Raw genomic sequence first — 111,811 nt, forward strand, 5'->3', positions numbered from 1 at the left:
CCACAAAACCTGGCCGTCATCCGCAGGCTCGCGCAAAACATCTTGACGGCTCATCCACTCGACAAACCTATCGCCAGCAAAATGCGACGGGCAAACTGGAGCAAAGATTTCTTCTATGAGCTCTTTATTCATATGCGATAGCCCTGCCCACAAGGGGGAGGTAGAGGCGCGCCAGCTTGAAGCGACCTTCTTTGGCGGCAACAAAAAACCCGCCACAAGGGCGGGTTTTTGATCTGTGAGGAGCCGATAAGGCTTAGAGGCCGAAGCCTTCGAAACGCTTCTTGAACTTCGACAGGCGACCGCCGCGGTCGAGCAGGGTCTGCTGGCCGCCGGTCCAGGCCGGGTGCGTGGTCGGGTCGATATCGAGGTTCATCGTATCGCCTTCCTTGCCCCAGGTCGAACGGGTCGAGTATTCGGTGCCATCGGTCATGACGACCTTGATGGTGTGGTAGTCGGGATGGATGTCGGCCTTCATTGTCGTGCTTCCTGGCTTGTGGCGCTGCCGACGGGCCCGTGGCCTGCGTCGATGCGCCCCTTTTTAAAACTCGAAGCCGCAGCTATTGAAAAGCCACGGCTTCTAAAACGGTCGGCGAGCCTATACATCAGCCGGAATTGAATCACAAGGCCGTGGCAGGCGCATATTGAAAGCGCTTACCTGGAAGCGGCCAGAGGAAACGGTCATGGCGGATATCAGCGGCGAGCAAGACGGGCGCAGACGCTCGCTCGGGCCGCTCAGGCGCCTCTATCCCTACATCGCCCGCTACCGCAAACTGGTCATCGGCGCCGTCATTTCGCTGGCCATCGCGGCGGCGACGACGCTGACGCTGCCGCTCGCCGTGCGACGCATGATCGACCACGGTTTCAGCGCGTCCAGCACCACTTTCATCGCCGAGTATTTCGCCGCTTTGGTGGCGATGGCAGCCCTTTTGGCGGCGGCATCGGCCGGCCGCTACTATTTCGTCATCACGCTCGGCGAACGGGTCGTCGCCGACATCCGCAGCGATGTGTTTTCGCATGTCACGACGCTGTCGCCTTCCTTTTTCGACACCGCGCAGTCGGGCGAGATCGTGTCGCGGCTTGCCGCCGACACGACGCAGGTGAAGTCCGCTGTTGGCGCCACTGCCTCGGTGGCGCTGCGCAATGTCATCCTCGGTCTCGGCGCGGTGGCGATGATGGTCGTCACCAGCCCGAAACTGTCCAGCCTGGTCATCGCAGCCATTCCGGTGATCGTGCTGCCGCTGGTCGCCTTCGGCCGTTCGGTCCGGCGCCGGTCGCGGCAGGCGCAGGATACGCTGGCGCAAGCAACCGCCTATGCCAGCGAGCAGATTGGCGCGGTGCGCACGCTGCAGGCTTTCACCAACGAGACGCTGGTCACCGGGCGGTTCTCGGCCGCGGTGGAAGCCGCCTTCCAGGCGGCGCGCTCGTCGATCTTTGCGCGCTCGCTGCTCACCTTCTTCGCCATTTTCATGATCTTTTCCTCGGTCGTGGCGGTGTTGTGGTTCGGCTCGCGCGACGTGCTGGCCGGCACAATGTCGCCCGGCACGCTCGGCCAGTTTCTGCTCTATTCGGTGTTTGCCGCCGGCGCGCTCGGCGCGCTGTCGGAAGTCTGGGGCGAGCTTGCCCAAGCGGCGGGTGCGGCCGAAAGGCTGACCGAGATCCTGGACGAGACGCCGGCGATTCAGTCGCCCGCCAATCCGCTGCCGCTGCCGGCCAAGGCGAAAGGCGCGATCAGTTTCGACGACGTCTCCTTCTCCTATCCGGCGCGGCCCGACCGCGCCGCCGTTCACGGCCTGAGCTTCCAGGTGAAGCATGGCGAGACGGTGGCGATCGTCGGTCCCTCCGGCGCGGGAAAAAGCACGGTGTTTTCGCTGATCCTGCGCTTTTACGATCCCGAGACCGGCCGCATCGCCATTGACGGCGTCGACGTGCGCGAGGCCGATCCGGCCGATGTCCGCGAGCGCATCGCCATCGTGCCGCAGGACGTGACCATCTTTGCCGCGAGCGCGCGCGACAATATCGGCTTCGGCCGGCCGGGTGCGTCAAATGCCGAGATCGAGGCCGCCGCCAGGGACGCGCTGGCCGATGAGTTCATCCTGCGGCTCGACAAGGGCTATGACAGCCAGGTCGGCGAGCGCGGCGTGACCTTGTCCGGCGGCCAGCGCCAGCGCGTGGCGATCGCCCGCGCCATCCTGCGCGATGCGCCGATCCTGTTGCTCGACGAGGCGACCTCGGCGCTCGACGCCGAAAGCGAAACGCTGGTGCAAAAGGCGCTGGAACGGCTGATGCAGGGCCGCACCACCATCGTCATCGCGCACCGGCTGGCGACCGTGCTGAAGGCCGACCGCATCCTGGTCATGGATGGCGGCCGCATCGTCGAGGAAGGCACGCATCAGAGCCTGGTCGCCAAGGGCGGCATCTATGCGCGGCTGGCCAAGCTGCAGTTCGAAACCGGCGCCAGCGCCTTCAGGGGTGCGGCGGAGTAATCGTTGCTACGCAGATAGAGTTCAGCTGCGGGCAGGCTGGCGCCGCCCGCGCCGGAGAGCGATGAATACCGGCACACCGACGAACAAGGTCAAAAGGAACATGCTGGCGATGATCTGCCGCTGTTCCGTGTCCGGATCGCTGACCTTCACTTCGGCGGTCGGCGGATCGATGTAGGTAAAGTCATACTCCCACTGAACATCCTTTGAGATGTCCTCGACGGATTTCAGATAATCCGCAATGGCCGTGGCAGGAACTTCCCTCGCCAGCGTCTGCAAATTCCATTCCACCCGGAATTCGGTTGGTGTGTTGCTCCACGACGTCTTCAGCGACACATAGGGTGTCACGATGTTTTTTATTTCGTCGCCGGAGAACCTGGCCTTGAGGTTGCGCACGGTCACGCTGTGGCGACGGTAATACGGAGAGCCGAGGGATATGGGGCCGCGGCGGCCGACGATGGTAGGGGCCGGGAGATAGCTGCCGAGATCCGCCGCCTGGATGGGGAAATTCTTGGCAAGATCGCTGGCCGCCAGCGCCTGCGCTGGCAATGAGTAGCTTTCTTTCACGCTGACGACGTTGCCGTCGCGTCGATCCAGGATTTCCAGCTTTGCGGTGCTTTGAATGCCCGGGTACTGCTTGCTGTAATATTTCAGGTAGTTGTCCGACAGTTCAGTCAGCGACTGGCCAGCCAGCCTGTTGCGCATCGAATCGGCGTCGGCGCCTTCGTACATGGAAAAGACCGTCAGCGACAACGGATCGCCCGGCTTCTCGGGAAAGTCGAACTCTTCGGCGACCTGGATCGATGGGCTGGTCAGTTCCGGGGTTGGCATCTTCTCCAATCCGCCGGTGCTGGAAAGCGGCAGCGCGAACCCATAATCGGCCTGCGCAAGATTGTATGCCTTGCCGCCCTGAAGATCGTTGGTGGCATCCAGCCAGTACGTCTGGGTTCCGATCTTCGCCTTGACGATGGCATGGTCGAAATCGCGCAGCGCCGGCAGGTGCTGGTCCAAGGCCCGCCCATAGTCGAGATCAGCCAGGGCGACCTCGGCAGAAATGCCAAGTCGTACAAGCGACGAGGCAAGCAGCAATGCCTTGTCCTTGCAATCGCCAAAGCCGCTTTGCAGGACAGTCGCTGGATCGCGCGGAACATAGGATCCCGCACCGATCGACAGGCTGACATAACGGATCTGGTCCTGCACCAGCCGCGTCGCCTGGATCAACCGGTCTTCGGCCACGGGATGCTTGACGGCGATGTCGTCTAGCTTGGCTGCGAAGTCGGCGGGAAAATCGGTCACCGGCCTGTAGTGGGACGCAATGGCGTCGACGACGCTTTGCCAGTTTGCGGTCGAGGCCACGTCGACGGAGCCCCAGGCCGGATACTGCGCCGGCAGGTTGTCCTCGACCTTCACCGGCTTCGGATTGCGGATCTCCCACAAATAGACGGTGTCCGATTCCGACGACGAGATCGCCGGCTTGAGTTCCGTTCCCCTTGCCTTGATTTGAAGCGGCTGACTGGCGGGCCAGGTGATGTTTGCGCGGATCAGCGCCACTGGCTCTTCCCACTCGGTCGCAAAGCTGAAGAAGAAAAGATCCTTGCCGACAAGCGGCGCGATTTCATAGGTCGTCGCATAGTCGACAATGTCGCCGACACGCACGTCTTCGATGTTGACATGGGCCGTCAGCCAGCCGTCGTACAGGCCTTTCTCGGCGTCCTTTTCCTGCCTGAAAATATCGAATTTCGTGCTTGCCAGCCGGTCGATCACGGCGCCATCGCGGATGATGCGCAGATGGTTCAAGGTGACTTTGTGCCGCGACGGATCGAACTGCAGGTTGATTCCGGCGCCCTGCTCGAGGCCTGGCCGGTCGACGATCTTATAGACCGTGCGCGAGTATTGGTCGTAGCCGCCGGTGCGGTGGACGATCTGGTCGTCCGAGAGCAGCCACGAGATGCCGTTCCTGATCTGGTCGGATCGGCTGGCGTCAGCCGAGGGAACATCGATCAGCCTGGTCCAGGACGGCGCTGGTCCGATAAGAACCACCTCGTCGGACAGGGCAGGAGAACTCAAGCTGATCAGAAAGAGGGCGAAGCTGATGAGCCGCCAGCAAGACTTGATCACACGAAAACCAATACAGGCCGACATCCAGCTTCGCCAACTCTAGACCGGGTCATCGTTTCACGGAAAACGCTGAACCGCTCCGCCCCTTTGTTTTGACGCAATTCCAAAAACAACTCTTTTTCAGAGGCTTTCCAGCAGAAGTAAAGCCCATCGGCCGATGTTTTTGGAGCCTGCGGCGGCCGGAACTAGTCGGCCCCGTAGCGCTGCTTCAGGTGACGGGTGAAATGCGCGGCGTTGAGCTTCTCGCCGGTGGCGCGTTCGAGCAGGTCCGGTGTCGACCAGCGCGAGCCCTGTGACCAGATCTTGTCGCGGCGCCAGTCGTTGATGGCGGCGAAGTTTCCTTTTGCCAGATCGTCGTCGGCGGAAGGATGCTTGCTGGTCAGCGCCGCCCACTGCTGCGCCGCCATCATGGCGCCCAGCGTATAGGACGGGAAATAGCCGAAGGCAGCACCTGGCCAATGCACGTCCTGCATCGGCCCGTCGGCCGGGTTGTCGATGGTCGACAGGCCAAGATACTCCCGCATCTTGGCGTCCCATGCCTCGGGCAGGTCGGCTGCCTGCAGCCGTCCCGAGACAAGCTCCTGCTCCAGCTCGTAGCGCAGGATGACATGCAGCGGATAGGTGACCTCATCGGCGTCGACGCGGATCAGGCCGCGCTCGACACGGTGCACATGCGGCAGGATGTCGTCGAGCGACCAGGCCTCGCCCAGATGCTTTTCAACCACCGGCAGCGCCCAGCGCCAGAATTCGGGGTTGCGGCCGACCTGCTTTTCGACGAACAGGCTCTGGCTTTCGTGCACCGCCATGCCGCGCGCCTTGCCGAGCGGCCAGTGCGCCCAGGCCTTCGGCAGGTTCTGTTCGTAGAGCGCATGGCCGGTCTCGTGCAGCACGCCCATCAGCGCCGACAGGAAATCGGAGGTCTTGTAGCGGGTGGTGATGCGCACGTCGGTCGGCACGCCGCCGCAGAAAGGATGATGCGACACCGACAGCGAGCCATGGGTGAGGTCGAAGCCGACCGCCGCCATCATGGCGAGACCGAGCTCGCGCTGCCGGTCGATCGCATAGCTGCCCGAAAGCGGCTTCAGCGGGCGACTGGCCAGCCGCGCTTCCTGCGCGGCCAGCGCTTCCGGCACGAAGCCTTTCAGAAACGTCTTCAGCTCAGTGAAGACCGGCGTGATGTCGGCGGCGCGGTTGCCGGGATCGTATTGCTCCATCAGCGCGTCGTAGGGATCAAGCCCGAGCGCGTCGGCGCGCATGGCTGCCTCTTCGCGCACCAGCGCAATGACACCCTCGAGCGCCGGCAGGAAGCCTGCCCAGTCGTTCTTGGCGCGCAGGTCACGCCAGAGCTGCTCGGAGCGCATGCGCGCCACCGTCTGGCGCTCGACGAACTCGACCGGCAGGCAGGTCAGGTTGGTGTATTGCCGGCGCGATTCCCGGACCGCCGCCTGCTGCTCCTCGTTCAACGCCTCTTGTTCGGCGGCGGCGAGCCAGTCAGCAATTTCCGGCGCCGTTGCCCGGGCATGCAGCATGCCGGCCAGGGAAGACATGGCTTCGGCGCGCTTCTCGCCGCCACCGACGGCCATATGGGTCGCCTCGTCGGCGCCGAGGATGGCGAGCGCATGTTCCAGCGCTTCGAGCTTGTGGCCGAGATCATCGAGTTTTTGGAAGGACATGGCAGGTTCCGCGTTTTGGACGGCGGGAAAAGATACCAATGCGCCAGGCTTGGCAACCCTCGAAGGTTGCTCTCGCCGATGCAGCTTGCACAGGTGAGGGCGTGCATGGAATGCTGGCCAGCGGCGCAACACCGCCACGAGGGGAGAGCAAGATGATCGGCAATATTCTGGTCGGGCTGGTGGCGCTGATCCACTGCTACATCGTCTATCTGGAGATGGTGGCGTGGGATACGCCGCGTGGCCACAAGGCATTCAACCTCAAGCCGGATTTTGCCAGTGCCTCGAAGGTGCTCGCCGCCAATCAGGGGCTTTACAACGGCTTCCTTGCCGCCGGGCTRATCTGGGGGCTCTATCTCGGCGCAGCCGGATACCAGATCAAGGTGTTCTTCCTGCTTTGCGTCGCGATCGCCGGGCTCTATGGCGCGGCGACCGCCAGCAGGAAGATTCTGTATATCCAGACCGTACCGGCGGTGGTTGCGCTTGTCGCGCTCTGGCTGGGCTGGTAACAAAAAGACGCCCTTGTAGCCAAGGGCGTCAGACAGTCCCTTCCTCACGCTTGGGATATCAGAGCGGACCTCAGCCGTTCGGATAGTGGCCGCCGTCGGCGCCATCGCCCATCAGGAAGCCGCTGCCGGTATCGACCATCAGCTTCTGGTCGACATTGTCGAGGCGGCGCAGCAGCTCGTGGTACTGCGCGGCCGGGATCCTGCCATGATCCGAACCGGCGACCCGTTCGGCGGCCTGGCTGATATGCGCCGCTCGCAGACGCAGTCGCTGCGCTTCCGAAGTCGAGATGGTCTTTGCCTCGCGCGCATCGGTGATGCCCTGTTCGACGCCCTGCACCTGCTCAATGAGGCCGGTCACGCGCGGACCGGTCATGTCGGTCGGGTCACTGGCGTCGAGGGCGCCTTTGTGATGTCCGGCGGCATAGGCGCCGGTGAGCGGAACGGCGATCAGAAGTGTGGTGAGGGTTGCAGTCCCGAGAGTCTTCAAAGAACGCATGATGTGCGTCTCCTCCTGCTGTGGAAGGGGCAAGCGCTTTCGCTCCGCCTTCCGGGGCGGGCCGTCGGGTTCCGTCGCGTCGCGATGGGAGGCATCGCCGGCGGGTCTCGGCCCTGCGCGGCAAACTAGGAGCCTGGGAATGCGAAGTGTAATTAAAAAAAGATAATGTTTTCAGGCCTTGTCGAGGCTGCCTTGCGCCCTAGAGTTGAGCCGACGAACAAATTCGCGTGACTAAAAATCACCGTTCGGTGAGCTTTAGTTCAATGCGGCGGTTCTTGTTGCGGGCGTCTTCGGTGTCGGCGGGGTCGAGCGGCTGGAATTCACCGAAGCCGGCGGCGACCAGCCGGTTGGCGGGCACGCCATTCTCGATCAGGAACTTGACCACCGAAGTCGAACGCGCCGTCGACAGTTCCCAATTGTCGCGGTAGCGGCCCGTGCCCGACAGCGGCTTGTTGTCGGTGTGGCCGTCGACGCGCAGCACCCAGTTGATCTCCGGTGGAATTTCCTTCTGCAACTCGATGATGGCGTCGGCGAGCTTCTTCATCTCGACCTTGCCGGCATCGTTGATCACTTCGGAGCCGGTCGGGAACAGCACTTCCGACTGGAAGACGAAGCGGTCGCCGACGATACGGATGTTCTCGCGGTCGGCGAGGATTTCGCGCAGGCGGCCGAAGAAGTCGGAGCGGTAGCGGTTCAGCTCCTGCACGCGCTGCGCCAGCGCGACATTCAGCCGACGGCCGAGATCGGCGATCTTGGTGTTGGAATCGCGGTCGCGGGTTTCAGACACATTGAGGGCGTCCTCGAGCGCACCGATCTGCTTGCGAAGTGCTGCGATCTGCTGGTTGAGGATCTCGACCTGGCTGAGCGCCTGCTGGCTGATCTGGCGCTGGCTGTCGAGTTCGCCGCCCAGCTCTACGGCCCGCTGGTTGGCGGCGTCGCCGGCGCCGGCACCTTGCGCCAGCAATTGCTCGAGCCGGCTCTTTTCCGCCTCTGACGCCGACAGCGATGCCTGCAGATTGGCGAGCGAATCATCCTTGTCCTGCGTCGTCGAGCGCTCCAGCGCCAGCAGTTGCGTCAGTTCGTTGATCTGCGAGTTGAGGCGTGTGAGCGCCGTATCCTTGCCGGAGAGTTCGCGGCCGAGCAGGAATTGCGCCAGCACGAAAACGGTGAGCAGGAACATGATCGCCAGAAGCAGCGTCGACAGCGCATCGACAAAGCCCGGCCAGTAGTCGATGCGGCGATCGGTGCGCCGCTTGGCGAGCGCCATGTTAATGGACCCCGGGCTTCTTCAGGGCGTCAGCGATCTTTTCCAGCGTGTTGCGCATCGCCTTCTGTTCATCCGACTGGGCTTCGACCCAGTCGCGCATGATCTGCTGCTCGGAGCGCATGTTCTTGACCAGGCCGGAAATGCCGTCGGCGAGATTGGCCATGGCGGTGGCGACGCGCGGGTTGGAGCCGCCGCCGTTTTCCTGCATGCTGCGCAGCCGTTCCGACAACAGGCGGATCTCGTCGGAAGGTTCGCTCTTGGCCGGATCGGCAACGACGATGTCGGAGGAGAGATCGGTGACCGAGGACAGCCAGTTTTCGAGTTCGGTGTAGAAACGGGTCTGGGCGCGGCCGGCCTGCAGGTCGAGGAAGCCGAGCACCAGCGAACCGGACAGGCCGAACAGCGAGGACGAGAAGGCCGTGCCCATGCCGGCCAGCGGCGCCGACAGCCCCTGCTTTAGCGAATCGAGCACGGCGGCGGCGTCACCGGTGCCGGGATCGAGCGATTCGATGGTCTCGCGGATCGAACCGATGGTGTTCAACAGGCCCCAGAAGGTGCCGAGCAGGCCGAGGAACACCAGCAGGCCGACAAGGTAGCGCGAGGTGTCGCGGGTTTCGTCGAGGCGGGTGGCGATCGAATCCAGCATGGTGCGCATCGAGGAGGTCGAGAAGGCCACTGTCGAGGAACGGCCGATCATCGCCTTCATCGGCGCCAGCAGCACCGGTTCGGTGGTTTCGGAACCGGCGCGGAAGGAATTGACCCAGCGCACCTCGCGAAACAGCCGTCCGACCTGGGTGAAGGCAAGCAAGATGCCGACCACCAGCACGCCGACGATCAGGCCGTTAAGACCAGGATTGCTGCCGAAAGCGGTGGAAATCTGGCGGGTGAGGATGGCGGCGATGAAGGCGACGATGACCAGGAAGATGACCATGGTCAGGAGGAAAACCTGGGGGCTCGACAGTTTGTGCGGATCGTACATCAGGACATCAGAGCGTCTGCCCACGCCGAAGGATCTGAGAAAAGCCATCCGTGCCCCGTTTCCGATGCTCTTTATTTGCCTCGACGCAATTCCGAACGGGAAACCGCTCACACTTTCCCTGGAACTGCTCCAGTGCCGCCGATCACGTAATTCGCGACTCTAAACGGAATTGTGACCAAATTGAATGGCGCTTGGCAATATTGCCCGGCAGATCGGGCTGCGGTCCGCCGTTCAGAGGCGGTTGATGACAAGGCAGTCGACCATGGCGGCAAGATGCAGCCCGGCGCCGGTGATGACAAAGCCGTGCCAGACGGCATTGTGGAAGCGCAGCCCCTTCCAGGCAAAGAAGATGACGCCGCAGGAATAGACGATGCCGCCGGCGACGATCAGCGCGATCGACGTGGTCGGCAATGTCGCGACCAGCGGCTTGACCAGGACGACTCCACTCCAGCCGATGGCGAGATAGAAGACGATGGCCAGACGATCGAAGCGGCCGGGCAGAAATACTTTGATGGCGATGCCGGTCAAAGCCGCGGTCCAGACAAGGACAATCATCGGTAGCGCCAGCGGCGAGCCGTCGAGCTGGGCCAGAAAGGGCGTGTAGGTCGCCGCAATCAGGAGATAGATCGCGGCATGGTCGAAGCGCCGCAAGATCCATTTCGCCGGCGATGTCACCGGCCACAGATTGTAGGTGAGAGAAACCGACAGCACGGTCAGCAGCGACACCACAAAGAAGACAGCGGCGACGTATTCGCCGGGACCGGCATGGAAAGCGGCCAGTGCCAGCAAGGCCGAGCCCGCCGCTATCGCCAGCACGATGCCGACCGCGTGCACAATGCCGTCGGCGATCATCTCCGCGCGCGAATAGTGCCAGCGCCCGACGAAGGGAATCTCAACCTGCAATTCTGGCGGCGGTAGTGGCGGCATGCTCGTCATCGAAAATCCTGCGTCAACCCTTATCTGGGCGGTTGCCACGCAGTATTTCAAGCTTCGGTTGCGGTTTTACGATTGCGGCGCTTCAGCGCGATGCCCCAGCATGCCCAGTGATCAGCGTGCAGAAAGCGGCTTCTTCACGGCCTTCAGCAGCGCGCGCTGAATGACTTCATTGCCGGCAACGACCGAGCCTGCCTCCAGCATGTCCTGGCCGCCATCCATGTCGGAGACGAAGCCGCCGGCTTCGCGGACCAGGAGCAGGCCGGCGGCGATATCCCAGGCCGACAGGCCGGTTTCCCAGAAGCCATCCATACGGCCGGCGGCGACATAGGCGAGATCGAGTGCGGCCGAACCCAGGCGGCGCACGCCCGAGACTTCGGCCATCACATTGCGCAATTCGACCAGGAAATTGCCGTGCTGGCCGCGTCCGAGATGCGGCACGCCGCAGCCGATGACGCAGTCGGTGAGCTTGATACGGCCGGCAACGCGCAGCCGGCGGTCGTTCATGAAGGCGCCGCCGCCGCGCTCGGCGGTGTAGAGCTCATCCATTGCCGGATTGTAGATCACGGCGGCGACGAGCTGGCCCTGACGCTCGAGCGCGATCGAGATGGAAAAGATCGGGATGCCGTGCAGGAAATTGGTGGTGCCGTCGAGCGGATCGACGATCCAGCGGTGCTGGTCGTCGTCGCCTTCGACCACGCCGCGCTCCTCCATCAGGAAAGCATAGCCCGGCCGCGCCTTCGACAGTTCGGCAAACAGAATGTCCTCGGCCTTGCGGTCGGCCTGGCTGACATAGTCGCTCGGCCCCTTCATCGACACCTGCAGGTTCTGCACCTCGCCGAAGTCGCGCGACAGCGAGCGGCCGGCCTTCATGGCGGCCTGGACCATGACATTGAGAAGTGCTGAGCGTGCCATCGTATCTGTTCCTGCCTACGCGTCAGTCTGCGCGGCGCATGTAGGTGAGTTCGTTGGTGTCGACGACGATGCGTTCGCCGGCGCCGATGAATGGCGGCACCAGGACGCGGATGCCGTTTTCGAGCACCGCCGGCTTATAGGAAGACGCGGCCGTCTGGCCCTTCACCACCGGGTCGGCCTCGGTGATGGTCAGCGTCACCTGGTCGGGCAGCGAAATGCCGATCGGCCTGTCCTCATAGAGCTGGACCGTCACCATCATGCCGTCCTGCAGGAAGGCGGCGCGGTCGCCGACAAAATCCTTCGCCAGTTCGAGCTGCTCGTAGCTCTGAGTGTCCATGAACACCAGCGCGTCGTCCTGTGCGTAGAGGAAGGAAAAATCCTTTAGGTCGAGCCTGATCTGCTCGACGGTCTCGGCCGAACGGAAGCGCTCGTTGAGCTTGGTGCCGTTGATCAGGTTCTTCAGTTCGACCTGGTTGTAGGCGCCGCCCTTGCCGGGCTTGACGGTGTTGGTCTTGACCGCCACCCAGAGGCCGCCATCGTGCTCGATGACATAGCCGGGACGGATTTCGTTGCCATTGATCTTGGCCATGATGATGTTGATCCGGGAATGAGATGGTCGCTGGACAAGCGATTTCGGGCTCCCAAGACCACAAATCACCCGAAGAGGCAAGGGAGCGGGCAGGGTCAGGGCAAGCGGTTGGCCTTCTGCAGGGCCTGCTTGGTCTGATCGTCGGTCAGCCCTTGCAGGAAATCGTCCATCTGCGGATCGATAAGGCCGGCGCGGCGGGCGACCACATACCAGGCTCCCGCCAGGATCAGATCTGGATCGGTGCCGATGCCGCCCATGTAGAGCTTTGCCAGCCGGTTCTGGGCGGCGACGTTGCCGCCTTCGGCGGCCTGCTTCATCCAGTTGAAGCCGGATTTCAGGTCGCGAACACCGCCGCGGCCCTCGATCATCCAGGCCGCAAGATCGATCTGCGCGGTGTCGTAGTTCTGCCTGGCGGCCTGCGCCAGCAGGCCACGTGCCTTTGCATCGTCGCGCGTCTTGCCACCGACGCCATTGGCATAGACCTGCGCCATCGCATACTGAGCGTCGGCAAGCCCGGTCGCCGCGGCGCGTTCGTAATAGGGCACGGCCCTTGCGATGCCGGCATCGCCCGGATCCTGCTGCACCAGCAGCTGCGCGAAGTTGAACTGCGCCAGGCGGTTGCCGGCTTCGGCGGCGGCCTGCATCAGGGCGTAGGCGCCCTTCTCGTCCTTCTTGACGTAGCGGCCATCGAGCAGCATCAGCGCATACTGGAACTGCGATTCAGGTATCCCCTGTTCAGCGGCCTGCGCATACCATTTGGCGGCCTCCGCCGGGTTGAGCGGCACGCCCAGCCCGCGCGACAGGATCTCGGCCACCAGCGTTTGCGCCGCCGGGTCGCCATTCTGGGCCCGCACCAGCGCGAGATTGTAGGCGGTCTTGTAAAGGCCTCGCTGGAAAGCGCCATAGGCGGGGTCCGCCGGCTTGGCGCCGAAGCGCTCTGGATTGATGGCGTCGGCCGAGGGTAGCGGTGCGGTCGTCGCGGGCTGCGGCAGCGGGGTGTCGATCGGTTTGTCGACATGAACGCCGGAATCGGTGGCATCGGCCTTAGGGGCACCGGCCTTTGAGGCACCCGCATCGGGGGTGCCCGCATCCGGTGCACTGATCGCCGGTGCGCCGGTATCGGGCCTCGGCTGCGGCAACGGAATGGGCTCCGCCGCGATCGCCGCCCCGCTCATCAAGGCCGCAACGAGAACAGCGCTAGGAAGTCCGGGTCGGCGCACGTCAGTCCTCGAAGCGCGGCGCGGTTTGATCGAGCAGCGCATTGGCGGCAGCGACTGCCGCCGCGGGATCGGCGCCATCGGCGAAGACGGCGCTGGACAGCGCCACGAATTCGGCGCCGGTGTCTGCCACCGCCTCGATAGAGGCGAGGTCCGATCCGGCCATGACGATGCAAGGGATCTGGATCATGTCGGCCCACCAGCGGCCGAGCGACAGATTGCGCGGATGCGGTTCCGGCTTGTTGTCGTAGCCGAAGCGGCCGAAGAAGATGTAGTCGGGCCTGGTTTCGCCGAGCTCCAGCGCATCGTCGCGGGTCTTGGCGCCGCCGGCGCCGACCATCATCTTTCCCTGAAAATGTTCGATGGTCTCGGCGAGTGCATCCTTGGAAACCTCGACATGAATACCGTCGGCCTGGACGCGGCCGGCAATGCGGGTGTCGCCGGCGATGATGACGGCAATGCCGGCCGCTTGCGCCACCGGCACGATCTGTTCGGCAAAGGCCTGGAAGGCAGCCTCGTCCATACCGTTTTCAGGCAGGATCAATGAAGCGACGTCGCCGCCCTCGAAGGCCGCGGCAATGCGCTCGGCCGGCGCGTCCTTGGGCGCGATCAGCACTATGCGGCAGCGGTTGGGAGGTGTTGCGTCGTTCATTGGCTTTCGATCCCGGATTTCGCCTATGCCGGGCGAAGATGGTTGCATTGCGGCATAGAACAAAGCGCCGGGATTGAACAGGCGCTAGCTGTCAGGCGACAATCGCTGTTCGGAACGAAGAGCGTTGCTGGCTTTCATGATGAGGTCAAACACCTTCGAAGGCTCTTCGATGCCAAGAAATTGCGGGACTGGGTCAAAAGCTGGAGACCAGCTGCCCGTCCTTGAATTTCCGAAGAAAGATGCTGCGGGTCCGAAACGCAAATTGCCACGCTTTGCTTCCGCGCCCGCCATTTGGATATCGGGAAGACGCTCAAGATCGATCGATATGAAGTTGGAGGAAGGGGCGGTTCGCATGATGAGAATACGCTTATCGGTGACTGCGTAAGCGATACGTCGTCTCACCCATGCGTCGACGGCAAACCTGCCAAAGACGAAGAAGAGCCCGATGCAGACGAACATCCCTCCCCACGCATAGAAGAAAACCGGCGCGCCCTGGCTTGCCGCCGTGTAGGTCCAGAAAATTGCAAACCCGCACCACAGCAGGCTGAACGGGATGAGAAACATATCGCTGCTGGCGAACAATATGCCTTGCGCGGGAAAACCGCTCCACAAGATGCGTTCGCGAGGCAGCAGCCGTTTCTGAAAGATACCGACGTCCACGTTACCACCCCATCGCATGCACCCATGCTTTCATCGCACGAGTTCTGCCTGTGGTGCAAATCCGTGGCGCATTATCTGCTGACGTGAGCGTTCTGCGCCGGCGTTTTCGACTTCCACAGGGTCCAGCCGAGATTCATGCCGGCGGCGGCAATTAGGATGGCGGCGGCGCCGACGAGCTGGGCCGGATGCAGCCGGTGGCCGAAGGCCATGACATCGACCAGGATCGCCACGACAGGGTAGATGAAGGAAAGCGACCCCTGCAGATGCGTCGGCAGTTTCTGGATGGCGCCATACATCAATATGTAGACCAGGCCGGTGTGGACGACGCCAAGCGTGACCAGCATGGCCCAGCTCCAGGTGTCGGTGGGCAAATGGGCGAGGTTGGCAAAGGGCGCCAGCATGACGACGCCGACGCAGACCTGGATCAGCGCGATCAGATGCGGCGGGGTGCCCTTCAGCTTCTTGGCGACGATTGCCGCGACGGCCCAGAAGAAGGCCGCGCCAAGCGCCATGCCGATGCCGATGACATAATCGGTGCCGACGATGCCGGAACCAGCATCGGGCCCTGTCTGCACGATCAGCAGCATGCCGGCAAAGGCGATGCCGAGCCAGGTCAGCTTGGCCAGGGTCAGCCGCTCGCCGAAGAACAGCGCACCGAAGCCGACCAGCATGAAGGGCTGGGTGTTGTAGACCGCTGTGGCGATCGAGATCGAAGCGCGGGAAAAGGCGCTGAACAGCAACAGCCAGTTGATGACGATCGCCGCACCGCCGAGCGCGGCGATCGCAACAATGCGCAGCGTCAGCCTGCCGCGCAGCAGCCCGAGTGCCGCGCAGGTGACCAGCAGCGCCACCGCGCCGAAGGCACAGCGCCAGAACACCACGTCCATGACGGGCTGACCCGACATGACGACGAACCAGCCTATCGTGCCGATGATCGTCATCGCCGCCGTCATCTCGATCGTGCCGCGCACCGTGCTGTCCATGACAATACCTCTGATATCCGTTGAGGTATGATAATCTCATGCGGTCCTAAGGGTTTATATGTTTTATGAAAGGTGATATACGGTGACCACCTAATTTAATAAGGCGAACTCCGCCTTTTGCGAGGGAATGAAAATGCTGGACGAGCTGGACAGAAAGCTTCTCGACATCCTGATCCGGGATTCCCGAACTTCGCTGAAGGACTTGGCGCAACAGGTCGGGCTGTCGTCGCCGAGCGTCTCGGAGCGGCTGCGGCGGCTGGAAGAGCGGGGCGTCATCCGCGCCTTCACCATCGAGATCGATCCGGAGGCGCTGGGCTATCCGCTGCAGGCGATCGTGCGGGTGCGGCCGCTGCCGGGCAAGCTGCATATCGTGCAGAAGCTGATCGGGGAGATTCCTGAGTTCGGCGAGTGCGACAAGGTTACCGGCGACGACTGTTTCGTGGCGCGGCTCTACGTGCGCTCGATCGGCGAACTCGACAAGCTTCTCGACCGCATCGCCGACAAGGCGGAAACCAGCACCGCCATCATCAAGGCACAGCCGATCCGGCGCCGCCCGCCTCCACTTGGGCAAGCGTCGTTTTAGCTAAAGCTCCAGCTTGTAACCGATGTGGCTGGCCTTGAAGCCGAGCCGGTCATAGAAGCGGTGCGCGTCGTTGCGGCTCTTGTTGGTGGTCAGCTGGACAATTTTGCAGCCGCGTTCGCGGCACTGTTCGACCGCCCATTCCAGCAGGCGTTGCCCCAGCCTTTCGCCGCGCCGGTCGGCGGCGACGCGGACAGCCTCGATCTGGCCGCGCAAGGCGCCCTGCAGCGACAGGCCGGCAAGGTAAGTGATCTGCAGCGTGCCGATCACCTTGCCGCCATCCGTCATCACGGCGAGAACCTGGTTGGGGTCGGCGTCGATGGCGGCAAAGGCGTCGCGATAGGCCTTGGCGAGCGGCTCGGAGGCATCCTCGCGGCTGCTGCCGAGCGGATCGTCGGCGAGCATGGCGACGATGGCAGGCAAGTCGGCTGCTTCGGCGCGGCGGATGTGGAGTACGCTCATTTGTAAAAACCTGATGCATCGGGGATGGCGCCCTTATGCATCGGCGGCAGTCTTGCCGCAAACCTCGAACGGTTAAGTTACAGACAGTTGATGACCAGCATCGCCGGCCGGAATTTCGCTGTCGCGGCGCACGGGTTTCTGGGTTATTGCAGGTCACTATCTTCCCTCCAGCCTCATTCTCCTCATGTCAGGTCTGCTCGCCGATCCGTGGTTCTATGCCGCCGCCATTCCGGCGGTGATCCTCGTCGGCTTGTCGAAAGGCGGCTTCGGCGGCGCCGTCGGCTTTGTCGGCGTGCCCTTGATGGCGCTGGCCATGCCGCCGGTGCAGGCGGCCGCCATCCTGCTGCCGATCCTGTGCCTGATGGACATCGTTTCAGTGTGGACGTGGTGGGGCGTCTATGACCGCAAGATGCTGGTCGACATGATGCCGGGCGCAGTGATCGGCATTGGGCTCGGCTGGCTGACGGCGGCGCTCGTCACTGAAGAGATGGTGCGGCTGATCGTCGGCGCCGTCGCGCTGATCTTTGTGCTGCGCTGGCTCTATCTGCAGTTCCGCCACGGTTCCGACCATGCGGCGGCGCCGAACCGCATCGCCGCCGCCTTCTGGGGCACCGTTGCCGGCTTCACCAGCTTCGTCGCCCATGTCGGCGGCCCGCCCTTCCAGGTCTATGCGCTGCCGATCAGGCTCGATCCGAAGGTGCTTTCGGGAACATCGGCGATCTTCTTTGCGGCCACCAATGCGCTGAAACTGATCCCTTATTTCGCGCTCGGCCAGTTCGACACTGCCAATCTGACGGCGTCCGCCGTGCTGATGCCGCTGGCGCCGCTGGCCACCATTGCCGGCGCCTGGCTGGTGCGGCGCATGCGGCCGGAGATCTTTTATCCCTTCACCTATGCGACCGTGGCCGTCGTCGCGGTCAAGCTGCTGTGGGACGGCATCGCCGGCCTCATGTAGAGGCAAGGACGGCTGACAGCCGCCCTTGCCGGCGGCTGCATCACGCGGCGCTCGGGACCAGCCGGCGGCTACCGCCAAAGGCGAGCGTTGCGCCGGCGGCAATGACCAGTGCCATGCCGGCAAGGATGCCGACATCATGCATGGTTGGCTTGAGCACCATGTCGGCGACGATCACCAGCATGACCGAATAGTCGAAGCGAGCGGTGTTCATCATGCGCTGACCCTCGGCAAGAGCGGCCAGCGTCGCGCCGTCCTTGGCGAGCATGGCGCCCATCCGTTCCCCGATCGGCTTGAAGATGAGCATGCCGATCGAGAAGGTCGTGGCGTAGCCGGCAAGACCGATCAGGATCCAAAGATCGGAAAAACCAACCCAGAAAATGCACATGACGAGCCCGAAGAGCAGCGTCAGCATGGACATCGGCGCGAAGAAACGGCCGCCCAGTTGCCCGCTGGCGCGAATCGCCTGCAGCTTGTCCTCGATGTTGCCGGCGCGCTCGGCAAGCACGCCAAGCAGGAACAGCACGAAGCCTCCCCCGACCCAGAGGATTGCCGAGGTGACGTGCAGAAACTTGACGATCGAGTACCAGTCCATGGTTTGCTCCAAGGTGTTCCGATGATCTGCGGCCGAGCGATTTGCGCCGGCCGTTTCAGAGAAGCGGGCGTTTAGCGCAACGCATGTTTCGGAACGATGTCGCGTCGACGCTCCAGCCTGTTACCGCAGTTTGATCACTCATTTGGCCGCAAGCCTGTGACGACACGCCCGAATGCCAGGCGGCGGTCATTCAAACCGGATAGGCCCTGCGGCATGATCCTGAAACGTACGGGGACTAAGCCGCTCGCGACCGACGCTCCATTCTGGCCGCGCGCGATCGGACCAAGTCTGCGGCAACCAACGAGGGTATCCAATGCAAGGCGTAGCACGAAATTTCTTCACCCTGGCCGTCATCTACGCGCTGTGCGGCATGGCCTTGGGCCTGCACATGGCGATCACCAATGACCATGGGCAGATGCCGACCCACGCGCACACGATGGTGGCGGGCTGGCTGATGTCGGCGGTGTTCGCCTTCTTCTACCATTTGTTCCCTGCCATCGGGCAAAAGACGATTGCCGTCGTCCATTTCTGGCTGACGGCGGTCAGCGGCATCGCGCTGATGATCGGGCTTTATTTTGAACTTGCCGGCCATCCGGAGATCGAGCCGGTGCTGGGCTCTGCCTCGATAGGTTTTTATGCGGCAATGCTGCTGTTCGCCTTCATTTCCCTGCCGGCGGTCTGGAAGAAGGCTTGAGCAAGCTGACGATCGGGTTCCGCGGGCCGTTGTGCTGATACGGCACAGAAGGGCGGCGGTCGATCAAGAAATATCCGCTCCGTTAAGGGTTCATTAAGCTTTACAGGTGTTTACTATGTCCATCCAGTTATCTGGATTCTTACCGAGTGGTTGGAGCCACTTCGTTTGACGCCTCCCTGTTAAACTCCTGAGAGCCGCCTTATCCGCGGCTCTTTTTTTGTCCGCATTTTGGCGTGCCTAGCGCCATCCGCCGGCGTTAACCGTTTGTTAAACATGTGCTTGCCTTCAACCGCGGCGAAGCGCATTTTCAAGCCTCAGTCATCTAGGGTGCCGGCGTGACGGCGAAGAGCCGAATCAGCCGACGGGGCAGTGCAGGGGCGTACGATGAACGAGCCTTCGAAGGGCATCGCGAAAACCATCAAACTGGCGGAACGCCGGGTTTTCTCCCAATCCTTCAAACCGCTTTACCAGGAAGGCATGGGCCTGGTCGAGCAAGCAGCCGAATATCTCGACGGCAAGGGCCGGGCCGAGGCGAAAAAGCTGTCCAGGCTGGCAGCGACGCTCTATGCGGCCGAATCGATGCGGCTGACCACAAGGCTGATGCAGGTTGCCTCCTGGCTGCTTTTGCAGCGGGCGGCAAACTCCGGCGAGATGACCCGCGACCAGGTCGCTTCGGAAAAATCCAAGGTGCGCCTCGACACCGCGTCGGCGCATGACGAAGCGGTGGGCTGGAACGAATTGCCGAAGGATTTCCTCGACCTCGTCACCCGTTCGCTGCGCCTGCAGGCACTGGTGCGCCGCATGGACGAAGAAATCTATGGCGGCGCGTTCGCCGAGACGCCGTCCGCTGTCCGCCGCGTCAATCCGGTTTCCGACCAGATCACGCTGCTGAACACGGCTTTTGCCCGGGGTTAACAGACTGCTTGATAATTCTACTCCGACGGACATCTGAAGCGGTTTGCTGCGCTTCCGGTGCTCACTCAAGTACGCTCCGCTCCGGTTCTCGAAAACCACCCCAGCGGTCTCGTCAGAGCGAATTCTCAAACAGCGTATAGCTCCCGTTTCCGGTTTGTTCACATTTCGCTGGCATCGCTGTCCGCCGGAGGTAGACTTGGCGGATGGGGGAAGCGATTCGCATCATCGGTATCGATCCGGGGCTGAGACGCACCGGTTGGGGCATCGTCGAAAGCCTCGGCAACTCGCTGCGCTTCGTCGCATCGGGCACCGTGCGCTCCGACGACAAGGCGGCGCTGGCGACACGGCTCTGCCAATTGCATGACGGGCTGGCCGAGATCCTGCACGCTGCCATGCCGCAGGAAGCGGCCGTCGAGCAAACCTTCGTCAACAAGGATGCGGTGGCGACGCTGAAGCTCGGCCAGGCGCGCGGCATAGCCATGCTGGTGCCGGCGCGCGCCGGCCTTGTCGTCGCCGAGTATGCCCCCAATGCCGTCAAGAAGGCGGTGATCGGCGTTGGCCATGGCGACAAGAAGCAGATCCACATGATGGTCAAGGTGCTGTTGCCGAAAGCCACTTTCGACACCGAGCATGCCGCCGACGCACTGGCCATCGCCATCTGCCACGCCCATCACCGGCAAAGCGTCGCCTACCGGATGGCGGCGCTGGCATCATGAAAGGCTATTGAGCATGATCGGCAAGCTCAAGGGCACACTCGACGAGATCGACGAGGATTTCTGCCTCGTCGACGTGCATGGCGTCGGCTATGTCGCCTATTGCTCGGCGCGCACGCTGGCCTCGCTGCCGTCGCCGGGCGAAGCGGTGGTGCTGTTCATCGAAACCTATGTACGCGAGGACATGATCCGGCTTTACGGCTTCCAGTCGGTGCTGGAGCGCGAATGGTTCCGGCTGTTGATGACCAATGTGCAGGGCGTCGGCGCCAAGGTGGCGCTGGCCATCCTGTCGACGCTGGCGCCGGCCGACCTCGCCAACGCGATCGCACTGCGCGATATCGCCATGGTCAGCCGAGCGCCCGGTGTCGGCAAGAAGGTGGCCGAACGCATCGTCACCGAGTTGAAGAACAAGGCGCCGGCCTATGCGGGAACCGCCTCCGGCACCATCGGCTTGAAGCAGGAGCTCGGCGAAGGGGTCGCGCCGGCGCCGATCACCGACGCCGTCTCGGCGCTGGTCAATCTCGGCTATTCGCGCGACACCGCAGCCAATGCGGTGGCGGCGGCGCTGAAGACGGCGGGCGAGGACGCGGACGCCTCGAAGCTCATTCGTTTCGGGCTGAAGGAACTAGCGCGGTGAGCGGTTGCTGGAAAATGGAATTCCGACTACCATATAATCAGTAAGAATTTTCTCGGAAAGTAAGAAAATGGGCGCATATGCCAGTCTGACCTCTAAGGGGCAGCTTACAATTCCAAAGGACGTTCGGGACGCGCTCTCGCTCAAGACGGGCGATATGATCGCCTGGACGGTCGTGGACGGCTATCTGGTTGGGACGCCGCGCAATCTCGACTTCGCCGATCTTGCCGGATTTCTAGGTGACCCACCCGGCGGTCCCGCTTCCCTGGAAGAGATCGATGCCGCTGTGAGGGAGGCCGTAGGTCAGCATGTCGTCGGAGACAAGCTGTTGAGCGGAGAAGAGGACGGCGCGTGACGTCGATAGGTATCGATACCAACGTTCTGCTTCGAATGGTGCTGAATGATGATGCCGAGCAGCGGGCAAAAGCCCTCGCCTTTGGTAAACTCCTCAGCGAGGATAACCCTGGCTTTGTGAGTTTGATTGTTCTGGTCGAATTCAGCTGGTCACTGCTTTCGCGTTACCGGCTGCCAAAGGAGCAAGTGTTGGCCGCGATCCAGAGACTGCTCAAGATCAAGACGCTGGTGTTCGAGGATTTCGACGCCATCGTGATCGCGCTCGAACGATCGAATTCGGCCCACGTCGACTTCGCTGATGCGCTGATAGCCGAACACAATCGCAATCTCGGCTGCTCTCATACAGGTACATTCGATCAGAGGGCCGCCAAGTCCATTGCCGGGATGGAATTGCTCGCATGAGCCTTTCCCCCCGCCTCATTACCCCGGAAAAGCACGGCGAGGATGCCGAGCAGACCTTGCGGCCGCAGACGCTTGCCGATTTCGTCGGCCAGGCGGCAGTGCGGGCCAATCTCAAAGTGTTCATCGAGGCCGCCAAGGGCCGCAGCGAGGCGCTCGACCATGTGCTGTTCGTCGGGCCGCCGGGGCTTGGCAAGACGACGCTGGCGCAGATCATGGCGCGCGAGCTCGGCGTCAATTTCCGCTCGACCTCGGGCCCGGTGATCGCCAAGGCCGGGGATCTGGCGGCACTACTGACCAATCTCGAAGACCGCGACGTGCTGTTCATCGACGAGATCCACCGGCTCAATCCGGCGGTGGAGGAAATCCTCTATCCGGCGATGGAGGATTTCCAGCTCGACCTGATCATCGGCGAGGGGCCGGCGGCGCGCTCGGTCAAGATCGACCTCGCCCGCTTTACATTGGTCGCCGCCACGACGCGGCTTGGGCTTTTGACCAACCCGTTGCGTGATCGCTTCGGCATTCCGGTCAGGCTCAATTTCTATTCGGTCGAAGAGCTGGAGCAGATCGTGCGCCGTGGCGCACGCATCCTGCAAATGCCGCTCGGCGACGATGGCGCGCTGGAGATCGCGCGCCGCGCTCGCGGCACGCCGCGCATCGCCRGCCGSCTKCTGCGCCGGGTGCGCGATTTCGCGTCCGTTGCCGGTGACGGTCACGTCGACAAGCAGATTGCCGACGAAGCCTTGACGCGGCTGGAGGTCGACGCGCTGGGCCTCGACGCGCTCGACCGCCGCTATCTCTCGATGATCGCCCGCAATTTCGGCGGCGGGCCGGTCGGCATCGAGACCATCGCCGCCGGCCTGTCGGAGCCGCGCGACGCCATCGAGGACATCATCGAGCCCTATCTGATCCAGCAGGGTTTCATCCAGCGTACGCCGCGCGGCCGCGTGCTGACCGCCAATGCCTGGCGCCATCTCGGCCTCGACGCGCCGAAGGATCTGGCCCAGCAGCAGATCAACCTGTTTCAGGAAGAGTAACGGAGATTTGTTCTTCGGAACGGCTTGTCTGCGCAGAATCTCCTAAGCGCTGCCAGCGTGAAGGCGCATTCCTGGATTTTATCAAGCGTCGTAATGTCGGCGCGGACTGCTCCGATCAAGCATCGGAGCCAGGAAAGTGATCACCAGACGCGGGTTCCTGAAATTCGTCGGGGGTTCGTTCCTCTCGCTTGCTTCGCTCAGCGCTTATGCGGTTGGCATCGAGCCGATGCTACTGACGCGTGTGAAGCGCTATTCTCTGACGCCGCCGCATTGGCTGGTTGGGTTGAAGCTGCGCGTTGTCGCCCTTGCTGATATTCATGCCTGCCGTCCCTGGATGACACCTGAGCGGATTGCTTCGCTCGTCGAAGACGCAAATTCCCTGCAGCCGGACCTGATCGTCCTGCTCGGCGACTATATCTCGGGAATGACTCTGGTGACACACCAAGTGGCGACCCGCGAATGGTCCTTGGCCTTGTCAGGGCTGAAGGCGCCGCTCGGTGTCTTGTCTATCCTCGGCAATCACGACTGGTGGCACGATCCGTTCGCACAGCAGGCTGGAGCCGGACCGACGGTGGCGCGCAAGGCATTGGAGAGCGTTGGTATCGCGGTCCTGGAGAATGATGCCGTGCGGCTGGAAAAGGATGGGCAGGGCTTCTGGATAGCCGGGCTCGCCGACCAGCTGGCCCTGCGACCGAACAAAGCCAAAGGCCGCGACAAGTTCAAGGGCCTGGACGATCTCGACGGCACGCTGGCCAAGGTCAGTGACCAGGCACCTATTATCCTGCTTGCGCACGAGCCCGACATTTTTCCAAAAGTGCCGGGGCGGGTTTCGCTGACGCTGTCGGGCCACACCCATGGCGGACAGGTCCGGCTGTTCGGCTATTCGCCGGTGGTGCCGTCCCGCTTCGGCAATCGTTTCGCCTATGGCCATGTCGTCGAGAATGACCGCAATTTGATTGTCTCAGGCGGGCTCGGCTTCAGCATCGCACCGGTGCGGTTCGGTATGCGCCCGGAGATACTGCAGATCGATCTGGGCTCAGCCTAGGGCTTGCCCTCAGTGAAGCGACCGGATCGCGTCCATCACGGCGGGTTCGGCCTTTTCGCCGTTGAAAGCGTCGACGATGCCGAAGGCGCCGCCAAAACTCCACACGGACCATGAGAAGCCATGCGCCTCGGCGCGCGCGATCATGTCCTTGACATAGGCGGCGCGGTATTGCGGCGGCATCACATAGGGGTTGCCATATTCCTGGCGGATCATGCCGAATTCACCGAGCGTGATGTTTTCCGGCTTGATGCCGTTGGCCTTGGCCCACGCGTCGACCTTTTCGAACGGCGCATCCATGACGCCGAGCAGCTTCTCGTCCGTGTCCATGGTCGCTACCTGCTCATCGAGATAGGAGAGCAGGCCGTTCCGTCTGGTCCACGGCGCCTCGGCCTTCATCTTGGCGCGGATCGCATCCAGCTTCGCATCGAGTTCGGCACGCGGCACCGCGGTCAGCGGGTAGGGCAGGCCGGTGACATAGGGAATGAAATCGCCGGCCCAGGTCGCGCCCTGATGTGTGAGCAGGAACGGGTCGTAGGAGTGGAAGGTCCAGATGATGTTGTCGTCGGGGATCGACTTCGGGTCGATCCTGACCAGCGAGGCCGCATTGGAATAGCAGGCGCCGGTCAGGATCAGCGTCAGCCTGGTGGCCGAGGCACGGGCGGCCGCGAACAGCTTCTGCTGACGCTCCGACCAGAGGCTGGTGCCATCGCTGTCGCAGTCGACGATCGGCTCGTTCATAGGCTCGAAAGCGACCTGCGTCGGGTCTTCGGAGGCCAGCGTGCGCGCCATTTTGCGGATGACCTCGACATAGGCGTCGAAGGTGGTGGGGTCGTTCATCACCTGACCCATGCCGATCTCGCGGCCGCCACCAGCGGGGATCAGGTGCATGTCGACGATCACTTTCAAGCCGGCGCGGTTGATCATGCGGGCCGAGTCCCGCACACTGGCATAAAGGTCGTCGCGCAGCGCCAGCGTCTGGTCGGACATAAACGGCGAGGGATCGACCGGCATGCGCAGGAAGTCGAAGCCGGCGGCCTTCAGTGCCTTGAGATCATCCTCGTTGAGGAACTTGCGCCATTCCGGATAGGGCAGGATGGCCTTGGCATCGTTCCATTTGTCTTCCCCGACCCAGGTCGTCCACTGGTCGAGGTTGAGGCCGCGATTCATCGAAAAGCTCGCGGCATGCCCGGGCAGCGCAGACGCCGCCAGCACCAGCAGCGCCGCCATCAAGGTCTTGATCATCGCCTTCAACAGTGCCATCCGATTTGCTGCGCTGGTGATTTTGGCAGGACAGGTGCCCCGCCGGAGGCAAAAAGGAAAGCGCGATGGACGATCATCGTGAATCGACGGCACTCACTGCCGGGCTTTCCGGCGCGCTGACCGAATTCGGCCATCGGCTGATGGCGCGGGTCTATTATGCCGACACCGACTTCTCCGGCGTCGTCTACCACGCGCGCTATCTCGAATTCTTCGAGCGCGGCCGCTCGGACTATCTCAGGCTCGCCGGCGTCCACCACACCGAACTTCACGAAGGCAAGCATGGCGAACGCATCGTCTGGGTGGTGCGGCGCATGGAGATCGACTTTCGTTCGCCCGCCCGCATGGACGATATCCTGACCATCGACACTCGCACCGAAGACATTTCCGGCGCCCGCATCGTCATGGCGCAGCAATTGAAGCGTGGGGCAGAGGTGCTGGTCGAGGCAAAGGTCGAGGCGGCGATCATCGGCGAGAATGGCAGGCCGAAACGTTTTCCGAAAGAATGGATCGCTGCTTTCATACCAAGGGCAAGCTGATATCCGGGCCCGCGGCCTGCAACGAGCTGCTGATCGGCAGCGTGTTCGATTGCAATGGACAGCCTGCCGGCGTGCCCGAGGCGCGGCAATGCGCCGCGCCTTATTTCCTAACCCATCCTTAACCATAACGGTTCATGAAGAGATTGGTGAAGATTGGAAGAATCCGCGCGCCTTCCTTTCACCAATATTTGCCCTGAAAAGGCCGCTAACGGTGCATTTTGGGGTAATCTGCAAGCCTAGCGCGAACGGACCACAAGGGATGCCCATGGGCCAGCCGCCAGCGATGCCCGGAAAATCTTAAGGACTTGAAGCATGGAAAATATCGCACTCGCCGACCCGGCAGCGCATTTGTCGATTTGGGCGCTGTTCATGCAGGCCGGCTGGGTGGTCAAGCTGGTCATGATCGGGCTGCTCTGCGCTTCGATCTGGACCTGGGCAATCATCGTCGACAAGCTGGTCAGCTATGCCCGCATGCGGCTGTCGCTCAATCGCTTCGAACAGGTGTTCTGGTCGGGACAGTCGCTGGAGGAGCTCTACCGGACGCTTGCCGACCGCAAGACCACGGGCATGGGCGCGATCTTCGTCGCCGCCATGCGCGAATGGAAGAAGAGCTTCGAGAAGGGGGCCAAATCGCCGCTCGGCCTGCAGACCCGTATCGACAAGGCCATGGACCTGGCGCTGACGCGCGAGATGGAGCGGCTGGAGGGACGGCTCGGCTTCCTCGCCACCACCGGTTCGGCGGCACCCTTTATCGGCCTGTTCGGCACCGTCATCGGCATCATGACCTCCTTCCAGGCCATTGCCGCCTCCAAGAACACCAGCCTTTCGGTGGTTGCCCCCGGCATCGCCGAGGCGCTGCTGGCAACGGCCATCGGCCTGCTCGCCGCCATTCCGGCCGTTATCGCCTACAACAAACTGTCATCGGACGCGAACAAGATCGCGGTGCGGATGGAAGGGTTCTCGGACGAGTTCTCCGCCATACTCTCGCGCCAAATCGATGAAAAAGTAGCGCCGAAGGCCTGAGGAGCAGCAAGATGGGTATGTCCGTAGGCATCTCGGGACGTGGCGGGCGCGGCCACAGGCGGCGCGGCCGCCATCACGCGCTGATATCGGAAATCAACGTCACGCCGATGGTCGATGTGATGCTGGTGCTGTTGATCATCTTCATGGTCGCCGCACCCTTGCTGACGGTCGGCGTGCCGATCGACCTGCCGGATACGCAGGCCAAGGCGATGAATGCCGACACGCAGCCGATCACCGTCTCGATCAATGCCGCCGGCCAGATCTACCTGCAGGAAACCGAAATCCCGATCGAGGAACTGGTGGCCAAGCTGCAGGCGATTTCCAAGACCGGCTATGAGGAACGCATCTTCATCCGCGGCGACAAGTCGACCGACTATGGCACCGCCATGAAGGTGATGGCCCGCATTTCGGCCGCTGGTTACAAGAATATCGGCCTGGTTTCACTGCAGGAACAGGAACAGTAGCACCAAGATGCGGACCGGCCTCACCACATCGGTGATCTTGCACACGGTAGCGTTAGCCTTCGGGCTGTTCACGCTGTCGTCGCCGCCTGCCATGCCCGCGTCCGATGCTGAATCGGTCTCGGTCGCAATCGTGCCGATGGAGGCCGTCGCGCAGACGCTGCAGGGCGACAAGAAAGCAGTGATGCGCGAAAAGCCGGCGCCCACCCCGACCAAGCGTCCCGATATCGTGCCCGATGCGCAGAAGATCGGCGAGAACAGTGTCGATACCGACAAGCCGGTGACGGACGAGGCCAAACCGAAGCCGGTGGACCTGACATCGGCCCCACCGCCGGCGCCGACACCGACCGAGAAGCCGAAGACCGAGGACGCGCCGAAGCCGAAGGAAGAGCCGAAGCCGACCCCGGCAACGGAAGTGGCGCCGGTGCCTCAGCCGAAGGAAGAGGTCAAGCCCGAGCCGGTCAAGCAGACCGAACCCAAGCCGACCCCGGCGAAAGAGCCGGCGCCAGCGCCACAGCCGGACACGACCGCCGCCATCGAGCCGAAGCCCGAGGTCAAGCCCGACGCGGTCGCCGAGGCCATATCGGAACAACAGCCTGCGGAAGAGGCGCAGCTTCCGAATTCAGCTCCCGCGCCCGAAGCGCGGCCGAAGCCGCAGCCGGCGCAGGCCGAAAGCGCCAAGGCACCGGACCGCAAGGACGCCGACAAGCCGGTCAAGGAGGCGTCCTCCAAGCCAAAATCGGATGACAAGCAGTTCAACGCCGATGAGATTTCAGCTCTCCTCGACAAGCAGAAGCCGTCCGGTGGTGGCGCCAAGCGCTCGTCGCAGCAGTCGTCGCTCGGCGGGACCAAGGACCAGGGCCAGAAACTTTCGCAATCGGAGCAGGGCGCCCTGGAAGATCAGCTCAAGGGTTGCTGGTCCATTCCGGCGGGTCTCGAAGGTGCGGAGAATTTTGTGGCAGTCGTCCAGTTCAATCTGGATGCCTCCGGCAAGCTGGACGGCCGTCCGTCCGTGGAGAAGTCGAGTGGCAATCGCCAGTTCGACGAAAGTGCCGTACGCGCCGTGCAGAAATGCGACATGGCTGGCCTGCAGGTTCCCGCCGGCAAGCAGGACATCTGGAACGACATCCACGTCACTTTCGACCCACGACAGATGCTTGGCCTCTAGGCCGAGCGACCGAACAATTGAAGAAGAGAAGCGAGAAGATATGCGATCTTTCCTCAAGCCGCTCCTGACGATTGCAGCCATGGCGCTGGGCATGACTGCGGGAGCCGCCTTGCCGGCCTGGGCCCGCGTTGAGCTCAACGTCAACCAAGGCAATATTGAGCCGCTACCGATCGCCATTACGGATTTCCAGGGCGGCGACGCGCTCGGGGCCCAGATTTCCCAGATCGTCACTGCCGACCTGAAGCGTTCCGGCCTGTTTGCACCGATAGACAAGAACGCCTTCATCGAGAAGATCGCCAATCCGGATGCGCAGCCGCGCTTTGACGACTGGAAGGTGATCAACGCGCAGGCGCTGGTCACCGGCAGCGTCAGCAAGGAAGCAGACGGGCGCATCCGCGCGCAGTACCGGCTGTGGGACACTTTTGCCGGCGAGCAGATGGCTGGCGAACAGTTCTTCGCCAATGATGCCAATCAGCGCCGCGTCGCCCACATTATCGCCGATGCCATCTATGAGCGGATCACCGGCGAGAAAGGCTATTTCGACACCCGCGTCGTCTTCATCGACGAATCCGGGGCCAAGAATGCGCGCAAGAAGCGGCTCGCCATCATGGACCAGGACGGCGCCAATGTCCGCTATCTCTCGGACGGCAAATCGATCGTGCTGACACCGCGTTTCTCGCCGAACCGGCAGGAAATCACTTACATGTCGTACGAAAGCGGCCAGCCGCGGGTCTATTTGCTGCAGATCGAGACCGGGCAGCGCGAGCTTGTCGGCAATTTCCCCGGCATGACCTTTGCGCCGCGCTTCTCGCCGGACGGCCAGAAGGTGATCATGAGCCTGCTGCGCGACGACGGCAATTCCAACATCTTCGCCATGGATCTGCGCAGCCGCTCCACGACGCGGCTGACCAACTCGACCGCCATCGACACCTCGCCGTCTTATTCGCCCGACGGCAGCAAGGTGGTGTTCACCTCCGACCGCGGCGGCCGCGCGCAGATTTATGTGATGGGCGCCGACGGTTCGGGCCAGACCCGCATCTCCTTCGGCGACGGCGTCTATTCGACGCCGGTGTGGTCGCCGCGCGGCGACCTCGTCGCCTTCACCAAGCAGACAGGCGGCGAATTCCAGATCGGCGTCATGAAGACCGACGGTTCGGGGGAACGCATCCTGTCCTCCGGCTTCCAGCAGGAAGGGCCGACCTGGGCGCCCAACGGCCGTGTGCTGATGTTCTTCCGCGACTCCGCCGGTGGCCCAAAACTGGTTTCCGTCGACCTCACCGGCCGCAACGAGCAGCCGATCCCGACCGCAAACTTTGCCTCCGACCCGGCGTGGTCGCCGTTGCTGGAATAAACCAAGTTTGCTTTCGACGTGGCCTGCCTCGTTGCAACTTGGCAACAGTGCCCTAAAAGCCCCGTTTTGGGGCTTTTTTCACGCCAAAGTCGCCTTTTGGCCGCATTTCCGCCTACGGTCCGCGACCATTGTGGCATCAGGTTACTTCGGCTGCGGACGGGCACCGAAACCAAATTTTAACCGTGTTTCTTGAATGCCGGTTAACCCAAACGTGGTTACTGGGTGATCAACGAAATCACTCGAAATACGAAGGAGAGGCGGCATGGGCCGTATCGCAGCACTTACCAGAAATCCGGCGATGATCGCCCTGATCGCGATGCTCGCCATCACCGGTTGCGCTTCGAAGAAAACCCCGAACAACGCTGCCGATCTCGGCCTCAATGGCGCGGGTGCCGCAACGCCCGGCTCGGCGCAGGACTTCACCGTCAACATCGGCGACCGCATCTTCTTCGATACCGACTCGACCTCGATCCGCGCCGATGCGCAGACGACGCTGTCGCGCCAGGCGCAGTGGCTCAACCAGTACAAGCAGTATGCGATCGTCGTCGAAGGCCATGCCGACGAGCGCGGCACGCGTGAATACAATCTGGCGCTCGGCGCCCGCCGCGCCGCCGCCACGCGTGATTTCCTCGTCGCCAAGGGCGTTTCGGCAAGCCGCCTGAAGACGATTTCCTACGGCAAGGAACGTCCGGTTGCCGTCTGTGACGACATCTCCTGCTGGTCGCAGAATCGTCGCGCCGTCACCACGCTCTCCGGCGCCGGCTCCTGATAGGCAAGACGGCGGCGCGCCGATCCTGACGCAATTCCGGACGGAAAACCGTTTCACACTTTTCCTGGAATTGCTCGTGTCGCATATTTGCAACACCTCCATGCGAAAGGCGGCCAATGGCCGCCTTTTTCAGTTCCAGTCTCGGAAACAAAATTGAGAAACAAAATTTGGCCGAAGTCTCGCCTCCTGCTAAGAGCCGAGGGCGCCTGGCTGGTACCACTGTGATTGGAAGGCGCGTACAGGCTCACGAATTACACGGCGAGAGGCACATGCATTTCAGATCGGTCTTGAGCGGCACGCTTGCGCTGCTGCTCGTATCAGGCTTCGCGGCTACTGCGAGCGACACCGGACAACCCGCGGATAGCGGCTTTTCCTTCCACCTTCCGACGCTCGGCATCTTCGGCAAGAAGGAGAAGCCGGAGCAGCAACAGATCGCGCAGCAGCAGGACGGCACCACCGCCGCCAGCCTCGAAGAACAGCTGCGGCAGATGAACGGCAAAATCGAGGAACTCAATTTCCAGGTCCTGCAGATGCAGGAGCAGATGCGCAAGCAGCAGGAAGACAACGAGTTCCGCTTCCAGCAGTTGGAAGGCGGCTCCAGCGGGCAGCCGCCGGCGCAGAAGAAATCCGAGGCCGCGCCGCAGGATGGCGATACCGACAACAGCGTCGCCGAGGCCCCGGCAACGCAGGCGCCGGCCGATTCGGGTACACAATCGGATAGCGGCCAGAGCGTCGGCGAAGTCATCGTCGAATCGCAAACCGGCGATCCCGGCAAGGTGATCACCGGCACCCCGCCGAAGACCTTCGGCACCATCACCGTCGACAAGAACGGCAATGTGATCGATGCCGGCGGCAACACGCAGGCGACCGCGCCGGCGGAAGCTGCGGCTCCTGCCGCCGAGGCGCCGGCGACCGGTCCCAAGACCGGCAAGTCCGACGGCACGGTGGTGGCGGCGTTGCCTGCCACCAACAATCCGGAAGAGATCTACCGCAACTCCTACCAGTTCATCTTGTCGGGCGATTACAGCACCGCCGAGCAGGGTTTTCGCGACCACATTGCCCGCTTCCCCAAGGACGCCAAGGCGGCGGATGCGCATTACTGGCTGGGTGAGTCGCTGCTTGGCCAGCAGAAGTACCACGACGCGGCCGAGGTTTTCCTCTCCGCCAGCAAGGACTATCCGAAGGCCAAGAAGGCGCCCGACATGCTCTTGAAGCTCGGCGTTTCGCTGGTCGGTCTCAAGCAGAAGGATGTCGCCTGCGCCACCTTCGGCGAGATCGGCAAGCGCTATCCCGATATTTCGGCGGCGCTCAAGGAGCGCGTCAAGCAGGAAAGGGCGCTGGCGGCGTGCTAGTCTTCCCCTTGCATGTCGGTGTCCGGGGACCACTTTTGGGCGACATGCATTGATGCTCGATACCGAGCCTGACCTTTCGGACTTTTCAACGATCGACTTTACCAACGGCGCTGTTGCGGCCGTGTCCGGCGGCAGCGACTCGACCGCCCTCCTTCTTCTCCTCAAAGCTCACCTCGACCGCAGCGCCCCGACAGCCCGGCTGCTGGCGGTGACGATCGACCACGGCCTGCGTCCGGAAGCGGCGGCGGAAGCGCGCGCCGTGGCAAAGCTCTGCGCCGAGCGCGGCATCGCGCACCGCATAATTAGCTGGTCCGGCGCCAAGCCGTTGACCGGCCTGCCCGCCGCAGCGCGCGAGGCGCGCTACCGGCTGCTGGCCGAGGCCGCGCAGGCGCACGGCATCGGTTTGATCGTGACCGGCCACACTGCCGACGACCAGGCCGAGACCGTGCTGATGCGGCAGGCGCGGGGCGATGGGCGAGAGCTTGCAGGCCGAGGCCTCGCCGGCATGGCGCCGGCCACGCTCTATGACTGGCGGATCTGGATCGCGCGGCCGTTGCTCGGCGTACGGCGCGCGGCATTGCGCGCCTTCCTGCGGCGCGAAAACGTCGGCTGGGCGGAGGACCCGACCAACACGGATGCGTATTTCGAACGGCCGCGGATTCGTGCTGTGCTCGGCGAAGACCGGGGCGAGCAGCGTTTTGCCGAGGCGATCGGCCTGGCCAGGCGGGCCGCCGCCGAGCGCGAGCAACTTGGCCGCCGCGCCGCCGCGCTGATCGGTGAATTTGCCAGCCGACCGGCACCGGGTCTCATCCGTCTCGATCCCGGGTTTGTCAAAGCTGACGACACGCGGGCCCCAGTCTATGCGTTGCGTGTTCTGCTGGCGGCGACGGGCGGCGTCGCCTTGTTGCCGGACCAGACGCGTAGTGAAGCGCTGTTCGAGCAAATGCGGGCCGGACCGCTTTGCGCCACATTGTCGCGGACGGTCGTCGATATCAGGCGCACGGGCATCTTCCTGCACCGTGAGTCACGCGACCTGCCGCCTGCCGCACCGTTGGCTGCCGGGCTCTGGGACGGCCGCAGGCGGGTTACCGAAGCAGAGGCGATCACATTGGGCGACAGTTCTGGTGCATTGTTGATCGCGCCGCTTGGCGCCGCTGCCGCCGCCAAACGGATGGCCGGGATTGGCGCGCCAGCAAGCCTTGTGCGCGCCGCCCTGGCTGCGGAACCGGCGCTGTGGCGCGGTAGCGAATGCCTTGGTTTTGCAGGGGATACAACGACGGCAGCGGCAATCGCTGTCAGCCCCGCCGTCGCACCTTTTGCACGCTTCCTGCCCAGCTTCGATCTGGTGCTGGCCGGTGCCGTCGCTGAACTGACCGGCGCACCGCCCGTTCCGGCCTTGCCTTCCAGCCGCCACAGTGCCGGTTGATGGTGGCGCGAAAGCTTAACCCAGACGTGCTGTTATGCTTGGCAAGGGGAGGCGCTCTCCCTATGTTAGGCGCAAGTTTCCTCTCATGACGCGTGCCCCACGGGGTACCAACGGGACAATTGATGAATCCGAATTATCGCAACCTCGCGCTCTGGGCGATCATAGCGGTCCTCCTCATCGCTCTCTTCAATCTGTTCCAGACGCCGCAGACGCGCGGAGCCTCGACCGACGTTCCCTACTCGCAGTTCCTGCAAGAGGTCGCGGCCGGCCGGGTCAAGACGGTGACCATTGCCGGCGACCGCATCATGGGCACCTACACCGACAACGCCAATGGCTTTCAGACCTATTCGCCCGGCGATCCGCAGCTGGTCTCGCGGCTTCAGGACAAGAACGTCGTCATCAATGCGCGTCCTGAATCGGACGGTTCCACCTCGCTGTTCAGCTATCTCATCTCCTACCTGCCGATGATCCTGATCCTCGGCGTGTGGATATTCTTCATGCGCCAGATGCAGTCCGGCTCCGGGCGCGCCATGGGCTTCGGCAAGTCGAAGGCCAAGCTTCTGACCGAGGCGCATGGCCGTGTCACCTTCCAGGACGTCGCCGGCGTCGACGAGGCCAAGGAAGATCTGGAAGAGATCGTCGAGTTCCTGCGCGATCCGCAGAAGTTCCAGCGTCTCGGTGGCAAGATCCCGCGCGGCGTGCTGCTCGTCGGCCCTCCCGGCACCGGCAAGACGCTGCTCGCCCGCTCGGTCGCCGGCGAAGCCAATGTGCCCTTCTTCACCATTTCGGGTTCTGACTTCGTCGAAATGTTCGTCGGCGTCGGCGCAAGCCGTGTCCGCGACATGTTCGATCAGGCCAAGAAGAACGCGCCCTGCATCATCTTCATCGACGAAATCGATGCCGTCGGCCGCCATCGCGGCGCCGGTCTCGGTGGCGGCAATGACGAGCGCGAGCAGACGCTGAACCAGCTGCTGGTCGAGATGGACGGCTTCGAATCCAACGAGAGCATAATCCTGATCGCCGCCACCAACCGTCCCGACGTGCTCGATCCGGCACTGTTGCGTCCGGGCCGCTTCGACCGTCAGGTGGTGGTGCCGAACCCCGACATCGTCGGCCGCGAGAAGATCCTCAAGGTGCATGTGCGCAACGTGCCGCTGGCGCCCAATGTCGACCTCAAGGTGGTCGCGCGCGGCACGCCGGGCTTCTCCGGCGCCGACCTGATGAACCTGGTCAACGAATCCGCACTGATGGCGGCGCGCCGTAACAAGCGCCTCGTCACCATGGCCGAATTCGAGGATGCCAAGGACAAGATCATGATGGGTGCCGAGCGCCGCTCGTCGGCCATGACGCAGGCCGAGAAGGAGCTCACCGCTTACCACGAGGCCGGCCACGCCATACTGGCGCTCAACGTGCCGTCCGCCGATCCGCTGCACAAGGCAACCATCATCCCGCGTGGCCGTGCGCTCGGCATGGTCATGCAGCTGCCGGAAGGCGACCGCTATTCGATGAGCTACAAATACATGGTCTCGCGGCTTGCCATCATGATGGGTGGCCGCGTCGCCGAGGAGTTCAAGTTCGGCAAGGAGAACATCACTTCGGGCGCTTCCTCCGACATCGAGCAGGCGACCAAGCTGGCGCGCGCCATGGTCACGCGCTGGGGCTTCTCGGACAAGCTCGGCCATGTCGCCTATGGCGACAACCAGGAAGAGGTCTTCCTCGGCCATTCGGTGGCGCGCACGCAGAATATCTCGGAAGAGACCGCGCAGATCATCGACGCCGAAGTGCGCCGGCTGATCGACGAGGCCTATGTCTCGGCCAAGTCCATCCTGACCAAAAAGAAGAAGGAATGGATCACGCTGGCGCAGGGCCTGCTCGAATACGAGACGCTTTCAGGCGAGGAGATCAAGCAGCTGATCGCCGGGCAGAAGCCCGCGCGAGATCTGGGGGATGATACCCCCACGAGCCGTGGCTCAGCCGTGCCGAAGTCCGGTCGCCGCAAGAAGGGCCCGGAGCCCGAGGGCGGCATGGAGCCTCAGCCATCAAGCTAGGATCCGACCAGGACGGGTTCTAAAAAACGCCGCGGCTCAACCGCGGCGTTTTCTTTTTTGGGCAAGACATTTCGTTCGGGCAGACGTTGCAGCCATTGGCTTGACTCCCCTCGCAGTCGGTATTGAATCGATTAGCCGGCTGCCGTCGGATCAACCGGCGCGGCTGCGTGGGAGGTGTGATCATGGGCAAGAGGGACAAGCAGGCCAGAAATGCGTCGGTCGGAGGCGATATCCATCTCGACGCGGTCGAGGGCGAGGCAAAGGAAGCAGCCTGGAAAATGCCGAACGGCGATGCCGGCGGGCGGGGCAAGAAAAAGAAGAGGAAGAAGGCCAAGCAGGCCAAGGCCAAGAAACCCTACCGTTATGTCGACGAACTGGTCCGGCTGCAGTTCGAACTGATCAAGCTGCAGGATTGGGTGCAGAAGGAAGGGCTGAAGGTCGTCGTGATCTTCGAAGGCCGCGACGCGGCCGGCAAGGGCGGTGTCATCAAGCGCATCACTGAAAGCCTCAATCCGCGCGTCTGCCGGGTCGTGGCACTGGGCACGCCGACCGAACGCGAACGCAGTCAGTGGTATTTCCAGCGCTACGTGTCTCACCTGCCCGGCAGGGGCGAGATCGTGCTGTTCGACCGCTCCTGGTACAACCGTGCCGGTGTCGAGCGCGTCATGGGCTTCTGCACCGACGCGGAGTACAGCGAATTCCTGCGCTCTTGCCCGCTGTTCGAGGAGATGCTGATCAAGTCCGGTATCATCCTGGTCAAATACTGGTTCTCGGTTGGCGACGACGAACAGGAACGCCGGTTCAAGGAGCGTATCGACAATCCGATCAAGCGCTGGAAGCTGTCGCCCATGGACCTGAAGTCGCGCGAACACTGGGTCGAGTATTCGCGGGCCAAGGACATGATGCAGAAATTCACCGACACCGATCAGTCGCCCTGGAACATTGTCGATGCCGACAACAAGAAGAAGGCGCGGCTCAATTGCATCAGCCATCTGCTGACGCGGATTCCGTACAAGGAAATCCGTCCGGCGAAGATAAAGCTCAGCCCGCGTCAGAAGGACGACGGTTATGTCCGGCCGCCCAAGACCAGCCAGCACTGGGTGCCAACCGTCTACTGATTGTTCTAGAGCCTGTTCCATCCCGATGGGATCGGGATGGGGCTCTATCATCTTTGTTTGAGCATGATCTTTTCCGAAAACCGGTTCCCACTTTTCGGGATCATGCTCTAGCGCAAATAAAAACCCCGCGGACCTGAACAGGCCCGCGGGGTTCTTGATCAGCAGCGAAGCGTGCGAAATCAGCTCTTCAGCTTGGCGTTGCAGAGGCTGTAGAAGCCGCCGCCCTTCTGGATCCAGCGCAGGCCATTCAGCGTGTTGGCATCCTTGTTGGCGTAGTAGAGCTCGAGGCAGGTGTGCATGCGGCCCTTGGCCGGCGTCTCGCTGGCGTATTTCTTCGAGATCGCGGTCGGGAACTTCACACCTTTGGGAGCGGTGACCGAGGGCTTCTCGGGCTCGCTGGTATAGGTCGCCTCGCTCGGAGCCGGCACGGTGTCGTCGTCATCGGCGCCGACGCCGCATTCGGCCTTGCGGAAGTCGTTCCACTTCTTGCCGCCCAGCGTGTTGGCAGACTTGGCCGCCTGATACTTGGCGCTGCAATCGGCCATGCTCAGGCCCTTGCCGCTGCTGTCGGCAGCTGCCTTGGTCGTCGTTGCCTTGGCCGGTACTACCGCCGCGGATGCGCCGGCGGTGCATTCGGTCTTGCGGAAGTCGTTCCACTTCACGCCGTTGAGCGTGCCGGCGGCCTTTGCCGCCTGGTATTTGGCGCTGCATTCCTTGGCCGTCAGGCCCTTGGCGCCATCGTCGGTTGCGGCTGCTGCCTTGGTCGTGGCCTTGGCGGGTTCTGCCGCGGCCGAGGCGCCGGCGGCGCATTCGGTCTTGCGGAAGTCGTTCCACTTCACGCCGTTGAGCGTGCCGGCGGTCTTCGCAGCCTGATACTTGGCGCTGCATTCCTTGGCCGTCAGACCCTTGGCACCGTCATCAGCAGCGGCGGCGGCCTTGGTCGTGTCCGTCTTGGCCGCGTCGGCTTTCTTGGCCGGCTTGGCAGTCTCGGTGGTGGCGGCCGCGTCGGTGCCGCATTCGGCTTTACGGAACTGGTTCCAGGTCTGTCCGTTCAGCGTGCCGCCGTCCTTGGCGGCATTATACTTGGTACTGCACTCGGCCATGGTCAGCGCGTTGGCCGGCGCCGCCATGAACAAGGTTGCGACGGCAAGACCCGTCAAAGTTGCAAGTCGGTGGATGAGCATGGCGTTTCTCCCGTTGCTGCGCCCATAGGTTGTACCCGTGTGAATCAATAGCTCTCAACGCTAGGCTGCGCCAGATGCTAAATGGTGCCGGTATCGCCGGAAAGCACGTTCTCCCGATAAGGTGATGGAATCCCTGCGATCTGCCGCCTCCAACAGCAAAAGTTTACCGGCCCAACCTGCGTCGCGCGGCCAGTGTGAGCGGTATATTGCGGCAAGACCGTGTCATCGTGATACGTTGCCGAACACTGTTTGACAGCCTGCTACAATGATTTTCTAAGAATTCGTAATATACAATCACACAATGTGATCGTAAGGCTCGGCCCAATTGTGGCATTAGAAGCCGGCTGAAAAACCGACGGGGATTCTGGCTAACATGGCAGGACGTTATTTCGGCACCGACGGCATTCGCGGGCGCGCCAACAAATTTCCGATGACGGCTGAGATCGCAATGCGGGTCGGCATGGCTGCCGGCCTGTCTTTCCAGCGCGGCAACCACCGCCACCGCGTCGTGCTCGGCAAGGACACGCGGCTGTCCGGCTACATGATCGAGAATGCGATGGTGGCCGGCCTTTGTGCCGCCGGCATGGATGTGTTCCTGCTCGGTCCAATTCCGACGCCGGCGGTCGCCATGCTGGTGCGCTCGCTGCGCGCCGATATCGGCGTCATGATCTCGGCCTCGCACAATCCATACTTCGATAACGGCATCAAGCTGTTTGGGCCTGATGGCTACAAGCTCTCCGACGAGATCGAGGAGCGCATCGAGAGCATGCTTGACAAGGACATCGAACTGGCGCTCGCCGATTCCGATGGGCTTGGCCGCGCCAAGCGTGTCGACGGCGTGCATGACCGCTACATTGAATTCGCCAAGCGCACGCTGCCGCGCTCGATGTCGCTGTCGGGTCTCAGGATCGTCGTCGATTGCGCCAATGGCGCCGCCTACAAGGTGGCGCCGGCCGCCCTTTGGGAGCTGGGCGCCGAGGTTATTGCCATCAATGTCGAGCCGAACGGTTTCAACATCAACAAGGAATGCGGCTCGACCCATCCGGCCGGCCTGCAGAAGAAGGTGCATGAAGTGCGCGCCGACATCGGCATCGCGCTCGATGGCGATGCCGACCGTGTCGTCATCGTCGATGAAAACGGCACGATCGTCGACGGCGACCAGATCATGGCGCTGATTGCTGAGTCCTGGCATCAGAGCGGGCGGCTGGCCGGCGGCGGCGTCGTCTCGACGGTGATGTCCAATCTCGGCCTCGAACGCTTCCTCGGCGACATGAAGCTGCAGTTGCACCGCACCAAGGTCGGCGACCGCTATGTCGTCGAGCATATGCGTGCGCATGGGTTGAATGTCGGCGGCGAGCAATCGGGCCACATCGTTCTGTCCGATTTCTCGACCACTGGCGACGGGCTTGTCTCGGCGCTGCAGGTGCTGGCCTGCATCAAGCGGCAGAATCGCCCGGTCAGCGAATTGTCGAAGAAGTTCGAGCCGGTGCCGCAGCTGTTGAAGAATGTCCGCATCGCCGGCGGCAAGCCGCTCGAGGAAGCCCCGGTCAAGGCCGCGATCGAAGATGCGCGCAACCGTCTCGGCAAGGCCGGGCGACTGGTCATCCGGCCCTCCGGCACCGAGCCGCTGATCCGCGTCATGGCCGAGGGCGACGACCCGCACCTGGTCGAAGCCGTGGTCAACGACATCGTCGACATCATTTCGGAAACGCGCAGCGCTGCCTGATCGCGCTGCCTGCAACGGCAGGCGCGAACTGCCGGCTCAAAGACCTCAAGGCCCGCCCTCCAGGCGGGCTTTTTTGTTTCGGCCTGGGTGGTCCCAGCGTCATGCAGACAGATACTGTTTGCTAAAATGTCGATAATTCGTGGTTAACCAACAGGGTTAAACGCCTTTTAACTTTTGCAATTCATTATCCACAACTGAGGTCAATCATATTCGGGCGGGTTGGACTTTCCCGACGGTTCTCAGGGGTGACAAGCATGTTCAATACAGCAAAAATGGCTCTCCTTGCCGCGCTGTTCGCAGGCGTGGCCGGGCCGGTTTTCGCCGCCGATCTAGCGGAACCGCCGGTGGTCGAGGAAGCGCCTCCGCCGGTTGCCTATGAGCCGCCCGCCGATTTCGGTGGCTGGTACATCCGCGGCGACATCGACTATCATAAGTCGGATCTGCGCGGCATCGACTATATCACCTACGGGCCGCCTCCCGGCAGCAATGTTTTCGATTCCGGCGAGCTTAAGGGCGGCTTCTCACTCGGCGCCGGCATTGGCTACAAGATCAACGATCATTTCCGTACCGACCTGACAGCCGACTATTGGTTCGCTTCGGACTTCAACGGATCAACCAACGATGGCGTTACGACATCGGTCGAAGTGTCGAAAATGAGCGCATTGCTGCTCTTGGCCAACGCCTATTACGATATCGGCACCTGGCACGGCATCACGCCTTATGTTGGCGCTGGCATCGGCGGCGCGCACGTCAAATGGGATACCGTCCACGACCCGAACACAACCGAGACCAACCCCGGGTCGAAGAACTGGCGCTTTGCCTACGCGCTCATGGCCGGCGCGTCCTATTGCCTTACCGACAGGGTGATCCTGGATGCCGGCTATCGCTACTCTCACATTGAGGGAGGCCGCATGTTCGACTTCGACGTGAGCAGTTCCGGGCCCGGCTTCGACCATGGCATCAACACACATGAGGTACGCGGCGGTCTGCGCTATCAGTTCGGCGGCAATAATGGTTGCACATCGCCGGAACCCTACGTTCCCGAGCCGGAGCCGATCTACACCAAGTAGTCGCTTCTAAATCCAGGAATTCGCGAACCGCCCGGTCATGCCGGGCGGTTTTCGTTTGCCGGTTGCGGTGGATTTCACCGGCCGCGTGCGCTGAAGAAAGCCCATCGAAATCAATTCGGTAACGCAGCGTTATCCTTAACCCGCACTTAACCACTATGGTTAACAATGCCTCCTGAAACGGCGCTTGCAATCAAATGACGCGCACCAATTTCAGGAGCCGGGGACCCATGAATTTCAAATCGCTGACAGCGCCTGCGCTCGCCGCACTCGTGCTTGCTCCGCTGACGCCGGCACAGGCCGCAGACTACGATCCGCCGGTCTATGTCGATCAGGCGCCGGACTATCAACCGGTCGAGGTCGGCTCTGGCTGGTATCTGCGCGGCGACGTCTCTTATCTGGCGCAGAAGAGCTACCAGGATCAGGATTTCACCTTCGCGCCGGCGAGCTTCAGCGAAAAGCAGGATCCCGCCTTTGCCAGCATCGGCTTCGGTTATCATTTCAACGACTATCTGCGCGCCGATATCAATCTCGGCTATCTGCCGGGCAACAAGGTTGGCATCCACTACGACGACACCGCGAGCGTGATACCGCCGGCCACGGCAACGGTAGCGTCGGCATCCCTGGAGAATTATTCCCTGTCAGGAATGGTCAATGGCTATGTCGATCTTGGCACTTATGTCGGGATCACGCCCTATGTGGGCGCCGGCATTGGGCTGGTCCGGAGCAAATACAAGCTGTCGGCGAGTTACTTCACCGACAATGTCGACCCTACGGATGATTTCGTCCGCAGCGACAACAAGACCCAGTATTCCTTCGCCTACACGCTGGATGCGGGCCTTGCCTATCAGGTGACCAAGAATGTTTCCGTCGACCTCGGCTACCAGTACTTCTCAGCGCCGGATGCCGAATATGTCACCGCCGCGAGCCTGACGTCCTATCCTATCCGCAAGGGCATCAGCAATCATCAGGTCAAGCTCGGGCTGCGCTACGACCTCTGGTAGGCTGGTTACAGACACGAAGCCTGACGGCGGATCTCTTCGATCCGCCGTTTGCGTTTGAGCTCAGGGCATCCTGATCGCGGATTGCTTGTATCCCGCCCGCGACAAAAACTTTCCTCTTGACGCCTGAGGCCTGAGCGCATATCGCCGTCCGTGGGCCACCCCTCCCCAACGAGGGGCCACTATCTGGAAGGATAGACCACGATGACGACGCAGACGAAACCCGGACTCCGTCCGGCAAATCCCAATTTCTCCTCAGGTCCCTGCGCAAAACGCCCCGGCTGGTCGGTCGAGGCGCTGAAGAATGCTGCGCTCGGCCGTTCCCACCGCGCCAAGATCGGCAAGACCAAGCTCGAACAGGCGATCGAGCTGACGCGGGAAATTCTCCAGGTCCCTGCGGATTACCGCATCGGCATCGTGCCGGCGTCGGACACGGGTGCCGTCGAGATGGCGCTGTGGTCTCTGCTCGGCGAGCGCGGCGTCGACATGGTCGCCTGGGAAAGCTTTGGCTCCGGCTGGGTGACCGATGTGGTCAAGCAGCTGAAGCTCTCCGATACCAGAAAGATCGAAGCGGGTTATGGCGAGCTGCCTGATCTGGCGAAGATCGATTTCGACCGCGACGTGGTCTTCACCTGGAACGGCACGACCTCAGGCGTGCGGGTGCCGAATGGCGATTTCATTCCGGCCGATCGCAAGGGCCTCACCATCTGCGATGCGACGTCCGCCGCCTTCGCGCAGAGGCTCGATTTCCAGAAGCTGGATGTCGTCACCTTCTCCTGGCAGAAAGTGCTGGGCGGCGAGGGCGCGCACGGCATGCTGATCCTCAGCCCGCGCGCCGTCGAGCGGCTTGAAACTTACAAGCCGGCCTGGCCGCTGCCGAAGATCTTCCGCCTGACCTCGGGCGGCAAGCTGATCGAAGGCATCTTCAAGGGCGAGACCATCAACACGCCGTCGATGCTGTGCGTCGAGGACTATCTCGACGCGCTTCAGTGGGCGAAGTCGATCGGCGGGCTCGATGCACTGATCGCCAGAGCGGATGCCAATGCCGCCGTGCTCGACGGTTTTGTCGACAGATCCTCCTGGCTCGGCCATCTCGCGGTCGATGCGGCGACACGGTCCAACACATCCGTGTGTCTGTCCTTCACCGACCAGCAAGTTGCGGCGCTCGATGCCGACGGACAGGCGGCTTTTGCGAAAGCGATCGTCTCCGTGCTCGACAAGGAAGGCGTCGCCTACGACATCGGCTCCTATCGCGACGCACCGTCCGGCCTGCGCATCTGGTGCGGCGCTACCGTCGAGACCTCCGATCTCGCAGCGCTGCTGCCCTGGCTCGACTGGGCCTTCGCCACGCAGAAGGCGTCGTTGAAGGCAGCGGCCTGAGATTGCATGGCGGCCTGCGGGCCGCCATTTCCCCGACAATCCATTTGAAGGAGGCCGCCATGGCGCCCCGCGTACTCGTCTCGGATAAACTCTCCACCACCGCCGTGCAGATATTCAAGGACCGCGGCATCGAGGTCGACTATCTGCCCGATCTCGGCAAGGACAAGGAAAAGCTGCTCGAAGTCATCGACCAGTATGATGGCCTTGCCATCCGCTCGGCCACCAAGGTCACGGAAAAGCTGATCAACGCCGCCACCAGGCTGAAGGTCGTGGGCCGTGCCGGCATCGGCGTCGACAATGTCGACATCCCGGCGGCGAGCCGCAAGGGCATCATCGTGATGAACACGCCCTTCGGCAATTCGATCACCACCGCCGAGCATGCGGTGGCGATGATCTTCGCGCTGGCCCGCCAGATTCCGGAGGCCAATGCCTCGACCCATGCCGGCAAATGGGAAAAGAACCGCTTCATGGGCATCGAGATCACCGGCAAGACGCTGGGCGTCATCGGCTGCGGTAACATCGGCTCGATCGTCGCCACGCGCGGCGTCGGGCTGAAGATGCATGTCATTGCCTTCGACCCGTTCCTGTCGGACAGCCGCGCCGAGGAGCTCGGCGTCGAAAAAGTAGAGCTCGACGAGCTGTTTGCCCGCGCCGACTTCATCACCTTGCATACGCCGCTGACCGACAAGACGCGCAACATTATCGACGCCGCCGCGATCGCCAAGATGAAGACTGGCGTGCGCATCATCAACTGCGCGCGCGGCGGGCTGATCGTCGAGGCCGATCTGGTCGCGGCGCTGAAGAGCGGCAAGGTGGCAGGCGCCGGCATCGACGTGTTCGAGGTCGAACCGGCGGAGAACCACGAATTGTTCGGTATGGAGAATGTCGTGGCAACGCCTCATCTCGGCGCTTCGACCACCGAAGCGCAGGAGAATGTCGCGCTGCATGTCGCAGAGCAGATGTCGGACTACCTGATCAAGGGTGCCATTTCCAACGCCATCAACATGCCGTCGATCACCGCCGAGGAAGCGCCGCGGCTGAAGCCTTTCGTCAAGCTGGCCGAAGTGCTCGGCGCCTTCGTCGGCCAGGTCACCGAGGATCCGATCAAGGAGGTCGAGATCCTGTTCGACGGCTCGACCGCGACGATGAACACACGGGCGCTGATCAGTGCGACGCTCGCCGGACTGATCCGGCCGCAGGTCTCCGACGTCAACATGGTCTCGGCGCCGATCATGGTGAAGGAGCGCGGCATCATCGTCGCCGAGGTCAAGCGCGACAAGTCGGGCGTGTTCGACGGCTACATCAAGCTTACGGTGAAGACCGAGCACATGACGCGCTCGATCGCCGGCACCTGCTTCTCCGACGGCAAGCCGCGCTTCATCCAGATCAAGGGCATCAATCTCGACGCCGAGGTCGGCCAGCACATGCTCTACACAACCAATGCCGATGCGCCCGGCATTATCGGCCTGCTCGGCACGGTGTGCGGCGAGAACGGCGTCAACATCGCCAACTTCCAGCTGGGACGTAACCGACCAGGCGGCGATGCGATTGCGCTGCTCTATCTCGATGCGCCGTTTCCGGAAAATGTGCTGGAACAGGTCAAGGCGCACAAGTCGATCGACTCGGCCAAACGGCTGCAGTTCGACGTCAACGCGATGTGATCCTGACCTTGGGATTGAGGGGCGCGGCTTTGTCCGCGCCTTTTCGTTCAGGCCGGCTGCAAGTCCGCTATTTTGCGCCCGCTATATTCGGCGAGCGAAATGCCGCCCAATACCAGGACGAGTGCCAGTGCCTGGTAGAGCTGGAATGTCTCGCCGACAATCAGCACTGAAAGCAGGGTGCCGAAGATCGGCACCAGGTTGATGAACAGGCCGGCGCGGTTGGCGCCGATCATTTCGTTGCCCTTGATGTAGAGGATCTGCGAGATGACCGAGGCGCCGATTGCGGTGTAGACGATGACCAGCCAGCCGCTGATATCGGGGGCGATAACCTTTCCGGCCGCGACCTCCCACAGGAAGAAGGGCAGCGAGGTGATGAGGGCCGCGACCGCCAGAGCCAACATCAGGCTCTGCCAGCGCATCACCGGCTTCAGCCGCAGCCCGACCGAATAACCGCTGTAGAGGATGACGGCGACGAGCATGATGGCGTCGCCGAAATTAAGCTCCAGCGTCAGCAGCCGGCGCGGGTCGCCATGGCAGGCGGTCAAGATCACACCCGCTATGGTCAGCACCACGCCGGCAATCTGCGTCCAACTCACGCGCAGGCGGAAGAAGATGAAATTGGCAACGATGATCAGGACCGGCATCGCCGCCTGTTCGATCGAGACATTGATCGCCGTCGTATAGTTGAGCGCCGTGTAGAAAATGGTGTTGAACAGGGTGAAGCCGCTGGCCCCCAGTGCAGCCAGGACGAGCCAGTGTTTGCGCACCACCGGCCAGTCCTCCTTGATCGTGCGCCAGCCGATCGGCAGCAGGATCGCAACCGCCAGCACCCAGCGCAGGAAGACCAGCGTCATCGGCGAGACATGGTCGACCGCCAGCTTGCCGGCGACAGAATTGCCGCCCCACAGCAAGGTGGTAAGCAGCAGGAACAGATAGGCGCGTCGATGCATTGGAAGATTCCGGCCGCCGGAGGTGCGGTGTTTGCCGGCCTATTGGCCCCGCCGGCCCAAGTAAATGATGTCAAAGCCGAAAATTGTTGTGCCTCAGGGCATTTTCGGCGGCAAAGAAAGGTCGCGCTTGCGAGGTCTTGACGCTATAGAGGCCTGTCGTTTCGAACCATATCCAGGCCGCCATGGCGGCATCTCAAGGGAAATGAAACATGGCCAATGTGGTGGTCGTCGGCTCGCAATGGGGCGACGAAGGCAAGGGCAAGATCGTCGACTGGTTGTCGGAGCGCGCCGACGTGGTCGTGCGCTTTCAGGGCGGCCACAATGCAGGCCATACGCTGGTCGTCGACGGCAAGGTCTACAAACTGTCGCTGCTGCCGTCGGGCGTGGTGCGGCAAGGCAAGCTGTCGATCATCGGCAATGGCGTCGTCTTCGACCCGCACGCCTTTGTCGCCGAAGTGGCAAAACTCAAGGCGCAAGGCGTCGAGGTGACGCCGGACCGCCTGAAAATAGCCGAAAACACCGCGCTTATCCTGTCGCTGCACCGGGAGCTGGACGGATTCCGCGAGGATGCCGCCTCCAATTCCGGGACGAAAATTGGCACGACCCGTCGTGGCATCGGCCCTGCCTATGAGGACAAGGTGGGCCGGCGCGCGGTCAGGGTGATGGATCTGGCGGATTTGGAAACGCTTCCCCTCAAGGTCGACAGGCTGCTGACGCATCACAATGCGCTGCGTCGCGGGCTTGGCCATGGCGAAGTCACGCATGAGGCGATCATGACCGAGCTGACCTCGGTTGCCGATGAGATCCTGCCCTATATGGACCGCGTCTGGAAAATCCTCGATGACAAGCGCCGCGCCGGCGAGCGCATCCTGTTCGAGGGCGCGCAAGGCACGCTGCTCGACATCGACCACGGCACCTATCCGTTCGTTACTTCGTCCAACACCGTCGCCGGCCAGGCCGCCGCCGGCTCGGGCGTGGGCCCGGGCGCCATCGGCTATGTCCTGGGCATCACCAAGGCCTATACGACGCGTGTCGGTGAAGGCCCGTTCCCGACCGAGCAGAAGAACGAGATCGGCGAGTTTCTTGGCACGCGCGGCCACGAATTCGGCGTCGTCACCGGGCGCAAGCGGCGCTGCGGCTGGTTCGACGCCGTGCTGGTGCGCCAGGCCGTTGCTGTCAACGGCATCAAGGGCATCGCGCTGACCAAGCTCGACGTGCTCGACGGGCTGGATGAGATCAAGGTCTGCACGGGTTATCGACTCGACGGCGAAATGATCGACTATCTGCCGGCCAGCCAGGGCGCGCAGGCGCGCGTCGAACCGGTCTACGAGACGCTCGAAGGTTGGAAAGGCACCACCGCCGGCGCGCGCAGCTGGAACGACCTTCCGGCGCAGGCCGTCAAATATGTTCGTTACATCGAGGAGCTCATCGGCGCACCCGTCGCGCTCCTTTCCACCAGCCCGGAGCGGGACGACACAATACTTGTGACCGATCCGTTTCAAGACTAGTTTCTGAAGCCTTTCCGGGGCATCGCGGCCGATTTGCGGGGGCCGGCCCGGGGGAACAAAATACAGGTCGACTGAAGCATGGCAGATTTCGTTGCTATTCTGAAAAAGGCGCTCGACAAGCACGGCGACGAGACGCCCGAAAAGCGTACGCGCATCTATGACAGCGTTCGTACCATGCTGGCGAAGAAGCTTGCGGAGTATTCGCCGCCGCTGGCCACCGAAGCCATAACCACGCAGAAGCGATCCCTGGAAGACGCTATCGCAAGTGTCGAGCGGGACTATGCCAAAGCGATGCCCGCCTCCGATCCGCTGGCGGAATTGGAACACATTTTTTCCTCCATCGACCGTAACAAGAACCAGCCCAGTCATGTAAAGCCGTCCACCACGCCTGCATCGGCACCCGCGCCGGCATGGCAGCCGGCGAAACCCGTGCAGCCGGCGCCGGTTGCCCGGACGGAGCCGAGCTGGCAGCGGCCCGCGCCGACACCGCCGCCGCCTGCGGCGCGCGCAGAAACCACGCAAGCCGCGGAGATGGACGTCGACGACGATAGCGCCGACGTGTTTGCCAATGACGAGCAGCAGGCCGCTGACACATTCCAGCGCCTGCGCCCGGCCGAGCGCAAGCGCAGCTATGGCGGGCTGATCGCAGCTGTCGTCGCGCTGCTGGTGGTCGCCGGCGGCGGCTACGGCATCTGGCTGAATAAGGATGCGTTTGGCTCGATGTTTGGTCCTGGCGACACCAAGACAGTCTCGACCGAGCCGCTGGTCAAGCCGGCGCCGGCCAAGCCCGCGGCCGATACACCCGCACCTGGTGCCGGCGAGGGAACGAAATTCACGCAGCGGCTGACGCCCGAAGGCAGTGAGACCGACCCAGGTCCGGCAGCCGGCCAAAGCGGCATTGGCGAGGGCGAATCCGTCGCCGCGCTGACTACGCCACCGCCACCGGCTCCAGCCCCTGCTGCGGCTCCGCCCCCTGCTGCGGCACCAGCGCCTGCGACCCCGCCGCCCGGCGATACCGCAGCCACGGCACCGCCCGCTACGCCGGCGCCGGACGCTTCCGCCACGCCGCCGGCAACGCCGCCCGCCGATGGCGCCGCTCCGCCGGCCAATGGGGCGGCACCGGCTGATGCCGCGGCCACTCCGCCGGCGCCCGCAACCGGCACGCCGCCCGCGGCACCGACGGCCGCAGCTCCCGAGCCGACCGTGGCAGTCGGCCAGAAGGCGATCTTCTATGAGGAACGCACCTCGACCGCGCAAGGTTCGGCCGAACCCGGCAGCATCGTCTGGTCGCTGGTGCAGGAATCGCCCGGCGGCGACCTGCCGCCGGAACCGGCGATCCGCGCCGAGGCGACCATTCCCGGCAAGGACATCCAGCTGCGCATGACCATCCGCCGCAACACCGACCAGACGCTGCCGGCCAGTCACATTATCGAGATGATCTTCCTGACTCCCGAGGGCTTTGACGGCGGTGGGGTCGACAACATCCTGCGTGTCGCCATGAAGAGCTCGGAACAGGATGCCGGCAGCCCGCTGATCGGCATCCCGGCCAAGATCGCCGACGGCTTCTTCCTGGTCGCGCTCAACGACACCAAGGCCGATGAGGACGCCAATCTGACCTTGCTGAGGGGACAGGACTGGATAGATGTGCCGGTTGTCTACAAGACCGGTCGTCGGGCGCTGCTGACCATGGAAAAGGGCATTCCTGGCGAGAAGGTATTCGACGAGGCGCTGAAGGCCTGGCAGGCGAAGACTGCGGGCTGAGGCGGGCCGCTACAGCGGCTACCATCGCTCAGAAGCCTTGAAACAGCATGTCGAGCGCGGCGACGATGTCGTCGTGATGCTTCGTCAGGTTCAGCCGGCTTTCACCCAATTCGCTTGCGGGAACAGTAGCAATCAGGTGTGTGGCCATAACCAGCTTGCGGCCGTTGATCTCGAAGATCGGATGAAGCTTTCGCATCGGCGGCGGCACCGTTGCGACCGGGAGTAGCGGGACGACTACCCGCGTCTTGAAATTGTCGAGCAGGTCGGATTGAACGTCGAGCAAATAGTTGCCTTCGCTGCGGGCAGCAAAGACATCGTAGCGGGCCATCAGAACTGCCGGTACTCTTCCAGCGGGATGCCGGCCTTGTCGATATAGTCGTTCCACGCATCCATAGTGGCGCGGTTCTCAAGCTTCCATAGTCGCGTTTTTTCAGCCGCCACCGCCTCCGCTATACCGGCCTCAGCGGCGCGCGAGACATTCACATCGAGCCCCTTGGCCTCTCTCATGAGGTTCGAATCGATCGACAGGTTTGCTGGCTGACGGATCGCATTCAAGGCAATCTTACGCATAATAGCCTCCGAGACATGCGCATAATGTATGCGCATTCCGGTACGGAGGCAATAATCGTGCGATGCCGATTGGAGGGGCCTACCCTTCCATCTCTTCCCGCAGCATTTCCAGTTCCAGCCACTCTTCCTCGAGCGCTGCCAGCGTGGCGCGTTCCTTGTCGAGGGCGGCGATGGTCTTCTGGAACGAGGCCGGGTCGCGCTCGTAATAAGCAGGATCGGCGATGTTGTTCTCCAGCCGTGAAATCGAGGCCGTCACGGCTTCGATCTTCTTGGGCAACGATTCCAGTGCGAATTTCTGCTTGAACGACAGTTTCTTCGCCGGTCCCTTTGGCGCTGCCGGTTCGCTCTTGCCGGCTGTCGGCGTCTCACCATTCTCGGCCTTCGGCCGCGCCCTGCGGTCGTCGAGCCGGGTGCCGCCGCGCTGCGCCAGCATGTCGGAATAGCCGCCGGCATATTCGATCCAGCGGCCGCCACCGTCCGGCGCGATGATGCTGGTTACGGTGCGGTCAAGGAAGTCGCGGTCGTGGCTTACCAGGATGACGGTGCCGGCAAAGCCGGCGACCAGTTCCTGCAACAGTTCCAGCGTCTCCATGTCGAGATCGTTGGTCGGCTCATCAAGCACCAGAAGGTTCGCCGGCCGTGCCAGAACGCGCGCCAAAAGCAGCCGCGCCCGTTCGCCGCCGGACAGCTCGCGCACCGGCGTGCGCGCCTGTTCCGGCTTGAACAGGAAATCCTTCATGTAAGAGACGACATGGCGCTGCTCGCCATTGATGACGAGGTTTTCGCCGCGCCCGTCGGTGAGATATTGCGCCAGCGTCTCGGCCGGGTCGACCGACTCGCGCTTCTGGTCGAGCGTGGCGATCTCCAGATTGGTGCCGAGCCGCACCGAACCGGCGTCGGGCTTCATCTCGCCGGTCAGCATCTTCAACAGCGTCGTCTTGCCGGCGCCGTTCGGCCCGACCAGGCCGACGCGATCGCCGCGCTGGATGCGGGTCGAAAACCCTTTGACCACGGTAAGGTCGTCAAAGCTCTTTTCGATGTTCTTGGCCTCGATCACCAGCTTGCCGGATTCGGCGGCGTCGCTGGCCACCATGGTGGCCGAGCCTTCGGCGCCGCGATGGCCGCGAAAACGCTGACGCATGGTCTGCAATTCGCCAAGCCGGCGCATGTTGCGCTTGCGCCGCGCGGTCACGCCATAGCGCAGCCAGTGCTCCTCGCGCACGATCTGCCGTCCGAGCTTGTGCTGCTCGCGCTCTTCCTCTTCCAGCACCAGGTCGCGCCATTCCTCGAAATGGCCAAAACCCTTGTCCAAACGGCGGGTCTGGCCGCGGTCGAGCCAGACGGTGGCGCGCGAGACGCGTTCGAGGAAGCGACGGTCGTGCGAGATGACGATCAGCGCCGACGAGGTGCGGACAAGCTCCTCTTCCAGCCATTCGATGACAGACAGATCGAGATGGTTCGTCGGCTCATCAAGCAGCAATATGTCGGGCTCGGGCGCCATGACACGGGCGAGAGCGGCACGGCGCGCCTCGCCGCCGGAGAGGTCGTTGGGGTTCTCCGTGCCAGCGAGGCCGAGATGCTCCATCAGATATGTGGCACGGTAGGGATCGTCGCCCGGCCCGAGTCCCGCCTCGACATAGGCACGCACATTGGCAAAGCCGTCCATGTCGGGCATTTGCGGGAGATAACGCACCGTCGCCGAAGGCTGGCGGAACACTTCGCCGTCCTGCGGCTCGATCAGCCCGGCGGCGATCTTGAGCAGCGTCGACTTGCCGGAGCCGTTGCGGCCGACCAGTGCGATCTTGTCGCCGGCGGATGCCGTGAGTTCGGCGCCGTCGAGCAGTGGTGTACCGCCGAAGGTCAGTTTTATCCCGTCGAGGTTGAGAAGAGGCGGGGCCATGTCAGCTTTCAGGCAAGGGATAGGGATGAGCGAGCAGCAGCGCGCGGCCATGACCGAGCGCGATTTCGAGCCGGCCCCCGGTCTTCTGTGACTTGACCTCGTTGGAGATGGTCAGCGACGAGCCGAAGGCAACCTCGACATGGTCGAGCGGCCATTTGGCGCCGGCCACGGTGAGGCCCGAAAGATCGGAGAAGCCGAGCACCGAAAACAGCGTGCCATCGGCATAGTCGAAGCTGGCCTTGCCGGGCAAAAGGGGAACGCCCTCCTGCGCGCCGCTGGTCAACAGCACTTTTGTGCCGGCCTCGGCCAGCCTCAGGCTGAGCGCCAGGTGCAGATACGCATGGTCGGCGCGCTTGCCGCCGAAAGCGCCGGCCAGCACCAGGCTGGTGGCGCCACGCTCCAACGCCGCTGCGATCGCCAGTTCGCCATCAGTCTTGTCTTTTTCGGGCGGAAATACCTGGCGCGGCACTGCGGCGAGATCGGCGGGAAGGTCCGCCGGCACGGAATCGAAGTCGCCCACCCATAGCTCCGGCATCAGGCCAAGCAGGCGGGCATGGCCGATGCCGGCGTCGGCGGCGATGACGCGCGTGCCTTCGACCTGGCGGTCGAGCCGCGGCGTGCGGACGAGATCGCCGCCAAGCAGGATGGTGAATGTGGTCATATCCGGTGGCCCTTACCAGCCCCGCCGGCGAAACGGAAGGCCGAGCCGCGCTGCTGCTAGATCAGGATGACGTTTGGTTGAATCTTCATCCTGATCTAGCTCTTTGCTGGAGCATGATCTCCGGACAAAACGGTTCCCGTTTGTCCGAGAAAACCGGTTCCCACTTTTCGGGATCATGCTCTGGCAAAGTTCCGCTTGCGTGGCACCTTGGCCGGGCCTATGTGTCGAAACGCTCTAACGGGGTGCCGGACGCGATCTTCGCGGACCGGCTGAGAGGCAGTCTCGCCAACCCGCTGAACCTGATCCGGTTTGTACCGGCGGAGGGATTAGACGCTTCGGACAGACCGGCGCCTCAATTCCTTTCAACACGAATGAAGGAGGCGCCGATGCGCATGTTTTTGTCCCGTCTTGTCCCAGCCCTGGGTCTTGCTGTTTCGCTTTTGGCAAGCCCTGCGTCCGCGCAGGACAAACTCACCATCTATACCTACGAGAGCTTCACCGCCGACTGGGGGCCAGGCCCTGCTGTGAAGAAGGAATTCGAAGCCGAATGCGGCTGCAGCGTCGACTTCGTCTCGGTCGCCGATGGCGTCGCGCTGCTCAACCGCGTCAAGCTCGAAGGTGCCTCGACCAAGGCCGATATCGTGCTTGGCCTCGACACCAACCTGACCGCCGAAGCCAAAGCCACCGGCCTGTTTGTCCCGCATGGCGCGGTGGCTGAAAACAGTGTGCCGGGCGGTTGGAGCGATGATACTTTCGTCCCCTACGACTATGGTTATTTCGCTGTCGTCTATGACACCGAAAAGCTGAAGAACCCGCCGAAGAGCCTGAAGGAATTGGTCGAGGGCGACGCCGCCGACAAGATCGTCATCCAGGATCCGCGGACGTCGACGCCTGGCCTCGGCCTGCTCCTCTGGGTCAAGTCGGTCTATGGCGACAAGGCGCCGGAAGCCTGGGCCAAGTTGAAGCCGAAGGTGCTGACGGTGACGCCGGGCTGGAGCGAGGCCTACGGCCTGTTCACCAAAGGCGAAGCGCCCATGGTGCTGTCCTACACGACGTCGCCGGCCTACCACATGGTGGCCGAGAACACTGAGCGCTATCAGGCGGCGTCCTTCGAGGAAGGCGAGTATCTGCAGATCGAGGTCACCGGCATCACCACCACGGGTGCGAAAAACCCGCTGGCGGCAAAGTTTTTGGCCTTCATGACCGGACCGAAGTTCCAGGACGTCATTCCCGAGACCAACTGGATGTTCCCGGCGGGGAAGACCGGCAAGCCGCTCAACCCGGCCTTCGACAAATTGGTCAAGCCGGCGAAGACCTTGCTGTTCAGCCCCGAAGAAGTCGCGGCCAACCGCAAGGCATGGGTGGATGAGTGGCTGACGGTGATGAGCAAGTAGCCTGTGGTAGGCTGATCGAAGATGATCGCTCTACGGCGCCCCCCTCTGTCCTGCCGGACATCTCCCCCACGAGGGGGGAGATTGGCTGTCATCGGCGATTTCGCCAATCGCCAAGGTTGCAGGAATGAGTGGGACGCGGAGATGGCTGATCTCCCCCCTCGTGGGGGAGATGTCCGGCAGGACAGAGGGGGGCGCGAAGGAACGCGACGCCCGCTAGAGATCCCTTGGGCGGTCCGGCGTGCAACGCTCTGATCCCCGCATCACCGCCGGCATCATCGCGCTTGCGGCAATCGCGCTGCTGGTTGGCGGCGCTTTCGCCGGCCTCATCCGCGAAGGCGCGCACGACCTCTCAGGCGCCGCGTCCGCCTTCGATCTCTATCTTCTGCGCGTCGTCCGCTTCACGCTTTGGCAGGCGGCGCTCTCGACGCTGCTTTCCGTCGTGCCGGCGCTGCTCGTCGCCCGCGCTTTGTCACGGCATCCGCGCTTCTTCGGTCGTGGCTTCATCCTGCAGCTGTTCACCGTGCCGCTGGCACTGCCGGCCATTGTCGCGGCGCTGGGCATACTGGCGCTCTATGGCCGCGCCGGCTATTTCGCCGCGATCGCCGGCCAAAGCTGGCCCGATATCTATGGGCTTTCGGGCATCCTCGTCGCCCATGTCTTCTTCAATCTGCCGCTGGCCACGCGGCTGTTCCTGGAGGCGCTGGGGACGGTGCCTGCCGATCAATGGCGGCTGGCAAGCCAGCTCGGCATGGGGGCGAGAGCAGCCTTCCGGCTGATCGAATGGCCGGTGCTGCGCGCATCCCTGCCGGGCGTCGCCGGACTTGTCTTCATGCTCTGCATCACCTCCTTCACCATCGTCCTCATCCTCGGCGGCGGGCCGGCCGCGACGACGCTCGAGGTAGCCATCTACCAGGCGCTGCGTTTCGACTTCGATCCGGCAAGGGCAGTCACACTGACTGTGCTGCAGATCGCGCTGACCTTTGCCGTCGTGCTGGCGCTGACGCGGCTGGGCGCCAACGTGACCGGCGACGCCAACCTGCCAGTGGCGCCGCGCCGCTATCTCTCCGCCGGAACAACTGAAACGGCGTTCAATGCCATCCTGATCGTGCTCGCCTTGCTGTTCGTCGCTGGGCCTATGGCGGCAACCGTCGCATCCGGCCTTGGCGCCGATCTCAGCCGGCTCGCCAGTGAAAGTGCTGTGCGCCAGGCGACGCTGACCAGCGCCGGTCTCGGGCTGCTGGCGGCGCTGCTTTCGGTGGCGCTGTCGCTGTCGCTGATCATGGCGCGCCGGGCGCTGGCCCTGCGCCGCCGTGGCGGCCGCTCGCTGCTCGAACATGCCACCGACAACGGCGCCGGTTTTGTCCTCGTCGTGCCGCCCATCGTCATCGGCACCGGCTGGTTCCTCTTGCTGCGCACGGTCAGCGATGTCTTTGCCATCGCGCCGGTCATGGTCGTCACCGTCAATGCGGTAATGGCGATGCCTTTTGCCATCCGCGCGATGCGTCCGGCCTATGATGCAGCGAGCGAACGCCACGAAAAGCTGTGCGCACAGCTCGGCATTTCCGGCTGGAACCGGCTGCGGCTGGTCGACTGGCCGTCGCTTCGGCGGCCGCTGGCCACCGGCTTTGCCTTCGCCATGGCGTTGTCGCTCGGCGATCTCGGCGTCATCGCGCTGTTCGGCAGCGATTCGGTGCAGACATTGCCTTATCTCCTGCTGGCGCGCATGGGCAGCTACCGCACAGCCGACGCCGCCGGACTGGCTTTGCTGCTCGGGGCGGTCTGCCTCGCCTTGGTGGTCGTCGCGGACTGGTTGGGACGTGGAGAAAGATCGTGAATTCCGCCAACAAAGGCGCGGCCGTTCGGCTGGACAAGGTCTCGTTCAGCTATGGCGAGGCGCCGTTCCTGTTCGATGTCGAATTCGCGGCGTCCAAGATCACCGCCATCATGGGGGCAAGCGGTTCGGGAAAATCGACCCTGCTCAATCTGGTGGCCGGCTTCGAGACGCCGCAATCCGGCCGCGTTCTGATCGGCGGCGCCGATGTCGGCGCTTCCGCGCCGTCGGCGCGACCAGTCTCGATGGTGTTCCAGGAAAACAATCTGTTTGCTCATCTCTCGGTCGAGAAGAATGTCGGCCTCGGCCGCTCGCCTTCGCTCAGCCTGACCGAGGCCGACCGCGCCGCAATCGCCGAGGCACTGAGCCGTGTCGGCCTTGCCGGCAAGGAAAAGCGCCTGCCGCGCGAGCTCTCCGGCGGGGAGCGGCAGCGCGTGGCGCTTGCCCGCGTGCTGGTGCGCGACCGGCCGGTGCTGTTGCTCGACGAGCCGTTCGCGTCGCTCGGACCCGCGCTGCGCGACGACATGCTCGACCTTGTGGCCGGCGTCCATGCCGAGCGGGCGATGACGGTGCTGTTCGTTACGCATCAGCCGGAAGACGCGCGACGCATCGGCGAGGACATTGTTTTTCTGGACAATGGCGGGGTTGCCGCAACGGGACTTGCCGCCGATTTTTTCGCTGGCACTGGCCCTGAAGCGTTTCGGCGCTATATCGGCGCAAGTTCGGGCGGATCACGCGATATTGCCCGGAAGCGGACATAATTTACGACCAAACCGGCTACAGGTGATGTGGCGCTTGCTTGCCATGGTCCAGCTGATGTGGCTAGGTCCGCCCAGTACTGGTCCGGCACGAGCCGTGATTTGCCCCCTACAGCGCCGCATCTATCCGGATGCGTAAAACGCTGTAGGTTTTTTGATTTGGGCAGGATTGCCACCGAAAAATTCGATTTTTCGCTGGCGCGGACCCCTGGGTCCAGGTCCTGCGCCGAGAGCTGAAGGGACGCCGTGCTGTCGACCGGCACTGACACTTTGAGACGCAGACCGCTGGTGCGCTTCCTCGCGCTGGCCGGCCTTGCCGTGGCGCTGGCCAGTTGCCAGATGTTCACGCCGCCCGAGGTACAGGAATCCGGCTTCCAGCCTTCCGACAGACCGATCACGGTCGACAATGTCGCCGCCAACAGCAAGCTCGCCGAACTGGCAAAGGCGCAGCATCCGCGCATCCTGGCCACTTATGGCGGTGAATATTCCGATCCTAAGCTTGAGCGCATGGTGGCCAAGGTCGTCGGCAGCCTGACCGTAGTGTCGGCCAATCCGACCCAGACCTATCGCATCACCATCCTCAATTCGCCCAACGTCAACGCTTTTGCCCTGCCGGGCGGCTATCTCTACGTCACCCGCGGCCTGCTGGCTCTGGCCAATGATTCGGCCGAACTCGCGGCCGTCATCGCGCATGAGATGGGCCACGTCACCGCTAACCACGGCCTGCAGCGCCAGCAGCTCGAGGCTGAGGAAGGCCTGGCGACCAAGGTGGTTTCCGATGTGCTTGGCGACAGCCCGACCGCCAAGGCGGCATTGATCCGCGGCAAGCTCAGGCTGGCGCAGTTCTCGCGCAACCAGGAGCTGGAGGCCGACGCCATTGGCATCAAGTCGATCGGCGAAGCCGGCTACGATCCCTATGCCGCCGGCCGCTTCCTGCAATCGATGTCGGCCTATACCGATTTCCGCTCGATATCAGGCGCCACCGATGCCAGCCTCGACTTCCTGGCCACACACCCCAACACGCCGCAGCGCATCGATCTGGCGCAGCGCCATGCCCGCCAGTTCGGCGCGCCGGGCGTCGGCACGCGCGACCGCGATTCCTTCCTGGCCGGCATTGACGGCCTGCTTTACGGCGACACTCCGGAAGAAGGCTATGTGCGCGGCCAGACCTTCCTGCATCCGGGGCTCGGCGTATCGTTCACCGTGCCGGACGGTTTCATCATCGACAATACGGCGGCGGCGGTGACGGCGACTGGCCCCGGCGACATGGCGGTACGGTTCGACGGCGTGTCGATCGACAAGAACCGCGCGCTGACAGACTATATCAGAAGCGGCTGGGTGGCCGGTCTCGACGAGACCAGCGTGCGCCAGGAGACGATCAACGGCAACGAGGCGGCGACCGCGCATGCCGGCGCCGATGGCTGGCAGTTCGACATTGCGGTGATCCGCGCCGGCGGCCAGGTCTACCGGCTGTTGACGGCGGCCCCCTCAGCCAGCACAACGCTCGACCCGGTGGCGCGCTCGGTCAGCGGTTCGTTCCGCATCCTGAGCCCTGCCGAAAAGGCGGCGCTGAAGCCGCTGCACATCCGCGTGGTCACCGTTCAGGCGGGCCAGACCATGGGCTCGCTGTCGGCGCAGATGGTCGGCGTCGACCGCAAGCTCGATCTGTTCAGGGTGCTCAACGCGATGTCGCCGGGCGCCTCGGTTTCGGCCGGCGACAAGGTCAAGATCGTTACGGACAAGTAGCAGCGCAGTCCGGTTCGATAGGTCTGCCCACCCTCAGAGATGGCTGTCAGTGTTGGTATCGGTGCCGCTGTCGCCATCGGTGCCTTCGCTGGTGCTGCTATCGGTCTCCTCACCACCACCAGGGTTTGCAGAACCGCGCTCGGAACCATTACCGTTGTTGCCGGCCCATGCGGCCCTGCCGTTTTGCTTCTGCACGGGGTTGTCCGGGATTGCTGCGGCTGTCCGCTTGCCTGCCTTCGGGGTCTTCGGTCTTGGCGCAGGTATATGAACCACCTTTATTTTCGTGATGATTTTTGGGGGCTGGACCTTGCACGCCGGAACCGCCAAGGCGACCTGCTTTGGGGTGCTGAGAACACCCAGGGAATACATCTGTTGCCGCTCGATCCCGGCTCTGAAGAAGGCGAGCGCGCGGTCCGGATCAGCTGGAACACCATTGCGACCTTCCATGAAGATCGATGCGAGATCGTTCATGGCATCGATATGCCCCATCGCCGCCGATTTGAGCAGCAAGTCCAATCCCTTGGCGGCATCGCGCTGGACGCCGCGCCCATTGAACAGGGTGCGTCCCCACGCGGTCATGGCGTAGGGGTCGCCCTTGTCGGATGCCTTTGAATAGAAGCGGTTGGCCTGGTCAGGATCCGCGGCCGTCCCTATTCCGGACGAGGCGATGGAGCCGAGTGCGAATGCCGCGCGGACATATCCTTTGTCGGCGGCCTGCTGGATTGCCTGCCTGGCCTCATCAACCTTGCCCGAGGCCAGCAACGCCCGTCCGAGTTGGTAACGGAAGTGGGCAATCTCTGGATAGGCCTTCACTGAGGCCTGGCAGAGCTCAACCGCGTCGTCGCCAATCTCGTTCGCTAGTCGGCCTGGGACAACGCCTTGCAGGTCGAGAGGTTCGCCCGCCGCCCGATCGCAGGGATCGACGCTTGGCGACAGCTTCAGCGTCGCCTGCTTCGATGCGTTGTCGGCACGGATCTGAAAGCCGATCTCGACGGGCGTCGCGGAGCCGATCTGCGCCTCGTAGCGCAATTTGTCGACATCGTCGGCCATCAGGCTCGATTGAGGCGACAGGATGCGGTCCGGCAGGGACAGCGTCCCCGTTGCCGGATAGCTTGCGAGCTTCAAGCTGATCGACGGGTCCTTGGCCGGGAAATCCAGCTTGAGCGGAACCGGGCCGATGCCGACGGGAATTTCGATGTCGCGGTTCTCGATCGCCTCGGCGGCGTCGGCGATACGAATGCCGCGCTCAACCACCGCCTGCTTCTGCTCGGCCGCGAGTGAGGCCACGAGCTGCTTGCCCTCGGCGCCCGCGCCGTTCCTGATCCGCAACAGCAGAACGCCCTGGGATTCGCCACCCCACTCGTTGTGGGTGGTGTAGGCCAGCGTATCCACCTGTTCCTGCCCACCCGCCAATTCGGGGGCGTCCATGCGCAGACGCGACAGGTCCTTACCATCGATCCTTTCGCCCATGGCCAAGGGCTTGCCATCAAGCGTCAGCCGTCCGAGTGCCGGCAGGCTTTCGATGCTGACACTGACTGCGCCACCGTCGACGTCAACCGGCGCCGGCAGATCCAGAGCGACTGGCCCGATGCCGGACGGCACGATTTTCTCCAGCACCGGCGGCAGCGCCGGGCGGTTGGCGCGGGGCATCAGAAAGACATCGTCGAGAAGCGAGGAATTTTCCCATGGAACCTGCTTGCCATCGGTAGCCTTGACCACATCGCGGCGCACGGCGGACATGACGGCCCTTATCTCCTGGTTCGCCGCCAACGCACGACGGGAGAAGGCGGAGGAAAATGGGCTGAGATTGCCGCTCCCGTCATAGGCAACGGCTCCCGGCTCGGTGGCAAAGGCGATCAGCGCGTTCTCAGAACCCTTCACCTGCGCCAATCCGCTACCGCTGGCGACGATCAGCTGGTCGCGAAGCCAATAGTTCTTGCGCGGAAAAGGATTGTTGCGGCAGGCGTCGAGGATAATCACCTGGATTTTCGATTTCGATCGCAACTGCAGCAACATGTCATCGAGCTTGATTGCCTGAACTTCCACGTCGGCCGCGTCCTTAAGCGTGGCGTCGACCGGGATGAGAAAGTTCTCGCCGCCGATCTGGAAGCCGTGGCCCGAATAATAGACCACCGCGAGATCAGCACCGTCGGCCGCCGCGAGATAGGTGCGGAAACGCTCCTCGAACTGAAGCCTGGTCAAATCCTTGGCAACGAAAACGTCGAAGCCGGCCGTCCGGAACGTGCTTGCGATGTCTCCGGCATCCTTGTCCGGGTTCTTGAGCGCCGGAAGTTCCCGGTATTCGGAATTGCCGATCACAAGAGCAACCCTTCGATCGGCGCTAGCCTCGAAAGTCGTCAGGGTCACAAGGATCAAAGCTGCAAGAAACACGCAGAATCGCGACATGGCAAAATCCTCATCCGCTATGATCTGAAACCCCAAAAGACACCCCTCGGCTAAGGGGGTCTGTTAAAGAATTCACAATCTGGGCATGAGGTAGAAGGAAATCAGGCGTGCTGATCTTATTTTTTGGTTGGCAATTAAATTAATACTGCTGACAACAAGATATTTCAGGCTGCCTGCGTCTCGAATTCAGGGTTCTGCTTGACCAGCGCCACCTTCAGCTTTTCCATGGCTCGCGCCTCGATCTGGCGGACGCGCTCCTTGGAAATGCCGAGCGTCTCGCCAAGCGCCTCAAGCGTGGCACCTTCGTCGCTCAGCCGGCGTTCCTCGATGATCCTGAGTTCGCGCGCATTGAGCGCTCTGAGCGCTGCCTTCAACCAGAGCAGGCGGCGTTCGAAATCGATGGTGTCGCCGGCGACCTCATCCGGCAGCGGATCGTCCGAGATCAGGAAGTCCATGCGCTCGGTGGTGCCGGTATCGTCGGCGAGTGGCGCGTTGAGCGAGGAGTCAGGCGCGGAAAGCCTGAAATCCATCATTGCCACATCGGCCTCGGAGACGCCGAGCGCCGCCGAGACTTCGCGGTAGAGCGTGGCGTTGGAGATCGGCTCGGCGCCGTTGGCCAGCCGGGCGCGCAAGCGCCGCAGATTGAAAAACAGCGCCTTTTGCGCCGAAGAGGTGCCGCCGCGTACGATCGACCAGTTGCGCAGGATATAGTCCTGCATCGAGGCGCGGATCCACCAGGTCGCATAGGTCGAGAAGCGCACCTCGCGCTCCGGCTCGAAACGCGCCGCCGCCTCCAGCAGCCCGACATGGCCCTCCTGGACCAGATCGCCGAGCGGCAGGCCGTAATGGCGGAATTTCGAAGCCATGGAGATGACCAGCCGCATATGCGCGACGGTGATCTGGTGCAGCGCCTGCTGGTCCTGGTCTTCCTTCCAGCGCAAGGCGAGAACATGTTCCTCGTCGCGCTCGAGATAAGGCGCTTTCATCGCCGCGCGGACCATGGTCCGTCCTGCCGTGTCTTCGATCATGCCGCGCTCCTGCTCTCGGACATTTTCGGACGGCCTGGCGGCCGCTATCTCTAGAGTGGTCCATCGTTTCAAGGAAACGACGACCCGCTCTATCTCCTTGTGTTTTGAAGCAATTCCTGACGGAAAACCGTTTCACACTTTTCCTGGAATTGCTCCGGTCTGGCGCAGCTAGGGTTCTTGAAATGGAAACGCCGCGCCCTACAACACGGCATGAACGTGCCACACCGGGGATTGGTTCCGCCGCCGATGGCGGTTGTTTTGTGCTGTCCGGCAGAGTGCCTCGACACTGCAAAGCGGGGTAATTGGCACGGAACATAGCAGCTTTGAGTATCTGATTTCTGGATCGCCATTTTTTTGAAATCTGGTTCCTTATTTTGCGGCTCTCTATCTGTCAGTTTCCGGCTCTCACAAGCGCCGGACACCGGCCAAGGACGGGATCACAGAAAAATGAAATGGCTCAACTCGCTCATCGTCGCCGGAACGCTGCAGGTTCTGGCTGTCACATCAGGCCATGCCGGCGCCAACCTCGACCAGATCAAGCAGGCCGGCACCATCAAGGTCGGCACGGAAGGCACCTACGCGCCCTTCACCTATCATGACGATTCCGGCGCGCTGGTCGGCTTCGACGTCGAGATCGCCAAGGCGATCGGCGACAAGCTAGGTGTGAAAGTCGAGTTCCTCGAAGGCAAATGGGACGGGCTGATCGCCGGCCTCGACGCCAACCGCTATGACGCCGTCATCAACGAGGTCGGCATCACCGACGCGCGCAAGGCCAAGTACGACTTCTCCGACCCGTACATCGCCTCCAAGGCGGTGCTGATCGTGCGCGGCGACAACACCGACATCAAGACCTTCGCCGATCTCAAGGGCAAGAAGTCGGCGCAGTCGCTGACGTCGAATTTCGGCAAGCTCGCCGAGACAAACGGCGCCGAGCTCGTCGGCACCGACGGCTTCGACCAGTCGATCCAGCTTTTGCTCACCGGCCGCGCCGACGCCACCATCAATGACAGCCTGTCCTTCCTCGACTTCAAGAAGCACAAGCCCGACGCCAATGTGAAGATCGCCGCGCAGGAAGAAGACGCCGACTATTCCGGCGTTATCGTGCGCAAGGGCGATCCGGAGCTGGTGGCGGCCATCAACAAGGCGCTGGCCGACATCAAGGCCGACGGCACCTACAAGAAGATCGCCGACACCTATTTCGGCCAGGACGTTTCGCAGTAACGAAGGTCCCCGGCGATCGCCGGCGGCAATGACACAACAGCGGCGGGCCGTCTTTGACGGCTCGCCGTTTTTCGCATGATATGAGAAGCACATAATCGCACTGACGGTGATCGCCGGCAGTCTGTGAGGGGGAGGAGCCGTTCGTGCCGCACTGGCTGCATCTGATGCTGGACTCGTTGCCGACGCTGTTATGGGCGGCGCTGATCTTCACCGTACCGCTGACCCTGCTGTCGTTCGCACTCGGCCTGTTCGTCGGGCTGGTTGTCGCCCTGGTGCGGCTGTTCGGGCCGAAGCCGCTGGTCGCTGTCGTCCGCTTCTATGTCTGGATCTTTCGCGGCACGCCGCTGCTGGTGCAGCTGTTCCTGATCTTCTACGGCCTCCCCTCGGTCGGCATATTGCTCGATGCATTCCCGGCGGCGCTGATCGGCTTCACCCTCAACATCGGCGCCTACAGTTCGGAAATCATCCGCGCCGTGATCGGCTCGGTGCCGAAAGGGCAGTGGGAGGCGGCCTATTCGATCGGCATGACCTGGAGCCAGGCGATGCGGCGTACCATCCTGCCGCAAGCCGGCCGCGTCGCGGTGCCGCCGCTGTCCAACACCTTCATCTCGCTGGTCAAGGATACGTCGCTGGCCGCGGCCATCACCGTGCCGGAGATGTTCCAGGCGGCGCAGCGTATCGTCGCCACCACCTATGAGCCGCTGATCCTCTATGTCGAAGCGGCGATCCTTTATCTGGCAATGAGCTCGGTCCTGTCGACCCTGCAGACGCGGCTGGAGGAACGGCTCAACCGCTATGGCGGCTTCCTGGAGGCGCGCTCATGATCGGCCTCACCGACATCGAAAAGCGCTTCGGCGACAATCTCGTGCTGAAAGGCGTGACGGTCACCATTGCCGAAGGCAGCGTCACCGCGCTGGTCGGCCCGTCCGGCGGGGGGAAAAGCACGCTGCTGCGTTGCATCAACCTTCTGGAGATCCCGACGTCGGGCACGGTGCGCATCGGCGACGAGACGCTGGAATTCCGTCCCGGCATCAAGATCCCCAGCCGGGACATTCAACGGCTGCGGCTGCAGACCGGCATGGTGTTCCAGAACTTCCAGCTGTTTCCGCATCGCACCGCCATCGAGAACGTCATGGAAGTGCTGGTGACGGTGCTGAAATGGCCGACTGCAAAGGCGCGCGAGCGGGCGCTGGCGCTGCTCGAAAAGGTCGGGATGGCGCACAAGGCCGATGCCTGGCCGGCAACGCTGTCGGGCGGCCAGCAGCAGCGCGTGGCGATTGCCCGCGCGCTAGCGCCGTCGCCCAAGGTGCTGCTCTGCGACGAACCGACCTCGGCGCTCGATCCCGAACTGGCGCAGGAAGTCGTCGACGTGCTCGGCAAGCTGGCGAGCGAAGGCACGACCATGGTGATGGCGACGCACGATCTCAGGCTCGCCTCCAAGATCGCGCAGGAGGTGGTTTTCCTCGATGCCGGCGTCGTCGTCGAGAAGGGGCCGTCCGCCGTGGTGTTCTCCAATCCGGAACGCGAACGGACGAAGCGTTTTATCGCAACGCTGAAGCAGGAGGCCGAGAAGGAAGCTTAGGCAGACGTCACCGGCAGCGTCTCAGACCAAAAACAAAAAACCCGGCACAAGGCCGGGTTTTTCATGAATTCAAATTCGAAAGCGATCAGGCAGCTTCTTCCTGTTCGGCTTCCTCATTGTCGGCCTTGGCGCCGCGCTTGGGGCCCTTGTTGAGGTTGACCTCGATCAGGCGCACGGCTTCGGTTTCCGACATGCGGTTGACCGCCGCGATCTCGCGGGCCATGCGGTCGAGTGCCGCCTCATAGAGCTGACGCTCGGAATAGGACTGCTCCGGCTGGTTGTCGGCGCGGTAGAGGTCGCGCACGACTTCCGAAATCGAGATCAGGTCGCCCGAATTGATCTTGGCATCATATTCCTGGGCGCGGCGCGACCACATGGTGCGCTTGACGCGGGCGCGGCCCTGCACAACCTTCAGCGCGCGCTCGACATAATCCTCTTCCGACAGCTTGCGCATGCCGATGGAGGTCGCCTTGGCGACCGGAACCTTCAGGCGCATCTTGTCCTTCTGGAAGTCGATGACGAACAGTTCCAGCTTGTGGCCCGCAACTTCCTGCTCGTCGATCGAGACGATCTGGCCGACGCCGTGCGCCGGATAGACGATGTACTCGCCGGTCTTGAAACCGTGACGTGCCGAGGTGGACTTCTTCTGCGGGGTGATCGTTGCCATTACGCCCTGAACTCCTTGTTGTGGTACCGGCGGCCTGCCGGTCCGAACGCGTGCGATCGGGGACACCGACCGTTTGCCGCACAACAGATGAACCCATCGGAAAAAGCCGGGACCGGCAAACCGCATACATAGCGACTGCCTGGCCCAGATCGCTCTGGTCCGATTGGGGATTTCACCTTTCAGTGATTTGGGGCGCTTGCGCCATAAATCGACGTTGTGTCACCGGCATGTTTCAGCAGATGTAGCACAAAAAGTAGGAAGAATCAAGGTTTTGCTGCAAACGCGAAGGTCGAGCGACATCGCCGCCTGTCAAGGCGGTTATTCTATGATGCGCGTTACGCAGCGTTATAACGGCCAAGTCGGCCGTAGCATCAGTCGCCTTCGCCCGGCTCGGCGGAGAAGTATTTCTCGAACTTGCCGGCCTCGCCGTCGAAGGTCTTGGCGTCTGCCGGAGGCTCCTTCTTGGCGGTGATGTTGGGCCATTTCTCGGCGTATTCGGTGTTGACCTGCAGCCATTTGTCGAGGCCCGGCTCGGTGTCGGGCTTGATCGCATCGGCCGGGCATTCCGGTTCGCACACGCCGCAGTCGATGCACTCGTCGGGATGTATGACGAGCATGTTTTCGCCTTCATAGAAACAGTCGACCGGACAGACCTCGATGCAGTCCATGTACTTGCATTTGATGCAGTTGTCGGTCACGACATAGGTCATTGGTCGGCTCCGGGACGTCCCGTTCTCGCTAGGCTTTTTTGGTGAGGTAACGCCTTTGCCTGCCGCTTGCAAGGGCGGCTGTTCCCGGCGGGGCCGGAGCGTCCGGAATGGAATTCCAGATCGCCGGCATGGCGGAGGGCGCCAACGCTTCAGTCTTCGCCGAACAGCCGGTCGGTTTGCCTGCGCTCTTTCTTGGTCGGCCGGCCGCTGCCGGCGTCGCGCAATGCGGGAATGGCATCGGCAACAGCCTCTCCTTTCGGCGCGGGTGGCGGCGACAGATCCTCATAGAGCGTGCGCGCTTCCTCGGCCGGACCGCGCCGTACGCCCGTGCCGAGCACCTTCCAGACGACGATGCGGCGCTCGAGCGTGATGGTCAAAACGTCGCCGGGTTTGATCAGATCCGATGCCTGCGCTGCTTTGTCGCTGTTAACGCGGACGCGTCCGGCGACCACCAACTTGGCCGCCAGTGAGCGCGATTTTACGGCGCGCGAGAAGAACAGCCACTTGTCGATGCGCTGACGACCCTCAGCAACCATCGCAGTGAGTTATCTCTTGTTGGAGCATGATCTTGTCCGAAAACCGGTTCCCACTTTTCGGGATCATGCTCAGAGCCTACTTCTTCAGCTGGTCGCGCAAGGCGGCTAGCTTGGCGAATGGCGAATCCGGATCGAAGCGCACCGGGCGTTCCTCGCGCGGCTTGGCCTGGAAGGCTGGCTTGCCGCCTTGCGGGCCGCCTTTGCCTTCCGGCCTGCCGCCTTTCCAGTCGGGGCGGCCTTCGCGGGGACGCTCGCCTTGCGGCTTGCCGTCGCGGCGCTGTTCGCCCTCGGCTTGCGGCTTGGGCTTGAACTTCGAGCGATCGAAGCGCGGCTTGGCAGCACCGTCGCGCTGGTCACGCCGGCCCTGATAGGCCGGCCGTTCGCCAGGTGCCGGCTGTCCGCCGGCAGCATCGGCAGGCGCATCGGTGCGGGCAGCCTGACCGTTGCGCGGGCGATTGTCCCGGCGGTTTTCGTGGCGATGACGCGGGCGCTGCTCAAAACGGCCCTGCCGCCACAACAATATCGGCTTTGGTTCTTCAGCCTCAGGGGCAGGCTCAGCGGTTCCACCCTCCCCCTCGTGGGGAGGGTCGGCGCGCAGCGCCGGGGCGGGGGCAGCGCCAGCTTCGGGGGTTGCACCTGCATCGTTCATGCGGTCTGCACTATCCGCTTCGTCAGCGCCGTCACCCCCACCCGCGTCGCTTCGCGCCGCGACCTCCCCCATCGAGGGGGAGGTAAGTGCGTCGCCGCTTTCGGCGGGAGTGACTTCAGCAGCGGCTTCCGCCACCTGTGTCCCTTCCGAGACTTCGGCAGGTGTTTCCGGTTGGGCGTCCGCGACAGCTTCCGTTGCAGCTTCGGCGACGGGCTCCGCAGCAGCCTCGGCTGCAACGTCTGCGGTAGGCGCATCCGGCTCCGGGGCGTCGACAACGGCGTCGGCATTGGTCGCGGCTTCCGCCGCCTGGGCCTGCTCGGCTTTTGCAGCCGCTTCCGCCAGCTTGGCGGCAGCCGCTTCCCGCGCGGCGTTGTCCTGCGCTTCCAGCCGCGCCTTCACCTCTGCGGGCGGCTTCGGCTCGGCGCGATAGCCGAGACCTTTCAGGATCTCTTCCATGTCGTCGGCGGTGGCGCCGAGGATCGACATCATCGGCGGCGTCACCATGAAGGACTGGCCATCATAAGCACCGTCGGGGCGCTGTCCGAGACCGGGCTTCCAGTTGGTCGCCGGGCGGATCAGGTCTGCCAGCCGTTCCAGAATGTCGATGCGCACGGCGCGGCGGCCGAGATTGCGGTAGCCGGCGAGCTTGTAGAAGGTCTTGTCGAAAGCCGGATCGATGACCACCGAAGTGCGGCCGGAGGCCAGCGCGTGGACGACGTCGCCGAAGCCGGGCTTGTCCTTGCCGTCGTTCTTCAGCGCCCACAAAAGCGTAATCAGTCCGGCGGGCGCGGGCTTGATCAGTGCCGGCACGAAGACATGGTAGGCGCCGAAGCGCACGCCGAGCCGACGCAAGGCAGCGCGCCCTTCCTGGTCGAGCGACTTCATCTCCTCGGCGATGTCGCGGCGGTTGATGAGGCCGAAATGCTCGACGAGCTGGAAGGCGATGCCGCGGCCGATGCCGGTGATCTGATCGGCGTTCTTCAAGTCGACCAGCGGCTTCAGCAGCGTTTCGATCTGGAAATTGACGAAGCGCTCGGCGCGCGCCGCGACCTTGTCGCGGGCGGGGCCGGTCAGCTGCTCGTCGGCCAGCAGCACCAGACGCGGCTTCAGCGCGTCTTCGCCGGCAACCAGCGTGCCGATCGGTGCGCCGATCCAGCGCAGCGTGCCGTCGGAGCCGAGCGCCAGGTCGCCATTGGCGCAGGCGCCAAAGCGTTCGGCACGCGCCTCGAACTCGGCGGCCAACGCTTTTTGCGCTGCCGTACGCACGGCCTTGGCGTCTTCGCCGCCGGCGCTCTGGTCGGCGGTGAAGCGGAACCCTTGCAACTCGCCGACATGATGGCCTTCGACAAGGACGGTTCCGGTAGGACTGATTTCGGCTTCAGGCATTGTATTTTCTCTAAGGCGCCGCATGAGGACGGAAGTCCTGCGGTCTACAAACCGTTTCGTCAACCGCTCATGCAGCGCATCCGACAATCTGTCTTCGATTTCGCGCGTCTTTTCCTGCCAGTGTGCCTGATCGGCCAGCCAGCCCGGTCGGTTGGACACGAATGTCCAGGTGCGGATCTGGGCAATGCGGTGCGACAGCGTGTCGATGTCGCCTTCGGTGGTGTCGGCCCTGCGCACCTGCTCGGCCATGTAGTTCTCGTCGACATGGCCGTGTTTGGCGAGGTCCGTGTAGATCGAGGCGATCAGGTCGGAGTGCTGGGCCGGCGCAATCTTGCGGTAGTCGGGGAGAGCGCAGGCTTCCCACAGCAGCGCCACGCGCTTGGCATTGGTGGCGAGCGCGCGGATGTCCTCGTCGCGGGAGAGATGTTCGAGCGCCTGCGCATCGACCGCCGGCAGCGCCCGCGTCAGGCCTTCGACCGGCGCATTGGTCTCGATCGAGCGCTTTAGTGCATCAAGGCTGGCGAAATCGAAATGCGCGGTGCGCCATTGCAGCACCTTCACTGGATCGAACTCGTGGCCTTCGATGCGCTTGACCAGTTCCTCGTCCAGGGGATCGACCTGGCCGGTGACGCCGAAAGTGCCGTCGCGCAGATGCCGGCCGGCGCGGCCGGCGATCTGGCCAAGCTCGGCCGCCGTTAGATTGCGGTACTGGTAGCCGTCGAATTTGCGGTTCTGGGCAAAGGCGACATGGTCGAGATCGAGGTTGAGACCCATGCCGATGGCATCGGTGGCAACGAGATAGTCGACGTCGCCCGCCTGGAACATTGCCACCTGGGCGTTGCGGGTGCGTGGGCTGAGCGCGCCGAGCACGACGGCAGCGCCGCCTTGCTGGCGGCGGATCAGTTCGCCGATGGCATAGACCTCGTCGGCGGAGAAGGCGACGATGGCGGTACGACGCGGCAAACGGGTCAGCTTCTTCGAGCCGGCATAGGCGAGGTGCGACAGCCTTGGCCGCGTCACCACCGAGACGCCCTTCAGCAGGCGCTGCAGAATGCCATGCATGGTGGCGGCACCGAGCAGCAGCGTTTCCTGGCGACCGCGCAGATGCAGGATGCGGTCGGTGAAAATGTGGCCGCGCTCGAGGTCGCCGGCGAGCTGGACCTCGTCGATGGCGACGAAGGCGGCGTCGGTCTCGCGCGGCATCGCCTCGACGGTACAGACCGAATATTTCGCGCCGGGCGGCTGGATCTTTTCCTCGCCGGTGATCAGCGCCACCTTGTGGGCGCCGACCTTTTCGCAGACACGGGCATAGACTTCTCGCGCCAGAAGGCGGAGCGGCAGGCCGATGATGCCGCTCTCATGCGCCACCATGCGCTCGATGGCGAGATGGGTCTTGCCGGTGTTGGTCGGTCCCAGGACGGCGGTCACGTCGCGGCCCGACAGGATCAGCGGCTCGGTGTGTTTCGGCTGGATGTTCATCGGCCCGGAAATGAGGCTTTCTGCATCGTGTTGTCGGGAGCGCGCCTCGCATGGCGCGTATGACAGGCGACACATAGGGATTTCGGGCGCGAAGCGAAAGCAGAATGTTCCGGCCGGCAGTCCTGAGGTCTCTTTGGAGGTCCGGATTCGCTCCCGATTAACAGTTGGAACGAGTCTGGAACGAATCGGCGACGAATCAGTGACTCCAGCAGGTTCAGCTTTTGTTCACGGCTACATGTGGATTTTGCGACCGGGAGTCTCACCACATGCTGAATCCATTGAACTGGCCCGATTCATGCAGGGCGAGCTTTCGCGTTAACCTTTGCCGGCGAAGCCTCGTGGCGCTCCAACAGGCTTCGGCCAAGATTATGAAATTATTGACTTTTCTTAACCGGGCTTAACCATTTGGCTGAGCTTTTCGGCCTTCGCCATTAACGTTTCGGTCAAAGCCGGAACGAATCGGCGACGAATCAGCGATGTCGGGATTTTCCCGTTATGTTCACCCCAACATGTTGTGTTATCCACAGCTTGCCAACCGAGAATTCACAGCTTGTGAAGCGGGTTTTGCACAGGGCGCCTGGAAGCCGTTAATCTTTGCGTGCCGGAACGGGGCAGCACCTCACGCATAGGCTCTCTGGAGCATGCCGGTCGACGAGGAAAAAACGGGCCGTGAATCGGCCCGTCTATCTCCAAGCCGGAATATTGGCCTCAGGCGAAGTACTGGCCGCCATTGGCGCTGATGGTCGAACCTGTGATGAAGCCGGCGTCTTCGGAAGCGAGGAAGACGACGCAGCGCGCGATCTCCTCCGGTTCGCCGAGGCGGCCGACCGGGATCTGCGGGATGATGCGTTCATTCAGAACCTTCTCGTCGATGGCCTTGACCATCTCGGTGGCGATGTAGCCGGGGCAGATGACGTTGACAGTGATGCCCGCGCGAGCGCCCTCTTGAGCGAGCGCCTTGGAGAAGCCGATGTCACCGGCCTTGGCGGCGGAATAATTGACTTGGCCGGCCTGGCCCTTCTGGCCGTTGATCGACGAGATGGTGATGACGCGGCCGAATTTGCGGTCGCGCATGCCGCCCCACAGCGGATGGGTCATGTTGAAGACGCCGGAGAGGTTGGTGTCGATGACCTCTTTCCACTGCTCGCGCGTCAGCTTGTGGAACATGGCGTCGCGGGTGATGCCGGCATTGTTGACCAGCACCGAGACCGGGCCGAGATCAGCCTCGACCTGTTTGATCCCGGCGGCGCAGGCATCGTAGTCGGCGACCGACCATCTGTAGGTCTTGATGCCGGTTTGTGCGCTGAACTTTGCCGCAGCCTCGTCATTGCCGGCATAGTTGGCGGCAACGGTATAACCGGCATTCTTCAGGCCGATCGAAATGGCGGCGCCGATGCCGCGCGATCCACCGGTGACGAGCGCTACTTTGGTCATGTATTGCATTCCTCCCTTTGGTCGGAAGAGTGAGTAGGGAGTAGCGAATAGCGAGTAGGGGTACGATGTCCCGCCGCGCTGAAGCTATTCTTCCCTATTCGCTACTCCCTATTCGCTACTCACTTCTTTTCTCAGAGCGCTTCCACGCACAGAGCGACGCCCATGCCGCCGCCGATGCAGAGCGTGGCGAGGCCCTTCTTGGCGCCGCGGCGGCGCATCTCGAAAACCAGCGTGTTGAAGACGCGGGCGCCCGAAGCGCCAATCGGATGGCCGATGGCGATGGCGCCGCCATTGACGTTGACGATCGACGTATCCCAGCCCATGCCCTTGTTGACGGCACAGGCCTGCGCGGCGAAGGCTTCATTGGCCTCGACGAGGTCGAGGTCCTTGACCGACCAACCGGCCTTCTCGAGCGCCCGCTTCGAAGCCGGGATAGGTCCGGTGCCCATGATTGCCGGATCGACGCCGGCGGTCGCCCATGACGCGATGCGCACCAGCGGAGTGATGCCGCGCCGCGATGCCTCGGCTTCTGTCATCAGCAGCGCGCCGGCGGCGCCGTCATTGATGCCCGACGCATTGGCGGCGGTCACCGTGCCGTCCTTGTCGAAGGCCGGCTTCAGCTTGGTCATGGCGTCGATGGTGGCACCGTGGCGGATGTATTCATCCTGGTCGACAATGGTGTCGCCCTTCCTGCCCTTGATGGTGAAGGCAACGATCTCGTCCTTGAACTTGCCGGCCTTCTGCGCGGCCTCGGCCTTGTTCTGCGAGGCCAGCGCGAACTGGTCCTGGTCGTCGCGGGTGATCTGGAACTGGCGGGCGACGTTCTCGGCGGTGTTGCCCATGTGATAGCCGTTGAAAGCGTCCCACAGGCCATCCTTGATCATGGTGTCGATCATCTTGTAGTCGCCCATCTTGACGCCGGCGCGCAGGTGCTCGGCGTGCGGCGACAGCGACATCGATTCCTGGCCACCGGCGATGATCATCTTGGCGTCGCCGGTGGCGATCTGCTGCATGCCGAGCGCGATGGCGCGCAGACCCGAGCCGCAAACCTGATTGAGACCCCAGGCCGTGGTCTCCTTGGGCAGGCCGGCATTGATCGACGCCTGGCGGGCCGGGTTCTGGCCCTGTGCCGCCGTCAGCACCTGACCGAGAATGACCTCGTCGACTTCGCCCGGCTCGACACCGGCGCGCGACAAAAGCTCCTTGATGACGACAGCGCCAAGCTCATGCGCCGGCGTGGCGGCGAAGGCGCCGTTGAAGGAGCCGACAGCGGTGCGTGCGGCGCTGGCAACGACGATTGAATTGGAAGCGGACATTTTTCTCTCCAGACTTCGAGGTGTCGTGTTCTTGGGTGCTTGTTGGGACTTTTCTTGCCCGTTCCACACCCCAAGTCAAACCGGAAATGGGCATGCCGGGCATGCGCCGCAAGCAGGGCACGAGCGGCCGGCATGATCGCCTGACCTTTGCTGCGCAGCATATTTAGCCCGCCATGCAGCAATAAATGATGCCGCACTGCACAAAGCGCTTGGAATTATGGAGCTTTTGCGCATATCCTTAAAAATGGCGCAATCGTTACCGGCGGCTTACTCAGGCGCGCCGGTGTCCCCGGGAGGATGCTGATGGCCGCGAAAGACGACCCGATCATTATCAAGAAATATGCCAACCGCCGTCTCTACAACACAGGCACCAGCACCTATGTGACGCTCGAGGATCTGGCCGAGATGGTCAAGAAGGGCGAAGAGTTCACGGTCCAGGATGCCAAGACCGGCGACGACATCACCCATCCGGTGCTGACGCAGATCATCTTCGAGCTGGAGAACAAGGATGGGCAGAACATGCTGCCGATCCCGTTCCTGCGCCAGCTGATCGCGTTCTATGGCGACCAGATGCAGCAGATCGTGCCGAGCTTCCTCGAACAGTCGATGATCGCCTTCTCCAAGGAGCAGGAGCGCTTCCGCGAGCAGATGAAGGGCGCGATCGGCAAGTCGCCGCTGGATGTGATGAAGATCGCCACGCCGATCAAGGCGCTGGAAGAGCAGACGCGCCGCAACATGGAAATGTTCCAGAACGCCATGCGCCTGTTCACGCCGTTCCCATCAGCCGCCGCGAATGGCGCTGCCGCGGCTGCGCCCGAGCCGGCGCGCAAGGAAGCGCCGGAAAAGGGCGGCGACGACCTTCAGGAGTTGAAGGAACAGATTGCCGCCATGCAGCGTAAGCTCGACACCATGTCGTAAGATGGGCGTGGCATGGCCTGACCAGATCTACCGGTCGGGCCTTGCCTTCACGGGTCGATTTTCAGCTGCCACGCTTCCCAGATCTCGTCGGGCTGCCCGCCGAGTGCGTGGTAAAAAGCCTTCGCCGGCAGGTTGGATTTCAGCACCGTCCACTTGATGGCCGATGCACCAATGCCTGTGGCGTATTGGCGAAGCCGTTCCACAAGCGCATGGCCGACCGCCATGCCGCGGGCCGCCTCGGCGACATAGAGTTCCTTCAGCCAGACAACCGGCTTCAGGTCGTAAGTCCACGGGATGAGGTAGTGGACGGCGATGCCGACGATCACGCCCTCTCGCTCCGCCACCAACACGCCGAACCGGGGCGATGGCCCCAGCCCATGCGTGATCAGGTCAGCCTCGGTGACGCGCAACCTGTCGTCATAGCCCTCGAAAACGGCCAGCGCCCGCATAAGTGCGAGCACCGCGCCAACATCCTGCCGTCCGAACGGACGGACCGAAATCGCCGCCATCTGCATGCTTTCCATTGTCTTCAAGGTCGACCATATCGCGTGCACGCTCCCGCGCCAGCCTGGTGCTGAACCAAGGGTCATGCGTGCAAGACGCCTGGCTCCTTGCCCGAGGCGAAAGGGAGTTCCTCGTCCTGCCAGCCGGTTATGCCGCCGATCATGATCTTCACGGGACGGCTGAGGCTGGCCAGCTTGAAGGCCGCCTGATCCGCGCCATTGCAATGCGGTCCCGCGCAATAGACGACGAACAGCGTCTGCGCCGGCCACTGCGCCATCCGCTCGGCCGATATCTCGCGGTGCGGCAGATGCAGGGCGCCTGGTACATGGCGGCGCACATAGGCTTCCGGCGAACCGACCACATGCAGAAGGACAAAGTCCGGCTTGCCGGCGCGCAATGCCGCGGCGACGTCGGAACAGTCGGTCTCGACGGAAAGCCGGCGCAGGAAATGGTCGCGGGCGATTTCCGGCGATGCCGCGGGAATGTCTGTCACGTAGCTCATCTGGTATCTCCGTTGCTGATGCGACGGAGAGATAAAGCACCCAGGCTGGCGATTGCAGCTGGCAGCTTTGCCATATATCGTCAAGATCATGCCAAATGCGTCCTCTGCCAATCCGCGCCCTGCCAGCCCTCTCGTCGTTGCCATTGCCTATGACGGCTTGTGCACGTTCGAGTTCGGCGTGGCGGTTGAGATCTTCGCCTTGCCCAGGCCGGAAATGGGCAAGGATTGGTACCGTTTTGCCGTCGCCGGGATCGACGCCGGCGAAATGCGCGCGCTGGGTGGCGTGCGCATCGTTGCCGATGGCGGGGTCGATCTGATCGGCGAGGCCGGCACGGTGATCGTGCCTGGATGGCGCGGATCGGAGGCGCCGGTGCCGCCGTCGCTGATCGAGGCGCTTCGAAAGGCACACGACCGCGGCGCCCGCATTCTGTCGATCTGTTCGGGCGTGTTCGTGCTTGCCGCCGCGGGCCTGCTTGCCGGCAAAAGGGCAACCACGCATTGGCGCTACAGCGAGAAGCTCAGGCAATTATACCCCGACATCACCGTGGTTCCCGACGTGTTGTACATTGACGAAGGAAACGTCCTGACATCGGCCGGCAGTGCCGCGGGCATCGACCTTTGCCTGCACCTGGTCCGGCGCGACTTCGGCACCAAGGCCGCAAACATGGTCGCGCGCCGTCTGGTCGTGCCGCCGCACCGCGACGGCGGCCAGGCGCAGTATGTCGAGAGTTCCGTTCCCGAGCCGCACGAGCGCAGCCGGCTTGGACCGCTGATCGACAGAATGCGCGCCAATATCTCCGCCGACTATCCGGTCGCAACCCTGGCCGAGCTTGCCGGGATGAGCGAGCGGACATTTCTGCGCCGGTTCGCCGCCGCAACCGGCGTCACGCCGGCGCGGTGGCTGCTGTCGGAGCGGCTTTCGCGGGCGCGCACGCTGCTGGAGGATACCGCCATGCCGATCGAGCGGATTGCCGAGACCGTCGGCTTTGGYGCGGCAGGCACGCTGCGGCACCACTTTCGTCAGCAGTTTTCCACGACGCCAGTCGCCTACCGTGCGCGGTTCGGGACCAATGCCAGGTCGGCCTGACGCAGATCAAACCACGAGGCAATGCGCAGTCAGGTTAGTGACCCGACATAGCGGCCACGCGGCCTGATGATGCTGCCGCTGGTTATCTGTTCGACCATATGCGCGGCCCAGCCGACGCTGCGTCCAAGCGCAAACAGTTGGAATGGTGCATCGCGCGGCAAGCCAAGGCCGCGCGTTAGTGCGGCCAGGGCAAAGTCGATGTTCGGGTGTGCGCCGGTCGCGGCAATGGCGGCTTTTTGCAGCTGTTGCAGCGTCTCGTCGACAGGGATGGCTGCCAGAAGTGCGGTGGCTCGCGGGTCGCCCTCGGGATAGAGCGGATGGCCGAATGCCGGCAATGGCCGGTCGTGACCAAGCCAGCGCCGTATCGCCGCATCGGCGCCGTGTCCCGCCGCATCCTCGGCCAGCTGCATCACCGCTTCGCCGGCGCCGCCGTGGCGCGGGCCGGACAGGGTTGCCAGGCCTGCCAGCAGGCATGCGGCCGGCGAGGCTCCGGTCGAGGCGGCGACGCGGGTGGCGAAGGTCGATGCGTTGAGTTCATGATCGGCAAGCAGGACAAGGGCACGGCGGATCGCTTCCGTTCCCGTCGCATTCACCGACCAGCCTCGCGCCAGCCGCTGATGGACAGGTTCTGCACCTGCTGTGGCACCGAGCGACAGCGCGAGCGCACCGACCGCATGTGCTGCATCCACGCACAGCGAAGCGGTGCTGCGCCCAAGCGAAGGTCGCCCCTGGCCGGCAAGTGCTGCCAATTGGGTGAAGGCCGAGGCTCGGCCAAGTTGAGTAGAGGCGTCGTGCGAGCGTGCCTTGAAAAGCACCGGTTCAGGCAAAGCCCAGAGCAAAGCGGCGGTTTCTTCCAGCGTAGCCGTCTCGGAGAGCACAGCGGCGTCTTGCCCCCGATAGATAAGTCGACCGTGCAGGACCGTTGAGATCGCGGTGACGATCGACGGCTCGCCCCAGGCAATCGCGCTCTCAGCGATGGCCGAGGGGCTGCGGCCGCGCGCGCGGCGGGTTGCCAGTGCCGCGATGTCGTCGGCGCGGTATTGGCTGCGGCGCGGGTCGGTCTGATCCGGCCGCATGCCGATGCGGCCGCGGCTGACATAGGCGTAGAGCGTTTGCGGCCGGACCTTGAGCGTTTCCAGCGCCTCTTCCCGCGACAGCCATTCGGACATTTTCGAGCCTGATATTGATTATATTGATCAAGATTGATGAAGCTGCGGATCAATCCTTATCTGTTGCGCAGAAAGGCTGCAAGGAGATGAGACATGGCAAACGGGCTCGATGATGTGGTGGCGGCGGAGACGGTGCTCTCCGATGTCGATGGCCTTGGCGGCCGCCTGACGATCCGCGGTCATTCTCTGCCGGAACTGGCAGGCCGATGGAGTTTCCCGCAAGTGGTTCGCTTGTTGCTCGACGGCTTCTTCGACGACCTCCCCGACGATGTCGAACTCGCGGCGCGACTGGGCAAGGCTCGCGTCGAGGTGTTCGAGTGGTTTTCGCCTTCGTTGCCGCTGCTGGCGCCGCTTGATGTCTACAGCGCCATGCGCGCCGGCATGGCGCTGCTGCCGGACGGCGAGACCCTGGCTGATGCATTGCGGCTGATCGCGGCGCCTGCCGTGCTGACGCCGGCTCTGCTGCGCCTGGCGCGCGGCGAGCAGCCGATCGCGCCCGACGCCAAAGCCGATCATGCCGCCGACATGTTGCGAATGCTGAAGGGAGCGGCCCCGTCGCCAGCGCTGGCCAAGGCGCTCGACACCTATCTGGTAACTGTCTGCGACCACGGCCTCAACGCCTCGACCTTCGCCACCCGCGTCGTCGCTTCGACATTGGCGGGGCTGACATCATCGGTGCTGGCCGGGCTCGGTGCGCTCAAGGGACCGTTGCATGGCGGCGCGCCCGGCCCGGTGATCGAGATGCTGGATGCAATCCAGGCGCATGGCGATGCCGCTGGCTGGCTGCGCGACGAGGTTGCGCATGGCGAACGCATCATGGGCTTCGGCCATCGCATCTACCGCGTGCGCGATCCGCGCGCCGATGTGCTGAAGGCGGTGGTGCGGCAGCTGGGCGGCGAGGGCAAGACCGGCCGCCGGCTGGCCTTCGCCGAGAAGGTCGAGCAGACGGCGCTCGAGGTGCTGCGGATCGCCAAGCCGCAGCGCTCGTTGCAGACCAATGTCGAATTCTACACCGCGCTCGTGCTGGAAGCGGCGGGCTTTCCGCCGAAGGCCTTCAGCAATGTCTTCGCCGCCGGACGCGTTGCCGGCTGGATCGCGCATGCACGTGAACAGCAGGCGACCGGACGGCTGATCCGGCCGCAGTCGCGCTATGTCGGCCCGGTGCCGAAGCTTGTTGCCTAAGGCTCCAAACCTGTTTCGAACGAACATGGCCTCTCCGCCGCGAGGTGAAGAGGCTTTTCTTCATGACCGAAATTTCATGTGATCACGCGACCGTGTTCGTGTTCTTGCCTTGGTCAGGACTTATATGCTGCACTGCAACATAAGTCCGCCGCAGTCGAACCAGCCCGATTCCCGGGCGGGGTGAGGCAGCAGCGCCCAAACCGATACAGGAACGCCATGACGAAAAACGGCAAGGCGGAGGAAACCAAGAAGATCAACATCGCGCTGCAGGGCGGCGGCTCGCACGGGGCTTTTTCCTGGGGCGTGCTCGACCGGCTGCTGGAGGATGGCAGGCTGGAGATCGCGGCGGTGTCCGGCACCAGCGCCGGCGCCATGAATGCGGTGGCGCTGGCCGATGGCTTTGTGCGCCGCGGCGTTGAAGGCGCACGCAAGAAGCTCGACGAGTTCTGGCGCGCTGTGGCGGCGAAGGGCCGCTTCAGCCCGGTGCAGCGTATGCCGTGGGATGTCGCCTGGGGCAATTGGTCGATCGAAAACACGCCCGGCTACTTCTTCTTCGACACCATGTCGCGGGTGTTTTCTCCCTATGTCGCCAATCCGCTCGGGCTCAATCCGCTGCGCGATGTGGTCGAGCAGGAGATCGATTTCGCCAATGTGCACGCCTGCAAGTCGATGGAGCTGTTCATCTCGGCCACCAATGTCGAGACCGGACAGTTGCGCGTCTTTTCCGACGGCGAGATCGATCTCGACACGGTGATGGCCTCGGCCTGCCTGCCGCAATTGTTTCGCGCTGTCGAGATCAAGGGCGTGCCTTACTGGGATGGCGGCTATGGCGGCAATCCGGCGCTTTATCCGTTCTTCAAGACGGCGGCGACCGAGGATGTGCTGTTGGTGCAGATCAATCCGGTGGTGCGCGAAGGCACGCCGAGAAGCGCCAACGAGATCCAGAACCGTATCGACGAGATCACCTTCAATGCCGGGCTGCTGAACGAATTCCGCTCGATCGCCTTCGTCAAGGAGCTGATCGCCGCCGGCCGCCTGCCGCGTGGCGAGTACCGCGACATCCGTATGCACCGCATCGATGCCGACGAGGCGTTCAAGGATCTGTCGGCGTCGTCGAAGGTCAACGCCGAATGGGCGTTCCTGACCTATCTGCGCGACCTCGGCCGCACGGCGGCGAGCGACTGGCTGGAGGAGAATTACGACGCCGTCGGCAAGCGCCCGACGCTCGATCTCTCCGGCGAGCTCGACGACGGCTTCAAGCCGATGCGCGGCCCGGCGCCTGGCCGGCGGGTGAAGGAATTTCTCGCCGCGCGCAAGAAGCCGGAGGCGGAGCGCCGGCGGGCGTGAGCCTTATCCGCAGACGACGCGCTATCGCAGACCCTGGGCAATCTTCCTTGCGGCCGGCCGCCGCCGCAGCGCCAGCATGGCGCTGACGCCAAACAGTGGGCCGGGCGCGAGGACCAGAAAGCTCCAGCGCCAGCCAAACACCTCCGCTGCCAATGAGGTCAGGTGGATCGAGACGAAGGTGAGCGCGATGCCGACGCTCAACTGCAGGGAAAGCGCCGTGCCGACATAGCGCGGGTCACTCAATTCGGTGGTCATGGCAGAAAACTGGGCGGAATCGGCGATGACGGTCATGCCCCAGAGAACGGCGATGGCGATGAACAGCCAAAGCGGCCCGTCGAAGGTGAGGCCGATCGTCAGGGCGCAAAGCCCCGAAAGCGTCATCATCATTGCTGCGGTTGCCGTGCGGCCGATGCGGTCGGCGACAATCCCGCCCAAGATCGAGCCGATTCCGCCCGACGCCACGACAAGGAAGGCAAGCAAGGACGCCGTTCTCGGGCCATCGACGCCGAGGCCGGGGCTTCCCGCCCTGATATAGGCCAGCATCCAGCCCCACATGGCGTAGAGCTCCCACATGTGTCCGAGATAGCCGAGATTGGCGAGAGCCAGCGGGCGGTTCTGCAGGACCGCCCGGATATGGCGGCGGTCGAAGGTCGATTTGGCGAAGGGATAAGGGCCTTCACTGCCAAGACTCAGGATCAGGATTGCGCCGGCCAATGCAGCGAGCGACGTCGCGACGATGACATCCTGCCAGGCGACATCGGCTGCAAGCGCGGACAGCAGATGCGGAAACGCCGATCCGAGCGTCAGCGCCGCGAGCAAGGCACCCAGTGCCACGCCGCGCCTGCGGCGGAACCAGGTCGAAACCAGTTTGAGTGCCGGTGGATAGACGCCTGCCAGGGCAACGCCGGTAGCGAATCGGGCAAGCAGCAGCAAGCCGACGGACGGGGCGACCAGCAGGCAGAGATTGGCAATGGCGGTGATCAGGGCACTGATGCCGATCACCTTGCGAAGCGAGACGATGTCTAGCAGGCCGGCAACGCTGGAGGCGAGCGCGCCAACCGCAAAGCCGACCTGCACGGCGCCTGTGATCCAGGCGCCTTGCGCCGGCGACAAGCTCCAGACTTGCGTCAGCTGCGGTGCGATTGCGGTTGCCGAAAACCAGGCAGTCATGGGCAGGAAGGCGCTGGCGCAGATCATCGCCAGCATCGACCAGCGCCGGCCGGCGCCAACGCCGGCCGAGTTAGTGGCTGCCATGGGTTCCATCGGGCAGGCTCAGGCGGCGACGGCGTTTTGCAGCCGTGTCAGCAACGGAAGCAGACCGGCCGGGTCGGGCCGGATCGTGTAGTCCGGGCTCACCTCCGCATAGACGATGATGCCGTCGCGTCTGATCACGAACCGCGCCGGCATCGGCAATGTCCATGACGGGTCTTCGTTGACGGCAGGCAGATCGACGCCGAAGCTCTTGTAAAGCGCGATCAGGTCGTCGGGCAGGCGGAAGCGCAGGCCAAAAGCGCTGGCGACTTCGCCGTTCGGATCGCTCAACATCGGGAACGTGACCTGCTTGTCGCGCTTGGCCTTGCGACCGTTCGCCGGCGATTGCGGGGAGATGGAGACCAGCTGCGCGCCGGTGGCGTTGATTGCCGGCCAGGTCTCCTGCAGTGCGCCAAGTTCGATGTTGCAATAGGGGCACCAGACACCGCGGTAAAAGCTGAGCACCAGCGGGCCGCGCGCCAGCAGGTCGGCCGACGAAACGAGGCCACCGTCAGCCTCCATCAATGTGAAGGCCGGGGCGACCGCACCGACCCCCAGGGCGCGGTCGGCCTGACCGGAAGCGATGAGTTCGCCGGTGGCGCGGTGCATGATCTCGACCGCCTGTCTGGGCGCCTTCTTGTTCTCAAAGTCGGCCTTGAAGGCATCAAGCTTGTCTTGCAGCGACATGGGATTACTCCGAAGATTTTTCACCGCTCTCGCAGCGGCGCAAACGTCCTCGCCTATTTTCCAAAACAGGGGTAGCCTGCGGAAAAGGATAGCAATCATTCGGAAAGTGGATGGCTGACCGACTCCAGGAACTGGAAGTGTTCGTGCGGGTGGCGGAGCGCGGCAACCTTTCGCAGGTCGCCCGCGAAATCGGCCTGTCGCAGCCTTCGGTATCGCGGATCCTGAACGATCTGGAGGCGCGCATCGGCGCCCGCCTCCTCGTCCGCACCAGCCGGAAGGTCGGGCTGACCGAGGCGGGGCATGGTTACCTCGAGCAGGTCCGGCCGCTGCTCGCCGAGCTTGGGGCGGCGGCCGACACCGCCGCCGGCAATGAAGAGTTGCGCGGGCTGCTGCGCGTCGAGTTGTCGGTCACTTTCGCCGTGCGCGCACTCATTCCGCAGCTGCCCAGCCTTCTTGCCGAGCATCCCAACCTCTCCGTCGAACTGATGATGGACGATCGAAGGCGCAGCCTTGTCGAGGAAGGCGCCGATGTCGCGGTCAGGCTGGGTCTGCTCGATAGTTCCAGCCTGATGGCACGCAAGGTCGGGCAGACGCCGAGACTGCTGGTGGCCTCACCGGACTACATCGCCCGGCATGGCTTGCCGCACAGCCCCGGCGATCTTGTTCAGCACGAGGTCATCTTCGGCCCTTCCGACAGCACCGGCGCGACCTTTCAGGAGCTGATCGGCCCGGAGGCCAGCTTTACCCTGCCGGAAAGCCCGCGCATCCGGGTCTCGAGCTCGGCCGGCGTCACCGCCTGCGTGCTGGCCGGACTTGGCGTGGCATTCGGTTCGGGCTGGATGTTCAACGCCGAACTTGCGGATGGTCGCCTTTGCCGGTTGCTGCCGGAGTTTTCGCTGCCGACCATCCCCATCCGCGTCCTGTTCCCGGCCGGGCGCCAGCCAAGCAAGCGGGCAAGAGGGTTTGCCGATTGGCTAAGCAGATTGCTCAGCTCGTCATGAGCATCTTTTCATCGTTTGGACGTTCGGTCACGCTTGAAGGGCGAGGTCGATCACCTTGACCAGCGCAGCCGCGGCCTTGCGCTGGTCGTCCGCATCGCTGATGCGCGCCTTCATGCCTTCCAGCCCGTCAAGCAGCATGTCGGCGAGCAGGCGCGCCGACAGGCCCTTGGCCGCCAGGTCGGCGCCGTTACGCCCGGCCTCTTTCTCGATCGCCGCAGCGATATGTCCGCCAAGGCCGTCGCGCCAGCAGACGACGAGATCGGCAAGGCTCGACTTCATGTCGAGCAGTTCGGCGCCGTGCGGCGATGAGATGACGCCGCGCATCATCGAGATCAGCGCCTCGTCGATGGCCCGGGTCATGCGCTCCGTGAAGGCGCCATCGCCGGCCAGCGCCACCTTTGCCGCCTCGACCGAGCGCGACAGGAGCATCATGGCTATGGCGCGAAAAATGTCGGTCTTGTTCTTGAACAGCAGATAGAGCGCCGGCCGCGACATGTCGGCGGCGCGCGCAATATCGTCCATCGTGGTGCGCGAAAAACCATAGGCCAGAAACACCTTCATCGCACCGTCCAGAATGCGGATGCGCCTCGGGTCTGTGGTGGTGATGTCTTCGATCTGATTCACGGCTGCGACACTATCTGCGGAACCTCTATTGAAAAAATTACGAAATTTGTCAACTTGTATGAAGCGGGATGGCGTACCATTCCGCTTCAGGCTGTGGATGACAACGAAGGGTATCCCCATGCGCCTCACCGTAGACGGTCAGTCGTTCGACATCGATGCCGATCCCGAAATGCCGCTGCTATGGGCGCTACGCGATCTCATCGGCAAGACCGGGCCGAAGTTCGGTTGCGGCATCGCCGCCTGCGGCGCGTGCACGGTGCATGTCGATGGCCAGGCTGTCCGCTCCTGCTCGTTGCCCGTCGGCCAGGCCACGGGCGCCATCACCACGATCGAAGGCATCGGTGCGCCCGGCAAACTGCATCCGGTGCAGCAGGCCTGGCTGGAAGAGCAGGTCGCTCAATGCGGCTACTGCCAGGCCGGCCAGATCATGAGCGCGGTGGCGTTGCTCGACGAGGTCGCCGATCCGACGGATGCCGACATCGACAATGCCATGGGCGGCAATCTCTGCCGCTGCGGCACCTATCCGAAGATCCGCGCCGCCATCAAGAAGGCGGCCGTCCTCAAGACGGCGGGGCTCTGATCATGGTCAGCGTCGCAAAGATCGCACGCCGCACTTTCCTCATCGGCGCGGCCGCCATCGCTGGTGGCGTCGCCGTCGGCTATTACTATTACCGCAAGCCGTACCCTAATCCGCTGGAAGGCGATCTCGCCGCCGGTGAGGCGACTTTCAATCCCTATGTGAAAATCGGCGCCGACAACACCATTACCATCGTCGCGCCGCGCGCCGAGATGGGGCAAGGCATCTCTACGACGCTTGCCGTCATGGTCGCCGAAGAGCTCGACGTGAGCCTCGACCAGGTCAAGGTAGAACACGGCCCGGCCTCCTACGCTTATTACAACGCGGCGATGCTGGAAGAGGGTGGCCCGTTTGCCTTCTTCGACGAGAGCACGACTGCGGAGGCTGTGCGTTCAGGCCTGGGTGTGGTCGGCAAGTTCCTCGCTTTGCAAGGCACCGGCGGCTCGGCCTCGACGCGCGACGGTTTCAACAAGATGCGGCAGGCTGGCGCTGCCGCGCGGCAGATGCTGATTGCGGCGGCGGCGCAGAAGCTTGGTATAGAAGCTGCCGATCTTGAAACCGCCAACGGTTCGATCCTACACAAGGCCTCAGGCAAGTCGCTGACCTATGGCGAAGTGGCGGCAAACGCTGCCGCGATGGCTCCGCCGGCGGAAGTCCGGCTCAAGGACAAAGCCGATTGGAAACTGCTGGGCAAGCCGCAAAAGCGGATCGACATGCTTGCCAAGGTCACCGGCGCGCCGATCTTCGGCATCGACGTCAGGTTGCCGGACATGCTCTACGGCACGGTGAAGATGAGCCCACGCTTCTGGTCCAGGCCGGTCGGCACGGACCTTGCCAAGGCGGAAAAGATGCCCGGCGTGATCAAAGTCGTGCCGCTCGAAACGAACTATGGCCACGGCTTCGGCATCATCGCCGAAAACACCTGGGCGGCGTTCAAGGCGGCGGAAGCGATCGAGACCCAATGGGCCGAGCCGGAATATCCGCCGGACAGTGCAGCGATTGCCGGGGTGCTGAAGCAGGCGCTTGGCGCCGAGGGTTCGGCGATGCGCAACGATGGCGATGCCGCCAAGGCCTTTGCCGACGCGCCGCGTGAAAAAATCATCGAAGCCGACTATGCCGTGCCCTATCTGGCGCATGCGACGATGGAGCCGATGAATGCGACGGCGCGGCTGAAGGACGGCGTGCTCGACATCTGGTGCGGCAACCAGGCGCCAACCCTGGTGCGCCAGCTCTGCGCCAACGTCCTCGGCATCGAACAGGACAGGGTGACGGTTCACACCACCTTCATGGGCGGCGGCTTCGGCCGCCGTGTCGAGATGGATTATGCGCTGTGTGCTGCGCTCATGGCGAAGGAGACGGGCGGGCGTCCTGTCAAGGTGACATGGACGCGCGAAGAGGACATGCGCCACGACGCCTATCGACCAGCGGCCGTCGGCAAATTCCGGGCGCGGCTAGGAGACGACGGCCTGCCGGTCGCCGTTGACATGACGATCGCCTCGCCATCGGTGATCGCCGGCACCTTGCGCCGGCTGTTTCCCTCGATATCGCCGCTCGGGCCTGACAAGACCATCGTCGACGGCGCCTACGACCAGCCCTACACCATCCCGAATTACCGGGTGAGCGCCATTGCCGCCCCAGTCACCATCCCGGTCGGCTCATGGCGCTCGGTTGGCAGTTCGATCAACGGCTTCTTCCACGAAGGATTTCTGGACGAAATCGCGGTGGCCGGAAAGACCGACCCGGTCGAGTTGCGCAAGACATTGATGGCCGCCTATCCGGCGGCGGTTACGGTGGTTGAGAAGGTCGCCGCGATGGCGAACTGGGGTGAAGCACTGCCGGCCGGCAAGGCCAAAGGCATGGCGTTTTCGCTGTCGTTCGGCAGTTGGGTCGGCGAGATCGTCCAGGTTGCCGACACGCCCGCCGGCATCCGCATCGAGAAGGTGTGGATCGCTGCCGATGTCGGCACCGCGCTCGACCCAGGCATCATCGAGGCGCAGCTGATCTCCGCGGCCATTTATGGCCTGTCTGCGGCGATGGGGCAGGAAATCACCTTCGCCGATGGCATGGTCGAACAGTCGAATTTTCACGACTTCGATGCCATGCGCATCTTTCAGTGCCCGGCCTTCGAAGTCGCGATATTGGAGAATTTCCACAAGATGGGCGGTGTCGGCGAGATTGGCACGCCGCCCGCGGCTCCCGCACTTGCCAATGCCATCTTCGCGCTCACCGGCAAGCGCATCCGGACGCTGCCGCTGTCGAAGGCGGTGGCCTTCGCATGACAAAGTTCCTCATCATGCTGACGTCTCTTGCCATCATGTTTTCGGCGGCGCCCTTCGCAACCGCACAAGAAGGGCAGGCACCGGCGCCGGTGGCAGTCGACGCCGCAAGGGGCCTGCCCGAATGGGATAAAATCTACGCCGTGTTCTCGCACCCGCGCTGCGCTGACTGCCATGTTGCCGACGACCGGCCGCGCTGGTCCGGCGCTCACTATGGCGGGACGCGCGTCCATGCCTTCAACGTCCAGCGCGGCGCCGACGGCTCCGGTTTCGGCAATCCGGGCCTGCGCTGCACGACATGTCATTTCGCAAGCAATTCCAGTGCATTGCACGGGCCGCCCGGGGCTGAGAACTGGCGTCTGGCGCCGGCCGAGATGGTCTGGTTTGGCAAATCCTCGGCGGAAATCTGCGCCCAGATCAAGGATCGCAGCCGCAATGGCGACCGCAGTCTGGAGGATGTTGCGCTGCATGTGCGCGACGACAAACTGGTCGCCTGGGGCTGGGCTCCGGGTGCCGATCGTGAGCCGGCGCCCGGCTCGGCCGAAGCGACCTATCAGGCAATCGAGAACTGGATGGCGGCAGGTGCGCCTTGTCCCGTGACGCAATGATGGCGCAACTTTTGTGGCTATATTGCGCTGCAACTTTGATGTAGAACCACGCTTCGCCGTTCACGGCAAATTGAACACGGCCTAGCGCGCACCCATATCGGCGACGCGCCCGAGTTGAAAGACGCGGAAGCTCCTACAGACGGTTTGGCCGAACCCCGCAGTGGAAAAACAATGATGCCGAAAATCAGGTTTCACAAGCTTGCCGCTATTGTTGTGCTCATCGGTTTCGCCGCCTGGATGGGAACAGGTGCGTTCTCGTCTGTTGGCAGCGCCGCTGTCGAAGGCGCGGCCAAGACCAACGATCAGGCCAAGACGGGCGATCAGGCCAAGACGGGCGATCAGGCCAAGACGGGCGATCAGGCCAAGGCGCCGGAAGCAGCCAAGCCCGCCGCTGGGGCAGAGCCGAAGGCGCCGCTGCGCACCGTTGCGGTGATCACGCCGCCGCGCAAGACCTATGCCCGCGCCATCCGCATTTCCGGGCTGACCGAGGCCGACAAACGGGCGGTGCTGGGGGCGCGCGTCGCCGGTGTCATCGACAAGCTGCCGGTCAAGCAGGGCGATCACGTTAAGACCGGCGATCTGGTACTGATGCTGGCGGCGGAAGAAAAGATCTCGATGGTCGACAACGCCAAGCAGCTTGTCGTGCAGCGCCAGGCTGAACTCGATGCGTCGCTGCGGCTGATGAAATCAGGCAATTTGCCCAAGCTGCAGCTCGACACAGCGCGCTCGAACCTGACCTCCGCGCAGTCACTGCTGGAAACGGCACAGGCCTTACTCGAGCGCAATGAGGTGAGGGCGCCTTTCGACGGCGTAATCGACCGCGTGCCGGTGGAACTTGGCAGTTCCATAATGGAGGGCGGCGAGGTGGCAACCATCCTCAAGCTTGACCCAGTGATTGCGCGCGGCGAAGTCAGCGAACGCGACCTTGGCTATCTCAAGCTCGGCGACAAGGCCACTGTCCGGCTGGTCAGTGGCCAGACCGTCGAAGGCACCGTGCGCTACATCAGCCGCGACGCCTCGTCGGCAACCCGGACCTTCCGCGTCGAAATTGCCGTCCCCAATGCCGACGGCTCGGTGCCTGCCGGCATGACAGCCGAGATTTCGCTCAGCGCGCAGCCGACCGACGCCGTCATGTTGCCGCGTTCGGTGGTGACGCTGGGTGACAAGGGCGATCTCGGCATCCGCGCCGTCGACAAGGACAACAAGGTGGTGTTCTTCCCGATCGACCTTGTCGACGATTCACCGAGAGGTCTCGTGCTCGGCGGTATTCCCGCCGATGCCCGCGTCATCGTCGCCGGCCAGGAACTGGTCAAGGAAGGCGACGTCGTCAAGCCGGTCGAGGCCGATCAGGCGACTATCCAGAAACTGTTGGGCGAAGCGACAACGCAGTAGCGCCGGGATGGCCCCGGGCGGGGACAACCGGCTGCAATGCGGCTCCTGAAATCTTGAGAACAGGCGTTTGCCATGGATATCGTCAAACTCGCGATCAACAATGCCCGGCTGACCATTTCGGTCCTGGTGTTCCTGCTGCTGGCGGGCTGGGTCGCCTATGAGTCGACGCCGAAGGAAGCGGAACCCGACGTTCCGATTCCGATGATGTATGTCAGCCTGATCTATCAAGGCATTTCGCCTGAGGATTCCGAGCGCCTTCTGCTGCGGCCGATGGAAAGCAAGCTGAAGAGCCTGAAGGGCCTCAAGGAAATGCGCTCGGCCGCCTTCCAGGGCGGCGGCTATGTGCTGGTCGAGTTCCAGCCGCAGACCAATCTGGCGACCGCGCTGCAGGATACGCGCTCCAAGGTGCAGGACGGCAAGGCAGACCTGCCGCAGGCGGCCGAAGAGCCTGTCGTCACCGAAGTCAACATTTCCGAATTCCCGGTGCTGGTGGTGACGCTGTCGGGCGAGCTGCCCGAGCGCGTGCTGACCGCTGCGGCGCGCGAATTGCGCGACCGCATCGAAGAAGTGCCCGGCGTTCTCGAAGGCTCGCTGCAGGGGTCGCGCGACGACCTCGTCGAAGTCGTCATCGACCCGATGAAGCTGTCGTCCTACGGGCTGCAGCTTGACCAGCTGATCGGCGCGGTCGGCGCCTCCAACAGCCTGGTCGCCGCCGGCAACATCGAGGGTTCGGAAGGCAAATACGCGGTCAAGGTGCCGTCGCTGATCGAGACGCCCGAGGATGTGGCATCCCTGCCGGTGGTCGCCGGACCCAATGCCGTTGTCCAGGCCAAGGACATCGCCACGGTGCGTTCGACCTTCGCCGATGCCGAGACGATCACCCGCCTCAACGGCAAGCCGGCCATCGCCATCGAAGTCAAGAAGCGCATCGGTGCCAATCTGATCGACACGCTGGCCAAGGTGCGGGAAGTATCCGACGCCTACGTCAAGACCATGCCGGAAGGCATGAACATCACCTACACGCAGGACAAATCGGTCTTCGTCAACCAGTTGCTGGGCGACCTGCAGAACCACGTGATGATTGCCGTCATCCTGGTGTTCATCGTCATCCTCTATGCGTTGTCGGGCCGTGCTTCGCTGCTGATCGGACTTGCCATTCCGTCATCCTTCCTGATCGGCATCCTGTTGCTGGCGATGATGGGCTACACGATCAACATGATCGTGCTGTTCAGCCTCATCCTGGCGGTCGGCATGCTGGTCGACGACGCCATCATCGTCACCGAATTCGCCGAACGGCGCATGGGCGAAGGCATGCCGAAGGCGGAAGCCTTCACGCTTGCCGCCAAGCGCATGGCCGGTCCGGTCATCGCCGCGACGATGACCCGTATCGCGGCGTTCTCGCCGCTGCTGTTCTGGCCCGGCATTATCGGCGACTTCATGAAGTACATGCCGATCACGCTGATCGTCACGCTGTCGGCCTCGATGCTCTATGCGCTGGTGTTCGCGCCGACGCTGGGCGCGATCTTCGCCAAGGCGCCGGAGCATCACGAGGACGACAACCGCGACGGCTGGTACATGGCGCTGGTCAAGCAGGCGGTGCGCTTCCCCATCACAGTGCTGGTGCTCACCACCGTGCTTTTGACCGGCGTCGGCTTCGCCTATTCGAAGTATGGCGCCGGCGTCGAGTTCTTCCCGAGCGTCGAGCCCGATTACGGCCTGCTCTATGTGCACGCCCGCGGCAATCTCTCGCTGGCCGAAATGGATACGGCAACCAAGATCGCCGAAAACCGGCTGCTCGGCTGGCCCGGCGTCAAATCGGTCTACACCCGCGTCGGCAAGACGCAAGGCGGCGGCCAGGATGTGCCGGAAGATGTCGTCGGCGTCATCCAGTATGAATTCATCGACTGGCGCGAGCGCAAATCGGCGAACCAGATTCTTGACCAATTGCGCGCCGTCATGGCCGGCATTCCCGGCGTCGATGTCGAGGTGCGCGTGCCGGAAGCCGGTCCGCCCACCGGCAAGGCGATCCAGCTCCGGCTTTCGGCCATCGATCCCAAGGGGCTCGACGACCAGGCCCGCGCCGTTGCGGCGCGCATTGCCAAGGTGCCAGGCGTCATCGACATTTCCGACGGTCTGCCGCCGCCCGGCGTCGACTGGGCGCTCGAGGTCGACCGCGCCAAGGCCGCGCAATACGGCATCAGCCCGACTTCGGTAGGCACGGTGGTGCAATTGGTGACCAACGGCTTGAAGCTGTCGGAATACCGGCCGGCCGGCGCCGACGATGCCGTCGACATCAGGCTGCGCCTGCCCGAGGACCGGCGCACGCTGTCGACGCTCGACGAGCTCAGGGTGCAGACCTCGCAAGGCTCGGTGCCGATCTCGAATTTCGTCGTGCGCAAGCCCGAGCCGACGGTCGGCATCCTCAACCGCATCGACGGCGCGCGCACCGTGGTCGTCCAGGCCAACGTTGCCGCCGGCACTCAGGTTGCGGCGGTGCAGGCGGAGGTCACCAAGGCGGTCACCGACATGAAGCTCGACAGCGGCATACGCTGGAAGCTGGCAGGCTCCAACGAGGACAGCGCCGAAGCCAGCGCCTTCCTCGGCAAGGCCTTCGGCGCGGCGATCTTCCTGATCTTCCTGGTGCTGTTGATGCAGTTCAACAAGTTCACCAGCGTGCTTCTGGTGCTGTCCTGCGTGGTCATGGCGACGATCGGCGTGTTCCTTGGCCTGCTCCTGACAGGCGAGGCGTTCGGCATCGTCATGTCGGGCATTGGCGTCATCGCGCTGGCCGGCGTGGTGGTGAACAACAACATCGTGCTGATCGACACCTATGACCGGCTGCGCGAAGAGGGCTGGGACAAGATGGAGGCGGTGCTGCAGACATGCCGCGAGCGCGCCCGCCCGGTGGTGCTGACGGCGGTGTCGGCCATCCTCGGCGTGCTGCCGATCGCCTTCGGTCTTGGGCTGGAAATCTTCCATCACGAGACGACGATCAACGCGCCGTCGACGCAATGGTGGATTTCGCTGTCCTCGGCGATCGTCTTCGGCCTGTCCTTCGCCACCTTGCTGACGCTGGTGGTGACGCCGTCCATGCTGATGATCTTCACGCGCAGCAAGAACAGTCGCTTCTACGCGTTCTTCCGCAGGATATCCGGCCGCGACAAGAAGCCTGATGCGTCCACAGGGCCGACGCCGGGTCCGCTCGACGAACCGGCAATCGCCTTCCCGAAAGCCGCGGAATAGCTGCATTCGACCAGTCAGACAGAAAGGCCGTCCGGAACAACCGGGCGGCCTTTTGTATCGTCCCCCGGAGCAACGCAAAGCGTCGTCTCCGAACACAAGCTGGAAAGCGGGGATTTTCTTAACGACGGTCAGCACCATCCTCATCATTGTCTTGATCCTCATCCTGATCGGCGCCGTGCCGGCATGGCCGCACTCGCGCTCCTGGGGCTACGGCCCCTCAGGGATCGCCGGCGTGGTCCTGGTGGTGCTGCTGATGGGCAGGATTTGATTGGGACCAGCGATCTCTGCGATCAGCGTTTCCTCGCCCCATGAAGTGCAGGCAATAGCATACGGCAGTGCCAGCCCCCCACTCCGGCCGCTGCGCGGCCACCTCTCCCCCATGTCCATGGGGGAGAGGAAATGCCAAGCCTTTCAAGGCAGCGACCTCGGCGGTTAGCATTTCCTCTCCCCCACGGAGTGGGGGTAGAGGTGGCTCGGCGAAGCCGAGACGGAGTGGGGGCCGGTGCTGCTGTATGCGATTGCCCGGCGACGAGGACCTGCGACCACAACCACCCGCCATAGCCCCTTGGCCACCCAGCTCCCTTGCGTATACGCTGCCCGCGCGACAATCTTCGAAGGAGCCATCAAGGTGAACGCAGACGCCGCCAGCCCAAGCGCACCAAGGCCGCTTGCCGAGATCGCCAGCTATCACGCTCATATTTACTACGACGGACAATCCGAGCGGCAGCATGCCGAATGGCTGCGCCTGCGCATCGGCGAACGTTTCCGCGTGCGGCTGGGCAAATTGGCGCGACGAGCCGGTCGGCCCGCATGAACAGGCCATGTATCAGGTCTCCTTCGCCACCGAGATCTTCGCGTCGCTGGTTCCATGGCTGATGCTGAACCATGGCGGCCTCAGCATCCTCATCCACCCGAATACCACCAACCCCAAGCGCGACCATCTGGTCGACCCGATCTGGATCGGTCGGCCGCTGGGGGTGCACGGCGAGGTGCTGGGTGAGGAGGATGACGCGGAAGAGGCGCTGGAGGTGAATACCGAACTGACGCTGGGGGCTTAGGGCGTCTTCGCAATGTAAGGCGGCGACGGCCCGATCTCTCCATACGGGTGACATTCCCGGCACCTCGCTCGGCAGGTGCCTCATCGGTCGTAGCGAAAACGATCGAGAACCCGTAGTAAGCGTGCACCAGTATTGCTGCGGTTGCGGCCAACCGGACGCCGGGTCATCCGGCGAGTTCGAGCAGCTTTTGATACAGTGGGTGATTGCGGATCGGATCGAGATCTGAATCATTTTTGACCCAGAGCTTCATATCGGTTCCAAACTGCTGAAGGCAAATCTCCAGCAGTTCGATGGCCCGATCGATTTCGCCAAGCTGCGAGTAGGTGCAGGCGGCATTGTAGCGACAGAGGTTATCGTCCGGATCGATAGCCAAAGCACGCGCCAGCCATTCCTCTGCCCGATCACGCTCTCCGAGAAATGCCAGCGCGACGGCTCCCTGCTGCGCAGGCTTTGAGTCTTCCGGATGCTGCCTAAGCGCCTCTTCGGCTCGTTGCACTCCGAGGCGCGCATACTTTGCTGCCTCCCCTAGACGTCCGAGGGACCGAAGGACACCAATTAGGAAAAGCGGCGCCTGATAGTCATCAGGCCGAATCTCCATTGCACGAAGGTAGTGCTCGGCAGCCTGCTCGAACTCGCCCTTTGTAACGAAAAATTCGGCGTACAGCTGACTGGCTTCGTAGCAATTGGGATCCAGAGCAAGGGCCTTTTCGAAAGCGACGGCCGCCGCCTCGGGGTGGCTGTCGATCATCAAGGCGTATGCCCTTGCTGCATATGCTTCCGCCAGATTGGGCTCGAGCGCCAAGGCCTTGCCGGTGGTTGCCAGAAGATCGTCGGCCGAAACCTTCACCCCATGCCTGGATTTGAGGCGCGAATCGCAATTCGCCATACCCGCGTAAGCGCGCGCGAATTGCGGATCCAGATCCGCCGCCCTCGCAAACATCCGCCGAGCCAATATCAGTGAGGACTTCGTCGTCGCATGAAGTAGCTGGCGACCCCTTAGATAGTGCGTGTAGGCTTCGAGATTGTCGGTCGGCGCTTGCTCGATTGCCTTCTTCTCATCCGGCAAGAGCTTGACCTTGAGCTGATCCACAATCGCTTTGGTGATCTCATCCTGGATAGCGAAAATATCGGTGAGTTCACGGTCGTAACGAGCGGCCCACACATGGCCGCTGGTGGCACCTTCGATCAATTGGGCATTGATCCTTACCCGATCCCCGGCTCGGCGAACGCTACCCTCGACCACATAGGCGACGCCAAGCTCCTTCGCTGTCTTCTCCAGGTTCACCGCCTTGCCCTTGTAGGTAAAGACCGTATTGCGCCCGAGCACGAATAGCCCCGAAACGTTCGACAGGTCAGTTATGATGTCCTCGGTGATGCCGTCGCTGAAAAACTCCTGTTCGGGGTCATTGCTCATGTTCGCGAAGGGCAGAACCGCCACCGACGGCTTGTCGGATCGCTCACGCAGGTGACCGTCCCCAACTGCTGCCGGAGCGACGCCGCTGTCGGGTGGTCTCAGATTGATGAAGTAGACACGCACCGACTGGGCAATATTCTTGACGTTCTTCACGCCTTGATCGAGGAACTCAAGTTCCAGCTTGTTGCCGACGTGATTGCGTACCGCCTCTGAGCACGCAATGCCGCCTGGCCCAGCAAGGCCCTCGAGACGCGCGGCCATGTTCACACCGTCGCCGTAGAAGTCCTCGCCATCGACGATGATGTCGCCGACATTGATACCGATGCGGAACTTTATGTGCCGGTCCTCGGGAATTCCCGCGTTGCGCCCCGGCATGCCGCGCTGGATTTGAACGGCGCAACGCGCCGCGTTGAGAACGCTGCCGAACTCGACCAGACAGCCGTCCCCCATCACCTTGAAGATGCGGCCACCATGCTGGGCTATGGTGGGATCGAAGAACTCGCGACGATGCTGGCGCAGCGCACCCAGCGTGCGCTCTTCATTGGCCTCCATGAGACGGCTATAGCCCACCACATCCGCGGCCAAGATGGCGGCCAGACGTCGCTCGACCTGCTGCTCGGACAAAGCCTTGTTCCCCTCAGTCGGGAACTATCCTATTCGATCCGAACGCTAATGGGCAGCGCCGTCCTGGCGGCTCGCTTCTCCGGGACTGCAGGACGGTCAAGCCATCGGCGCCGCGCCGCGCCGTTCGAGCGCGGTCTTGCGGATGATTTCCGCGATCTCCGGGCTGCTGCTGCACAGCATCTGGAAATCCACCACGTGCAGCGACAGGAGTGAGACCGCCGTTGCGGCGCTGACGGTCGCCATACGCGGTGCGCCGCTGATCAGCGCCATCTCGCCGAAGAAGGCGCCAGGGCCAAGCTCCACCGGGTTCGGCGTCGCGACGCTGACCTGCCCCTCCACGACGAAGAACATCCGATCCCCGGTCTCGCCACTGCGGCAGATCACGGCGCCCGCCGGCAAGGTGCGAGGTCTCAAGGCGCGCACGATCTCGACCAGCGCGGCCGGGCCGAGCTTCTGAAACAACGGCACGCCGGCGACCAATTGCCAATTGCGGACGAAATCCTCGCGACGGATTTCTTGATAGAAGCCGGAGGCAAGAATGCCGGCCCAGAGCGCGAAGACGCCGATGCCACACATCATGACCGCCCCGGCAAGGACGCGGCCGGCGAAGCTTTGCGGAATGGCGTCGCCATAGCCGGTGGTGGACAGCGTGACCACCGCCCACCACATTGCCTGGGGGATGCTGCCGAACTTTTCCGGTTGGATGTCGCGCTCAATGACATAGGCCGCGAGCGCGACACCGAACAGAACGACACCGAAGAGCGTGGTGACGCCGATCAGGTTGCGCGCTTCGTTGGCCAGCACCCTGCCCAGCACCGGGAAGAAGGTCGAGTCGCGCAGCGGTTTCAGCAGCCAGACAGCACAGTAGAGGCTCCAGTCGGGCGTGCCGGCGAGCAGAAATGCGGCGAGTGGAACGAAAACCGCGAGCACATCGATGGCGATTGCCGGCGTCCTGTCCCGAAGGTCTCCCGCCCAGTGCTTGAGCAGTGTCTCGGCCATCTGCAGAAGATAGGCGCCCCAAATGACCGCGAGCACGGCAGTCAGAGCCAGTCTGCTTCCTCCGGAGATGTTCGGCATCGTGAGCGCGGCCACCGCCAGAAGCCCAGGCGCAGCCAGCACCGCGTTGAGCGGCGCGTAAATTCTCAGGAAAGGCAGTACCGACATTTCATGCCCACAAGCGGCTACTATCCTCCAAACTAGGATGCCTTCGAGGCAGGCGTAAAGGTGCTTACTGTCGCCGCGATGTGCAATCGCAACAGGTTCCGCGAAAGTCAGCTTCGGACGAGCATCGCTTGACTTGAGCCCGATCCACACAAAGCCGTCCTGCTTTCGGCAGAGATATACCGACTTGGCCAAACTGCCTGATTTCGGACCCAAGATAAAATCCGCGCCGGAACCGTGCTAGGATGGCCGCCGCACGCGACTTGTCGTGCTTCAAACTGGCCAGGAACGATTGTCATGCTCAATCCGATTTCCATCATGGCCGACCGGCTCGGCGACCATCTGTCGGAACTCTATCTCCAGTATTTCTCGCATCGCAATCCAGAGTATGCGAGCTACATAGGCGGGGCGGCCCGCCTTGTCCTGGAGCGCATCGGCAATTCGAACGCGCTTTATCACAACATCGAGCACACGCTGATGGTTACGCTCTGTGGCCAGCAGATCATCCGCGGCCGGCTGCTTTCGGAATCCCTGACCCCCGATGACTGGCTGCATTATACCTGCGCGCTGCTGGTCCACGACATTGGCATGGTGCACGGCGTGTGCCAGGGCGACACCGACGACAGCTTCGTCATCAACGAGGCCGGCGACCGCCATACGCCACCGCGCGGCGCCTCCGACGCTGTGCTTGCGCCCTATCATATCGAGCGCGCCAAGATCTATGCGCGCCAACGGTTTGCTTCCTCGAAGATCATCAACGACAAGCGCATTATCGAGGCGATCGAGATGACGCGCTTCCCCGTACCGGACGATCCGGCCTACCAGGCCACCAACACCGAGCCGGCGCTGGTCAGGGCCGCGGATCTGATTGGCCAGCTCGCCGATCCCTTCTACCACCGCAAGCTGCCGGCGCTGTTTGCCGAGTTCTCCGAGACCGGGATGGTGGAGAAGCTTGGCTGCAAGACCGCCGCCGATCTCGGCGCCATCTTCACCGATTTCTTCACGCTGAAGGTCGAGCCCTATATTGGCGACGCGATCCGCTATCTGGAGCTGACGACCGAAGGCAAGCAGTGGGTCGCCAACCTCCACAGCAACCTCTTCCAGTCCGGACATCGCCCGGCCAGGATCGGGCCGTTCCCCGGCGTGTTGCAGCCGGCGAGCCTTTCGGTGGTGACTTAAGAGCCGGGGATTGTTTCCCTTTTTCGTCGGTGCCTGAGCCACCATTTGCCCGCGTCTTCGCTGAAGGGTACACTTTTGCGCAAATAGGATGTCGGTTCAAAAAGGGGGACGTATGGCCAGACTTGTCGCACTCTACAAGACGCCGAAAGACCTGACCGCATTCGACCGATACTATTTTTCGACTCACATTCCGCTGGCCAAAACGATTCCCGGCTTGAGGAAATACGAGGTCAGCGATGGTGGGGTCCATTCCCCGGGTGGACCCTCAGGCTATCATCTGGTGGCTATTCTCCACTTCGATTCCGTTGCGGACATTCAAGCCGCGTTTGCCTCTCCCGAGGGGCAGTCCACGGCGGCCGACCTTGGCAATTTCGCAGACGGCGGAGTGGAGCTTTTGCTCTTCGAAACCAGGGAAGTCTGAGCCTCGCCCCCTTCAAGAGGTTTGTCCGTTATCGCAGTGGCGTGAAAGCGTCCGAAAAACAGGACGGCGGCTTTCTGACGAGCTGAGGCAGACCGTCAACTTCCGGGCGGCAGCATGCCGAATGGCTGCGCCTGCGCATCGGCGAACGTTTCCGCCTGCGCCTGCCAATTGGCACGACAAGAGGTCTCCTTCGCGACCGAGATTTCGCTACCTCGTTCCGTGGCTGATGCTGAACCATGGTGGCCTGAGCATCCACCCAACACCACCAACCCCAAACGCGACCATCTGGACGACCCAATCTGGATCGGGCGACCGCTGGCGGTTCATGGGAAGGTGCTTGGAGAGGAGGATGAGGCGGAAGAGGCGCTGGAGGTGAATATGGAGCCGACGCTGGGGGCGTGATGGCTGGGCGAGGCATTCGGCAATGCGGGATCGGCCTCGGAAATCGCAATTGCTTGCAGGTTAGGCTCAGGCGGACGACCGACCGCTTTGCGCCCAATGTCGGCCATAGAGGCAAACCTTGCCGCGCCCGGAAGCAGACGTCGCGGGTGACCATGACGGAGGTCGCGGTTGCGCCAGGAGCCGACATTCCGTCGAACATCACCTTTTCGGAATTCAAGGCGAACGCTCGCAGCCGATTTTGTAACGTGCCTCATCGGAGAAGGGACTGTTTGCTGCTAGCTCTCGTAGGGCCAGTGTGTATGGTCTTGTCGTTGGGCTTTCCTTATAATTCTACGCAGTGGAACAGGCTCAACATCTGGAACGGAAGTTGGTCGCTATCCTCGCCGCCGACGTGGTGGGGTACAGCCGGCTGATGGGGCTGGACGAGACGGGCACCCTCTCGCGGCTCAAGGCGCTCCGGCGCGAATTCATCGAACCGTCGATCGAGGGGTACCATGGCCGCATCGTCAAGCTCATGGGCGACGGTGCTCTGGTCGCGTTCGAGAGCGTCGTCGATGCGGTAGCCTGCGCCGTCGAAATCCAACGGGTCGCCGCGCAGCAGAACCTCGGTCTTCCCGAAGATACCCAGCTCGTGTTCCGCATCGGGATCAACCTTGGTGATGTGATCCCCGACAAGGACGACTTCTACGGCGACGGCGTCAACATCGCGGCCCGGCTGGAAGGACTGAGCGATCCTGGCGGCATCGTCATCTCGGGAACGGCCTACGATCAGGCTCACAACAAGCTCGGCCTGACCTTCAAGTCTCTCGGCGAACAGCGTCTCAAGAACATTCCAGAGCGGGTCCGCGCCTATCGGGTTCTGCTGGAACAGACCGCAGGAGCCAATAAGTCGCGCTCTCGGCGATGGCCTGTGATCGGCGCCACGGTGCTCGTTCTGGCTCTGATAGCGGGGATTGCGGTGATTCTCTGGCCGCAAGCGATTGCCCTGCTGCCCGGTCACGGTTCCACCCCGGTCGGTTCGTCGGTCGGCAAGCCCTCCATCGCCGTGCTGCCGTTTACGGATCTTAGCGAGAAGGCAGGCCAGGATTATTTTGCGGAAGGGCTCGCAGACGATCTCATCACCGATCTCTCGAAGATCTCGGGGCTCCTCGTCATCGCGCGCAACTCCGCGTTCTCCTTCAAGGATCGATCCCTCGACGTCGACGAGATCGCGGCGCAGTTGAACGTCCGTTACGTGGTCGAGGGCAGCGTCCGGCGGGAGGAAGATCTAGTCCGCATCAATGTCCAGCTCATCGATGCCCAAACGGGGAGCAACATCTGGGCCGAGCGATACGACCGCGACTACTCCAGGATATTTGCACTTCAAGACGAAGTGATCGGGCGTATCGTTGAGGCACTTTCGGTGCGTCTGACGGAAGGCGAACGAGCGCAGATTGCTCGCCTCCCCACGCGAAGCCTGGAGGCATACGATTTCTACACCCGAGCCGAGCAGAAGGTTTATGTGGTCGACAACAGGTCTCTCGGAGAGACCCTGTCCCTGTATCAAAAGGCGATCAAGCTCGATCCTACGTTTGCAGATGCTTACTCGGGCTATGCCCGCGCCACGGTGGACGTGCTCGGCTTCGACTACCAGGTGCTCATGCTCAGCGCCGTCGCTCGCCAGCGCTCCTACGAAGCGGCAGGGCGGGCGCTGGAGCTCAATCCGCAATCTGCGCGCGCCTATGCCGTGCTCGGCATCCTGCAGATGCTGGACGGCGAATGGGACCAGGCGATCGCGTCGGTCCAGAAAGCCGTCGCGCTGGACCCGAATGGCGCGGAGGCGGAGCTCAATCGGGCGATCGTGCTGACCTACGCAGGACAGAACCTGGAGGCGCTGGCAGCGATGGAACGCGTGTTGCGGCTCGATCCCAAGCCGCGCGCTCAGGTCTTCGACTATTACGGCTTCGTGCTCTACATGAACCATCAGTACGAGAAGGCTTTGCAGGCGCTGAGCAAGGTCCAGCCGGGAGAGCGCAGCGACCTTGGTCTCGAAACGCTGGCCATGGCAAATGCGCGGCTTGGCCGCATGGCCGAGGCGCACGATGCGGCTGCAGCAATCCTGAAAGAGATACCCGAACAGAACCTCGCTGGTTATCGTGTCGTTTACGCCCACCATCGGCGGCAAGAGGACCTCGATCACCGGCTGGGCGCCCTTCGCGCCGCGGGGATTCCCGAGCGGAGCTTCGATTTTCGCGGGCGGGAGGAGGACCGCCTGGGTGCCGCCGCGATCCGAGCCCTAACGGGCGATCGGACATGGGTAGGACATCAACACAATGGCGCAGCCTTCGTCATGGAGCTGAGTGCAAATGGAGATGTCGCACTGAGCTCGCAAAGCAGCATCATCACCGGCACGTCCAGCGTGGATGGCGACCTCTTCTGCACGCAATCCACGGCGACCTTGCTCGGCCGCAAGTTCTGCGCCCCGGTCTATCGCAATCCCCAAGGGAGCAGCGATACGCAGGACGAGTACGCTTGGCCGGACTCCGTCACAGTCTGGTATTTCTCGGTGTCTCCGTGACGGGCGCCATTCAACTTGCGGGCTCACGACATCGCGCCGGAGCTAGTTGGCGGCCGCTCTAGCCTCGAATTCCTTCGCCTCCACTGCGGGCCATTCGGCTTCCCCTTTCGCAATGACAGGCGCCGGGTTGGCATCGAAGTCTTCCTCCAGGCCCTCCTTTCCGGAGAACAGGAAGAGCTTGCCATTGACGATGCGGAAGGCTTCCGGGTCAAGGTTCGCGGATGCCTCCTTAACTGACATTCCCCCGGTGCAGAAGCCGCCGAACTGAGGGGCATAGCGCACCGGCTCGGAAACAAAGGCATCCCGGTGTTGGACGCTGGCGAAGTACCACGTTGCTCCGAGCCACTTCCTCGAGATCTTGGGCGAACCCATCGTCGCGCGACCGTCGGTGAAATATGCTACCGGATCATAACCCAGGATGGCGACATTGCCGAAGTATCCGGTGTTCACTCCGTCGCCGGCGTGGGATCCACCGGTGCCGAAGAGGAGGAGGGAGGCGGCGGCTACTCCCGCGCAAAGCAAACTGTCAAACGTTCTGGAACGGTTCTCTGTCATGTTCTCCTCCAGTAGCCTTTCTCGATGTCAGTTGCCGAGGGCGATGCACACCTTGTACGACGACCCCATCGTTTCCTTGGGTTGGCATTTTGCGCCGTGCTTCTTGAGCAAAACCATCACGTCGGTGCTCTGATAGAATGTCGCGCGGCTGAGAGGCGTGTACCCGTATTCCTGGATTGCCTCGACCCGTGCGCCGTGCGAGATCAACAGCTCCGCGATGGCCGTCTGGTTCTCTTCTGCTGCCACATGCAGCGGCGTGATCTTGTGCGTGCTCAACGCGTCGACCTCGGCCCCGTGGTCGAGCAGCAATTTTGCTATGTCCAGGCTTCCTGAGTAGGCTGCCGCATGTAGCGCGGTGAAGCCGCGATCGTTGCGGGCTTCGATGTCCGCCTTGGCCCCGATCAACGCAATGGCGACCTCGGTCTTGCCGGCAAGCGCCGCATCGATCAGCGGGGTCTGACGGCTCTCGTCGCGATCGTTCACATTCGCGCCTTGTGCCAGGAGTTCGGCAACGTTTCCGGCGTCGCCCTCCCGAGCAGCGTCGTTGAGCGGCCCGGCCGTCACCGCACCGACGCCAATTCCGAGCCAGAAAATGCACGCAACGAGCGCAGCAATGCAGACGAGCCGATCCGAGCCTATTCCGAGGGGCGTGACCCTCAGCGAGGCCATCGGCAACCGTATTCGCTTGGTGACGGTCACGACAAACCTCCCAGCGACGTTCGCTCGCAGACCGATTTATGAGGCAGTCTACTCCTTTCCGCGCGCGGAGGCTATGGATTGCGTCATACACCAAAGGGTAATCGGCGATGCGCTCTAGGAGATTCTTTGCTCTAGATGGGAAAGGCAGCCTCGCCCGGTTCTGCTTCTGAACCCAGCGCATTGCGTCCGCGCGCCGCTTCCATGCGCCATAGCAATGTCCGGATTGGGTCAGGTCATGACGCTGCTAACGCCGAGCATAATGTCCGCTCTTGAAGATTCGCAGCCTGAAGCCGCCAGTCCGCTTCCGGCCCAATCCGCGACGTTCGAATGCCTTGATGTTAGGCGATGCGGAGGTAGCTCCTCCCCTTACCCCCCAGCCAACCTCGGCAGCAGAAAGATCTCCGCCCCCTGCGGCAATTCCTTCGACCAGGTATCGCGATAGATCGTTCCGTCGATGGCCACCGCGATGCCCTTCTCGATCCAGGGCTCGATGGCGGGATACTGTTCAGCCAGTTTCCTGAACAGTTCCCTTATGTCCTTTGCCTCGACCTCGACCTTGCTCTGGCCGCCGGCGAGCTGGCCGAGCGCACCCCAGAGCGTGACTTCGACCATCAGCCTCCCCGTTCCGCCTCGATGGCGGCGAGAATCCGTGGCGGCGACATCGGGATGTGGGTCATGCGCACGCCGGCGGCGTTCGAGACGGCGTTGGCGATCGCCGCCAGCGGTGGCACGATCGAGGTTTCGCCGACGCCGCGCACCCCGTAAGGGTGGTTGGGGTTGGGGATCTCGAGGATCTGCGTGTCGATCATCGGCAAGTCCGAGCAGACCGGGATGCGGTAGTCGAGGAAGCCGGCGTTCTGGAGACGCCCATCCTTGCCGTAGATGTACTCCTCGTTGAGCGCCCAGCCGATGCCTTGCGCGGCACCGCCCTGGTACTGGCCCTCGACATAGGTCGGGTGCACCGCCTTGCCGGCATCCTGGATCACCGTGTAGCGCACGACGCGCGCAGCACCGGTCTCGGGATCGACCTCGATGTCACATATGTGGGTGGCGAAGGAGACGCCGGCGCCATCGGCGACGAGCTCGCTGTGGCCGGCGATCGGCCCGCCCGTCTTTCCGGAGGCGGCCGCGATCTCCTTCAGCGAGAGTGCCGCGAGGTTGCCGTATTTCTCGCCCTTGGCAATGGCGTGGCCATTTTCCCAGACCACGTCGTCGACGGGGATGTCCCACGTCTGCGCGGCGCGGTCGCGCAGGATCTTTATCGCGTTGCGGGCGGCCGAGATGGTCGCCATCGAGGACGAGAAGGTGCCGCGGCTGCCGTCGGTCATGTCGTTGTAACCGAGGGAAGACGTGTCGGCGACGATCGCCTTGACCTGGTCATAGGCAATGCCGAGCTCTTCCGCCGCCACCAGCGACAGCGAGGCACGGGAACCGCCGACGTCGACGGTGCCGACGGCAAGCGAGACCGAGCCGTCCATGCCGATGTTGAGGTCGGTGCAGGTCTGGCCGCCGAAGTTGAACCAGAAGCCGCAGGCCATGCCGCGGCCCTGGTTCTTGGCCAACGGCGCTTTCATGTGCGGATGGTGCTTGGCCGCCTCCAGCGTCGGGCCGATCCCGATCGGGCCGTAGACCGGGCCGTAGGACGAACGGGTGCCTTCCTGCGCGGCGTTTTTGATGCGGAACTCGACCGGATCCATGCCGATTTCCTTTGCGAGCTCGTCGACAGCACTTTCCACCGCGAACGCCGCCATCGGTGCGGAGGGCGCGCGATAGGCCGCGGTTTTCGGCCGATTGACCAGCACTTCGAAGCCGACCGTCTTGACGTTATCGAGCTTGTAGCAGGCAAACGCCGTCATGGCGCCGATCTCGGCCCAGGTGCCGGCATAGGGTCCGCTGGAATAGCGTAGCGTCGCTTCCGCGGCAGTGATGGTGCCGTCCTTGCGGGCGCCGATTTTCACGTCGATCGAGGTGGCGCTGGTCGGACCCGAGGCGCGGAACACCTCATCGCGTGTCATGACGAGCTTGACCGGGCGGCCGGCCTTGCGCGAGAGCGCCAGCGCCACCGGCTCGGCCCATACATGGGTCTTGCCGCCAAAGCCGCCGCCGATCTCCGATGAGGTGACACGCAGCTTCGAGGCTTCCATGCCGAGCAACTGCGCGCAGTGCTGGCGGTAGACGAAATGCCCCTGCGTGCAGACCCAGAGATCGGCGGTGCCGTCGGAGCTGACGCTCGCCACGCAGGCATGCGGCTCGATATAGCCCTGATGCGTCTGCTCGGTCTTGAAGGAGCGCTCGACGATGAAATCGGCGTGGCCGAAACCCTGGTGGACATCGCCATGGCCAAACTGGCTACGCTTGGTGACGTTGGAAGGCTTTTCCGGCTTTTCCTCGAGGCCCTCGGTGAAGAGAGTGTCGTTGATCAAGGGGGCGGTGTGCTTCATCGCCTCGTCGACATCGGTGACATGCGGCAACAGCTCGTAGTCGACCTCGATGAGCTTCAGCGCCTGCCTTGCCGTGCGGGCATCGACAGCGGCGACCGCAGCCACGGCATGGCCGTCATAGAGCGCCTTGGTGCGCGCCATGCAGTTGTCGAGGATGTCGTACATCCCGGCATCGCCATCGGTAAGGTCCGGCAGGTCGGCGGCGGTGATCACGGCTTTCACGCCGGGGAGCTTTTCCGCTTTCGAGGTATCGATCTTCCTGATGATAGCGTGGGCGTGCGGGCTTCTCAGAACACGCCCGACCAGTTGTCCCGCCATGTTGAAGTCGGCGCCGTAGCGCGCACGTCCCGTCACCTTGTCGACGCCGTCGGGGCGGATTGGACGCGTGCCGACGGATGAGAATTTGCGGCCCGAAAAGCGTGGATCGAAATTCATGGCCTACGCTCCCTTCATCACATTGGCGGCGTCCTGCACCGCGCGCACGATCTTGTCGTAGCCGGTGCAGCGGCAGAGGTTGCCGGCCAGCCCAAAGCGGATTTCTTCTTCAGTCGGATCGGGGTTCTTGGCCAGAAGGTCCTTGGCCGCGATCAGGAAGCCCGGCGTACAGATGCCGCATTGGAGGGCTGCGTGCTCAAGGAATTTCTGCTGCAGCGGATGCAATTGATCGCCCTGCGCCATGCCCTCGACTGTTTCGATATGCCGGCCCTCGGCTTCCGCGCCGAGCACCAGGCACGAGCACACCAGCCGGTTGTCCAGGATGATGCTGCAGGCGCCGCAGTCGCCGGTGCCGCAGCCTTCCTTGGCGCCGGTCAACCCGAGCCGGTCGCGCAGGACGTCGAGCAGGGTCTCGTCGGGCTGACAAAGGTATTCGACGTGATCGCCGTTGATTGTCGTTGAAACTGCTACACCGGCCATCATTTGCCTCCTGCACGTGAATAGGCGGTCGTCGCGGCACGTCTGGCCAGCACGCCCGCAACTTTTCGTCTGAACTCGATGGTGCCCCGCTTGTCGTCAATGGGGCGGCAGGCCCCAGCGCAGACCTTGGCAAGCCGCTCAAGCGCTGCTTCATCCAGCTTCCTGCCGATAAGGGCCTCGGCTGCTTCTTCCACGAGAAGCACGGTCGGTGCTGCCGCACCCAGCGCGACGCGGGCGGCTGTGATGACGCCATGCTCGTCGAGCGTCAGGTTCACGCCGGCACTGACCACCGCGATATCCATCTCGGTGCGTGGAATAAAGCGCAGATAGGCATCGCCCGAACGCGGCGCTTGGCTGTCGAGCAGGATGGCCTCGATGATCTCGCCCTTGGTGAGCGACGTCTTGCCTGGCCCGATCGGCACGGCCCCCACGGGAATGGTGCGCCTGCCCGAGGGACCGGCAACCACTGCCTTGGCGCCGGCGGCCACCAAAGCCGGGACGCTGTCGGCGGCCGGCGAGGCGTTGCACAGATTGCCGGTTATGGTGCAGCGCCCCTGGACCTGCTTCGAGCCGATCAGCTTCGCCGCCTCGACAACGCCGGGCCATGCGTTCTTCAGAACCGAGCTCTCGCCCAGGACGGCGCATGGGACGGTGGCGCCAATGCTGAAGCCGTCGGCCGTCTCCCTGATCTCGCTCAAGCCCTCGATCGCCTTGATGTCGACGATCAGGTCGGGCTCGACAAAACCGCCCTTCATCCGAACGAGGAGGTCACTGCCCCCAGCAAGAATGGCTGATGTGCCGGAAGCGCCGGCCAGCAGGCCAACGGCATCTTCGATTGAAAGCGGACGTATGTAACGCATCGTCTCCCCTTGGTGATGGTGATCTCGCCGACCGTTATAAACAATCACCTTATAAAGACCATCCGGTTGCTCGTTTCCAGCGATTGGGCCAGGGGCGGATGGAGTTTGCCTCAGGCCGCGACTTTTGCACGGCCGAGGCTGATGCCGATGTCCTTCAGCGCCTCGGCTACGGCCTCGTCCAGCGGGGTGTGCGGGACTTCGCCGATGATGCCTTCCAGCCGGTCGGACACGAGCCGGTGCGGTTCGAAGCGCAGATAGGACATCGAGACGATTTCGCGCCACATTGCCACGAACGGGCTACCGGCGCGCAGCACCCACCAGGGCATGAAGGTCAGTTTCAGGGGACGGCCCAGCGCCTTTTCGGCAGCGGCCTTGATGTCCATGTCGGTGACGGCGTGGCCGGGGAAGTTGAGCGCTTCGTAAAAGCCGAGCTTGCCCTGATTGCGCGCCAGGCCGACGAAGGCCACGGCGAAGTCCGGCAGGTAGGCCCATTCATGCACGAGGTTGGCCGGGCCGGGCGCGGTGTAGACGCCCTTGCTCATCTTGGCGGCGACGACCAGGTCGAACCACGATCCGCTGCCGGTGCCGCCGAAGAAATCGCCGGCCCGCAAAATGATGGTGCGGACATGGCCGGCGTCCGCCTCTGCGCGAAACAGCGCTTCCATGGCGCAGCGTATGCGACCTTTCTCGGTGGTCGGACGGAACGGCGTGTCCTCGGTGACGACCTGCGGCATCGGCGAGCCGTAATTATAGACAGTGCCGGGGAAGAGATGCAGCGCGCCATTGGCATGGCAGGCGGCCATGACGTTTTCGGCCATCGGCAGGCATTTGCCCCAGTCGGTGTAGATAGGGTTGAGGCCGTTGAAGATGATGTCGACGCCTTGCGTGGCGCGGATCAGCGCCTCGCGGTCGAGCGCATCGCCAGCGACTGCGGTGGCGCCCATCAGTTCAGCCGGCACCTTGCCGCTGCGGGTGATGGCGCGGACGTCGAAGCCGGCGTCGATGAAGGCCTTGCCAACCACGCGGCCGAGCCGGCCATTGGCACCCAGAATTGCGATCTTGGTCATTGTTCTTCTCCGTGTTTGGTGTTTGCAGCTCGAATATGATGCCTCCATATGCGAATGAAAATTGACTACGGCTGCAGTTTTGATATTCACAAATGAATGAATGAGATTGACTGGAACCTGATCAAAAGCTTCGTCACCGTTGCGGAAACCGGTAGCCTCTCGGCTGCCGCACGAAAGCTGTCGGCCAGCCAGCCGACGCTTGGGCGTCATATTGGCGAGCTCGAACAGGCGCTCGGCGTCACGCTGTTCCGGCGCCGGCGGCGCGGCTATGCGCTGACGGAAGCCGGCGCCACGCTGTTCGAGCGCGGCAAGGCGGTGAGCGAGCAGGCGAGCGCCTTTTCGCTGCTGGCGCTGGGCTCGGTCGAGGCCATCGAAGGCACGGTGCGCATTGCCGCCAGCGAGGTGGTGGCCGCCTATGTGCTGCCGAAGATGACGGCGCGGCTCGGCATCGAGGAGCCCGGCATCGAGGTCGAGATCGTTGCCTCGAACCAGGTCGAGAACCTGCTACGACGGGATGCAGACATCGCTATCCGCATGGTCAAGCCGGCGCAGAACGAACTGATGGCGCGCAAGGTCTGCGATATTGCGCTCTGCTGCTGCGCGGCCAAATCCTATCTCGACCGGCACGGCCGTCCGCTCAAGCCCGCCGACCTGGTCGATCACCCGTTGATCGGCTTCGACCGCAGCGACGAGATGATCCGCGGCTTTACCCAGTTCGGCATCCCCGTCACCCGCGGCAGCTTCCGCTTCAGGACCGACAACCAGATCGTTCTGTGGGAGGCGCTGCGGGCGGGAAACGGCATCGGTCTCGGCCAGGAGCCGCTGGCCGACAGCGATCCATTGCTGGAAAAACTGCTGCCCGGAATGCCATTGCCCAGCCTGCCGGTGTGGCTGGCGATGCATCGTGACGTGCGCACCAGCGTGCGCATCCGCCGCGTCGCGGATTTTCTTTATGAGGAGCTGAAGCGCTATTCCGCCGGTGCGGCCGCGAATTCGGCGCGGTGAGCGAGCCCGGCCATCAACAGCACGACGATCAGCAGCGCCGACATGGCTACGAAGATCGGCCCGAAGCTCAAATGCTCGGCAACGAAGCCGATCGCCGACGGCGCCACCAATATGCCGGAATAGCCCATGGTGGTGACGACGCTCATGCCGGTGCCAGATGACATGCCTTCCTGGTTGCCGCCGGCCGAGAAGATGATCGGCACCATGTTGGCGATGCCGAAGCCGCAAAGAGCGAAGGCCGCGATAGCGATCCAGGGCGAGGGCGACAGTCCGGCAACCAACATGCCGGCGGCGGCGACAATGGCAGAGCCGCGCAGCGTCGCCACCGCGCCGAAGCGGTTGCGCACGCCGTCGCCGAAGAAGCGCATGACCGCCATGACGCCGGAGAAGGCGGCATAGGCGAGGCCGGCAATGGCGAGATCGGCGCCGAGTTCCTGCCTCAGATAAAGCGCTGCCCAGTCGAGCACGGCGCCTTCGGAAATCATCGTCAGCAGCGCCATCAGCCCGACCAGATAGACCAGCGGATTGGCCGGCAGCGTAAATTTGTGATGCTCGGCGGCCTGCGGCTTGTCCTCGGCGATGAGGTAGCCGACCGCTATGGCCATAACTGCAAAAGCGATGACCGTGACGACAGCCGCATGGGCGAGGTGGCCATAAGTCTGGATGGCGTAACCGCCCAAACCGCCGCCGGCGAAACCGCCAAGGCTCCAGAAGCCGTGCGACGACGACATGATGGCGCGGGACAGCCTTCTTTCCACCACCACGGCATTGGCATTCATGGCGACATCCATGCCGCCGATCGAGCCGCCGAAGATGATCATGGCAATCGCCGCCAGCGGCACGTTGGGCGCCAGCGCCACGACCAGCAAGCCGAGGCTGCCGCACAGGCCGAACCAGCGCAGCACTGTGCGTGAGCCGTGCCTGGAGATCAAATGGCCGCACCAGCTCATGGCCGCGACGGCGCCGACGCCGAACAAAAGGATCAGCAGGCCGAGCGTGAATTTCGAGATATCGAGCCGGGTCAGGAACACCGGAATCTGCGGCGCCCAGCTGCCGGTCAGGAAACCGTTGGCGAGGAATATCGCTGCTACGGCCCATCGCCCGCGAATGGCGCTCTGCATCGTGTTTTGCGCATTCATGGTTCGAATCCGGTCAAAAAATGGCTTTGAACGGCAAATTAGATCGATTCAATTCTCAGTCAAGCACCTGGCTGTGAAAGCTTGTGGGCCACATCGAAGGGCTACGATAAACCGTTCGGCAGAGATCCTTCGCGCCCCCCTCTGTCCTGCCGGACATCTCCCCCACAAGGGGGGAGATCAGCAGCTTTGTCGCTCCGCATGTGCTGCAACGCTGGCGATTGGCGAAAACCGTCGTGACAGCCAATCTCCCCCCAAGTGGGGGAGATGTCCGGCAGGACAGAGGGGGGCGCTGTCCCGCCGACGTTGATCCTGTGAATCGCGCCGCTAGTTCAATGATCCCTCGGCCGCCTCGCCTCGAACTCGGCCTTCTTGGCATCCGAAGCCTCGGTCTGGTTCAGTGCCTGCCATTGCGCATAGGGCATGCCATAGACGATTTCGCGCGACTGGTCCTTGCCGAGGCCGACGCCCTCGGCCTCGGCCGCCTCGCGGTACCAGTTCGACAGGCAGTTGCGGCAGAAGCCGGCGAGGTTCATCAGATCGATGTTCTGCACATCGCTGCGTTCGCGCAGATGGTCGACCAGCCGGCGGAAGGCGGCGGCCTCGAAATCGCGTTTCTGTTCGTCGCTGAGTTCGGTCATTTTCTTGGGTCCCTACATCGGCCCGGTGCGCGAGCCGAACATCTTCACCTGATGTATATCGGCACGACGATCGATGGCGTCAACGATCGGCGCCAGCCGTTCGGCCCAGGCCAGCGCGCCCTTGCTGTCCGCGATCAGGTCCTGGCGGATCTCGATCAGCGCATGGGCAAAGCCGTTGACGATGGCATGCTTGAACATGGTGTCGCCGCGCAACGCGCCGTCATAGGGTTCGTTGTCGCCGACGATGAGGTCTTTATCCTCGGCCAGCATGTCGATCAGCGGCCGCGCCACGCGGTCGTCGAGGTCCCAAAGGATGCCGACATGCCAAGGCCGCGCAACGCCTTGCATGACCGGGGTGAAGGAATGCACGGAGAAGATGAAAGGCGCTTTGCCCGAGGCCTGCGCCACCGAGGCGATCATTGCGCCGACGGCGTCGTGATAGGGTCGGTAGAAACCGTCCAGCCGCCTTTCGCGTTCATTCGGCGCCATAGGATAATTTCCCGGCACGACGGTGCCGTCATAGAGCTGGCGGATCAGTGTCGGGTCGTCCTCGCCGCGATTTGCGTCGATCAGCAAACGCGAAAAATTGGCGATCACCGCCGGCGCGTCGAGCGACGCCGCCAGTTCGCGCGTCACCGTTTCGACGCCGATGTCGTAGGCGATGTGGCGCTCCAGCTCGGCCGCCGGCAAGCCGAGGCTGCCATACTCCTCCGGCAGGTCGCGGCGGGCATGGTCGGCGATCAGCACGATGCCGCGCTTGCGGTCGCCTTCGACAATATCGAAAGGCGCGAAAACTGTGGATCGGGTCATTGGCTGAAAAGGTCTGTTCGCGGGCTTCCGGGGAGGGTGGTATCGTCATTCCACGAAGAGGACGCTGGCGCAATGCCGTTGTTTGGCCACGGTTTCTACGAAAATCCGGTCACGCGCGGCAGATTGTGTGTCGGGGGCCTTTCTAAATCGATTGGAATTGGACAGAACGGCGCGTTGACATGCGCCCGGACTTTTCCGAAAAGGGGCGTTGAGAGATGCAGATGACGTTGTTGAGGGGTTTCGGGATGGGTTCCGCCGGCAGGCCGCGTGCGCGCACCGCCTTTGCCGTGCCGCTCCTGACCTTGACCGTGGGGCTTACCGCGCTGGTTGCGGCCTCGCCCGCCCGCGCCGATTTCCGCGTCTGCAACGCCACGCAGAACCTGGTCGGCGTCGGCATCGGCTACCGCGCCAAGGCGGGCTGGATCACCGAGGGGTGGTGGCACATCGAAGGATCGAGCTGCAAGACGCTGATCGAAGGGCCGCTGTCATCAAGGTTTTACTATCTTTATGCAGAAGACGCCGAGCGTGGCGGGCGCTGGGATGGCCCGATCAACATGTGCGTGGCCGAAAAAGAGTTCAAGATCGCCGGCGTTACCGATTGCGTCGCCCGGGGCTTCCAGCGCGCCGGATTCCAGGAATATGACACGGGCGAGCAGGCAAGCTGGATGGTCCAGCTGACCGACGAGTCCACAACGGGAGGCGCTCCAGCCGCCCCGGGAACAAACAGTCAATGAGACGTAGCCGCAAGGTCAAGATCCTCGCCACCATCGGTCCAGCCTCCTCGTCCGAGGAGATGCTGCAGAAGCTGTTCGAAGCCGGCGCCGATGTCTTCCGCATCAATATGAGCCACACCGACCACGAGCTGATGCGCACGCTGGTCGCCCGCATCCGTGCCGTCGAGGAAAAGGTTGGCCGTCCGATCGGCATCCTGGCCGATTTGCAGGGACCGAAGCTGCGCGTCGGCAAGTTCGCCAACGGCAAGGAGGCGCTGACGGCTGGCCAGACCTTCACGCTCGACAACAATCCCGAGCCCGGTACGTCGACCAGGGTCTATCTGCCGCATCCTGAAATCCTGAGCTCGGTCGAGGCCGGTCACCGTCTATTGATCGACGACGGCAAGCTGGAGCTCAAGGCGGTGAAAAGCGACGGCAAGTCGATCACATGCACGGTCGTCGCCGGCACCACGATTTCCGACAAGAAGGGCGTCAGCCTGCCCGACACCGACCTGCCGGTCGGCGCGCTGACCGAAAAGGACCGCAAGGACCTCGATGCGGTGCTGGCGGCCAACGTCGACTGGGTGGCGCTGTCCTTCGTGCAGCGGCCGGAAGATCTCGCCGAAGCCCGCAAGATCGCGCGCGGCCGGGCACTGATCATGGCCAAGATCGAAAAGCCGCAGGCGGTTGCCCGGCTGGCCGAGATCATCGAATTGTCCGACGCGCTGATGGTCGCCCGCGGCGATCTCGGTGTCGAAATGCCGCTGGAAGCCGTGCCCGGCATCCAGAAGCAGATCACGCGCGCCGCGCGCCGCGCCGGCAAACCGGTGGTGGTCGCCACTCAGATGCTGGAATCGATGATCACCGCCCCGGTGCCGACCCGCGCCGAAGTATCCGACGTGTCGATTGCCGTGTTCGAAGGCGCCGACGCCATCATGCTTTCGGCGGAATCGGCGGCCGGCGCCTATCCGGTCGAGGCGGTGGCGATGATGAACCGCATCGCCACCAAGGTCGAAACCGACCCGACCTATGCCGGCATCATCAACGCGCAGCGTTCCGAACCGGAAGCGACCGGCGCCGACGCTATTTCACTTGCCGCGCGCGAGATCGCCGAGACGCTGAAACTGTCGGCCATCATCACCTATACGGCGTCGGGCACCACCGGACTGCGCGCCGCGCGCGAGCGGCCGCAAGTGCCGATCATCGCGCTGTCGCCGATCCTCAACACGGCTCGCCGGCTGTCGCTGCTGTGGGGCACGCATTGCGTCGTCTCGCCCGACGCGGTCGACCTTGACGACATGGTCGACCGCGCCTGCCGCATCGCTTTCGAAGAGGGATTCGGCCAGCCGGGCGACCGCGTCATCATCACGGCGGGCGTGCCGCTGAGGACGCCGGGTTCGACCAACATGCTGCGCATCGCCTATGTCGGATCGGGCGCGCAGGTCAGCCGCAGTGTCGGTTGAGAGAGGCTTTACGCGTCACAGTTCGCAGCGCCCTTGCCGCGGCTTCGGCGTGATCTATACGCTGAAGGAACCGGCGAGCCCGAGGAACGGGGTCGTTTAGGTACTGGTCCGGACCCAGGATCTTTCGCCGGTTGAGCTCGACTGTGTCGAGCAGATCGAAATCGACCCTGGTGATCGCGCAGTGCCATCCGGCGCTGCGTGAAGCCCAGCCTCTTCCATGGTGTTCCAGCAGCCGCTCGCGGGCGGAATAACCGTGGTAATCGAACGCGACCAAGCCATTCGTCACGTAAATATGGTTCCCGGAAAAGCCCTCGCCTGGGATGATCCGTTCGCCGTAAAATCCTTCCAGCGGAGGATGCTCAAGAAAGGTGCCGGCGAGAATGGCGCACGCGCCGTAGCCGAAGAAGATGCGGTCGGGCAACGCCCATCGCTTCTCCGGGTTTTTCTTGA

At 63.1% G+C, this 111,811-nt stretch carries 103 protein-coding genes, 2 pseudogenes and 1 riboswitch (1 of these 106 cut by a window edge); of the genes and pseudogenes, 55 read left to right on the top strand and 50 right to left on the bottom strand.

Annotation, left to right across the window (positions count from 1 at the left end; all coding sequences use genetic code 11):
• Positions 1 to 253: 253 nt before the first annotated feature.
• Positions 254 to 475 carry a 50S ribosomal protein L31 gene (gene rpmE, locus AC1DYO_RS16130; RefSeq protein ID WP_023668748.1) on the bottom strand — a complete coding sequence of 74 codons (222 nt, stop codon included), beginning with the start codon at positions 473 to 475 and terminating at the stop codon, positions 254 to 256.
• 205 nt (positions 476 to 680) lie between these two features.
• Here rpmE and AC1DYO_RS16135 point away from each other — a divergent pair, with 205 nt between their 5' ends.
• On the top strand, positions 681 to 2,483 hold the full coding sequence (locus AC1DYO_RS16135; protein ID WP_477264823.1) for an ABC transporter transmembrane domain-containing protein: 1,803 nt from the start codon (positions 681 to 683) through the stop codon (positions 2,481 to 2,483).
• A 21-nt stretch (positions 2,484 to 2,504) separates the two neighbouring features.
• Here AC1DYO_RS16135 and AC1DYO_RS16140 read toward each other — a convergent pair whose 3' ends face one another.
• Both AC1DYO_RS16140 and AC1DYO_RS16145 read right to left on the bottom strand, forming a co-directional pair.
• On the bottom strand, positions 2,505 to 4,547 hold the full coding sequence (locus AC1DYO_RS16140) for a DUF3857 domain-containing transglutaminase family protein (RefSeq protein WP_477264824.1): 2,043 nt from the start codon (positions 4,545 to 4,547) through the stop codon (positions 2,505 to 2,507).
• Between the two features lie 236 nt (positions 4,548 to 4,783).
• Positions 4,784 to 6,271, bottom strand: a complete 1,488-nt coding sequence (locus tag AC1DYO_RS16145; RefSeq protein WP_477264826.1) for a carboxypeptidase M32 — start codon at positions 6,269 to 6,271, stop codon at positions 4,784 to 4,786.
• Positions 6,272 to 6,423: 152 nt separating this feature from the next.
• Here AC1DYO_RS16145 and AC1DYO_RS16150 point away from each other — a divergent pair, with 152 nt between their 5' ends.
• A complete protein-coding gene (locus tag AC1DYO_RS16150; RefSeq protein WP_477264828.1) occupies positions 6,424 to 6,777 on the top strand; it encodes a DUF1304 domain-containing protein in 354 nt (117 codons plus the stop codon).
• A gap of 70 nt (positions 6,778 to 6,847) precedes the next feature.
• On the opposite strand, the gene AC1DYO_RS16155 is transcribed toward AC1DYO_RS16150, so the two are convergent.
• From AC1DYO_RS16155 to AC1DYO_RS16200, 10 genes are all read right to left on the bottom strand, one after another.
• On the bottom strand, positions 6,848 to 7,273 hold the full coding sequence (locus AC1DYO_RS16155; RefSeq protein ID WP_477264830.1) for a hypothetical protein: 426 nt from the start codon (positions 7,271 to 7,273) through the stop codon (positions 6,848 to 6,850).
• A 238-nt stretch (positions 7,274 to 7,511) separates the two neighbouring features.
• On the bottom strand, positions 7,512 to 8,540 hold the full coding sequence (locus AC1DYO_RS16160) for a peptidoglycan -binding protein (protein ID WP_477264832.1): 1,029 nt from the start codon (positions 8,538 to 8,540) through the stop codon (positions 7,512 to 7,514).
• Between the two features lies 1 nt (position 8,541).
• Positions 8,542 to 9,567, bottom strand: coding sequence for a MotA/TolQ/ExbB proton channel family protein (locus AC1DYO_RS16165; protein WP_477264834.1), 1,026 nt, complete (start codon positions 9,565 to 9,567; stop codon positions 8,542 to 8,544).
• 183 nt (positions 9,568 to 9,750) lie between these two features.
• Positions 9,751 to 10,455 carry a PAQR family membrane homeostasis protein TrhA gene (trhA, locus tag AC1DYO_RS16170; RefSeq protein WP_477264836.1) on the bottom strand — a complete coding sequence of 235 codons (705 nt, stop codon included), beginning with the start codon at positions 10,453 to 10,455 and terminating at the stop codon, positions 9,751 to 9,753.
• A gap of 111 nt (positions 10,456 to 10,566) precedes the next feature.
• Positions 10,567 to 11,367 (bottom strand): inositol monophosphatase family protein, encoded by an 801-nt coding sequence (locus AC1DYO_RS16175; RefSeq protein ID WP_477264838.1) that lies wholly within the window; start codon positions 11,365 to 11,367, stop codon positions 10,567 to 10,569.
• A gap of 22 nt (positions 11,368 to 11,389) precedes the next feature.
• On the bottom strand, positions 11,390 to 11,956 hold the full coding sequence (efp, locus tag AC1DYO_RS16180) for an elongation factor P (protein ID WP_112559678.1): 567 nt from the start codon (positions 11,954 to 11,956) through the stop codon (positions 11,390 to 11,392).
• A gap of 95 nt (positions 11,957 to 12,051) precedes the next feature.
• Positions 12,052 to 13,131, bottom strand: a complete 1,080-nt coding sequence (locus AC1DYO_RS16185) for a tetratricopeptide repeat protein (RefSeq protein ID WP_477264840.1) — start codon at positions 13,129 to 13,131, stop codon at positions 12,052 to 12,054.
• Between the two features lie 46 nt (positions 13,132 to 13,177).
• The gene (locus AC1DYO_RS16190) at positions 13,178 to 13,825 is read right to left on the bottom strand and encodes a thiamine phosphate synthase (protein WP_477264842.1); all 648 of its coding nucleotides are present in this window, start codon (positions 13,823 to 13,825) and stop codon (positions 13,178 to 13,180) included.
• A gap of 84 nt (positions 13,826 to 13,909) precedes the next feature.
• On the bottom strand, positions 13,910 to 14,485 hold the full coding sequence (locus AC1DYO_RS16195) for a PH domain-containing protein (RefSeq protein ID WP_477264844.1): 576 nt from the start codon (positions 14,483 to 14,485) through the stop codon (positions 13,910 to 13,912).
• Between the two features lie 71 nt (positions 14,486 to 14,556).
• Positions 14,557 to 15,468 (bottom strand): DMT family transporter, encoded by a 912-nt coding sequence (locus AC1DYO_RS16200; protein ID WP_477264846.1) that lies wholly within the window; start codon positions 15,466 to 15,468, stop codon positions 14,557 to 14,559.
• A 133-nt stretch (positions 15,469 to 15,601) separates the two neighbouring features.
• Between AC1DYO_RS16200 and AC1DYO_RS16205 the strand changes: the two genes are divergently transcribed.
• Entirely contained in the window at positions 15,602 to 16,051 is a 450-nt protein-coding gene (locus AC1DYO_RS16205) for an Lrp/AsnC family transcriptional regulator (protein ID WP_477264848.1), read from the top strand.
• Here AC1DYO_RS16205 and AC1DYO_RS16210 read toward each other — a convergent pair whose 3' ends face one another.
• Positions 16,052 to 16,510 carry an N-acetyltransferase family protein gene (locus AC1DYO_RS16210; RefSeq protein WP_477264850.1) on the bottom strand — a complete coding sequence of 153 codons (459 nt, stop codon included), beginning with the start codon at positions 16,508 to 16,510 and terminating at the stop codon, positions 16,052 to 16,054.
• 184 nt (positions 16,511 to 16,694) lie between these two features.
• Here AC1DYO_RS16210 and AC1DYO_RS16215 point away from each other — a divergent pair, with 184 nt between their 5' ends.
• The gene (locus AC1DYO_RS16215) at positions 16,695 to 17,465 is read left to right on the top strand and encodes a sulfite exporter TauE/SafE family protein (RefSeq protein WP_181062220.1); all 771 of its coding nucleotides are present in this window, start codon (positions 16,695 to 16,697) and stop codon (positions 17,463 to 17,465) included.
• A gap of 40 nt (positions 17,466 to 17,505) precedes the next feature.
• Here AC1DYO_RS16215 and AC1DYO_RS16220 read toward each other — a convergent pair whose 3' ends face one another.
• Positions 17,506 to 18,057, bottom strand: a complete 552-nt coding sequence (locus AC1DYO_RS16220; protein WP_477264852.1) for a DUF2269 family protein — start codon at positions 18,055 to 18,057, stop codon at positions 17,506 to 17,508.
• 313 nt (positions 18,058 to 18,370) lie between these two features.
• Between AC1DYO_RS16220 and AC1DYO_RS16225 the strand changes: the two genes are divergently transcribed.
• The 8 genes from AC1DYO_RS16225 to AC1DYO_RS16260 all read left to right on the top strand — a co-directional run bounded on the left by AC1DYO_RS16225 (position 18,371) and on the right by AC1DYO_RS16260 (position 23,848).
• Positions 18,371 to 18,751, top strand: a complete 381-nt coding sequence (locus AC1DYO_RS16225) for a hypothetical protein (RefSeq protein WP_477264854.1) — start codon at positions 18,371 to 18,373, stop codon at positions 18,749 to 18,751.
• 384 nt (positions 18,752 to 19,135) lie between these two features.
• On the top strand, positions 19,136 to 19,666 hold the full coding sequence (gene rcdA, locus AC1DYO_RS16230) for a protease adaptor protein RcdA (protein ID WP_477264856.1): 531 nt from the start codon (positions 19,136 to 19,138) through the stop codon (positions 19,664 to 19,666).
• Between the two features lie 203 nt (positions 19,667 to 19,869).
• Positions 19,870 to 20,382 (top strand): crossover junction endodeoxyribonuclease RuvC, encoded by a 513-nt coding sequence (gene ruvC, locus AC1DYO_RS16235; RefSeq protein ID WP_477264858.1) that lies wholly within the window; start codon positions 19,870 to 19,872, stop codon positions 20,380 to 20,382.
• Between the two features lie 13 nt (positions 20,383 to 20,395).
• The gene (gene ruvA / locus AC1DYO_RS16240; RefSeq protein ID WP_203280180.1) at positions 20,396 to 21,016 is read left to right on the top strand and encodes a Holliday junction branch migration protein RuvA; all 621 of its coding nucleotides are present in this window, start codon (positions 20,396 to 20,398) and stop codon (positions 21,014 to 21,016) included.
• Between the two features lie 67 nt (positions 21,017 to 21,083).
• Complete coding sequence (locus AC1DYO_RS16245; RefSeq protein ID WP_181057765.1) at positions 21,084 to 21,368, top strand: AbrB/MazE/SpoVT family DNA-binding domain-containing protein; 285 nt, start codon at positions 21,084 to 21,086, stop codon at positions 21,366 to 21,368.
• Positions 21,365 to 21,769, top strand: a complete 405-nt coding sequence (locus AC1DYO_RS16250) for a PIN domain-containing protein (protein ID WP_477264861.1) — start codon at positions 21,365 to 21,367, stop codon at positions 21,767 to 21,769. Before AC1DYO_RS16245 ends, AC1DYO_RS16250 begins: the two co-directional genes overlap by 4 nt.
• Positions 21,766 to 22,803 (top strand): Holliday junction branch migration DNA helicase RuvB, encoded by a 1,038-nt coding sequence (gene ruvB / locus AC1DYO_RS16255; RefSeq protein WP_477264863.1) that lies wholly within the window; start codon positions 21,766 to 21,768, stop codon positions 22,801 to 22,803. Before AC1DYO_RS16250 ends, ruvB begins: the two co-directional genes overlap by 4 nt.
• Positions 22,804 to 22,939: 136 nt before the next feature.
• Complete coding sequence (locus tag AC1DYO_RS16260) at positions 22,940 to 23,848, top strand: metallophosphoesterase (protein ID WP_477264865.1); 909 nt, start codon at positions 22,940 to 22,942, stop codon at positions 23,846 to 23,848.
• Positions 23,849 to 23,857: 9 nt separating this feature from the next.
• Here AC1DYO_RS16260 and AC1DYO_RS16265 read toward each other — a convergent pair whose 3' ends face one another.
• Positions 23,858 to 25,108 carry a glycoside hydrolase family 5 protein gene (locus AC1DYO_RS16265; RefSeq protein ID WP_477264867.1) on the bottom strand — a complete coding sequence of 417 codons (1,251 nt, stop codon included), beginning with the start codon at positions 25,106 to 25,108 and terminating at the stop codon, positions 23,858 to 23,860.
• 65 nt (positions 25,109 to 25,173) lie between these two features.
• Here AC1DYO_RS16265 and ybgC point away from each other — a divergent pair, with 65 nt between their 5' ends.
• From ybgC to ppk2, 10 genes are all read left to right on the top strand, one after another.
• Positions 25,174 to 25,644 (top strand): tol-pal system-associated acyl-CoA thioesterase, encoded by a 471-nt coding sequence (gene ybgC, locus AC1DYO_RS16270; RefSeq protein ID WP_477264869.1) that lies wholly within the window; start codon positions 25,174 to 25,176, stop codon positions 25,642 to 25,644.
• A 312-nt stretch (positions 25,645 to 25,956) separates the two neighbouring features.
• Positions 25,957 to 26,667 carry a protein TolQ gene (tolQ, locus tag AC1DYO_RS16275; RefSeq protein WP_142869706.1) on the top strand — a complete coding sequence of 237 codons (711 nt, stop codon included), beginning with the start codon at positions 25,957 to 25,959 and terminating at the stop codon, positions 26,665 to 26,667.
• 11 nt (positions 26,668 to 26,678) lie between these two features.
• A complete protein-coding gene (tolR, locus tag AC1DYO_RS16280; protein ID WP_181057782.1) occupies positions 26,679 to 27,131 on the top strand; it encodes a protein TolR in 453 nt (150 codons plus the stop codon).
• 7 nt (positions 27,132 to 27,138) lie between these two features.
• Positions 27,139 to 28,296, top strand: a complete 1,158-nt coding sequence (locus AC1DYO_RS16285) for an energy transducer TonB family protein (protein ID WP_477264871.1) — start codon at positions 27,139 to 27,141, stop codon at positions 28,294 to 28,296.
• A gap of 40 nt (positions 28,297 to 28,336) precedes the next feature.
• Positions 28,337 to 29,647 carry a Tol-Pal system beta propeller repeat protein TolB gene (gene tolB, locus AC1DYO_RS16290; RefSeq protein ID WP_477264873.1) on the top strand — a complete coding sequence of 437 codons (1,311 nt, stop codon included), beginning with the start codon at positions 28,337 to 28,339 and terminating at the stop codon, positions 29,645 to 29,647.
• A 262-nt stretch (positions 29,648 to 29,909) separates the two neighbouring features.
• Positions 29,910 to 30,416 carry a peptidoglycan-associated lipoprotein Pal gene (gene pal, locus AC1DYO_RS16295; protein WP_181057788.1) on the top strand — a complete coding sequence of 169 codons (507 nt, stop codon included), beginning with the start codon at positions 29,910 to 29,912 and terminating at the stop codon, positions 30,414 to 30,416.
• A gap of 269 nt (positions 30,417 to 30,685) precedes the next feature.
• On the top strand, positions 30,686 to 31,768 hold the full coding sequence (gene ybgF / locus AC1DYO_RS16300) for a tol-pal system protein YbgF (RefSeq protein ID WP_477264875.1): 1,083 nt from the start codon (positions 30,686 to 30,688) through the stop codon (positions 31,766 to 31,768).
• Positions 31,769 to 31,820: 52 nt separating this feature from the next.
• Positions 31,821 to 33,194, top strand: a complete 1,374-nt coding sequence (gene tilS / locus AC1DYO_RS16305) for a tRNA lysidine(34) synthetase TilS (protein WP_477264877.1) — start codon at positions 31,821 to 31,823, stop codon at positions 33,192 to 33,194.
• Between the two features lie 122 nt (positions 33,195 to 33,316).
• Positions 33,317 to 35,242, top strand: coding sequence for an ATP-dependent zinc metalloprotease FtsH (gene ftsH / locus AC1DYO_RS16310; RefSeq protein WP_181057799.1), 1,926 nt, complete (start codon positions 33,317 to 33,319; stop codon positions 35,240 to 35,242).
• A 182-nt stretch (positions 35,243 to 35,424) separates the two neighbouring features.
• On the top strand, positions 35,425 to 36,360 hold the full coding sequence (gene ppk2 / locus AC1DYO_RS16315; RefSeq protein WP_477264879.1) for a polyphosphate kinase 2: 936 nt from the start codon (positions 35,425 to 35,427) through the stop codon (positions 36,358 to 36,360).
• Between the two features lie 179 nt (positions 36,361 to 36,539).
• Here the strand turns inward: ppk2 and AC1DYO_RS16320 are convergent, their stop codons facing one another.
• Positions 36,540 to 37,199 (bottom strand): hypothetical protein, encoded by a 660-nt coding sequence (locus AC1DYO_RS16320; RefSeq protein WP_477265087.1) that lies wholly within the window; start codon positions 37,197 to 37,199, stop codon positions 36,540 to 36,542.
• 51 nt (positions 37,200 to 37,250) lie between these two features.
• A pseudogene (locus tag AC1DYO_RS16325) lies at positions 37,251 to 37,544 on the bottom strand (hypothetical protein); the annotation flags it as partial.
• Positions 37,545 to 37,917: 373 nt separating this feature from the next.
• Here AC1DYO_RS16325 and glmM point away from each other — a divergent pair.
• From glmM to serA, 5 genes are all read left to right on the top strand, one after another.
• Positions 37,918 to 39,270, top strand: a complete 1,353-nt coding sequence (gene glmM / locus AC1DYO_RS16330) for a phosphoglucosamine mutase (RefSeq protein ID WP_181057805.1) — start codon at positions 37,918 to 37,920, stop codon at positions 39,268 to 39,270.
• A gap of 254 nt (positions 39,271 to 39,524) precedes the next feature.
• The gene (locus AC1DYO_RS16335) at positions 39,525 to 40,340 is read left to right on the top strand and encodes an outer membrane protein (protein WP_352590033.1); all 816 of its coding nucleotides are present in this window, start codon (positions 39,525 to 39,527) and stop codon (positions 40,338 to 40,340) included.
• A gap of 227 nt (positions 40,341 to 40,567) precedes the next feature.
• Complete coding sequence (locus AC1DYO_RS16340) at positions 40,568 to 41,341, top strand: outer membrane protein (protein WP_477264882.1); 774 nt, start codon at positions 40,568 to 40,570, stop codon at positions 41,339 to 41,341.
• Positions 41,342 to 41,542: 201 nt separating this feature from the next.
• Positions 41,543 to 42,718 carry a phosphoserine transaminase gene (locus AC1DYO_RS16345; RefSeq protein ID WP_477264884.1) on the top strand — a complete coding sequence of 392 codons (1,176 nt, stop codon included), beginning with the start codon at positions 41,543 to 41,545 and terminating at the stop codon, positions 42,716 to 42,718.
• Between the two features lie 59 nt (positions 42,719 to 42,777).
• A complete protein-coding gene (serA, locus tag AC1DYO_RS16350; protein ID WP_112559818.1) occupies positions 42,778 to 44,379 on the top strand; it encodes a phosphoglycerate dehydrogenase in 1,602 nt (533 codons plus the stop codon).
• 47 nt (positions 44,380 to 44,426) lie between these two features.
• On the opposite strand, the gene AC1DYO_RS16355 is transcribed toward serA, so the two are convergent.
• Positions 44,427 to 45,329: a DMT family transporter gene (locus AC1DYO_RS16355; protein ID WP_477264886.1), complete on the bottom strand. Its 903-nt coding sequence runs from the start codon at positions 45,327 to 45,329 to the stop codon at positions 44,427 to 44,429.
• Positions 45,330 to 45,538: 209 nt separating this feature from the next.
• On the opposite strand from AC1DYO_RS16355, the gene AC1DYO_RS16360 reads away from it, so the two are divergent.
• Positions 45,539 to 46,837 carry an adenylosuccinate synthase gene (locus AC1DYO_RS16360; RefSeq protein WP_142869266.1) on the top strand — a complete coding sequence of 433 codons (1,299 nt, stop codon included), beginning with the start codon at positions 45,539 to 45,541 and terminating at the stop codon, positions 46,835 to 46,837.
• A 78-nt stretch (positions 46,838 to 46,915) separates the two neighbouring features.
• Entirely contained in the window at positions 46,916 to 48,598 is a 1,683-nt protein-coding gene (locus tag AC1DYO_RS16365) for a hypothetical protein (protein WP_477264889.1), read from the top strand.
• A gap of 28 nt (positions 48,599 to 48,626) precedes the next feature.
• Here AC1DYO_RS16365 and AC1DYO_RS16370 read toward each other — a convergent pair whose 3' ends face one another.
• The 4 genes from AC1DYO_RS16370 to AC1DYO_RS16385 all read right to left on the bottom strand — a co-directional run bounded on the left by AC1DYO_RS16370 (position 48,627) and on the right by AC1DYO_RS16385 (position 51,729).
• A complete protein-coding gene (locus tag AC1DYO_RS16370) occupies positions 48,627 to 48,926 on the bottom strand; it encodes a CcdB family protein (protein WP_477264890.1) in 300 nt (99 codons plus the stop codon).
• On the bottom strand, positions 48,926 to 49,168 hold the full coding sequence (locus AC1DYO_RS16375; RefSeq protein WP_181057822.1) for a type II toxin-antitoxin system CcdA family antitoxin: 243 nt from the start codon (positions 49,166 to 49,168) through the stop codon (positions 48,926 to 48,928). Before AC1DYO_RS16375 ends, AC1DYO_RS16370 begins: the two co-directional genes overlap by 1 nt.
• 79 nt (positions 49,169 to 49,247) lie before the next feature.
• Positions 49,248 to 51,068, bottom strand: coding sequence for an ABC-F family ATP-binding cassette domain-containing protein (locus tag AC1DYO_RS16380; RefSeq protein ID WP_477264893.1), 1,821 nt, complete (start codon positions 51,066 to 51,068; stop codon positions 49,248 to 49,250).
• Between the two features lies 1 nt (position 51,069).
• The gene (locus AC1DYO_RS16385; protein ID WP_477264895.1) at positions 51,070 to 51,729 is read right to left on the bottom strand and encodes a thiamine diphosphokinase; all 660 of its coding nucleotides are present in this window, start codon (positions 51,727 to 51,729) and stop codon (positions 51,070 to 51,072) included.
• A 228-nt stretch (positions 51,730 to 51,957) separates the two neighbouring features.
• A riboswitch (TPP riboswitch) is annotated at positions 51,958 to 52,072 on the top strand.
• A 43-nt stretch (positions 52,073 to 52,115) separates the two neighbouring features.
• Here AC1DYO_RS16385 and thiB point away from each other — a divergent pair.
• From thiB to AC1DYO_RS16405, 4 genes are all read left to right on the top strand, one after another.
• Complete coding sequence (gene thiB / locus AC1DYO_RS16390; RefSeq protein ID WP_477264897.1) at positions 52,116 to 53,123, top strand: thiamine ABC transporter substrate binding subunit; 1,008 nt, start codon at positions 52,116 to 52,118, stop codon at positions 53,121 to 53,123.
• A 238-nt stretch (positions 53,124 to 53,361) separates the two neighbouring features.
• On the top strand, positions 53,362 to 54,957 hold the full coding sequence (gene thiP, locus AC1DYO_RS16395) for a thiamine/thiamine pyrophosphate ABC transporter permease (RefSeq protein WP_477264899.1): 1,596 nt from the start codon (positions 53,362 to 53,364) through the stop codon (positions 54,955 to 54,957).
• Positions 54,954 to 55,715, top strand: coding sequence for a thiamine ABC transporter ATP-binding protein (gene thiQ, locus AC1DYO_RS16400; protein WP_477264901.1), 762 nt, complete (start codon positions 54,954 to 54,956; stop codon positions 55,713 to 55,715). Before thiP ends, thiQ begins: the two co-directional genes overlap by 4 nt.
• Before the next feature lie 336 nt (positions 55,716 to 56,051).
• On the top strand, positions 56,052 to 57,458 hold the full coding sequence (locus AC1DYO_RS16405) for a M48 family metalloprotease (RefSeq protein WP_477265089.1): 1,407 nt from the start codon (positions 56,052 to 56,054) through the stop codon (positions 57,456 to 57,458).
• Positions 57,459 to 57,491: 33 nt separating this feature from the next.
• Here the strand turns inward: AC1DYO_RS16405 and AC1DYO_RS16410 are convergent, their stop codons facing one another.
• Both AC1DYO_RS16410 and AC1DYO_RS16415 read right to left on the bottom strand, forming a co-directional pair.
• The gene (locus tag AC1DYO_RS16410; protein ID WP_477264903.1) at positions 57,492 to 59,900 is read right to left on the bottom strand and encodes a caspase family protein; all 2,409 of its coding nucleotides are present in this window, start codon (positions 59,898 to 59,900) and stop codon (positions 57,492 to 57,494) included.
• A 128-nt stretch (positions 59,901 to 60,028) separates the two neighbouring features.
• Positions 60,029 to 60,892, bottom strand: coding sequence for an RNA polymerase factor sigma-32 (locus AC1DYO_RS16415; RefSeq protein ID WP_477264905.1), 864 nt, complete (start codon positions 60,890 to 60,892; stop codon positions 60,029 to 60,031).
• 447 nt (positions 60,893 to 61,339) lie between these two features.
• On the opposite strand from AC1DYO_RS16415, the gene AC1DYO_RS16420 reads away from it, so the two are divergent.
• From AC1DYO_RS16420 to AC1DYO_RS16430, 3 genes are all read left to right on the top strand, one after another.
• Positions 61,340 to 62,113, top strand: coding sequence for an amino acid ABC transporter substrate-binding protein (locus AC1DYO_RS16420; protein ID WP_477264907.1), 774 nt, complete (start codon positions 61,340 to 61,342; stop codon positions 62,111 to 62,113).
• Between the two features lie 143 nt (positions 62,114 to 62,256).
• Entirely contained in the window at positions 62,257 to 62,937 is a 681-nt protein-coding gene (locus tag AC1DYO_RS16425) for an amino acid ABC transporter permease (RefSeq protein WP_477264909.1), read from the top strand.
• Positions 62,934 to 63,695 (top strand): amino acid ABC transporter ATP-binding protein, encoded by a 762-nt coding sequence (locus AC1DYO_RS16430; RefSeq protein ID WP_477264911.1) that lies wholly within the window; start codon positions 62,934 to 62,936, stop codon positions 63,693 to 63,695. The genes AC1DYO_RS16425 and AC1DYO_RS16430 overlap by 4 nt, the downstream gene beginning before the upstream one ends.
• Before the next feature lie 85 nt (positions 63,696 to 63,780).
• Here the strand turns inward: AC1DYO_RS16430 and AC1DYO_RS16435 are convergent, their stop codons facing one another.
• The 6 genes from AC1DYO_RS16435 to AC1DYO_RS16460 all read right to left on the bottom strand — a co-directional run bounded on the left by AC1DYO_RS16435 (position 63,781) and on the right by AC1DYO_RS16460 (position 71,872).
• Positions 63,781 to 64,362 (bottom strand): CarD family transcriptional regulator, encoded by a 582-nt coding sequence (locus AC1DYO_RS16435; RefSeq protein ID WP_023673664.1) that lies wholly within the window; start codon positions 64,360 to 64,362, stop codon positions 63,781 to 63,783.
• A gap of 371 nt (positions 64,363 to 64,733) precedes the next feature.
• Complete coding sequence (fdxA, locus tag AC1DYO_RS16440; RefSeq protein ID WP_027031582.1) at positions 64,734 to 65,072, bottom strand: ferredoxin FdxA; 339 nt, start codon at positions 65,070 to 65,072, stop codon at positions 64,734 to 64,736.
• Positions 65,073 to 65,221: 149 nt separating this feature from the next.
• A complete protein-coding gene (locus AC1DYO_RS16445) occupies positions 65,222 to 65,608 on the bottom strand; it encodes an RNA-binding S4 domain-containing protein (protein ID WP_477264913.1) in 387 nt (128 codons plus the stop codon).
• A gap of 76 nt (positions 65,609 to 65,684) precedes the next feature.
• Complete coding sequence (locus tag AC1DYO_RS16450) at positions 65,685 to 69,122, bottom strand: helicase-related protein (RefSeq protein ID WP_477264915.1); 3,438 nt, start codon at positions 69,120 to 69,122, stop codon at positions 65,685 to 65,687.
• 708 nt (positions 69,123 to 69,830) lie between these two features.
• Positions 69,831 to 70,556 (bottom strand): acetoacetyl-CoA reductase, encoded by a 726-nt coding sequence (phbB, locus tag AC1DYO_RS16455; protein WP_477264917.1) that lies wholly within the window; start codon positions 70,554 to 70,556, stop codon positions 69,831 to 69,833.
• A gap of 131 nt (positions 70,557 to 70,687) precedes the next feature.
• A complete protein-coding gene (locus AC1DYO_RS16460) occupies positions 70,688 to 71,872 on the bottom strand; it encodes an acetyl-CoA C-acetyltransferase (protein WP_477264919.1) in 1,185 nt (394 codons plus the stop codon).
• A 303-nt stretch (positions 71,873 to 72,175) separates the two neighbouring features.
• Between AC1DYO_RS16460 and phaR the strand changes: the two genes are divergently transcribed.
• Entirely contained in the window at positions 72,176 to 72,790 is a 615-nt protein-coding gene (phaR, locus tag AC1DYO_RS16465) for a polyhydroxyalkanoate synthesis repressor PhaR (RefSeq protein WP_477264921.1), read from the top strand.
• 47 nt (positions 72,791 to 72,837) lie between these two features.
• Here the strand turns inward: phaR and AC1DYO_RS16470 are convergent, their stop codons facing one another.
• Positions 72,838 to 73,299: an N-acetyltransferase family protein gene (locus tag AC1DYO_RS16470; protein ID WP_477264923.1), complete on the bottom strand. Its 462-nt coding sequence runs from the start codon at positions 73,297 to 73,299 to the stop codon at positions 72,838 to 72,840.
• 77 nt (positions 73,300 to 73,376) lie between these two features.
• Positions 73,377 to 73,796 (bottom strand): rhodanese-like domain-containing protein, encoded by a 420-nt coding sequence (locus AC1DYO_RS16475; protein ID WP_477264925.1) that lies wholly within the window; start codon positions 73,794 to 73,796, stop codon positions 73,377 to 73,379.
• A gap of 88 nt (positions 73,797 to 73,884) precedes the next feature.
• On the opposite strand from AC1DYO_RS16475, the gene ftrA reads away from it, so the two are divergent.
• Positions 73,885 to 74,883, top strand: coding sequence for a transcriptional regulator FtrA (gene ftrA, locus AC1DYO_RS16480; protein WP_477264927.1), 999 nt, complete (start codon positions 73,885 to 73,887; stop codon positions 74,881 to 74,883).
• 29 nt (positions 74,884 to 74,912) lie between these two features.
• On the opposite strand, the gene AC1DYO_RS16485 is transcribed toward ftrA, so the two are convergent.
• Positions 74,913 to 76,052 (bottom strand): citrate synthase, encoded by a 1,140-nt coding sequence (locus tag AC1DYO_RS16485; protein ID WP_477264929.1) that lies wholly within the window; start codon positions 76,050 to 76,052, stop codon positions 74,913 to 74,915.
• A 93-nt stretch (positions 76,053 to 76,145) separates the two neighbouring features.
• On the opposite strand from AC1DYO_RS16485, the gene AC1DYO_RS16490 reads away from it, so the two are divergent.
• Both AC1DYO_RS16490 and AC1DYO_RS16495 read left to right on the top strand, forming a co-directional pair.
• Positions 76,146 to 77,234, top strand: a complete 1,089-nt coding sequence (locus tag AC1DYO_RS16490; protein WP_477264931.1) for a citrate synthase/methylcitrate synthase — start codon at positions 76,146 to 76,148, stop codon at positions 77,232 to 77,234.
• 216 nt (positions 77,235 to 77,450) lie between these two features.
• A complete protein-coding gene (locus tag AC1DYO_RS16495) occupies positions 77,451 to 78,581 on the top strand; it encodes a patatin-like phospholipase family protein (protein WP_477264933.1) in 1,131 nt (376 codons plus the stop codon).
• 21 nt (positions 78,582 to 78,602) lie between these two features.
• On the opposite strand, the gene AC1DYO_RS16500 is transcribed toward AC1DYO_RS16495, so the two are convergent.
• Both AC1DYO_RS16500 and AC1DYO_RS16505 read right to left on the bottom strand, forming a co-directional pair.
• Positions 78,603 to 79,835: an MFS transporter gene (locus tag AC1DYO_RS16500; protein ID WP_477264935.1), complete on the bottom strand. Its 1,233-nt coding sequence runs from the start codon at positions 79,833 to 79,835 to the stop codon at positions 78,603 to 78,605.
• 18 nt (positions 79,836 to 79,853) lie between these two features.
• Entirely contained in the window at positions 79,854 to 80,519 is a 666-nt protein-coding gene (locus tag AC1DYO_RS16505; RefSeq protein ID WP_477264937.1) for a peroxiredoxin-like family protein, read from the bottom strand.
• Positions 80,520 to 80,629: 110 nt separating this feature from the next.
• Between AC1DYO_RS16505 and AC1DYO_RS16510 the strand changes: the two genes are divergently transcribed.
• Positions 80,630 to 81,520: a LysR family transcriptional regulator gene (locus tag AC1DYO_RS16510; RefSeq protein WP_477264939.1), complete on the top strand. Its 891-nt coding sequence runs from the start codon at positions 80,630 to 80,632 to the stop codon at positions 81,518 to 81,520.
• A 27-nt stretch (positions 81,521 to 81,547) separates the two neighbouring features.
• On the opposite strand, the gene AC1DYO_RS16515 is transcribed toward AC1DYO_RS16510, so the two are convergent.
• Positions 81,548 to 82,144, bottom strand: coding sequence for a TetR/AcrR family transcriptional regulator (locus tag AC1DYO_RS16515; RefSeq protein WP_477264940.1), 597 nt, complete (start codon positions 82,142 to 82,144; stop codon positions 81,548 to 81,550).
• A 118-nt stretch (positions 82,145 to 82,262) separates the two neighbouring features.
• Between AC1DYO_RS16515 and AC1DYO_RS16520 the strand changes: the two genes are divergently transcribed.
• The 7 genes and pseudogenes from AC1DYO_RS16520 (at position 82,263) to AC1DYO_RS16550 (ending at position 91,298) form a co-directional block, all read left to right on the top strand.
• Positions 82,263 to 82,724, top strand: coding sequence for a (2Fe-2S)-binding protein (locus tag AC1DYO_RS16520; protein ID WP_477239223.1), 462 nt, complete (start codon positions 82,263 to 82,265; stop codon positions 82,722 to 82,724).
• Between the two features lie 2 nt (positions 82,725 to 82,726).
• Entirely contained in the window at positions 82,727 to 85,000 is a 2,274-nt protein-coding gene (locus AC1DYO_RS16525) for a xanthine dehydrogenase family protein molybdopterin-binding subunit (RefSeq protein ID WP_477264942.1), read from the top strand.
• Positions 84,997 to 85,605 (top strand): hypothetical protein, encoded by a 609-nt coding sequence (locus AC1DYO_RS16530; RefSeq protein ID WP_477264944.1) that lies wholly within the window; start codon positions 84,997 to 84,999, stop codon positions 85,603 to 85,605. The genes AC1DYO_RS16525 and AC1DYO_RS16530 overlap by 4 nt, the downstream gene beginning before the upstream one ends.
• A 174-nt stretch (positions 85,606 to 85,779) precedes the next feature.
• Positions 85,780 to 86,997, top strand: a complete 1,218-nt coding sequence (locus tag AC1DYO_RS16535; protein ID WP_477265090.1) for an efflux RND transporter periplasmic adaptor subunit — start codon at positions 85,780 to 85,782, stop codon at positions 86,995 to 86,997.
• A gap of 72 nt (positions 86,998 to 87,069) precedes the next feature.
• Complete coding sequence (locus tag AC1DYO_RS16540; protein WP_477264946.1) at positions 87,070 to 90,240, top strand: efflux RND transporter permease subunit; 3,171 nt, start codon at positions 87,070 to 87,072, stop codon at positions 90,238 to 90,240.
• Between the two features lie 112 nt (positions 90,241 to 90,352).
• Complete coding sequence (locus AC1DYO_RS16545) at positions 90,353 to 90,508, top strand: DUF3309 domain-containing protein (RefSeq protein WP_477265092.1); 156 nt, start codon at positions 90,353 to 90,355, stop codon at positions 90,506 to 90,508.
• A 360-nt stretch (positions 90,509 to 90,868) separates the two neighbouring features.
• Positions 90,869 to 91,298 (top strand): annotated as a pseudogene (locus tag AC1DYO_RS16550) (DOPA 4,5-dioxygenase family protein).
• A 163-nt stretch (positions 91,299 to 91,461) separates the two neighbouring features.
• Here AC1DYO_RS16550 and AC1DYO_RS16555 read toward each other — a convergent pair.
• Together AC1DYO_RS16555 and AC1DYO_RS16560 are read right to left on the bottom strand one after the other, a co-directional pair.
• A complete protein-coding gene (locus AC1DYO_RS16555) occupies positions 91,462 to 93,336 on the bottom strand; it encodes a TPR end-of-group domain-containing protein (protein WP_477264948.1) in 1,875 nt (624 codons plus the stop codon).
• Between the two features lie 96 nt (positions 93,337 to 93,432).
• Entirely contained in the window at positions 93,433 to 94,500 is a 1,068-nt protein-coding gene (locus AC1DYO_RS16560; protein ID WP_477264950.1) for a cyclic nucleotide-gated potassium channel, read from the bottom strand.
• Positions 94,501 to 94,794: 294 nt separating this feature from the next.
• Between AC1DYO_RS16560 and AC1DYO_RS16565 the strand changes: the two genes are divergently transcribed.
• From AC1DYO_RS16565 to AC1DYO_RS16580, 4 genes are all read left to right on the top strand, one after another.
• Positions 94,795 to 95,676: a metal-dependent phosphohydrolase gene (locus AC1DYO_RS16565; RefSeq protein WP_477264952.1), complete on the top strand. Its 882-nt coding sequence runs from the start codon at positions 94,795 to 94,797 to the stop codon at positions 95,674 to 95,676.
• A gap of 112 nt (positions 95,677 to 95,788) precedes the next feature.
• Positions 95,789 to 96,097, top strand: a complete 309-nt coding sequence (locus AC1DYO_RS16570) for an EthD family reductase (protein ID WP_477264954.1) — start codon at positions 95,789 to 95,791, stop codon at positions 96,095 to 96,097.
• Between the two features lie 114 nt (positions 96,098 to 96,211).
• On the top strand, positions 96,212 to 96,499 hold the full coding sequence (locus AC1DYO_RS16575; RefSeq protein WP_477264956.1) for a hypothetical protein: 288 nt from the start codon (positions 96,212 to 96,214) through the stop codon (positions 96,497 to 96,499).
• A 367-nt stretch (positions 96,500 to 96,866) separates the two neighbouring features.
• The gene (locus AC1DYO_RS16580; protein ID WP_477264958.1) at positions 96,867 to 99,056 is read left to right on the top strand and encodes an adenylate/guanylate cyclase domain-containing protein; all 2,190 of its coding nucleotides are present in this window, start codon (positions 96,867 to 96,869) and stop codon (positions 99,054 to 99,056) included.
• 42 nt (positions 99,057 to 99,098) lie between these two features.
• Here the strand turns inward: AC1DYO_RS16580 and AC1DYO_RS16585 are convergent, their stop codons facing one another.
• The 7 genes from AC1DYO_RS16585 to AC1DYO_RS16615 all read right to left on the bottom strand — a co-directional run bounded on the left by AC1DYO_RS16585 (position 99,099) and on the right by AC1DYO_RS16615 (position 105,593).
• A complete protein-coding gene (locus AC1DYO_RS16585; protein ID WP_352540684.1) occupies positions 99,099 to 99,611 on the bottom strand; it encodes a YHS domain-containing (seleno)protein in 513 nt (170 codons plus the stop codon).
• Positions 99,612 to 99,638: 27 nt separating this feature from the next.
• Positions 99,639 to 100,310 carry an ankyrin repeat domain-containing protein gene (locus AC1DYO_RS16590; RefSeq protein WP_477264961.1) on the bottom strand — a complete coding sequence of 224 codons (672 nt, stop codon included), beginning with the start codon at positions 100,308 to 100,310 and terminating at the stop codon, positions 99,639 to 99,641.
• A 366-nt stretch (positions 100,311 to 100,676) separates the two neighbouring features.
• Positions 100,677 to 100,922 (bottom strand): MoaD/ThiS family protein, encoded by a 246-nt coding sequence (locus tag AC1DYO_RS16595; RefSeq protein WP_477264963.1) that lies wholly within the window; start codon positions 100,920 to 100,922, stop codon positions 100,677 to 100,679.
• Entirely contained in the window at positions 100,922 to 103,186 is a 2,265-nt protein-coding gene (locus tag AC1DYO_RS16600; RefSeq protein ID WP_477264965.1) for a xanthine dehydrogenase family protein molybdopterin-binding subunit, read from the bottom strand. Before AC1DYO_RS16600 ends, AC1DYO_RS16595 begins: the two co-directional genes overlap by 1 nt.
• Positions 103,187 to 103,189: 3 nt before the next feature.
• Positions 103,190 to 103,666, bottom strand: coding sequence for a (2Fe-2S)-binding protein (locus AC1DYO_RS16605; RefSeq protein ID WP_477264966.1), 477 nt, complete (start codon positions 103,664 to 103,666; stop codon positions 103,190 to 103,192).
• Positions 103,666 to 104,526, bottom strand: coding sequence for an FAD binding domain-containing protein (locus AC1DYO_RS16610; protein ID WP_477264968.1), 861 nt, complete (start codon positions 104,524 to 104,526; stop codon positions 103,666 to 103,668). Before AC1DYO_RS16610 ends, AC1DYO_RS16605 begins: the two co-directional genes overlap by 1 nt.
• A 110-nt stretch (positions 104,527 to 104,636) precedes the next feature.
• A complete protein-coding gene (locus AC1DYO_RS16615) occupies positions 104,637 to 105,593 on the bottom strand; it encodes an SDR family oxidoreductase (protein ID WP_477264970.1) in 957 nt (318 codons plus the stop codon).
• Positions 105,594 to 105,689: 96 nt separating this feature from the next.
• Here AC1DYO_RS16615 and AC1DYO_RS16620 point away from each other — a divergent pair, with 96 nt between their 5' ends.
• Positions 105,690 to 106,598, top strand: a complete 909-nt coding sequence (locus AC1DYO_RS16620) for a LysR family transcriptional regulator (protein WP_477264972.1) — start codon at positions 105,690 to 105,692, stop codon at positions 106,596 to 106,598.
• Here AC1DYO_RS16620 and AC1DYO_RS16625 read toward each other — a convergent pair.
• The 3 genes from AC1DYO_RS16625 to AC1DYO_RS16635 form a co-directional block, all read right to left on the bottom strand.
• On the bottom strand, positions 106,562 to 107,737 hold the full coding sequence (locus AC1DYO_RS16625; protein WP_477264974.1) for an MFS transporter: 1,176 nt from the start codon (positions 107,735 to 107,737) through the stop codon (positions 106,562 to 106,564). The two genes, AC1DYO_RS16620 and AC1DYO_RS16625, sit on opposite strands and share 37 nt — an antisense overlap.
• Positions 107,738 to 108,066: 329 nt before the next feature.
• Positions 108,067 to 108,375 carry a DUF1244 domain-containing protein gene (locus AC1DYO_RS16630; protein WP_477264976.1) on the bottom strand — a complete coding sequence of 103 codons (309 nt, stop codon included), beginning with the start codon at positions 108,373 to 108,375 and terminating at the stop codon, positions 108,067 to 108,069.
• Between the two features lie 12 nt (positions 108,376 to 108,387).
• Positions 108,388 to 109,185: an N-formylglutamate amidohydrolase gene (locus tag AC1DYO_RS16635; RefSeq protein WP_477264978.1), complete on the bottom strand. Its 798-nt coding sequence runs from the start codon at positions 109,183 to 109,185 to the stop codon at positions 108,388 to 108,390.
• Between the two features lie 245 nt (positions 109,186 to 109,430).
• On the opposite strand from AC1DYO_RS16635, the gene AC1DYO_RS16640 reads away from it, so the two are divergent.
• On the top strand, positions 109,431 to 109,919 hold the full coding sequence (locus tag AC1DYO_RS16640) for a DUF1036 domain-containing protein (RefSeq protein WP_477264980.1): 489 nt from the start codon (positions 109,431 to 109,433) through the stop codon (positions 109,917 to 109,919).
• On the top strand, positions 109,916 to 111,361 hold the full coding sequence (gene pyk / locus AC1DYO_RS16645; protein WP_181057906.1) for a pyruvate kinase: 1,446 nt from the start codon (positions 109,916 to 109,918) through the stop codon (positions 111,359 to 111,361). Before AC1DYO_RS16640 ends, pyk begins: the two co-directional genes overlap by 4 nt.
• Here pyk and AC1DYO_RS16650 read toward each other — a convergent pair.
• Positions 111,342 to 111,811, bottom strand: the 3' portion of a protein-coding gene (locus AC1DYO_RS16650; RefSeq protein WP_477265094.1) for a hypothetical protein. Its footprint extends 22 nt past the window's final position; the window shows 470 of its 492 coding nt (coding positions 23-492); the start codon falls outside the window, past its right edge; it ends in the stop codon at positions 111,342 to 111,344. The two genes, pyk and AC1DYO_RS16650, sit on opposite strands and share 20 nt — an antisense overlap.

This window comes from Mesorhizobium sp. P2_F5 (assembly GCF_056403715.1).

Excerpts from the sequence above, each read along its gene's own strand:
- rpmE (WP_023668748.1), bottom strand. The coding sequence starts at position 475 with ATGAAGGCCGACATCCATCCCGACTACCACACCATCAAGGTCGTCATG.
- AC1DYO_RS16135 (WP_477264823.1), top strand. The coding sequence starts at position 681 with ATGGCGGATATCAGCGGCGAGCAAGACGGGCGCAGACGCTCGCTCGGG.
- AC1DYO_RS16145 (WP_477264826.1), bottom strand. The coding sequence starts at position 6,271 with ATGTCCTTCCAAAAACTCGATGATCTCGGCCACAAGCTCGAAGCGCTG.
- AC1DYO_RS16155 (WP_477264830.1), bottom strand. The coding sequence starts at position 7,273 with ATGCGTTCTTTGAAGACTCTCGGGACTGCAACCCTCACCACACTTCTG.
- AC1DYO_RS16160 (WP_477264832.1), bottom strand. The coding sequence starts at position 8,540 with ATGGCGCTCGCCAAGCGGCGCACCGATCGCCGCATCGACTACTGGCCG.
- AC1DYO_RS16165 (WP_477264834.1), bottom strand. The coding sequence starts at position 9,567 with ATGGCTTTTCTCAGATCCTTCGGCGTGGGCAGACGCTCTGATGTCCTG.
- trhA (WP_477264836.1), bottom strand. The coding sequence starts at position 10,455 with ATGACGAGCATGCCGCCACTACCGCCGCCAGAATTGCAGGTTGAGATT.
- AC1DYO_RS16175 (WP_477264838.1), bottom strand. The coding sequence starts at position 11,367 with ATGGCACGCTCAGCACTTCTCAATGTCATGGTCCAGGCCGCCATGAAG.
- efp (WP_112559678.1), bottom strand. The coding sequence starts at position 11,956 with ATGGCCAAGATCAATGGCAACGAAATCCGTCCCGGCTATGTCATCGAG.
- AC1DYO_RS16185 (WP_477264840.1), bottom strand. The coding sequence starts at position 13,131 with ATGAGCGGGGCGGCGATCGCGGCGGAGCCCATTCCGTTGCCGCAGCCG.
- AC1DYO_RS16190 (WP_477264842.1), bottom strand. The coding sequence starts at position 13,825 with ATGAACGACGCAACACCTCCCAACCGCTGCCGCATAGTGCTGATCGCG.
- AC1DYO_RS16200 (WP_477264846.1), bottom strand. The coding sequence starts at position 15,468 with ATGGACAGCACGGTGCGCGGCACGATCGAGATGACGGCGGCGATGACG.
- AC1DYO_RS16205 (WP_477264848.1), top strand. The coding sequence starts at position 15,602 with ATGCTGGACGAGCTGGACAGAAAGCTTCTCGACATCCTGATCCGGGAT.
- AC1DYO_RS16210 (WP_477264850.1), bottom strand. The coding sequence starts at position 16,510 with ATGAGCGTACTCCACATCCGCCGCGCCGAAGCAGCCGACTTGCCTGCC.
- AC1DYO_RS16215 (WP_181062220.1), top strand. The coding sequence starts at position 16,695 with ATGTCAGGTCTGCTCGCCGATCCGTGGTTCTATGCCGCCGCCATTCCG.
- AC1DYO_RS16220 (WP_477264852.1), bottom strand. The coding sequence starts at position 18,057 with ATGGACTGGTACTCGATCGTCAAGTTTCTGCACGTCACCTCGGCAATC.
- AC1DYO_RS16225 (WP_477264854.1), top strand. The coding sequence starts at position 18,371 with ATGCAAGGCGTAGCACGAAATTTCTTCACCCTGGCCGTCATCTACGCG.
- rcdA (WP_477264856.1), top strand. The coding sequence starts at position 19,136 with ATGAACGAGCCTTCGAAGGGCATCGCGAAAACCATCAAACTGGCGGAA.
- ruvC (WP_477264858.1), top strand. The coding sequence starts at position 19,870 with ATGGGGGAAGCGATTCGCATCATCGGTATCGATCCGGGGCTGAGACGC.
- ruvA (WP_203280180.1), top strand. The coding sequence starts at position 20,396 with ATGATCGGCAAGCTCAAGGGCACACTCGACGAGATCGACGAGGATTTC.
- AC1DYO_RS16245 (WP_181057765.1), top strand. The coding sequence starts at position 21,084 with ATGGGCGCATATGCCAGTCTGACCTCTAAGGGGCAGCTTACAATTCCA.
- AC1DYO_RS16265 (WP_477264867.1), bottom strand. The coding sequence starts at position 25,108 with ATGGCACTGTTGAAGGCGATGATCAAGACCTTGATGGCGGCGCTGCTG.
- ybgC (WP_477264869.1), top strand. The coding sequence starts at position 25,174 with ATGGACGATCATCGTGAATCGACGGCACTCACTGCCGGGCTTTCCGGC.
- tolQ (WP_142869706.1), top strand. The coding sequence starts at position 25,957 with ATGGAAAATATCGCACTCGCCGACCCGGCAGCGCATTTGTCGATTTGG.
- tolR (WP_181057782.1), top strand. The coding sequence starts at position 26,679 with ATGGGTATGTCCGTAGGCATCTCGGGACGTGGCGGGCGCGGCCACAGG.
- AC1DYO_RS16285 (WP_477264871.1), top strand. The coding sequence starts at position 27,139 with ATGCGGACCGGCCTCACCACATCGGTGATCTTGCACACGGTAGCGTTA.
- tolB (WP_477264873.1), top strand. The coding sequence starts at position 28,337 with ATGCGATCTTTCCTCAAGCCGCTCCTGACGATTGCAGCCATGGCGCTG.
- pal (WP_181057788.1), top strand. The coding sequence starts at position 29,910 with ATGGGCCGTATCGCAGCACTTACCAGAAATCCGGCGATGATCGCCCTG.
- ybgF (WP_477264875.1), top strand. The coding sequence starts at position 30,686 with ATGCATTTCAGATCGGTCTTGAGCGGCACGCTTGCGCTGCTGCTCGTA.
- tilS (WP_477264877.1), top strand. The coding sequence starts at position 31,821 with ATGCTCGATACCGAGCCTGACCTTTCGGACTTTTCAACGATCGACTTT.
- ftsH (WP_181057799.1), top strand. The coding sequence starts at position 33,317 with ATGAATCCGAATTATCGCAACCTCGCGCTCTGGGCGATCATAGCGGTC.
- ppk2 (WP_477264879.1), top strand. The coding sequence starts at position 35,425 with ATGGGCAAGAGGGACAAGCAGGCCAGAAATGCGTCGGTCGGAGGCGAT.
- glmM (WP_181057805.1), top strand. The coding sequence starts at position 37,918 with ATGGCAGGACGTTATTTCGGCACCGACGGCATTCGCGGGCGCGCCAAC.
- AC1DYO_RS16335 (WP_352590033.1), top strand. The coding sequence starts at position 39,525 with ATGTTCAATACAGCAAAAATGGCTCTCCTTGCCGCGCTGTTCGCAGGC.
- AC1DYO_RS16340 (WP_477264882.1), top strand. The coding sequence starts at position 40,568 with ATGAATTTCAAATCGCTGACAGCGCCTGCGCTCGCCGCACTCGTGCTT.
- AC1DYO_RS16345 (WP_477264884.1), top strand. The coding sequence starts at position 41,543 with ATGACGACGCAGACGAAACCCGGACTCCGTCCGGCAAATCCCAATTTC.
- serA (WP_112559818.1), top strand. The coding sequence starts at position 42,778 with ATGGCGCCCCGCGTACTCGTCTCGGATAAACTCTCCACCACCGCCGTG.
- AC1DYO_RS16355 (WP_477264886.1), bottom strand. The coding sequence starts at position 45,329 with ATGCATCGACGCGCCTATCTGTTCCTGCTGCTTACCACCTTGCTGTGG.
- AC1DYO_RS16360 (WP_142869266.1), top strand. The coding sequence starts at position 45,539 with ATGGCCAATGTGGTGGTCGTCGGCTCGCAATGGGGCGACGAAGGCAAG.
- AC1DYO_RS16365 (WP_477264889.1), top strand. The coding sequence starts at position 46,916 with ATGGCAGATTTCGTTGCTATTCTGAAAAAGGCGCTCGACAAGCACGGC.
- AC1DYO_RS16370 (WP_477264890.1), bottom strand. The coding sequence starts at position 48,926 with ATGGCCCGCTACGATGTCTTTGCTGCCCGCAGCGAAGGCAACTATTTG.
- AC1DYO_RS16375 (WP_181057822.1), bottom strand. The coding sequence starts at position 49,168 with ATGCGTAAGATTGCCTTGAATGCGATCCGTCAGCCAGCAAACCTGTCG.
- AC1DYO_RS16380 (WP_477264893.1), bottom strand. The coding sequence starts at position 51,068 with ATGGCCCCGCCTCTTCTCAACCTCGACGGGATAAAACTGACCTTCGGC.
- AC1DYO_RS16385 (WP_477264895.1), bottom strand. The coding sequence starts at position 51,729 with ATGACCACATTCACCATCCTGCTTGGCGGCGATCTCGTCCGCACGCCG.
- thiB (WP_477264897.1), top strand. The coding sequence starts at position 52,116 with ATGCGCATGTTTTTGTCCCGTCTTGTCCCAGCCCTGGGTCTTGCTGTT.
- AC1DYO_RS16405 (WP_477265089.1), top strand. The coding sequence starts at position 56,052 with ATGTTCACGCCGCCCGAGGTACAGGAATCCGGCTTCCAGCCTTCCGAC.
- AC1DYO_RS16415 (WP_477264905.1), bottom strand. The coding sequence starts at position 60,892 with ATGATCGAAGACACGGCAGGACGGACCATGGTCCGCGCGGCGATGAAA.
- AC1DYO_RS16420 (WP_477264907.1), top strand. The coding sequence starts at position 61,340 with ATGAAATGGCTCAACTCGCTCATCGTCGCCGGAACGCTGCAGGTTCTG.
- AC1DYO_RS16430 (WP_477264911.1), top strand. The coding sequence starts at position 62,934 with ATGATCGGCCTCACCGACATCGAAAAGCGCTTCGGCGACAATCTCGTG.
- AC1DYO_RS16435 (WP_023673664.1), bottom strand. The coding sequence starts at position 64,362 with ATGGCAACGATCACCCCGCAGAAGAAGTCCACCTCGGCACGTCACGGT.
- fdxA (WP_027031582.1), bottom strand. The coding sequence starts at position 65,072 with ATGACCTATGTCGTGACCGACAACTGCATCAAATGCAAGTACATGGAC.
- AC1DYO_RS16445 (WP_477264913.1), bottom strand. The coding sequence starts at position 65,608 with ATGGTTGCTGAGGGTCGTCAGCGCATCGACAAGTGGCTGTTCTTCTCG.
- AC1DYO_RS16450 (WP_477264915.1), bottom strand. The coding sequence starts at position 69,122 with ATGAACATCCAGCCGAAACACACCGAGCCGCTGATCCTGTCGGGCCGC.
- phbB (WP_477264917.1), bottom strand. The coding sequence starts at position 70,556 with ATGACCAAAGTAGCGCTCGTCACCGGTGGATCGCGCGGCATCGGCGCC.
- AC1DYO_RS16460 (WP_477264919.1), bottom strand. The coding sequence starts at position 71,872 with ATGTCCGCTTCCAATTCAATCGTCGTTGCCAGCGCCGCACGCACCGCT.
- phaR (WP_477264921.1), top strand. The coding sequence starts at position 72,176 with ATGGCCGCGAAAGACGACCCGATCATTATCAAGAAATATGCCAACCGC.
- AC1DYO_RS16470 (WP_477264923.1), bottom strand. The coding sequence starts at position 73,299 with ATGGCGGCGATTTCGGTCCGTCCGTTCGGACGGCAGGATGTTGGCGCG.
- AC1DYO_RS16475 (WP_477264925.1), bottom strand. The coding sequence starts at position 73,796 with ATGAGCTACGTGACAGACATTCCCGCGGCATCGCCGGAAATCGCCCGC.
- AC1DYO_RS16485 (WP_477264929.1), bottom strand. The coding sequence starts at position 76,052 with ATGTCCGAATGGCTGTCGCGGGAAGAGGCGCTGGAAACGCTCAAGGTC.
- AC1DYO_RS16490 (WP_477264931.1), top strand. The coding sequence starts at position 76,146 with ATGGCAAACGGGCTCGATGATGTGGTGGCGGCGGAGACGGTGCTCTCC.
- AC1DYO_RS16495 (WP_477264933.1), top strand. The coding sequence starts at position 77,451 with ATGACGAAAAACGGCAAGGCGGAGGAAACCAAGAAGATCAACATCGCG.
- AC1DYO_RS16500 (WP_477264935.1), bottom strand. The coding sequence starts at position 79,835 with ATGGCAGCCACTAACTCGGCCGGCGTTGGCGCCGGCCGGCGCTGGTCG.
- AC1DYO_RS16505 (WP_477264937.1), bottom strand. The coding sequence starts at position 80,519 with ATGTCGCTGCAAGACAAGCTTGATGCCTTCAAGGCCGACTTTGAGAAC.
- AC1DYO_RS16510 (WP_477264939.1), top strand. The coding sequence starts at position 80,630 with ATGGCTGACCGACTCCAGGAACTGGAAGTGTTCGTGCGGGTGGCGGAG.
- AC1DYO_RS16520 (WP_477239223.1), top strand. The coding sequence starts at position 82,263 with ATGCGCCTCACCGTAGACGGTCAGTCGTTCGACATCGATGCCGATCCC.
- AC1DYO_RS16525 (WP_477264942.1), top strand. The coding sequence starts at position 82,727 with ATGGTCAGCGTCGCAAAGATCGCACGCCGCACTTTCCTCATCGGCGCG.
- AC1DYO_RS16530 (WP_477264944.1), top strand. The coding sequence starts at position 84,997 with ATGACAAAGTTCCTCATCATGCTGACGTCTCTTGCCATCATGTTTTCG.
- AC1DYO_RS16535 (WP_477265090.1), top strand. The coding sequence starts at position 85,780 with ATGCCGAAAATCAGGTTTCACAAGCTTGCCGCTATTGTTGTGCTCATC.
- AC1DYO_RS16540 (WP_477264946.1), top strand. The coding sequence starts at position 87,070 with ATGGATATCGTCAAACTCGCGATCAACAATGCCCGGCTGACCATTTCG.
- AC1DYO_RS16560 (WP_477264950.1), bottom strand. The coding sequence starts at position 94,500 with ATGTCGGTACTGCCTTTCCTGAGAATTTACGCGCCGCTCAACGCGGTG.
- AC1DYO_RS16565 (WP_477264952.1), top strand. The coding sequence starts at position 94,795 with ATGCTCAATCCGATTTCCATCATGGCCGACCGGCTCGGCGACCATCTG.
- AC1DYO_RS16570 (WP_477264954.1), top strand. The coding sequence starts at position 95,789 with ATGGCCAGACTTGTCGCACTCTACAAGACGCCGAAAGACCTGACCGCA.
- AC1DYO_RS16575 (WP_477264956.1), top strand. The coding sequence starts at position 96,212 with ATGCCGAATGGCTGCGCCTGCGCATCGGCGAACGTTTCCGCCTGCGCC.
- AC1DYO_RS16585 (WP_352540684.1), bottom strand. The coding sequence starts at position 99,611 with ATGACAGAGAACCGTTCCAGAACGTTTGACAGTTTGCTTTGCGCGGGA.
- AC1DYO_RS16595 (WP_477264963.1), bottom strand. The coding sequence starts at position 100,922 with ATGGTCGAAGTCACGCTCTGGGGTGCGCTCGGCCAGCTCGCCGGCGGC.
- AC1DYO_RS16600 (WP_477264965.1), bottom strand. The coding sequence starts at position 103,186 with ATGAATTTCGATCCACGCTTTTCGGGCCGCAAATTCTCATCCGTCGGC.
- AC1DYO_RS16605 (WP_477264966.1), bottom strand. The coding sequence starts at position 103,666 with ATGGCCGGTGTAGCAGTTTCAACGACAATCAACGGCGATCACGTCGAA.
- AC1DYO_RS16610 (WP_477264968.1), bottom strand. The coding sequence starts at position 104,526 with ATGCGTTACATACGTCCGCTTTCAATCGAAGATGCCGTTGGCCTGCTG.
- AC1DYO_RS16615 (WP_477264970.1), bottom strand. The coding sequence starts at position 105,593 with ATGACCAAGATCGCAATTCTGGGTGCCAATGGCCGGCTCGGCCGCGTG.
- AC1DYO_RS16620 (WP_477264972.1), top strand. The coding sequence starts at position 105,690 with ATGAATGAGATTGACTGGAACCTGATCAAAAGCTTCGTCACCGTTGCG.
- AC1DYO_RS16625 (WP_477264974.1), bottom strand. The coding sequence starts at position 107,737 with ATGAATGCGCAAAACACGATGCAGAGCGCCATTCGCGGGCGATGGGCC.
- AC1DYO_RS16630 (WP_477264976.1), bottom strand. The coding sequence starts at position 108,375 with ATGACCGAACTCAGCGACGAACAGAAACGCGATTTCGAGGCCGCCGCC.
- AC1DYO_RS16635 (WP_477264978.1), bottom strand. The coding sequence starts at position 109,185 with ATGACCCGATCCACAGTTTTCGCGCCTTTCGATATTGTCGAAGGCGAC.
- AC1DYO_RS16640 (WP_477264980.1), top strand. The coding sequence starts at position 109,431 with ATGGGTTCCGCCGGCAGGCCGCGTGCGCGCACCGCCTTTGCCGTGCCG.
- pyk (WP_181057906.1), top strand. The coding sequence starts at position 109,916 with ATGAGACGTAGCCGCAAGGTCAAGATCCTCGCCACCATCGGTCCAGCC.